106 protein-coding genes and 1 tRNA gene (2 of these 107 cut by a window edge) are annotated in these 112,468 nt (G+C 62.9%); 59 read left to right on the forward strand and 48 right to left on the reverse strand.

Going from position 1 to position 112,468, the window contains the following annotated elements; genetic code table 11:
- Together cuyA and cuyB are read left to right on the forward strand one after the other, a co-directional pair.
- On the forward strand, positions 1-268 hold the end of the coding sequence (gene cuyA / locus CXR43_RS14220) for a D-cysteate sulfo-lyase (RefSeq protein WP_103334889.1). It extends 734 nt beyond the left edge of the window; the window shows 268 of its 1,002 coding nt (coding positions 735-1,002); the start codon falls outside the window, past its left edge; the stop codon is at positions 266-268.
- Complete coding sequence (cuyB, locus tag CXR43_RS14225; RefSeq protein ID WP_103334891.1) at positions 265-927, forward strand: cysteate racemase; 663 nt, start codon at positions 265-267, stop codon at positions 925-927. The genes cuyA and cuyB overlap by 4 nt, the downstream gene beginning before the upstream one ends.
- Before the next feature lie 4 nt (positions 928-931).
- On the opposite strand, the gene CXR43_RS14230 is transcribed toward cuyB, so the two are convergent.
- Together CXR43_RS14230 and pip are read right to left on the reverse strand one after the other, a co-directional pair.
- Complete coding sequence (locus tag CXR43_RS14230) at positions 932-1,909, reverse strand: LysR family transcriptional regulator (RefSeq protein WP_103334893.1); 978 nt, start codon at positions 1,907-1,909, stop codon at positions 932-934.
- A complete protein-coding gene (gene pip / locus CXR43_RS14235) occupies positions 1,909-2,877 on the reverse strand; it encodes a prolyl aminopeptidase (protein WP_103335356.1) in 969 nt (322 codons plus the stop codon). The genes CXR43_RS14230 and pip overlap by 1 nt, the downstream gene beginning before the upstream one ends.
- Before the next feature lie 60 nt (positions 2,878-2,937).
- Between pip and ubiG the strand changes: the two genes are divergently transcribed.
- From ubiG to CXR43_RS14250, 3 genes are all read left to right on the forward strand, one after another.
- The gene (gene ubiG / locus CXR43_RS14240; protein WP_103334896.1) at positions 2,938-3,678 is read left to right on the forward strand and encodes a bifunctional 2-polyprenyl-6-hydroxyphenol methylase/3-demethylubiquinol 3-O-methyltransferase UbiG; all 741 of its coding nucleotides are present in this window, start codon (positions 2,938-2,940) and stop codon (positions 3,676-3,678) included.
- A gap of 98 nt (positions 3,679-3,776) precedes the next feature.
- Positions 3,777-5,528, forward strand: coding sequence for a type I secretion system permease/ATPase (locus CXR43_RS14245; RefSeq protein WP_103335358.1), 1,752 nt, complete (start codon positions 3,777-3,779; stop codon positions 5,526-5,528).
- Positions 5,525-6,832, forward strand: a complete 1,308-nt coding sequence (locus CXR43_RS14250) for an HlyD family type I secretion periplasmic adaptor subunit (protein WP_103334898.1) — start codon at positions 5,525-5,527, stop codon at positions 6,830-6,832. The genes CXR43_RS14245 and CXR43_RS14250 overlap by 4 nt, the downstream gene beginning before the upstream one ends.
- Before the next feature lie 3 nt (positions 6,833-6,835).
- On the opposite strand, the gene purU is transcribed toward CXR43_RS14250, so the two are convergent.
- The 5 genes from purU to CXR43_RS14275 form a co-directional block, all read right to left on the reverse strand.
- A complete protein-coding gene (gene purU / locus CXR43_RS14255) occupies positions 6,836-7,720 on the reverse strand; it encodes a formyltetrahydrofolate deformylase (RefSeq protein ID WP_103334900.1) in 885 nt (294 codons plus the stop codon).
- 125 nt (positions 7,721-7,845) lie between these two features.
- Positions 7,846-11,118 carry an efflux RND transporter permease subunit gene (locus CXR43_RS14260; RefSeq protein WP_103334902.1) on the reverse strand — a complete coding sequence of 1,091 codons (3,273 nt, stop codon included), beginning with the start codon at positions 11,116-11,118 and terminating at the stop codon, positions 7,846-7,848.
- A 12-nt stretch (positions 11,119-11,130) separates the two neighbouring features.
- Positions 11,131-12,309 (reverse strand): efflux RND transporter periplasmic adaptor subunit, encoded by a 1,179-nt coding sequence (locus CXR43_RS14265; protein ID WP_103334905.1) that lies wholly within the window; start codon positions 12,307-12,309, stop codon positions 11,131-11,133.
- Between the two features lie 4 nt (positions 12,310-12,313).
- A complete protein-coding gene (locus CXR43_RS14270) occupies positions 12,314-12,931 on the reverse strand; it encodes a TetR/AcrR family transcriptional regulator (RefSeq protein ID WP_103334907.1) in 618 nt (205 codons plus the stop codon).
- A 126-nt stretch (positions 12,932-13,057) separates the two neighbouring features.
- Positions 13,058-15,091, reverse strand: coding sequence for an NADH:flavin oxidoreductase (locus CXR43_RS14275; protein ID WP_103334909.1), 2,034 nt, complete (start codon positions 15,089-15,091; stop codon positions 13,058-13,060).
- Between the two features lie 134 nt (positions 15,092-15,225).
- Between CXR43_RS14275 and CXR43_RS14280 the strand changes: the two genes are divergently transcribed.
- The 13 genes from CXR43_RS14280 (at position 15,226) to CXR43_RS14340 (ending at position 31,348) form a co-directional block, all read left to right on the forward strand.
- Complete coding sequence (locus CXR43_RS14280) at positions 15,226-16,074, forward strand: FAD binding domain-containing protein (protein WP_246831402.1); 849 nt, start codon at positions 15,226-15,228, stop codon at positions 16,072-16,074.
- The gene (locus CXR43_RS14285) at positions 16,071-18,725 is read left to right on the forward strand and encodes a molybdopterin-dependent oxidoreductase (RefSeq protein WP_103334912.1); all 2,655 of its coding nucleotides are present in this window, start codon (positions 16,071-16,073) and stop codon (positions 18,723-18,725) included. The genes CXR43_RS14280 and CXR43_RS14285 overlap by 4 nt, the downstream gene beginning before the upstream one ends.
- An 88-nt stretch (positions 18,726-18,813) precedes the next feature.
- Positions 18,814-20,256: a 6-hydroxynicotinate reductase gene (locus CXR43_RS14290; protein ID WP_103334915.1), complete on the forward strand. Its 1,443-nt coding sequence runs from the start codon at positions 18,814-18,816 to the stop codon at positions 20,254-20,256.
- The gene (locus CXR43_RS14295) at positions 20,253-21,089 is read left to right on the forward strand and encodes a hypothetical protein (protein WP_103334917.1); all 837 of its coding nucleotides are present in this window, start codon (positions 20,253-20,255) and stop codon (positions 21,087-21,089) included. The genes CXR43_RS14290 and CXR43_RS14295 overlap by 4 nt, the downstream gene beginning before the upstream one ends.
- Positions 21,082-21,663: an amino acid synthesis family protein gene (locus CXR43_RS14300; RefSeq protein WP_103334920.1), complete on the forward strand. Its 582-nt coding sequence runs from the start codon at positions 21,082-21,084 to the stop codon at positions 21,661-21,663. Before CXR43_RS14295 ends, CXR43_RS14300 begins: the two co-directional genes overlap by 8 nt.
- Positions 21,660-23,006: a hypothetical protein gene (locus CXR43_RS14305; RefSeq protein ID WP_103334922.1), complete on the forward strand. Its 1,347-nt coding sequence runs from the start codon at positions 21,660-21,662 to the stop codon at positions 23,004-23,006. The genes CXR43_RS14300 and CXR43_RS14305 overlap by 4 nt, the downstream gene beginning before the upstream one ends.
- Positions 23,007-23,094: 88 nt before the next feature.
- Positions 23,095-24,375 (forward strand): ABC transporter substrate-binding protein, encoded by a 1,281-nt coding sequence (locus tag CXR43_RS14310; RefSeq protein WP_103335362.1) that lies wholly within the window; start codon positions 23,095-23,097, stop codon positions 24,373-24,375.
- 68 nt (positions 24,376-24,443) lie between these two features.
- A complete protein-coding gene (locus tag CXR43_RS14315; RefSeq protein WP_103334925.1) occupies positions 24,444-25,322 on the forward strand; it encodes a branched-chain amino acid ABC transporter permease in 879 nt (292 codons plus the stop codon).
- On the forward strand, positions 25,319-26,263 hold the full coding sequence (locus tag CXR43_RS14320) for a branched-chain amino acid ABC transporter permease (RefSeq protein WP_103334928.1): 945 nt from the start codon (positions 25,319-25,321) through the stop codon (positions 26,261-26,263). The genes CXR43_RS14315 and CXR43_RS14320 overlap by 4 nt, the downstream gene beginning before the upstream one ends.
- On the forward strand, positions 26,251-26,970 hold the full coding sequence (locus CXR43_RS14325) for an ABC transporter ATP-binding protein (RefSeq protein WP_103334930.1): 720 nt from the start codon (positions 26,251-26,253) through the stop codon (positions 26,968-26,970). The genes CXR43_RS14320 and CXR43_RS14325 overlap by 13 nt, the downstream gene beginning before the upstream one ends.
- The gene (locus CXR43_RS14330) at positions 26,957-27,652 is read left to right on the forward strand and encodes an ABC transporter ATP-binding protein (RefSeq protein ID WP_103334933.1); all 696 of its coding nucleotides are present in this window, start codon (positions 26,957-26,959) and stop codon (positions 27,650-27,652) included. Before CXR43_RS14325 ends, CXR43_RS14330 begins: the two co-directional genes overlap by 14 nt.
- Positions 27,652-29,673: a hydantoinase/oxoprolinase family protein gene (locus CXR43_RS14335; RefSeq protein WP_354001016.1), complete on the forward strand. Its 2,022-nt coding sequence runs from the start codon at positions 27,652-27,654 to the stop codon at positions 29,671-29,673. The genes CXR43_RS14330 and CXR43_RS14335 overlap by 1 nt, the downstream gene beginning before the upstream one ends.
- Positions 29,666-31,348: a hydantoinase B/oxoprolinase family protein gene (locus CXR43_RS14340; RefSeq protein WP_103334938.1), complete on the forward strand. Its 1,683-nt coding sequence runs from the start codon at positions 29,666-29,668 to the stop codon at positions 31,346-31,348. The genes CXR43_RS14335 and CXR43_RS14340 overlap by 8 nt, the downstream gene beginning before the upstream one ends.
- On the opposite strand, the gene nagA is transcribed toward CXR43_RS14340, so the two are convergent.
- A complete protein-coding gene (nagA, locus tag CXR43_RS14345; RefSeq protein WP_103334940.1) occupies positions 31,345-32,469 on the reverse strand; it encodes an N-acetylglucosamine-6-phosphate deacetylase in 1,125 nt (374 codons plus the stop codon). The genes CXR43_RS14340 and nagA overlap by 4 nt on opposite strands.
- Positions 32,469-33,494, reverse strand: a complete 1,026-nt coding sequence (locus tag CXR43_RS14350; protein ID WP_103334943.1) for an SIS domain-containing protein — start codon at positions 33,492-33,494, stop codon at positions 32,469-32,471. Before CXR43_RS14350 ends, nagA begins: the two co-directional genes overlap by 1 nt.
- 129 nt (positions 33,495-33,623) lie before the next feature.
- On the opposite strand from CXR43_RS14350, the gene CXR43_RS14355 reads away from it, so the two are divergent.
- Positions 33,624-33,699: transfer RNA gene (locus CXR43_RS14355), tRNA-Thr, on the forward strand.
- Between the two features lie 35 nt (positions 33,700-33,734).
- Here CXR43_RS14355 and CXR43_RS14360 read toward each other — a convergent pair.
- The 3 genes from CXR43_RS14360 to CXR43_RS14370 all read right to left on the reverse strand — a co-directional run bounded on the left by CXR43_RS14360 (position 33,735) and on the right by CXR43_RS14370 (position 37,294).
- Positions 33,735-35,204 carry a heme biosynthesis protein HemY gene (locus CXR43_RS14360; RefSeq protein WP_103334945.1) on the reverse strand — a complete coding sequence of 490 codons (1,470 nt, stop codon included), beginning with the start codon at positions 35,202-35,204 and terminating at the stop codon, positions 33,735-33,737.
- Between the two features lie 9 nt (positions 35,205-35,213).
- The gene (locus CXR43_RS14365) at positions 35,214-36,476 is read right to left on the reverse strand and encodes a COG4223 family protein (protein WP_103334948.1); all 1,263 of its coding nucleotides are present in this window, start codon (positions 36,474-36,476) and stop codon (positions 35,214-35,216) included.
- Between the two features lie 83 nt (positions 36,477-36,559).
- Positions 36,560-37,294, reverse strand: a complete 735-nt coding sequence (locus tag CXR43_RS14370; RefSeq protein ID WP_103334951.1) for a uroporphyrinogen-III synthase — start codon at positions 37,292-37,294, stop codon at positions 36,560-36,562.
- A gap of 45 nt (positions 37,295-37,339) precedes the next feature.
- Here CXR43_RS14370 and tsaD point away from each other — a divergent pair, with 45 nt between their 5' ends.
- From tsaD to CXR43_RS14390, 4 genes are read left to right on the forward strand one after another with little or no spacing between them, the layout of a single operon-like run.
- The gene (tsaD, locus tag CXR43_RS14375) at positions 37,340-38,431 is read left to right on the forward strand and encodes a tRNA (adenosine(37)-N6)-threonylcarbamoyltransferase complex transferase subunit TsaD (protein WP_103334954.1); all 1,092 of its coding nucleotides are present in this window, start codon (positions 37,340-37,342) and stop codon (positions 38,429-38,431) included.
- Positions 38,428-39,402 carry an NAD(P)H-dependent glycerol-3-phosphate dehydrogenase gene (locus tag CXR43_RS14380; RefSeq protein WP_103334956.1) on the forward strand — a complete coding sequence of 325 codons (975 nt, stop codon included), beginning with the start codon at positions 38,428-38,430 and terminating at the stop codon, positions 39,400-39,402. Before tsaD ends, CXR43_RS14380 begins: the two co-directional genes overlap by 4 nt.
- Before the next feature lie 3 nt (positions 39,403-39,405).
- Positions 39,406-39,678, forward strand: coding sequence for a YciI family protein (locus CXR43_RS14385; RefSeq protein WP_103334959.1), 273 nt, complete (start codon positions 39,406-39,408; stop codon positions 39,676-39,678).
- Entirely contained in the window at positions 39,675-40,112 is a 438-nt protein-coding gene (locus CXR43_RS14390; protein ID WP_103334962.1) for an EVE domain-containing protein, read from the forward strand. The genes CXR43_RS14385 and CXR43_RS14390 overlap by 4 nt, the downstream gene beginning before the upstream one ends.
- Positions 40,113-40,367: 255 nt before the next feature.
- Here the strand turns inward: CXR43_RS14390 and CXR43_RS14395 are convergent, their stop codons facing one another.
- The 3 genes from CXR43_RS14395 to CXR43_RS14405 all read right to left on the reverse strand — a co-directional run bounded on the left by CXR43_RS14395 (position 40,368) and on the right by CXR43_RS14405 (position 42,799).
- Entirely contained in the window at positions 40,368-40,709 is a 342-nt protein-coding gene (locus CXR43_RS14395; RefSeq protein ID WP_103334963.1) for a DUF2853 family protein, read from the reverse strand.
- 185 nt (positions 40,710-40,894) lie between these two features.
- Positions 40,895-42,280 carry an adenosylhomocysteinase gene (gene ahcY, locus CXR43_RS14400; RefSeq protein ID WP_103334965.1) on the reverse strand — a complete coding sequence of 462 codons (1,386 nt, stop codon included), beginning with the start codon at positions 42,278-42,280 and terminating at the stop codon, positions 40,895-40,897.
- Positions 42,281-42,385: 105 nt separating this feature from the next.
- Entirely contained in the window at positions 42,386-42,799 is a 414-nt protein-coding gene (locus tag CXR43_RS14405) for a hypothetical protein (RefSeq protein WP_103334967.1), read from the reverse strand.
- A gap of 146 nt (positions 42,800-42,945) precedes the next feature.
- Between CXR43_RS14405 and CXR43_RS14410 the strand changes: the two genes are divergently transcribed.
- Positions 42,946-43,542, forward strand: a complete 597-nt coding sequence (locus CXR43_RS14410) for an HD domain-containing protein (protein WP_103334970.1) — start codon at positions 42,946-42,948, stop codon at positions 43,540-43,542.
- Positions 43,543-43,585: 43 nt separating this feature from the next.
- Here the strand turns inward: CXR43_RS14410 and CXR43_RS14415 are convergent, their stop codons facing one another.
- The 3 genes from CXR43_RS14415 to CXR43_RS14425 form a co-directional block, all read right to left on the reverse strand.
- Positions 43,586-43,900 (reverse strand): H-NS histone family protein, encoded by a 315-nt coding sequence (locus CXR43_RS14415; protein ID WP_103334972.1) that lies wholly within the window; start codon positions 43,898-43,900, stop codon positions 43,586-43,588.
- 79 nt (positions 43,901-43,979) lie between these two features.
- Complete coding sequence (locus CXR43_RS14420) at positions 43,980-44,534, reverse strand: ActR/PrrA/RegA family redox response regulator transcription factor (protein WP_103334974.1); 555 nt, start codon at positions 44,532-44,534, stop codon at positions 43,980-43,982.
- Positions 44,535-44,598: 64 nt separating this feature from the next.
- Positions 44,599-45,237 carry an SCO family protein gene (locus CXR43_RS14425; protein ID WP_103335364.1) on the reverse strand — a complete coding sequence of 213 codons (639 nt, stop codon included), beginning with the start codon at positions 45,235-45,237 and terminating at the stop codon, positions 44,599-44,601.
- A 92-nt stretch (positions 45,238-45,329) separates the two neighbouring features.
- On the opposite strand from CXR43_RS14425, the gene regB reads away from it, so the two are divergent.
- From regB to hslV, 9 genes are all read left to right on the forward strand, one after another.
- Entirely contained in the window at positions 45,330-46,718 is a 1,389-nt protein-coding gene (regB, locus tag CXR43_RS14430; protein ID WP_103334976.1) for a sensor histidine kinase RegB, read from the forward strand.
- A gap of 111 nt (positions 46,719-46,829) precedes the next feature.
- Entirely contained in the window at positions 46,830-48,401 is a 1,572-nt protein-coding gene (locus CXR43_RS14435) for a PAS-domain containing protein (protein WP_103334978.1), read from the forward strand.
- A gap of 45 nt (positions 48,402-48,446) precedes the next feature.
- Positions 48,447-48,920 carry a tRNA (adenosine(37)-N6)-threonylcarbamoyltransferase complex ATPase subunit type 1 TsaE gene (gene tsaE / locus CXR43_RS14440; RefSeq protein WP_103334980.1) on the forward strand — a complete coding sequence of 158 codons (474 nt, stop codon included), beginning with the start codon at positions 48,447-48,449 and terminating at the stop codon, positions 48,918-48,920.
- Complete coding sequence (locus CXR43_RS14445) at positions 48,904-49,917, forward strand: aminoglycoside phosphotransferase family protein (RefSeq protein ID WP_103334983.1); 1,014 nt, start codon at positions 48,904-48,906, stop codon at positions 49,915-49,917. Before tsaE ends, CXR43_RS14445 begins: the two co-directional genes overlap by 17 nt.
- A complete protein-coding gene (locus CXR43_RS14450; RefSeq protein WP_103334985.1) occupies positions 49,896-50,603 on the forward strand; it encodes a nucleotidyltransferase family protein in 708 nt (235 codons plus the stop codon). Before CXR43_RS14445 ends, CXR43_RS14450 begins: the two co-directional genes overlap by 22 nt.
- The gene (gene addB / locus CXR43_RS14455; RefSeq protein ID WP_103334988.1) at positions 50,596-53,553 is read left to right on the forward strand and encodes a double-strand break repair protein AddB; all 2,958 of its coding nucleotides are present in this window, start codon (positions 50,596-50,598) and stop codon (positions 53,551-53,553) included. Before CXR43_RS14450 ends, addB begins: the two co-directional genes overlap by 8 nt.
- A complete protein-coding gene (gene addA, locus CXR43_RS14460; protein WP_435530813.1) occupies positions 53,537-56,905 on the forward strand; it encodes a double-strand break repair helicase AddA in 3,369 nt (1,122 codons plus the stop codon). The genes addB and addA overlap by 17 nt, the downstream gene beginning before the upstream one ends.
- 37 nt (positions 56,906-56,942) lie before the next feature.
- Positions 56,943-57,269, forward strand: a complete 327-nt coding sequence (trxA, locus tag CXR43_RS14465) for a thioredoxin (protein WP_103334991.1) — start codon at positions 56,943-56,945, stop codon at positions 57,267-57,269.
- Positions 57,270-57,364: 95 nt separating this feature from the next.
- On the forward strand, positions 57,365-57,925 hold the full coding sequence (hslV, locus tag CXR43_RS14470; protein WP_103334993.1) for an ATP-dependent protease subunit HslV: 561 nt from the start codon (positions 57,365-57,367) through the stop codon (positions 57,923-57,925).
- On the opposite strand, the gene CXR43_RS14475 is transcribed toward hslV, so the two are convergent.
- Both CXR43_RS14475 and CXR43_RS18240 read right to left on the reverse strand, forming a co-directional pair.
- Positions 57,912-58,199, reverse strand: a complete 288-nt coding sequence (locus tag CXR43_RS14475; protein WP_168219844.1) for a BrnA antitoxin family protein — start codon at positions 58,197-58,199, stop codon at positions 57,912-57,914. The two genes, hslV and CXR43_RS14475, sit on opposite strands and share 14 nt — an antisense overlap.
- Complete coding sequence (locus CXR43_RS18240; protein ID WP_103334999.1) at positions 58,141-58,428, reverse strand: BrnT family toxin; 288 nt, start codon at positions 58,426-58,428, stop codon at positions 58,141-58,143. Before CXR43_RS18240 ends, CXR43_RS14475 begins: the two co-directional genes overlap by 59 nt.
- A 208-nt stretch (positions 58,429-58,636) precedes the next feature.
- Between CXR43_RS18240 and CXR43_RS14485 the strand changes: the two genes are divergently transcribed.
- Both CXR43_RS14485 and hslU read left to right on the forward strand, forming a co-directional pair.
- Complete coding sequence (locus tag CXR43_RS14485) at positions 58,637-59,692, forward strand: hypothetical protein (RefSeq protein ID WP_103335001.1); 1,056 nt, start codon at positions 58,637-58,639, stop codon at positions 59,690-59,692.
- Entirely contained in the window at positions 59,689-60,984 is a 1,296-nt protein-coding gene (hslU, locus tag CXR43_RS14490; protein WP_103335003.1) for an ATP-dependent protease ATPase subunit HslU, read from the forward strand. The genes CXR43_RS14485 and hslU overlap by 4 nt, the downstream gene beginning before the upstream one ends.
- 2 nt (positions 60,985-60,986) lie before the next feature.
- Here the strand turns inward: hslU and CXR43_RS14495 are convergent, their stop codons facing one another.
- Genes CXR43_RS14495 through CXR43_RS14505 form a run of 3 tightly spaced genes read right to left on the reverse strand, consistent with a single transcriptional unit; the run spans position 60,987 to position 63,287 of the window.
- A complete protein-coding gene (locus CXR43_RS14495) occupies positions 60,987-61,586 on the reverse strand; it encodes a Smr/MutS family protein (protein WP_103335006.1) in 600 nt (199 codons plus the stop codon).
- Positions 61,587-61,589: 3 nt separating this feature from the next.
- Positions 61,590-62,600, reverse strand: coding sequence for a murein transglycosylase A (mltA, locus tag CXR43_RS14500; RefSeq protein ID WP_103335009.1), 1,011 nt, complete (start codon positions 62,598-62,600; stop codon positions 61,590-61,592).
- 27 nt (positions 62,601-62,627) lie between these two features.
- Positions 62,628-63,287 (reverse strand): Tim44/TimA family putative adaptor protein, encoded by a 660-nt coding sequence (locus tag CXR43_RS14505; RefSeq protein ID WP_103335012.1) that lies wholly within the window; start codon positions 63,285-63,287, stop codon positions 62,628-62,630.
- A gap of 135 nt (positions 63,288-63,422) precedes the next feature.
- Here CXR43_RS14505 and CXR43_RS14510 point away from each other — a divergent pair, with 135 nt between their 5' ends.
- Entirely contained in the window at positions 63,423-63,893 is a 471-nt protein-coding gene (locus CXR43_RS14510) for an FxsA family protein (RefSeq protein WP_103335368.1), read from the forward strand.
- Between the two features lie 60 nt (positions 63,894-63,953).
- Positions 63,954-64,463, forward strand: coding sequence for a protein-export chaperone SecB (gene secB / locus CXR43_RS14515; protein WP_103335015.1), 510 nt, complete (start codon positions 63,954-63,956; stop codon positions 64,461-64,463).
- Positions 64,464-64,515: 52 nt separating this feature from the next.
- On the opposite strand, the gene dnaQ is transcribed toward secB, so the two are convergent.
- From dnaQ to CXR43_RS14535, 4 genes are read right to left on the reverse strand one after another with little or no spacing between them, the layout of a single operon-like run.
- Complete coding sequence (dnaQ, locus tag CXR43_RS14520) at positions 64,516-65,217, reverse strand: DNA polymerase III subunit epsilon (protein WP_103335018.1); 702 nt, start codon at positions 65,215-65,217, stop codon at positions 64,516-64,518.
- Positions 65,210-65,800: a dephospho-CoA kinase gene (gene coaE, locus CXR43_RS14525; protein WP_103335020.1), complete on the reverse strand. Its 591-nt coding sequence runs from the start codon at positions 65,798-65,800 to the stop codon at positions 65,210-65,212. The genes dnaQ and coaE overlap by 8 nt, the downstream gene beginning before the upstream one ends.
- Positions 65,797-66,636, reverse strand: a complete 840-nt coding sequence (locus CXR43_RS14530; RefSeq protein ID WP_103335023.1) for a shikimate dehydrogenase — start codon at positions 66,634-66,636, stop codon at positions 65,797-65,799. The genes coaE and CXR43_RS14530 overlap by 4 nt, the downstream gene beginning before the upstream one ends.
- A complete protein-coding gene (locus CXR43_RS14535) occupies positions 66,633-67,226 on the reverse strand; it encodes a Maf family protein (protein ID WP_103335026.1) in 594 nt (197 codons plus the stop codon). Before CXR43_RS14535 ends, CXR43_RS14530 begins: the two co-directional genes overlap by 4 nt.
- A 416-nt stretch (positions 67,227-67,642) precedes the next feature.
- Here CXR43_RS14535 and hemJ point away from each other — a divergent pair, with 416 nt between their 5' ends.
- The 7 genes from hemJ (at position 67,643) to CXR43_RS14570 (ending at position 75,019) form a co-directional block, all read left to right on the forward strand.
- Complete coding sequence (gene hemJ / locus CXR43_RS14540; RefSeq protein WP_103335028.1) at positions 67,643-68,092, forward strand: protoporphyrinogen oxidase HemJ; 450 nt, start codon at positions 67,643-67,645, stop codon at positions 68,090-68,092.
- A 119-nt stretch (positions 68,093-68,211) separates the two neighbouring features.
- Entirely contained in the window at positions 68,212-69,483 is a 1,272-nt protein-coding gene (gene rho / locus CXR43_RS14545; protein ID WP_103335031.1) for a transcription termination factor Rho, read from the forward strand.
- 24 nt (positions 69,484-69,507) lie between these two features.
- Positions 69,508-70,785 carry a tRNA uridine-5-carboxymethylaminomethyl(34) synthesis GTPase MnmE gene (gene mnmE, locus CXR43_RS14550; protein WP_103335034.1) on the forward strand — a complete coding sequence of 426 codons (1,278 nt, stop codon included), beginning with the start codon at positions 69,508-69,510 and terminating at the stop codon, positions 70,783-70,785.
- A gap of 2 nt (positions 70,786-70,787) precedes the next feature.
- The gene (gene mnmG / locus CXR43_RS14555) at positions 70,788-72,662 is read left to right on the forward strand and encodes a tRNA uridine-5-carboxymethylaminomethyl(34) synthesis enzyme MnmG (protein WP_103335036.1); all 1,875 of its coding nucleotides are present in this window, start codon (positions 70,788-70,790) and stop codon (positions 72,660-72,662) included.
- Positions 72,662-73,285 (forward strand): 16S rRNA (guanine(527)-N(7))-methyltransferase RsmG, encoded by a 624-nt coding sequence (locus CXR43_RS14560; RefSeq protein ID WP_103335038.1) that lies wholly within the window; start codon positions 72,662-72,664, stop codon positions 73,283-73,285. The genes mnmG and CXR43_RS14560 overlap by 1 nt, the downstream gene beginning before the upstream one ends.
- On the forward strand, positions 73,278-74,090 hold the full coding sequence (locus CXR43_RS14565; protein ID WP_103335041.1) for a ParA family protein: 813 nt from the start codon (positions 73,278-73,280) through the stop codon (positions 74,088-74,090). The genes CXR43_RS14560 and CXR43_RS14565 overlap by 8 nt, the downstream gene beginning before the upstream one ends.
- A 14-nt stretch (positions 74,091-74,104) precedes the next feature.
- The gene (locus CXR43_RS14570; protein WP_103335043.1) at positions 74,105-75,019 is read left to right on the forward strand and encodes a ParB/RepB/Spo0J family partition protein; all 915 of its coding nucleotides are present in this window, start codon (positions 74,105-74,107) and stop codon (positions 75,017-75,019) included.
- Positions 75,020-75,030: 11 nt separating this feature from the next.
- Here CXR43_RS14570 and hemW read toward each other — a convergent pair whose 3' ends face one another.
- The 3 genes from hemW to rph are packed head-to-tail and all read right to left on the reverse strand — an operon-like array spanning position 75,031 to position 77,557.
- Positions 75,031-76,185 (reverse strand): radical SAM family heme chaperone HemW, encoded by a 1,155-nt coding sequence (hemW, locus tag CXR43_RS14575; RefSeq protein ID WP_103335046.1) that lies wholly within the window; start codon positions 76,183-76,185, stop codon positions 75,031-75,033.
- A gap of 44 nt (positions 76,186-76,229) precedes the next feature.
- Positions 76,230-76,838 (reverse strand): RdgB/HAM1 family non-canonical purine NTP pyrophosphatase, encoded by a 609-nt coding sequence (rdgB, locus tag CXR43_RS14580; RefSeq protein WP_103335049.1) that lies wholly within the window; start codon positions 76,836-76,838, stop codon positions 76,230-76,232.
- A gap of 2 nt (positions 76,839-76,840) precedes the next feature.
- Positions 76,841-77,557: a ribonuclease PH gene (gene rph, locus CXR43_RS14585; protein ID WP_103335052.1), complete on the reverse strand. Its 717-nt coding sequence runs from the start codon at positions 77,555-77,557 to the stop codon at positions 76,841-76,843.
- Between the two features lie 112 nt (positions 77,558-77,669).
- Here rph and hrcA point away from each other — a divergent pair, with 112 nt between their 5' ends.
- Positions 77,670-78,740, forward strand: coding sequence for a heat-inducible transcriptional repressor HrcA (gene hrcA, locus CXR43_RS14590; RefSeq protein WP_103335054.1), 1,071 nt, complete (start codon positions 77,670-77,672; stop codon positions 78,738-78,740).
- A 33-nt stretch (positions 78,741-78,773) separates the two neighbouring features.
- A complete protein-coding gene (locus tag CXR43_RS14595; RefSeq protein ID WP_103335057.1) occupies positions 78,774-79,298 on the forward strand; it encodes a nucleotide exchange factor GrpE in 525 nt (174 codons plus the stop codon).
- Positions 79,299-79,317: 19 nt separating this feature from the next.
- Here the strand turns inward: CXR43_RS14595 and CXR43_RS14600 are convergent, their stop codons facing one another.
- Positions 79,318-80,460, reverse strand: coding sequence for an alpha-D-ribose 1-methylphosphonate 5-triphosphate diphosphatase (locus CXR43_RS14600; RefSeq protein WP_103335059.1), 1,143 nt, complete (start codon positions 80,458-80,460; stop codon positions 79,318-79,320).
- A 131-nt stretch (positions 80,461-80,591) separates the two neighbouring features.
- On the opposite strand from CXR43_RS14600, the gene CXR43_RS14605 reads away from it, so the two are divergent.
- A complete protein-coding gene (locus tag CXR43_RS14605) occupies positions 80,592-81,272 on the forward strand; it encodes a DUF1045 domain-containing protein (protein ID WP_354001017.1) in 681 nt (226 codons plus the stop codon).
- Here CXR43_RS14605 and phnN read toward each other — a convergent pair.
- The 7 genes from phnN to phnG are packed head-to-tail and all read right to left on the reverse strand — an operon-like array spanning position 81,239 to position 86,237.
- Positions 81,239-81,778, reverse strand: coding sequence for a phosphonate metabolism protein/1,5-bisphosphokinase (PRPP-forming) PhnN (phnN, locus tag CXR43_RS14610; RefSeq protein WP_103335064.1), 540 nt, complete (start codon positions 81,776-81,778; stop codon positions 81,239-81,241). The genes CXR43_RS14605 and phnN overlap by 34 nt on opposite strands.
- Positions 81,775-82,458 carry a phosphonate C-P lyase system protein PhnL gene (gene phnL, locus CXR43_RS14615; protein WP_103335370.1) on the reverse strand — a complete coding sequence of 228 codons (684 nt, stop codon included), beginning with the start codon at positions 82,456-82,458 and terminating at the stop codon, positions 81,775-81,777. The genes phnN and phnL overlap by 4 nt, the downstream gene beginning before the upstream one ends.
- 9 nt (positions 82,459-82,467) lie before the next feature.
- Positions 82,468-83,259 (reverse strand): phosphonate C-P lyase system protein PhnK, encoded by a 792-nt coding sequence (phnK, locus tag CXR43_RS14620; RefSeq protein WP_246831404.1) that lies wholly within the window; start codon positions 83,257-83,259, stop codon positions 82,468-82,470.
- Entirely contained in the window at positions 83,259-84,125 is an 867-nt protein-coding gene (locus CXR43_RS14625) for an alpha-D-ribose 1-methylphosphonate 5-phosphate C-P-lyase PhnJ (RefSeq protein ID WP_103335067.1), read from the reverse strand. Before CXR43_RS14625 ends, phnK begins: the two co-directional genes overlap by 1 nt.
- Positions 84,122-85,219 carry a carbon-phosphorus lyase complex subunit gene (locus CXR43_RS14630; protein WP_103335070.1) on the reverse strand — a complete coding sequence of 366 codons (1,098 nt, stop codon included), beginning with the start codon at positions 85,217-85,219 and terminating at the stop codon, positions 84,122-84,124. Before CXR43_RS14630 ends, CXR43_RS14625 begins: the two co-directional genes overlap by 4 nt.
- Positions 85,210-85,788, reverse strand: coding sequence for a phosphonate C-P lyase system protein PhnH (gene phnH / locus CXR43_RS14635; protein WP_103335073.1), 579 nt, complete (start codon positions 85,786-85,788; stop codon positions 85,210-85,212). The genes CXR43_RS14630 and phnH overlap by 10 nt, the downstream gene beginning before the upstream one ends.
- On the reverse strand, positions 85,785-86,237 hold the full coding sequence (gene phnG, locus CXR43_RS14640) for a phosphonate C-P lyase system protein PhnG (RefSeq protein WP_103335076.1): 453 nt from the start codon (positions 86,235-86,237) through the stop codon (positions 85,785-85,787). Before phnG ends, phnH begins: the two co-directional genes overlap by 4 nt.
- Before the next feature lie 116 nt (positions 86,238-86,353).
- On the opposite strand from phnG, the gene phnF reads away from it, so the two are divergent.
- Positions 86,354-87,085 carry a phosphonate metabolism transcriptional regulator PhnF gene (gene phnF, locus CXR43_RS14645; protein WP_103335078.1) on the forward strand — a complete coding sequence of 244 codons (732 nt, stop codon included), beginning with the start codon at positions 86,354-86,356 and terminating at the stop codon, positions 87,083-87,085.
- On the opposite strand, the gene CXR43_RS14650 is transcribed toward phnF, so the two are convergent.
- From CXR43_RS14650 to mutS, 6 genes are all read right to left on the reverse strand, one after another.
- Positions 87,082-87,699 (reverse strand): LbetaH domain-containing protein, encoded by a 618-nt coding sequence (locus CXR43_RS14650; protein WP_103335081.1) that lies wholly within the window; start codon positions 87,697-87,699, stop codon positions 87,082-87,084. The two genes, phnF and CXR43_RS14650, sit on opposite strands and share 4 nt — an antisense overlap.
- On the reverse strand, positions 87,700-89,019 hold the full coding sequence (gene phnE / locus CXR43_RS14655) for a phosphonate ABC transporter, permease protein PhnE (RefSeq protein ID WP_103335083.1): 1,320 nt from the start codon (positions 89,017-89,019) through the stop codon (positions 87,700-87,702). It lies immediately after the preceding gene.
- 1 nt (position 89,020) lies between these two features.
- The gene (phnE, locus tag CXR43_RS14660; protein ID WP_103335086.1) at positions 89,021-89,899 is read right to left on the reverse strand and encodes a phosphonate ABC transporter, permease protein PhnE; all 879 of its coding nucleotides are present in this window, start codon (positions 89,897-89,899) and stop codon (positions 89,021-89,023) included.
- 61 nt (positions 89,900-89,960) lie between these two features.
- Positions 89,961-90,860 (reverse strand): phosphonate ABC transporter substrate-binding protein, encoded by a 900-nt coding sequence (gene phnD / locus CXR43_RS14665; protein WP_103335088.1) that lies wholly within the window; start codon positions 90,858-90,860, stop codon positions 89,961-89,963.
- Between the two features lie 23 nt (positions 90,861-90,883).
- Positions 90,884-91,702 carry a phosphonate ABC transporter ATP-binding protein gene (gene phnC / locus CXR43_RS14670; protein ID WP_103335091.1) on the reverse strand — a complete coding sequence of 273 codons (819 nt, stop codon included), beginning with the start codon at positions 91,700-91,702 and terminating at the stop codon, positions 90,884-90,886.
- Between the two features lie 88 nt (positions 91,703-91,790).
- A complete protein-coding gene (mutS, locus tag CXR43_RS14675; protein WP_103335376.1) occupies positions 91,791-94,394 on the reverse strand; it encodes a DNA mismatch repair protein MutS in 2,604 nt (867 codons plus the stop codon).
- A gap of 153 nt (positions 94,395-94,547) precedes the next feature.
- On the opposite strand from mutS, the gene CXR43_RS14680 reads away from it, so the two are divergent.
- Positions 94,548-96,266, forward strand: a complete 1,719-nt coding sequence (locus CXR43_RS14680) for a glycosyltransferase family 61 protein (protein WP_103335094.1) — start codon at positions 94,548-94,550, stop codon at positions 96,264-96,266.
- A 71-nt stretch (positions 96,267-96,337) separates the two neighbouring features.
- A complete protein-coding gene (locus tag CXR43_RS14685) occupies positions 96,338-98,599 on the forward strand; it encodes an NADP-dependent malic enzyme (RefSeq protein WP_103335097.1) in 2,262 nt (753 codons plus the stop codon).
- A 33-nt stretch (positions 98,600-98,632) separates the two neighbouring features.
- Here the strand turns inward: CXR43_RS14685 and msrA are convergent, their stop codons facing one another.
- Positions 98,633-99,265 (reverse strand): peptide-methionine (S)-S-oxide reductase MsrA, encoded by a 633-nt coding sequence (msrA, locus tag CXR43_RS14690; RefSeq protein ID WP_435530809.1) that lies wholly within the window; start codon positions 99,263-99,265, stop codon positions 98,633-98,635.
- Positions 99,266-99,409: 144 nt separating this feature from the next.
- Here msrA and CXR43_RS14695 point away from each other — a divergent pair, with 144 nt between their 5' ends.
- Positions 99,410-100,309, forward strand: coding sequence for a D-amino acid aminotransferase (locus CXR43_RS14695; protein WP_103335099.1), 900 nt, complete (start codon positions 99,410-99,412; stop codon positions 100,307-100,309).
- Positions 100,310-100,376: 67 nt separating this feature from the next.
- Positions 100,377-101,093: a sulfotransferase-like domain-containing protein gene (locus CXR43_RS14700; protein WP_103335102.1), complete on the forward strand. Its 717-nt coding sequence runs from the start codon at positions 100,377-100,379 to the stop codon at positions 101,091-101,093.
- Positions 101,094-101,145: 52 nt separating this feature from the next.
- Here CXR43_RS14700 and CXR43_RS14705 read toward each other — a convergent pair whose 3' ends face one another.
- Positions 101,146-102,375, reverse strand: coding sequence for an argininosuccinate synthase (locus CXR43_RS14705; RefSeq protein WP_103335104.1), 1,230 nt, complete (start codon positions 102,373-102,375; stop codon positions 101,146-101,148).
- Between the two features lie 125 nt (positions 102,376-102,500).
- Here CXR43_RS14705 and ilvA point away from each other — a divergent pair, with 125 nt between their 5' ends.
- Positions 102,501-103,748 carry a threonine ammonia-lyase IlvA gene (gene ilvA, locus CXR43_RS14710; protein WP_103335107.1) on the forward strand — a complete coding sequence of 416 codons (1,248 nt, stop codon included), beginning with the start codon at positions 102,501-102,503 and terminating at the stop codon, positions 103,746-103,748.
- Here the strand turns inward: ilvA and CXR43_RS14715 are convergent.
- Complete coding sequence (locus CXR43_RS14715) at positions 103,745-104,125, reverse strand: Hpt domain-containing protein (protein ID WP_246831405.1); 381 nt, start codon at positions 104,123-104,125, stop codon at positions 103,745-103,747. The genes ilvA and CXR43_RS14715 overlap by 4 nt on opposite strands.
- A gap of 122 nt (positions 104,126-104,247) precedes the next feature.
- Between CXR43_RS14715 and CXR43_RS14720 the strand changes: the two genes are divergently transcribed.
- Complete coding sequence (locus tag CXR43_RS14720; protein WP_103335384.1) at positions 104,248-105,519, forward strand: PP2C family protein-serine/threonine phosphatase; 1,272 nt, start codon at positions 104,248-104,250, stop codon at positions 105,517-105,519.
- On the opposite strand, the gene CXR43_RS14725 is transcribed toward CXR43_RS14720, so the two are convergent.
- Positions 105,516-105,953 (reverse strand): NUDIX hydrolase, encoded by a 438-nt coding sequence (locus CXR43_RS14725; protein WP_103335110.1) that lies wholly within the window; start codon positions 105,951-105,953, stop codon positions 105,516-105,518. The genes CXR43_RS14720 and CXR43_RS14725 overlap by 4 nt on opposite strands.
- Before the next feature lie 78 nt (positions 105,954-106,031).
- On the opposite strand from CXR43_RS14725, the gene hslO reads away from it, so the two are divergent.
- From hslO to CXR43_RS14750, 5 genes are all read left to right on the forward strand, one after another.
- Positions 106,032-107,018, forward strand: a complete 987-nt coding sequence (gene hslO, locus CXR43_RS14730) for an Hsp33 family molecular chaperone HslO (protein WP_103335112.1) — start codon at positions 106,032-106,034, stop codon at positions 107,016-107,018.
- A complete protein-coding gene (locus CXR43_RS14735; RefSeq protein WP_103335115.1) occupies positions 107,011-107,604 on the forward strand; it encodes a CoA pyrophosphatase in 594 nt (197 codons plus the stop codon). Before hslO ends, CXR43_RS14735 begins: the two co-directional genes overlap by 8 nt.
- The gene (locus CXR43_RS14740) at positions 107,601-108,743 is read left to right on the forward strand and encodes a CCA tRNA nucleotidyltransferase (RefSeq protein ID WP_103335118.1); all 1,143 of its coding nucleotides are present in this window, start codon (positions 107,601-107,603) and stop codon (positions 108,741-108,743) included. The genes CXR43_RS14735 and CXR43_RS14740 overlap by 4 nt, the downstream gene beginning before the upstream one ends.
- Positions 108,744-108,806: 63 nt before the next feature.
- The gene (locus tag CXR43_RS14745; protein ID WP_103335121.1) at positions 108,807-110,648 is read left to right on the forward strand and encodes an ABC transporter ATP-binding protein; all 1,842 of its coding nucleotides are present in this window, start codon (positions 108,807-108,809) and stop codon (positions 110,646-110,648) included.
- A protein-coding gene (locus CXR43_RS14750) for an ABC transporter ATP-binding protein (protein WP_103335124.1) crosses the window boundary here: on the forward strand, positions 110,645-112,468 show its 5' portion. 27 nt of this gene lie beyond the right edge of the window; the window shows 1,824 of its 1,851 coding nt (coding positions 1-1,824); its start codon is at positions 110,645-110,647; the stop codon falls past the right edge of the window. The genes CXR43_RS14745 and CXR43_RS14750 overlap by 4 nt, the downstream gene beginning before the upstream one ends.

Consider the following 112,468-nt stretch of genomic DNA (forward strand, 5'->3'; position numbering starts at 1 on the left):
CGTGGTCAGCCGCGCCGATGTGGTGGCCAATTGTGATTACATCGGGCAAGGCTATGGCATCCCCGCTGACAGCACGCTGGAGGCCATCGACCTCTTTGCCCGGCAAGAGGCGATCCTGCTGGACCCGGTCTATTCCGGCAAAGGCGCAGCCGGGCTGATCGACCTCATCCGCAAAGGTCATTTCAAAAAGGGGGAGCGGGTGGTGTTCCTGCACACCGGCGGAGCCATCGGCTTGACCGGCTATACCCACGTTCTGCCCCACGCATGAAAACCGTGGGCATCCTTGGCGGCATGGGGCCAGAGGCGACGATTCTGCTGATGCAGAGACTGTTGCGGGCCGTTCCTGCCCGCGATGACGCCGACCATATCCCATTGATCGTCCACCAGAACCCCGCGGTGCCCAGCCGGATTGTCCGGCTGATCCACGGGCGTGGCGATGACCCCGGCCCGGTGCTGGCCGCCATGGCGCGAGATTTGCTGGCGGCAGGCGCGCAGGCGCTGGCAATGCCCTGCAACACCGCCCATGCCTATGCGCCGCACATCCTTGCCGCGACACCGCTGCCATTTCTGGACATGCGGCAGGCAACAGTGGCAGCCCTGCCTCCTGGACGGGTCGGCATGCTCGCCTCGCCAGCGCTGCGACGGACCGGTGCCTTTGACGATGCCTTCAAAACCGCCGGGATAGAGCCTGTCTGGCCCGAAAGCGACGCCCCGCTTCTGGCCCTGATCCAACGGGTCAAGGCGGGGGAGAGCGGGCCGGGGGCACAGGCAGAGTTCGCCCAGCTTGCACAACAGATGGCGGAGGAAAGCGACCATCTGCTGGTGGCTTGCACAGAACTGTCCTTGCTGTCCGCAGGAATCGAAAGCGCGTTCACCGACAGTCTGGATTGTCTGGTGGCAGAAATTCTGCGGTTTTCGCAAGGTTAGAGCCTTAGTCGTCTTCTGCCACCTCGATCGCGCCGGCCAATGCCGGTGCAATCGCGTCAAACCGGGGCACCAGACGGCTGCGGATCAGCGCGCGACAATCGCGGGCCAGCGCATCGGGCAAATGCCCCAGTTCATCCACCCGCGCGATCAGATGCACCCGCCGCACATCGCCGGCAAAGGGCAGCGGCATCACCTCCAGGTCCGGCAGAAAGCGTTCGGCATCCATCAGGTTCAGGGGCGTGGTGATCGTCCAGCCGCCGGTCTGCACCACCATGGCCAGAACCGAGCGCGTTGCCTCCAGCGCGAAACGACGGTCGGGGTTCAGCCGCACGCGGGCCAGATGCCGTGCGATGCGCTGCCCGATCGGCAGGCTTTCGGAATATTGCACGAATGGCAGCCGATCCAGTGCCGCGCGCACATCGCCGCGCACCGATCCTTTGCCCGCCACCAGCACAAAGGGTTCGCGCAGGATTGGCAGCACGCGAAAGGCCGACGGGTCAGGCGGCATCATTGCCGATACCCCGATATCCGCCTCACGCGCCATCAATCTGTCGATAACATGGTCGGACCTGCCTGAAAACGCATGCACAAAGCAGCGCGACAGCCGTGATTGCAGCGCGGACACCAGGACCGGAGTGAGGGACGCGTCCAGATCGTCGATGATTGCAAGGTTCAGCTGCGGCAGGCTGGCAAGGCTGATCTCGGCCAGATCGGCCTGCGCCTCTGACAGGGCTGCAAGCAGCCTGTGCGCGTGGCGGCGCAGCACCTGCCCTGCCGGGGTCAGCGTCACAGGCTTGGCCTTGCGGTCAAACAGCCGTGCGCCCACGGCTGCCTCCAGCGCGGTGATGTGCTGGCTGACGCCTGAGGGCGATCCGCCAATCCGCGTGGCGGCCCCGATGACCGACCCCGTCTCCTCCAGCGCGACAAACACCCGCAAGCCCCGCAGGGTCAGCTCTGGTGTTGTCTTGCCCGTATCGTTCATCAGGGGCGCAAACTGTCCATCACGCGGACAAGTCCGGCAGAAATACCGGGTTCTGACAGCGCATGACCGGCCAGCGGGATCATGTTGAGATGGCAACCATCCCACCCTTCCGCCAGTTTCCAGGCAGAGGTGGGGGGACAGATCATGTCATAGCGGCCCTGGATGATATGGGCAGGCAGATGCCTGATCCGGTGTTTTTCGCGCAAGATCCAGCCGTCTTCCTCCAGAAAACCGCGCGCATGGAAATAGTGGTTTTCCAGCCGCGCAAAGGCCCGCGCATACTCGCCCGGGCTTTCACCCACCGGCCCGTCATGATGCACCGAAGCCAAGGCGTTTTCCCAATTGGCCCAGACCCGGGCGTAACGGGTTTCCTCCATCAGATTGCCGGAAAACAGGCGCCGGTGATAGGCGGCGATCAGATTCCGGCGTTCATCCGGTGGGATGGGCGCAACAAATCGTGCCCAGAGTTCGGGGAAAAATGCTCCCGCACCGCCACCATAGAACCAGTCAAGCTCGGCCTGGGTCATCAGAAACACGCCCCGCAACACCAGATGCAGGGCACGGTCCGGGTGGCTGATCGCATAGATCAGCGCCAGGGTTGCCCCCCAGCTTCCCCCAAACAGAACAAAAGCCTGTATGCCCAGCGCCTTGCGGAGGGTTTCGATATCCCGAACCAGATGCCAGGTGGTGTTGTCCGATACACTGGCATGCGGCCGCGACCGCCCGCAGCCGCGCTGGTCAAACAGCACGACGCGGTAAACGCTCGGGTCGAAATAGCGCCGCATCGCGGGGGAACAGCCGCCCCCCGGCCCGCCGTGCAGCACCAGGACCGGAATGCCATCGGGCCGCCCGCATTGTTCGACATAGATCTTGTGACCGTCGCCCATGTCGATCAGCCGCTGGTCGAACGGATCGACCGGCGGGTAAAGATATTCAACTGCGCGCTTTTGGCCTGATCTCTGATCCATCATCGCTCTATATAACGCCGAAGCGTCCTGCATCCAAAGGGCATTCGGAAGGGAAAAGTGATGGAAAGTCAAACAACCGTCGATCCGGCAGAAGTGGCGAAATTCGAGGCTATGGCCGCCGAATGGTGGGATCCGAATGGAAAATTCAAGCCACTGCACATGCTCAACCCCTGCCGGCTGGATTACATCACCAGCCAGATCGCGGCCGAGTTTGACCGGGATCTGACAAAGCCGCTGCCGTTCAAGGGGCTGCGCCTGCTGGATATTGGCTGCGGCGGCGGATTGCTGGCCGAGCCGATGGCGCGGCTGGGGGCCGATGTGGTTGGGGCCGATGCTGCCGCGCGCAACATTCCCGTGGCACAGGTTCATGCCGCACAATCGGGGCTGACCATAGACTACCGCCACACCACTGCCGAAGCGATGGCAGCGGCGGGCGAGCAGTTTGACGTGGTGCTGAACATGGAGGTGGTCGAGCATGTGTCGGACCCGCTGGCCTATCTGACCGCCTGCCAGCACTTGCTGGTGCCCGGCGGGCTGATGATCTGTTCCACTCTGAATCGGAACACGAAATCCTTCCTGATGGCCATCATCGGCGCCGAGCATGTGATGCGCTGGCTGCCCAAAGGCACACATGACTGGAAAAAGTTCATCACCCCCGATGAGTTGTGTGATCTGATCCGCAAAGCCGGGCTGGACCCGGTGGATCGCAAGGGAATGGTGTTCAATCCGGTCACATGGTCCTGGAGCCTGTCATCGCGCGATCTGAGCGTGAACTACGTGACGTCCAGCCTGAAACGCTAGCCTGTCTGCCGCGGGCGTTAGGGTGATCTTCATGCCTGCCGTGACAGCATCTTTGCAGCGGCAAGAGCCCGGACCGGTTCAGACAGGACGTGCAGAAAATGAAAGTTGCGCCCGTCAGCGTTGACCTGGCTGCCGGTCAGTTTGAAACGGCTCGCGCCGAATTGACCCGAGCCGCCCGGCAGACTCGGGGCCTGCTGATCGCAGCTGTCGTGTTCAGTGTCTTCGTCAACCTGCTGATGCTGACAGGTCCGCTGTATATGCTGCAGGTCTATGACCGGGTGTTGGGCAGCCGGTCAGAGGCGACTCTGGTGGCACTGTCCCTTCTGGTGCTGCTCCTGTTTCTGGCGATGGGGCTGCTGGACCATGCGCGCGGGCGGTTGCTGGCGCGAATCGGCGCATGGCTGCAAATGCGGCTGGACCACCGGGTGTTCACTGCCGCGCTGGCACGCGCCAGCCTGTCCCCGGAGGATCCTCTTGCCGCCTCGGCCCAGCGCGACCTTGAGGCGATGCAGCGGTTCTGGACCTCGCCCCTTGCCTCAGCGGTGATGGATCTGCCGTGGACGCCGCTGTTTCTGCTGGCGATTTTTCTGTTTCATCCAATGCTGGGCTGGCTCGCACTGGCCGGTGGCGCGGTTCTGGTGGCTTTGGCGCTGGGGAATCAGGTCACTGGCAAGGGGCAGGTGCTGCAGACTGCGGCGGCACTACGCGTGGCCGACCAGATGGCAGACCGGCTGAAGGCAGATGCAGAAGTGCTGGGCGCCTTGGGAATGGTGCGGCCAGCCTTTCAGCGCTGGTCTGCCGCGCGTGGCACCGCCCTGAGCAGCCTGGTGCAAAGTGGTGATTTGACGGGCAGGTTCGGTGCCGCGACCCGGGCGCTGCGCATGATGCTGCAATCGGCCATCCTTGGCCTTGGCGCCTGGCTGGTGCTGCAGGATCAGCTGAGCGCGGGCGCAATGATCGCGGCATCCATCATCATGGGCCGCGCTCTGGCCCCGATCGAGCAGGCGGTGGCGCATTGGGCGGTTCTGACCCGCGCACGCGACGGGCGGGCGCGGTTGCTGCGGCTGCTGGCTGCCCACCCGCCCGACACCGCCCGCACCGCCCTGCCCAAACCCCGCGCCATGCTGGAGGTGAAGGGGGTGTCGCTGATTCTGCCCGGCACCCCGGCACCGGTTCTGCGCGACATCGGTTTCCGATTGGACCCGGGGCAGGCGCTTGGCATCATCGGGCCTTCGGGCGCGGGCAAGTCGACGCTGGGACGGGCGATTGTCGGGGGAGTGCAACCGTTCGCGGGCAAGATTCGGCTGGGTGGCGCAGATCTGGCGCAATATGATCCGGATACCTTGGGGCGCTATATCGGCTATCTGCCGCAATCGGTTACGCTGTTCGATGCCAGCGTGGCTGAAAACATCGCACGCCTGGACCCGCAGCCTGATGCCGCAAAGGTGGTTGCCGCCGCCACCGCGGCGGCGGCGCATGACATGATCCTTCGGCTTCCGAAAGGCTATGATACGCCACTGTCCTCAATCGGGGCGCCGTTGTCAGGCGGGCAGATACAGCGCATCGGTCTGGCGCGCGCGCTGTATGATGACCCGGTTCTGTTGGTGCTGGATGAACCCAACTCGCACCTCGACAATGACGGATCTGTGGCTCTGAACGCAGCAATCCGCAGGGTAAAGGCCTCGGGCGGCGCGGTGATCGTCATCGCGCATCGCCCCGCCGCCATTCAGGAATGTGACATCCTGTTGGTGCTGGAAGAAGGCCAGTGCCGCGCCTTCGGCCCTCGAGATGATGTGCTGCGCGGCATGGTGCGCAACCATACCGAACTGGTGCGTGGGAGCATGGCATGACGGCACAGCACGTGCCACCCGGCCTTGGGGCCAGTGGCCCGCTCTGGCTTGGGAGCCTGACGCTTCTGGCGCTGATCGGCGGTGTTGGTCTGTGGTCGGTGACCACGACGATTGCCGGGGCCATCGTCGCGCCCGGTCAGGTCGAGGTCGAGCGCAACCGCCAGATTGTGCAGCACCCCGACGGCGGCGTTGTGGCCGAGATCATGGTGACCGAAGGGGAAACGGTTGTTGCAGGCGAGGTTCTGCTGCGGCTGGAAGGCGGACCCATCAAATCGGATCTGGCCATCATCGAAGGCCAGTTGTCGGAATTGCAGGCCCGGCGCGCGCGGCTGGAGGCAGAGCGAGAGGGTGCGGCGCAAATGTCTGTGCCGCAGGCGCTGTTACAGCGCGCAAAGGGAAACCCTGACACGGCAGACCAGATCCAAGGCCAGCAACGCCTGTTCGCGGCACGTCAGGAAACGCTTGCCGGCACCACCCTTCAATTGACGGAGCGTATCGCCCAGATATCGTCCTACATCGCGGGTATCGAGGCACAGGCGGAGGCGCTGTCTGACCAGCGCGACCTGATCAGGCAAGAGCTTGCAGATCAGCAGGCGCTTCTGGCCAAGGGTTTGGCCCAGGCCCCGCGCGTGCTTGCATTGCAGCGCGAGGCGGCAAGGCTGGCCGGTCAGGCCGGAGAATTGGCGGCATCACGCGCGCAGGCCCAAGGGCAGATCACGGAAATCAAAATGGAAATCCTTGGCCTGTCGTCGCAGCGCCGCGAAGACGCAAGCCTGCAGCTGCGCGATATCGGCACGACCGAACTGGAATTGATCCAGCGGCAACGCGCCCTGTCAGACCAGGTTGCGCAACTTAATATCCGCGCGCCAGTGGCGGGCATTGTGCTTGGCCTGCAGATCACGACCCCGCGCGCCGTGCTGCGCCCGGCAGAAGCGGTGGCCCATATCATCCCGCAGGACAGGCCGCTGGTGATTGCGGCCCGGATCGCACCGATCCATATTGATGAGGTGTATTCAGGCCAGCCGGTCAAACTGATGTTTCCGGCCTATTCGGCCCGGACCACGCCAGAGGTGACCGGCTTTGTCACCACCGTTTCAGCCGATGTGCTGACCGACCCGACAACCCAGTCTCTCTATTACCGCGCCGAAATTGCGATTCCACCGGCAGAGGCGACGCGGCTGGGTCAAACCCTGGTGCCGGGCATGCCGGTAGATGCCTTTCTGCAAACCGGGGCGCGGACGCCCCTTGCCTATCTGCTCAAACCCTTTTCCGACTACTTCGCGCAGGCGTTCCGCGAAAGCTGACGGTCAGCCCATCCGCTCCGACGCGTAAGACCCCGGGGACGCAGGGAAAACCACGGTCTTGCTGCCATTGATGAACACCCGGCCATGCACATGGGCATGGATCGCGCGCGACAACACCTGGCTTTCCACATCGCGGCCCAGCGAGACGTAATCCTCATTCGATTGCGCATGGGTGACACGAATGATGTCCTGCTCGATGATCGGGCCTTCGTCCAGATCAGCGGTCACATAATGCGACGTGGCCCCGATCAGTTTGACGCCCTTTTCAAAAGCCTGCTTGTAGGGGTTGGCGCCCTTGAAGCTGGGCAGGAAGGAATGGTGAATGTTGATGATCCGGCCCGACATCTTGCGGCACATCTCATCGGACAAGACCTGCATATAGCGCGCCAGCACGATCAGTTCGGCCCCGGTTTCCTCGACGATCCGCATCTGCTCGGCCTCGGCCTGCGCCTTGTTCTGCGGGGTGACCTTGATGCAGTAATAAGGGATGTCCTGATTGACCACGACCTTTTGGTAATCCATGTGGTTCGAGATCACGGCGGCAATTTCCACCGGCAGAGCGCCAATGCGGGAGCGGTAGAGCAGATCATTGAGGCAATGTCCAAACCGGCTCACCATGATGATCACCCGGCGTTTGACCGACTCGTCAAAGAATTCGGCCTGCATGCCGAACCGTTTGGCAATCGGCTCAAAACCGCTGCGCAGATCGTCCAAGCCATTGCCGCCCTCGGAGCGGAAGCTGACCCGCATGAAGAAATTGCCGGTGCCGGTGTCGTCAAACTGCGAGCTGTCGGTGATGTTGCAGGACTGGTCCGCCAGAAAGGTCGAAATGGCCGCGACGATCCCACGGGTCGAGGGGCATTGGACGCGAAGCGCAAAGCTGGTCATGGGGTGGTCTTTCACAGGAGGTGTCGCCGATAGGCATGCGGCGGATGATAATCAGCCGCCCTTACACCCGAATGACCGGCTGCGAACAAGCATGTTCCATTCGCGTCGTCGCCCGGCGCTGCAAATCACTCTGCCGCTGCCAAAGGTGGGGCCGGGCGGGGCGAGGCAAGTGCGTCCAGCCGATCCCGCAGCAGGCGTTGTTCGGCATCCAGCACCGCGATCCGTTCCGCCAGAACCTCGGCCGGCGGGGCCTCGGGGTCGGCTTCCTTGGGCCCGACAAAGCGGCCGAAGACTTTGGCCAGCAGACGGCTCAGGTCATCCATGATCAGGTAAAACGCCGGAACCACCACCAGTGACAGGACGGTTGACACGATGATGCCGCCGATCACCGCCGTGGCCATCGGCGCGCGGAAAGACCCGCCTTCGCCCACGCCCAATGCCGACGGCAGCATGCCGGCAGACATGGCGATGGACGTCATGACGATGGGTCGTGCCCGTTTGTGCCCAGCCTCCATCACGGCGGCAAACCGCTCCATGCCTTGCGCGCGCATTTCGATGGCGAAGTCGATCAGCAGGATGGCGTTCTTGGTGACAATGCCCATCAGCATCAGAATGCCAATCAAGACCGGCATCGACACGGCAGAGCTGGTCAGGATCAGCGCGCCGGCCACGCCGCCGATGGCAAGCGGTAGCGAGAACAGAATGGTGAAGGGCTGGATCACCGATTTGAACAGCAGGATGAGAACGGTCAGCACCAGCATCAGGCCCAGCAACATGGCATTGCCGAAACTGGCCACCATTTCATTCTGCACTTCGGCGTCACCCGCTTCTTGCACCCGAACACCGGGGGGCAGATCGACGGTTGCGACCAGTTCGTTGAAACGCGCGGTCGCTGATCCCAGCGCCACGCCGACAGGAAGATTGGCCCCGATGGTGGCACGACGTTCTCGGTTGAAGCGGTTCACCGTTGACGGACCTTCGGCGATCTCTACATCGGCCACGGCAGCAAGCGGCACCACGCCGCCTGTGCCGGTGGTCAGTTTCAGTGCCGAAATACGGGCCAGATCTTCGCGTGCCGAATTGTTCAACCGCACGCGGACCGGCACCAACCGGTTGTCAATCGACAGCTTGGCCAAGGCCGCATCCACATCGCCAATGGTCGCCACCCGCACGACTTCGGCAATCTGCGCGGTGGTGATGCCCAGACGGGCGGCTTCATCCATACGCGGTGTGATCTGGATTTCCGGCCGGGGCAATGCGCCTTCGGTGGCGACATTTGCCAGCAAAGGATCGCCGGACAAGGCGGCTTCCAGACGGCTGACGGCCAGGGTCAGGTCCGCCTCGTTCGAAGACAGGATCGAAAACGATATATCACGCTGGCCGCGGTCGTTCAGCTTGAAGGCACGCATATCGGGCACCGATGCCAGACGCCGGAACACCTCTTCCTCGATCACGTTCTGCGGGACGGTGCGACCGGTGTTTTCGACCTCGGGCACCAGACCGCCGATCACCGGAATAGACCTGCCGATCTGCGACAGTTTCAGCAGCAGGGAATGATCCAGCCGGGTCAGCAGAATGGTGACAGAGGCGCGCCGGACATCCAGATCACCCGTGGGTGACGATCCGCCAAGAATGAAAACATTGTCGATCCAACCTACATCCGCAATGGCCGTATGGATTGCCGCGGTCGTGACCTCGGTTTCTGCCAGTGTGGTGCCCGGTGGCAGTTCGACTGAAACGGCGATCCGGCTGACATCTTCGGGCGGCAGGAAAGAGCCGGGGATCTGGATCATGTAATAGACCGAGACCGCCAGAACCCCGATGGCCGACATCAATGTGACATAGCGAAACCGCAACGAGGTCCGGATCAGCCGCAGATAGCCAGTCATGATCCAGCCATCACTGTGGCTTTCCTCATGCCCGTCCTTGTCGCGCATCAGGTAAGCGGCCATCATCGGGGTGATCAGCCGCGCCACGATCAGCGAGAACAGCACGGCAATCGCCACCGTCATCCCGAACTGCCGGAAATACTGGCCGGGAATGCCGGGCATGAAAGACACCGGCACAAAAACCGCAACGATAGTGAAGGTGGTGGCGATCACCGCCAGACCGATTTCATCCGCCGCCTCGATTGCGGCGCGAAACGGGGTTTTGCCCATGCGGATGTGGCGCGCGATGTTCTCGATCTCGACAATGGCATCATCGACAAGGATGCCGGTGGCCAAAGTCAGCGCCAGAAATGACACTAGGTTGAGCGAAAAGCCCAGCAGGTCCATGATGAAAAAGGTCGGCACAGCAGAGAGCGGCAGGGCCACGGCGGCAATGAGGGTGGCGCGCCAGTTCTTCAGGAAAGCAAGCACCACCAGAACCGCCAGAATCGCCCCCTCGATCAGGGTATGCAGCGCGGCCTCATAGTTGCCATAGGTGTAGAACACGGTTTCATCGACCAGTTCGATACCAACATCCGGATGCGCGGCGCGGATCACGTCCAGCTGCGCATTCACGGTTTCCGCCACTGACACTTCAGACGCGCCGCTGGCGCGGTAAACGGCAAAGCTGACGACACGCTCGCCGTTCAGGCTGGAAAAGCTGCGCAGCTCTTCATAACTGTCGATCACCTCACCCAGGTCGCTCAACCGCACCTTGCGGCCCGATGGCAGGGCAATGGTGGTTTCCGCCAGACGCTCCACCGTTGCGGCATCGCCCAGCGTGCGGATCGCCTGCTCGCCAGACCCGAGTTCGGACCGGCCAGAGCCAAGGTTGGCATTGGTGGCCCGCAGTTGCTGATTCACCGCCGCCGCGCTGATGCCGAAACTGTCCAGCCGTACCGGATCAAGCTCTACCCTGATTTCACGGTCTGCCCCGCCAAAGCGTGACACCCGGCCAATGCCCGGGCGACCCTGAAGGCCGCGGGTAATGGTGTCATCGACAAACCAGGATACTTCTTCCAGCGTCATGTCGGGGGCCGTGACGGCAAAGGTCATGATTGCCTGACCTTCCACGTCGATCTTGCTGACAATCGGGGCCTCGATCGTTGCCGGCAAGTCACCACGGATCTGGTCGATCGCATCCTTGGTGTCCTGCACCGCCTCTTCGGTCGGCACCTCCATCCGGTATTCGACCACGGTGGTCGAAACCCCGTCATTGACGGTGGAGGTGACATTCTTCACCCCGTTGATGCCGGCAACCGCATCTTCGATTTCCTTGGTGACCTGGCTTTCCATCTCGGCCGGGGCGGCCCCGGGCTGCACCACGGTGATCCCCACCAACGGCACATCGATGTTGGGAAAGCGGGTGATCGGCAAGGTGTTGAAGCTGTTCCAGCCCAGCACCATCAACATGAAGAAGGCCAGGATCGGCGCAATGGGGTTCTTGATGGACCAGGAGGAAAAGTTCATGGCACGCCCCCGTCAGTTCGTAGCCGGAACTGGATTGATCCGGTCGCCATCGCGGACAAAGGCCCCGGCCTTGGTTACCACCACATCGCCATCACTCAGGCCGGACAGGATTTCGACCCAGCCGCCATCACGGATGCCGGTCTGCACCGCCACTTGCTGCACCGTTTCACCGGTAACCTTCATCACGGTCGCCCCATCGGGGCCTGATCCGACGGCTGTCACCGGAACCGCGATGCCATCATGCTCGGCCACCAGAATTTCGGCCTCGACATACATGCCGGCCCGCACACCGGTTTCGTCTTCCACTGCAATGCGCGCACGGCCAAGCCGGGATTGCGCGCCGATGGTCGGCTCTACAAGGCGCAACGTGCCTTTCAGCGGGGCGGTGGCCCCGACCAACCGCAGATTTGCGCTCTGACCGGGCGCAAGCCGCATCACATCGGCCTCGGCCACATCGGCGAGCACCTCCAGCGCGTTGTCGCGGATGATGGTGAACATCGGCTCGCCTGCCGCTGAGGCGATAGAGCCGACGCGGGCATTGCGCGCGGTGATTTCCCCGGAAACGGGGGCCTTTACCTCTGTCCGGCCAAGCTGCAGGTCGATATTGGCCATTTGCGCTTCGACCAGCGCAATCTGCGCCCGGGCCGCCTCCAGCGATTGCACGGCCACGGTCACCCGCGCGGTGGCAGAAATGGCGTTGGATTGGGCGGTATCGGCGGCAGCCTGTGACGCAGTGCCCTGCTGGCGCAGCGCCGCGGTACGCTCGTTCACCCGCTGCGCCTCATCCGCCGTGCTGCGGGCCTCCAGCATCTGGGCCTCGGCTTGCGCCACGGTGGCGCGGGCCGAGGCAAGCGAAGCATTGAGCTGGCTTTTCTGCAGCTCCAGCGTGGTTTTCGACAGCACGGCCAGCACCTGCCCGGCCTCTACCACATCACCCACATCAACCAAGAGCGCCTCGATCGGCTGGCCTTCGATCAAGGGTGCCACCTGCACATTTTCAATCGCCGAAACCAGCCCGGATGCGATCACCCGGTCGCGCAACACCCGGCTGGTGACGGGCGATACTGTGATGGCGGGGGCAACCTGTGCCGATGCGGCGGATTCCGTGGCGGTGGCGGCTGCTTCGGCCAGCGCAATCGAGCCGGGCAAAAGGGAAAAACAGAACACAAAACCATAAAACAACGGGCGCATCAGGTCAGCCTTTCGCGGCAGCTAAGGTGGCAATGTCATCAAGAGTGCGGTTGATGTTACGCAACACCAACCGCGTCAGATCAGCCGTGGTCGGGTTTTCGGGCGGCTGCATCGCGCAGGCCTTGACCATCATCACCAACAGATGGGCATGGGCAGTCCAGCGGGATTGCGCCTCGGCGACAGGCACCTTGGCGGTATGGGCGAAAATGCCGATCAGATGCGCGACGATGCCTGTCTCCATCCGATAGGCGATCTCGGCGATGTCCGGTTTGCGCAGGGACGCCGCGGTGATTTCGGCCCAGATCTGGCCGTCGCCCTGACACTCCGCCTCGGTTATCTTGCGTTCTATTGTGTCACGCAGCGCCTGCAACGGGTCGGCGTTGACCAGAATGGCGGCAAAATCCTGCGCCATCTCTTCCATGTCAGAGGCGATCAGCGCCTCGACAATCGCCGCCTTGGACGGAAAATAGCGGTAGAAATTTCCCACGCTCATCCCGGCCTTGCGCGCAATGTCCTGCATTGATGCGCCGTCAAAGCCCTTTTCCGCAAAGGCGCGGCGGGCGCTTTCAAGAATTTCGGCCGAACGCAGATCGGCAAGCGGGGTATCGGGGGAAAGGCTCATGTGATGCCAAAGAATGAACGTTCATTCATCAGTGGCGAGATTTCCAGAAACGTCAAGTGCCACGACCCCGGATCTGGAAAATCGGCCCGCTTTCAGGCCGTGTCTGAGGGCTGGCTGCGCGCTTTGTCAGACATCCTTCACCAGACGCAGCGCATCATAGATCGCGGCATGGGTGTTGCGCGACGCCACCGCATCCCCGATTCGGTACAGGACAAAGCCTGTAGGCCCATCCCCCATGGGCTGGGGGTCACCCGCAATCAATGCGTCGTAATCCACTGCGCCAAGGTTCTGCGACTGCGGCTTCAGATCAAAGTACAGATCGGCAAGCGGCTGGGTTCCGTGGTTGACCACGATCTGGTCAAACAGCCGCTCCTTGGTCACATCCATATAATCCGACCCGATCACGGCGCGCAGCTGGTTACCGTCCCGCTGTACCCCGCGCAGACGGTAGGTGACGGTAAAGGTTACGGGCTTGTCCTGCAGCGCCCGCATATAGGGCACAAGGTTCATGCCCATCACCTCGGGTGCAAAGCTGCGGTCAGGGGTCATCACCTCGACCGTGGCCCCGGCCTCGGCCAGGCGTTGCGCGGCCTGCAACGCCGTATGATCGCCCGCATCATCATACAGCAGCACGTTGGTGCCGGGCTTCACATCGCCGGACAGAATATCCCAGGCGCTGACGGTCAGCTCGTTGCCAAAGCCAAGCACCGCCGGTTCCGGCATGCCGCCCGTGGCGATGATCACGACATCGGGCGACAGCGCCAGCACATCTGCCGCTTCGGCATAGGTGTTGAACTGGAAGGACACCCCGCGCGCGGCGCATTGCGCCATGCGCCAGTCGATGATGCCGATCATCTCGGCCCGGCGTTTGGTTTGCGCTGTCAGGCGGATCTGACCGCCCGGCTGATCCGCCGCTTCCAGCACCGTCACGCGGTGACCGCGTTCTGATGCCACCCGCGCCGCCTCCAGCCCAGCAGGACCTGCGCCGACGATCACCACATGCTTTGCCAACGTCGCAGGCGCAATCTCATGCGGCATCGTCTCTTCGCGCCCGGTTGCCGGGTTGTGGATGCACAGCGCCATGCCGCCCTGATAGATCCGGTCAAGGCAATAGGTGGCACCCACGCAAGGCCGGATATCCTGTTCCCGCCCCTCGACAATCTTGCGCACGATATGCGGGTCGGCCATGTGGGCCCGCGTCATGCCGACCATATCCAACTGCCCGGATTGCACCGCATAGCGGGCAGTCGCCACATCGGGGATGCGCGCGGCGTGAAAGGTCGGCAGGCCCACCTCGGCCCGCACCCGGCCGGCGAAATCCAGATGCGGGGCAGATTTCATTCCTTGAATCGGGATCACATCTGTCATCGCGGGGTCGGTGTGAATGCGCCCCTTGATGATGTTCAGAAAGTCCACGAGGCCAGACTCGCGGAACATCTTTCCGATGGCGATGCCCTCCTCGGCGTCAATCCCGCCCTTCTCCGCCTCATCCGCCGTAAAGCGCACGCCCAGCAGAAAATTCTCCCCCACCCGCTTGCGACAGGCGGCCAGCACGTCCATCGCGAACCGCGCCCGGTTTTCAAGGCTTCCCCCATAGGGGGCGGCAAGCGCATTGGTGAAGGGCGACATGAACTGATCCATCAGGTGGCCGTAGCATTCGAATTCCACCCCATCGAGACCCGCCGCCTGCATCCGCTCTGCCGCATCGGCGTAATCGGTGATGATGCGCTCGATGTCCCAATCTTCCGCCACCTTGGGGAAGGCCCGATGCGCCGGTTCACGCGATGGCCCTGCCGCCACCACCGGCAGCCAGTCACCCTTGTCCCAGCGGGTGCGGCGGCCAAGATGCGTCAACTGGATCATCACCGCCGCCCCGGCCTCGTGGCAATCATCGGTCAGCCGCTTCAGCCACGGCACCACCTCGTCCTTGTAGGCGAGGATATTGTTGAACACCGGCGGGCTGTCCTTTGACACTGCGGCCGATCCGGCCGTCATGGTCAACGCCACGCCGGCACGCGCCCGTTCCAGATGATACAGCCGGTAGCGGTCTTTGGGCATGCCATCTTCGGGATAGGCGGGCTCATGGCTGGTGGTCATGATCCGGTTGCGCAGGGTCAGATGTTTCAGCTGATAGGGTTGCAGCAGCGGATCATTCGACATCGGGCACCTTCGTTGTTTTCCGGCAGCCTAGGTTTGCAGCGGCCTGCGCGCATAACCGAAAGCGACCGCTGAATGTCTGTTCCAGCCGCCTGAGCGGCGTTGACAGCGCGGGCCGGGCAATCGCACTCTGCCTCATGACCGACACGGGGGAAGACATGCGCAGCTATGCGCGGCCACAGACACTCGACGAAGCCATCGGCCTGCTGGCGCAGGGACAGCACCGCATTCTGGCGGGCGGCACCGATCTTTACCCAAGTGCCGGGATGCAGCTTGACGGCGACGTGCTGGACCTGACCGCCATTCCCGCACTTTCTGGCGTTACGCATGGGGCCGGGTTGCGCATCGGGGCCTGCACCACATGGACCGCGATTGCCGAGGCCGATCTGCCCCCCGCGCTGCGCTGTCTGCAACAGGCGGCCCGGCAGGTGGGTGGGCGGCAGGTGCAGAATGCGGGCACCATCGGCGGCAACCTGTGCAATGCCTCCCCCGCCGCAGATGGCGTGCCGCCGCTGCTGGCGCTGGATGCGGTGGTAGAGCTTTCGGGTCCGGGCGGGACACGACAGGTGCCCCTGACCCATTTCCTGACCGGTCCCCGACAGACCCTGCGCGCCACGGATGAGGTGCTGACTGCGGTAATCCTCCCCGATGCGGCGCTGTACGGGCAATCCAGCTTTGAGAAGCTGGGCGCGCGGGCCTATCTGGTGATCTCTATCGCCATGGTCGCGGCACGGATTCAGGTCACAAACGGTCAGATCACCAAGGCCGCGATTGCGGTGGGCGCCTGCTCTGGCGTGGCGCAACGCCTGCCCGCGGCAGAGGCGGCGCTGACAGGCGCACCCGTCGCCGAAGCCGCCGCCAGAGTGCGCGCCGCAGATGTGGCAACCGCTTTGTCACCCATCGATGATGTGCGGGCCAGCGCAAGCTATCGGATCGTCGCCGCAACCGAACTGGTGCGCCGTGCCGTCACCGGGGCCTTGGCATGATCGCCTTCACCTTGAACGGCAAGCCGGTCACGACCAAGGCCGCCCCCACCGCGCGCCTGACCGAGGTGTTGCGCGATCACCTGGGGGCCATGGGCACCAAGGTGGGCTGTGACGCCGGTGATTGCGGGGCCTGTACGGTCCTTCTGAACGGCGCACAGGTTTGTGCCTGTATGGTGCCTACGGCGCGGGTCGCGGGCGCCATCGTCGAAACGATAGAATCGGACGCCGAAGATCTGGAAAATCTGCGCAATGCCTTCCTGCGCCACGGGGCGGCGCAATGCGGCATCTGTACGCCGGGGATGCTGATGGCAGCGGTCGATCTGCGCCGCCGCGTGCCCGCACCGACCGAGGCACAGGTGCAGGATGCTTTGGGCGGCGTGCTCTGCCGCTGCACCGGCTATCGCAAGATCATTACGGCGATCTGCGATACCGCTGTGTCAGACCCTGTTTGTACCGAAGGCGTCGGCGCATCCGTCCCCCGGCTGGACGGGCAAGCCAAGGTGCGCGGCGACAGTTTCGGCGCGGATGACTGGCCGCAAGGCGCGCTGACCGTGGTCGCCTTGCGATCCCCGCACCCCCATGCCGCGTTTCGCTTCGGCGATCTGTCGGGCTTTGCCCGCAGCCCCGGCGTGGCAGCCATTTTCACTGCCGCCGACATTCCCGGACGCAACGCCTTTGGCGTGATCCCCGCCTTCGCCGACCAGCCTGCCATCGCCCCAAGCCCGGCACGGTTTCGCGGGGAATGTGTGGCGCTGATGGCCTTTGAGGCCGGAACAGAGCCTGATCTGACGGGCTTTCCGGTGGAGTGGGTGCCTCTGCCGGCGCTGACCACCCCTGCCGAAGCCGAGGCACAGGGCGCGCCGCAGGTCCACCCCGACCGCGCGGCAAACCGCCTGATCGAAGGCCGCGTTATCCGGGGCGATGCAAAGACGGCACTGGCGCAATCGGCGCATATCGTCACCGGCACCATGCAGACCGGCTATGTCGAGCACGCCTATATCGAACCCGAGGCCGGGGCCGCATGGATGGAGGGCGACACCCTGACCATCCGCGCCTGCACCCAGGCCCCGGTGATGGACCGCGACGAAACGGCCCTGGTCCTGGGCCTGCCGCCAGACCGGGTACGGATCATCCCTTCGGCCGTGGGCGGCGGGTTCGGGTCGAAATTGGATGTCAGCCTGCAACCGCTCCTCGGGCTGGTCACGCTGAAAACCGGGCGGCCCTGTCGCATGGTCTATTCCCGTCGCGACAGCATGACATCAACCACCAAGCGCCATCCGGCAGAGATGCAGGGCAGCATCGGCTGTGATGCCAGCGGTCGGCTGACTGGGATGGTCTTCGAAGGGCGATTCAACACCGGGGCCTATGCCAGTTGGGGGCCGACCGTGGCCAACCGGGTGCCGGTGCATGTGAGCGGTCCTTATCTGACGCCCAACGTCCACGCCCGGGCCCGCGCCATCCACACCCATGGCCCGGTCTCCGGTGCCTTCCGCGGCTTTGGCGTGCCGCAGGCGGCGCTGTGGCAGGAAACCCTGTTTGACCAACTGGCGGCAAAGGCCGGGCTGGACCGGCTGGAGTTCCGCATCCTGAACGCCCTGCGTGACGGAGATGCCACGGCGACCGGACAGGTGATGCAGGCCGCAGGAATAGGGCCTTGCCTGACAGCCCTTCGCCCACATTGGAAAAGAGCCATGTCAGAGACTGTTCCGGGCCGGGGGGTCGGTGTCGCCGCATGCTGGTACGGCTGCGGCAATACCGCGCTCCCCAACCCGTCTACCATCCGCATTGGCCTCTCCGCCCAGGGCCGCGTGATGCTGCATCAGGGGGCAACCGATATCGGCCAGGGATCAAATACCGTGATCGCCCAGATCGCGGCGCAGGCGCTCGGCCTGCCGCTCGCGCAGTTCACGCTGATCGGCCCCGATACCGCCCTGAGCCCCGACGCGGGCAAAACCTCAGCCAGCCGGCAGACCTTTGTCTCGGGCCGCGCCGCCAAAGCCGCTGCAGAGGCGCTGCGCCGTCAGATCCTGCGGCTGGGAAATGCATCAGACGGCGCGACGCTGGCGCTCACTGGCGCGACTTTGACCCTCACCGAAGGCCGCACCCGCCGCCAGATTGATCTCTCCACCCTCCCCCGCGACCACCACGGCTATGCCCTCACGGCAGAGGAAAGCTATGACCCACCAACCTCGGCGCTGGATGAAAACGGGCAAGGCGTGCCTTATGCGCTCTATGGCTACGGCGCGCAGATGGTGGAACTGGAGGTGGACCCTGCCCTCGGCACCCTGCGCCTGCTGAAGATCACCGCTGCCCATGACGTGGGCCGCGCCATCAACCCCCAGCTTGCCACCGGCCAGATCGAGGGCGGCATTGCGCAGGGAATCGGCCTCGCGCTGATGGAAGAATACCTGCCCGGCCGCACCGAAAACCTGCACGATTATCTGATCCCCACCATCGGCGACGTGCCCCCGATCGAAAGCCTGCTGACCGAGGTGCCAGATCCCGAAGGCCCCTATGGTGCCAAAGGGCTCGGTGAACATGTGCTGATCCCCACCGCCCCCGCCATCCTGAACGCCATCCGCCACGCCACCGGGGCCACCCTGACCCAAGTGCCGGTCCTGCCGCATCGCCTGCTGGCCGCCCTCAGATGACTCCTCCTCTTAGTCATTATCTGTTCATAAATATCCCGGGGGTCCGGGGGCTGGCCCCCGGTCCGACTTCAGCCACAAGGGCCACCGCATGACTGCTCCAGCCGAAAAGATCCGCTGCGATGCCTGTCCGGTGATGTGCTACATCGCCCCCGGCCAGAGCGGGGCCTGTGACCGCTATGCCAATGTTGACGGGCGTATCTTGCGCACCGATCCGGTGGTCCTTTTGTCCCGCACCGTTGCGGCAGGTGGGCATGTCGTGCCCTTTGCCACCCGTGACTGGGACGGTGATCCCTTCCCTGCCGATGCCTTTGTCACCGGCATCGGGTCGGGCACCACCTACCCCGACTATAAGCCCGCACCCTTTGTCATTGCGTCCACTGTTGACGGGGCCGATATGGTTACGGTGGTCACCGAGGCGATCTTTTCCTATTGCGGCGTCAAGGTGAAAATCGACACCGACCGGCATCTGGGCGCAGAAGGTGCGATTGTCCGGGCCGGGGGTGAACCGGTTGGTCATGTCACCACCACGGAATACGGCAGCCAGATGCTCGCCTTGGGCGGCGTGCATCACCTGACCGGCGGCAGCAAGCCCGAAGGCCGGGTCACCTGCGCCACCCTGCTCTCGCTGTGCAATGCGGCACCTGTCGATCTGACCATCGATGGCGGTTCTGCCATCACGGTGCAGGCGGGACAGCCACCGATCGTTGATGGCCGGGCCGAGCGGCGGATGCGGGTAGGCTGCGGGTCAGCCACCATCGGCATGTTTGCCAGCCAATGGGTCGGGCTGGTGGATGAGGTGGTGGTCGTCGATGACCACATCACCGGCGTGGTCAGCGAACATCAGGCCGGCAAGGTGCTGGGCTGGCAGCCCACCGGCATCCGGATCAAGGGCCACCGCTCGACGCCGGGCCGCTATTTCCGGGTGTCGGAACCGGGCTTAGGCTGGGGCGGCACGCAATTGACAGATCCGCTGACCATTCTGGGCCCCTGGGAGGCGCGCAAGGGCGCAAGGCCCGGGCTGACCCTTCTGATGGTGTCCACAACCGGCGAGGAATTTGCCTATTACGTGCTGGATGAGGCTCTGACACCGCAAAAACAGCCGCTCCCCGAGGCGCTGCAGGCCACCGTCAGGCTGATTGACGAGAATTGCGAGCCATCGCTGTGCACGGTGCTGTTCATGGGCGGCGCGGGCGGCTCTCTTCGTGCCGGGGTGACCCGGAACCCGGTGCGATTGACCCGGTCGGTGCAAGCCGGGCAGACGCGGCTGACCAGTGGCGGGGCTGACTGCTATGTCTGGCCGGGCGGCGGCATCACCTTCATGGTCGATGTGACTCGCCTGCCTGCGGGTGCCTTTGGCTATGTGCCCACGCCCGCGCTGGTGGCACCGCTGGAATTTACCCTGCCACGCGCGGAGTATCTGGCAATGGGCGGTCATGAAACGGCGATCCGTACCCTCGAGGCCACCCGGGCGGAGGGTGGCGAATATCAGACGCACGCCCGGCTGATGCAACCGCCAAGGCCGCTGCCATGACCGGCGCGGTGGTGGCGCGCCTTCCAGACGGGCGCATGCATCTGCAGCACGGGCCGATCGACATCATCGCACAGGCCTGGGGCGATGCAGCGGCTGTCGCCGAGGGCGAGAGGCTGGCGGCCACAAGATTCGGCTCTGTGCTGGCGGAACTGGCCGCCGAACTGCCGGTGTTGCGCCGCGAGGCGGGGCAGCCGACTGGCAGCATCGGGCAGAAGATGGCACAGGCCACCGCGGCCTTTGCCCCCCGCTTCATCACGCCGATGGCAGCGGTGGCGGGCGCTGTGGCAGATGCTGTGCTGTCCGCATTGGCCATTCCTGGCGTGACGCGGGCCTATGTCAACAACGGCGGAGACATAGCGCTGCATCTGATCCCGGGTGAGAGTCTGACCTGTGCCATTGCCACGCAGCCCGGCTGGCCTGACCGCCTTACCTTGCGCGCCGAAGATGCGGTGCGCGGCATTGCCACCTCGGGCTGGCGGGGACGAAGCTGGTCACTGGGGATTGCCGATTCCGTGACCGTGCTGGGACGGACGGCGGCCATGGCCGATGCGGCGGCCACCATGATCGCCAATGCGGTGGACCTGCCCGGCCACCCAGGCATCTGCCGTCGCCCGGCGGTGGACTTGCAAGCCGACAGCGATCTGGGCACGCGGCCTGTCACCGTGGCTGTGGCGCGGCTGTCGGCAGCCGAGGTTGCCGCGGCGCTTGCCGCTGGCAGTGCCGCGGCAGAGTCGTTCCGCAGGCGCGGCCTTATTGAAGCGGCCGCACTTTTCCTGCAGTCTGAAACGCGGGTCATTGGCCCGGTTGCGTTGAAGGAGCCTGCCCTTGTCTGACTTTGCCATCCGCAAGATCACCTTGCAGATTGAGGAAATCCTGCATGAATCGGGGCCGATTGCCGACCCGCCGCCGCTGCGTGGCGCGGTCTATGCCATTTGTGCCAACCCTTTCGCCGGGCGGTTTGAAGAAAACCTGATGCCTGCGATGGAGGCATTGAAACCGCTGGCACTGAACCTGACCGATCGTCTGGTCGCCGCCATGGGCGGGCGCGATGGCATCGACGCCTATGGCAAAGGGGCCATCGTGGGCGAGGCCGGGGAAAGCGAGCACGGCGCGATCTGGCATGTGGCGGGCGGTTACGGCATGCGCGAACGGCTGGGCGAGTGCCGGGCGATTGTGCCCTCGGCGATGAAGGTGGGCGGCCTGGGGGCCACGCTGGATATACCGCTGGGCCATCTGAACGCCGCCTATGTTCGGTCGCGCTTTGATGTGATCACCGTGGCCTGCGAGGATGGCCCGCGCGCAGGCGAGGTGCTGTTTGCGCTGGCCATGGGGCGCGGCGGTCGGGTGCACAGCCGGATGGGCGGGCTGGAAATCGATCAGGTCAAGGGCGAGGACGGGTTGAGATGAGGGGGCTTGCAGGGGCCCTCACGCTCCTGCCCGGCGCGGCCTTTGCCTGCGCCTTGCCACCTTCGGTGATCCTGACCCTGCCGACCGGGCATTACATCGCCGGAGCGGCGGTGACAGTGGCTCTGACCGCGTTGATGGGCGCGATGGCACAGCGCCTCCCACGCCTGCAGGCAGTGCCGGTGCTGGAACGGCGGGTATGGGTGCCGGTGTCGGTATCCTCCTACCTGTCGTTCCTGTGTTTTCTGGGACTGGTCCTGGTTGGCCTGTTCGGCGCGCGTGATCCGATGCACAACCTGATGACGCTGGTGTTCTGGACCGGGATCTGGATCGCGGTGCCGTTGGGGTCGATGCTGCTGGGCAATCTGTGGCGCGCCATCAACCCCTGGACCGCGCCTGTGCGCATTGCCCGCACATTGCTCGGGCGCAGCGGCAACATTGGCCTGTCGCGGCTCGGGCATTGGCCTGCAGTGATATTCTACATGGGCTTTGTCTGGTTTCAGCTCGTGTCGATGTCCCCCGATGATCCCTATGTGCTGGCCCTTACCGCGCTGATTTACTGGCTGGTGATCTTTGCCTTCGCGGTGGCCGAGGGAGAAGACTGGCTGCAACAGGGCGAGTTTCTGACCGTGCTGATGGGCTATCTGGCCAAGGTGGCGCCCTTCTGGCTGGAGCTTGATGGCACGCGTGTCCGGCTGATGCGCGGCTGGCCCGGAACGCAGGTGCTGCGGATGGCTCCGCTTTCAGTTTCTGCTATGGCCTTCATCACGCTGGCGCTGTCCGCATTGACCTTTGACGGGTTGATGGAAACCTTCTGGTGGCATGCGGTGATCGGGGAAAACCCGCTGGAGCCAAGCGGGCGATCTGCAGTGATGGGGGTCAATACGTTGGGTCTGCTGGCGGTCTGGGCGATCACCATTGCCGCGCTTTGGGCAGTGATCCGGCTGGGGCGGGTGATTGGCGGCGCGCGCTTTGCCACCGGGCCGGTGATGCTGTCGTTTCTCGCCATCGCGGCGGGCTATCATGCCGCGCATTATCTGGTGACCCTGCTGACCGCGGGCCAGTACACGCTGGCCGCGCTGAACGACCCGTGGTTTCGCGGTGACGCTTATCTGGGCCTGCCGCCGTTTTATGTGTCATTCGGCTTTCTGACCGATCAGACCATCATGCCGCTGATCTATGCCGCACAATTTGCCGCCATTCTGGGCGCGCATCTGCTGGCGGTGCTGCTGTCGCTGCGTCTGGTGGGCGAGATGCGGGCAATGGCGCATCTGCCGATGACCGTGCTGATGGTCGGCTATACCGTGCTGGGGCTGTGGCTGCTGTCCACCGCGCGGACGGGGTGAAAAAATCGTGGACAAATGCGGCGTCCCGGCAAAAGGTTGAACCCAGAGGCGCCCGCAGAGGTGCCCCGCAACAGTGGAGATGTTTGAGATGACGCAGAAACTTTTCGGAGTGACCCCGTCGCGGCGTGCCGTGTTGCAGGGCGCGGGGGCCGGGCTGCTGACCGCTGGCTTTGCCGCTCCGGTCTGGGCACAGGCCGCGCCTGTCAAGCTGGGGTTCCAGCTGCACCGCACCGGCATCGGTGCCGCCTATGGCCGCTGGTACGAACGCACGGCACAGGCCGCGCTGAAGGTGGTGAACGACGCGGGCGGCATCAATGGCCGCCCGGTCGAGATTGTGTTCGAGGATGACGGCACCGACCCCAAGCGCGGGGCCGAGGTGGTGGAAAAGCTTGTCAGCCAGCACAATTGCGACCTGATCTTTGGGCCGCTGTTTTCGCATGTGGTCATCGGCTCCGCCCCGCGCGCGGGCGAGCTGAAAGTGCCCTATCTGGTCTGCTCCGAAGGCTTTCATGTCGCGGGCGGCATGCTGAACCGCTGGACGATGCAGCCCGGCATCACCGATGTCCGCGCGCAGGTGTCATCCATGGCGCCATGGGTTCTGGCCAACCTTGGCAAGAAGGTCACCATGGTGTTCCCCGACTATGCCTTTGGCCACGATCACCGCGATTTCTTTACAGCCGCGGTGGAAGCCGGGGGCGGCGAGGTCGTGGCGCAGATCGCCGTGCCGCCGACCGAGACCAGCTTTACCCGGTATCTGCCGCAGATCCCGCAGGAGACCGAGGTTCTGTATCACGTGATGGTGGGCCCCGCGGTACTGACCTTTGTGAAAGAGCTGGGCGAGTTTTATGGCACCGGGGCCAAGCCGCAGATCTTTGGCTTCATCGACTCGCTGGAAGCGGTGGATATCGCCTCGCCGGGTCTGGAATTTCTGGAAGGCACCCATTTCTGGGAAGGCCATTGCCGGGGGCAGCAGGCCGATGCGTCAGAGCATGAAATCGCCTATCGCGCCGCCGTCGGGGTCGATGCAAACGGCGCGTCAGTGTCGGATGCCAAGGACGTGTCGACCTATGCCCATATGTTTTCGGTTTGGGAGACGCTGCATATCATCAAGGCCGGGATGGAAAGTGCCGGATACCAAGGCACCGCAGACCGGCAGAAATTTGTCGAGGCGGTGGAGGCGATGACCGAAATGCCGGAAAGCCTTGCCCATGTGCAGGGGGCGAAGGTGTTCAACGGCAAGACCCATCAGGTGTTCGGGCATCAGTTCATCAGCAAGGTCGAAGGCGGCAAGCTGGTCAAGGTGCATACCACCAGCATCGAAGACAGCATCTACCCCGATGCCGTTGACTACACGACCCAGAGCTTCTGAGTGCGGTCCTTGCATGCCCTGCCAAGGTTGAATGCGCGCGCGCCCTTCGCCAAAGAGGGCGCGCCAGAGTGAGCTTTGGTCCGTTCCTGCTTCTGGCCCTGCTCGAAGGCACGGTTATGGCGGCGGTGCTGGCGCTGACGGCGGTCGGCCTGTCGCTGGTGTTCGGCGTAATGCGTGTGGTCAACGTGGCGCATGGCGAGTTTTACATGCTGGGCGCGGTTCTGGCATGGTTTGTGACCTATTACCTGCCGTTTCCGCCCGCGATTGCCTGGCTGGCGGCCCTGATCATTGCGCCCTTGATCGTGGCAGTGATTGCGGCGCTGACGGATACGCTGATTCTGAAACGCCTGAACTATGATCCCGAGGCCACGATCGTGGCCACCATCGGCCTGCTCTACATGCTGCAACAGGCGGCGCTCACGTTTTACGGCCCTGACGCGCGGCCCGTGGTCGCCCCGTTTGAATGGCGCATCCAGCTGCCGTGGTTCGGCTATTCCGGCTACAAGCTGTTTGTCGTGCTGACGGCCGTGGTCATTCTGGCCGCGGTCTGGCTGTTCATGACCCGCAGCAAGGCCGGGCTGGTGATGCGCGCAACGCAGGTTGACCGTGAGACGGCGCAAGCCTTCGGCATCAACGTTGACAGGGTCTATGCAGGCACCTTTGCCCTTGGCGGCGCACTGGCGGCGGCGGCGGCGGTGCTGATCGTGCCAATCCAGCAGGCCCATTACCTGATGGGGCATGACCCCCTCTTGCTGTCCTTCATCGTTGTCATCATCGGCGGGCTGGGGTCGATCCGGGGGACGCTGGTGGCCGCGCTTGTCATTGGCCTGTCGGATGGGATCATCAGCATGTTCTTTTCTCCGACGCTGGCCAAGATCATCGCCACGCTGCTGGTGGCGCTGGTGCTGGTGTTCCGCCCGCAGGGCCTGTTCGGGGCAAAGGCATGACAGACGGAGCAAAGATCTGGACGCTTCACCTGCTGGTTCTGGCAGCTGTGTTTGTGGCGCAATTCCTGCTGCCCCCTTATCACGCCACCAATCTGGCGCGGATCATGGTGCTGGCGGTGTTTGCGATGGGCTACAACATCGCCTTTGGCTACACCGGGCTGTTGTCGCTCGGCCACGCGCTGTTTTTTGCGGCAGGCATGTATGGCATGGGCCTGCCTGTCTGGCATCTGGGCTGGCTGTCATTGCCTGCATTGATTGCAGGGCTGGTGGCCGGCGGGGCACTGGCGGGGGTGGTCGGCCTTCTGGCGCTGCGCACGGCAGGGGTCAGCTTCATGATCGTAACGCTGATGTTTGCGCAGGCCGGGTATCTGACGCTGCTGTATCTGAACACATGGACAGGCGGAGATGAGGGGTTTGTCGTCTTGTCAGAGGCGCGCGTGCTGTTCGGCTTTGATCTGGCCACGGATACGGCGCGTTTTATCACCGCATTCACCCTGTTTGCAGCGGGCCTGCTGGCCTGCCTTTTGCTGGTGCGGTCGCCCTTTGGCCGGGTGATGGTGGCGATGCGGGAAAATGAGGAGCGCAGCCGGATGCTGGGGTATGACCCGTTCCGGATCAAGCTGCTGGCGCTGGCGGTGTCGGGTCTCTATGCCGGGTTGGCCGGGGCGGCTTATGGGATGCTGTTCGGCTATGTGGGCGCATCCTTTGCCACCATCCAGTATTCCATCTTGCCGATGCTCTATGTGCTTCTGGGCGGAGCGGGCACGGTGCTGGGGCCATTTCTGGGTGCTCTGTTGATGTTCTACCTGATCGACATCACCAGCAATTACACCGACGCCTATCTGTTCGTGGTCGGGGCGGCCTTGGTCGGGCTGGTGCTGTTCGCGCCCAAGGGCATTTTGGGCACATTGCGCGAAAGGGTCTGGCGATGGTTGCCGTGATCGAGGCACGCGGCCTGACCCGGCACTTCGGCGGGCTGCGCGCGGTGGATGGGGTGGATTTCAGGCTCGAACAAGGCGAGATTCATGGTTTGATCGGGCCGAACGGCGCTGGCAAGACCACTTTTGTCAGCCTGCTGTCCGGGCGGATTCCGGTGCAGTCCGGCGTGATCACCCTGAACGGTGAAGACATCACCCACCTGCCCGCGCATCTGCGGGTGCGCAAGGGCGTGGCCTACACGTTTCAGATCACCTCGGTTTATCCGCGCCTGACGGTGTTCGACAATGTGGCTCTGGCCGCACAAGGCCGCGGCGCCGGGGATGTGGCAGCCGAAGTGGCACAGGCCTTGTCCCGCGTCGGGATGACCGGGTTGGATCAGTCCATGGCCGGAACGCTGTCTTATGGGCATCAGCGGTTGCTGGAGGTGGCGATGGGTCTGGCGCTGCGCCCGCTGGTGCTCATTCTGGATGAACCGACGCAGGGCCTGGCTTCGGGTGAGATTGATGGATTCAAGGCGCTGATCCGGTCTTTGGTGCCGCAGACCACCATCCTGCTGATCGAGCATAACATGGATGTGGTGATGGATCTGGCCGACCGGATCACCGTGCTGAACTTCGGGCAAGTGCTGGCCGTCGGCACCCCGGATCAGATCCGCGCCAACCGCGCGGTGCAGGATGCCTATCTCGGGGGCGATCATGCTGCGGGTTGAGGGCATCACCGCTGGGTATGGTCCCGTCACCATTCTGCGCGATCTGTCCTTTGCGGCGCAGGCCGGGCAGGTCACTTGCATCATGGGGCGCAATGGCGCGGGAAAATCGACCCTGTTGAAGGCAATCATGGGGCAGGTTCCGGTTCAGACGGGGCAGATCACACTGAATGGCGCGCCAGTGCACCGCTTGCCCGCTCATAAAGTGCCCGGCGAAGGGATTGCCTATGTGCCACAGGGCCGGCGGCTGTTCGGGCCGCTGACCGTGGCCGAAAATATCGAGGTCGGGTTGCTGACCCGGCGCAAGGGGCCGCAGACCCGGGAGTTCGTGCTCGACCTGTTCCCGCGCCTGCGCGAACGGCTGGATCAGGTCGCCAGCACCCTTTCGGGAGGGGAGCAGCAGATGCTGGCGATTGCGCGCGCGCTGTGCCTGGAGCCGTCGGTGTTGCTGCTGGATGAACCCAGCGAAGGTTTGCAGCCGTCGATGATTGCGCTGATCCGCGATACGGTGTTGCGGTTGCGCGATACCGGGCTGGCCACGGTGCTGGTGGAACAGCGGGTGGATACCGTGCTGCGCATGGCGGACCAGGTGGCCTTCATGGCGCATGGCAGGGTGGAGGCGCAGGTAGTACGGGCCGATTTGTCAGCCGACTCGACGCTGTTTCAGCAGTTTGTGGGGGTATGATGGCCGGTCTGGTCGCAGGCATCGACGTGGGTGGCACCTTCACCGATCTGGTGATCGTCGATCCTGGCACAGGTGCGGTCCGGCTGGCCAAGGTGCCCACCACCCTGCCCAATCAGGCCCCCGGCGTTTTGAACGCGCTGGTTGAGGCCGGGGCGGAGCTGGCCGATATAGATCTGATCGTGCATGGCACCACCACCACCACCAATGCCGTGCTGGAACGCACTCTGGCAAAGACCGGACTGATCACCACATTGGGCTTTCGCGATGTGCTGGAACTGGGGCGGCGCACCCGGCCCCATGCCTACGGGATGCATGGGCAATTTGTGCCGATCATACCGCGCGATCTGCGATTTGAGGTGCCGGAGCGGATGGATGCGCGTGGGTCAATCCTGACGCCACTTGATGAGGGCGCTGTACGAAAAGCGGCTCTGCGCTTGCGCGATATGGGTTGCGAAAGCGTGGTGATCCATTTTCTGCACGCCTATGCCAATCCCTCACATGAGAGGCGCGCGGCGCAGATCGTGGCAGGGATCTGGCCGAACACGTTCATCACCATGGGCCATGCCCTGCTGTCGGAAAGCCGCGAATACGAACGCGGGGTGACGGCGGCGGTGAATGCCAGCGTGCAGCCGCTGCTGGAACGCTATGTCAGTCGGCTGGCCGATCAGCTGGCCGCACAGGGCTATGCGCATGAGCTGCTGGTGATGAACGGCAATGGTGGCATGGTTTCGGCCCGGTCCGTGTCGAAAGAGGCCGTGAAAACGGTGATGTCCGGCCCCGCTTCGGGCGTCATGGCGGCGCTGGCCACCGGGCGCCGCGCCGGAATGACAAACCTGCTGACCTATGACATGGGCGGCACCTCAACCGACGTCGCCATGATCAAGGGCGGACGCGCCCCGGTTTCAAATGAGATCGAGGTGGAATATGCCATGCCGATCCATGTGCCGATGGTCGATGTGCGCACGGTGGGAGCGGGCGGCGGATCGATCGCGCGGCTGGATGCTGCCGGGATGCTGCGCGTCGGGCCGGAAAGTGCCGGGTCCAGCCCCGGGCCGGTGTGCTATGGCCGGGGCGGCACACGGGTGACGATTTCCGACGCCAACCTGCTGCTGGGCCGCCTGCCCGCCGCGCGGTTCGGGCAAGCGGCAGAGGCGGCACGGGCGGCGATGGCGGATCAGATCGCCACGCCTTTGGGTCTGTCGGTTGAGGAAGCTGCCGAGGCGGTGGTGCGGATTGCCAATATCCATATGGCAGGCGCAATCCGCATGGTGTCGATCTCGATGGGGGCCGATCCGCGCGACTTTGCGCTGTTTGCCTTTGGCGGGGCCGGGCCGCTGCATGCGGTGGCCCTGGCGCGCGAACTCGCGGTGCCAAAGGTGCTGATCCCGGCACGGCCCGGCATCACCAACGCGCTTGGCTGTGTTGTTGCCGATCTACGGCAGGATTTCGTGCGCACCCTGAACCGACCGCTCGACACGGTGGATATAGACATGGTGCAGGCGATCTTTGCCGGGCAAGAGGCCGAAGGGCGGCGACTGGTTGGGGTCGAGAAGATCCGCCTTGCCTCGGTGCGCACCGAGTTTTCGGTTGATATGCAATTTGTCGGGCAGACGCATCTGCTGCGCGTGGCCTTGCCGGATGGCGCGCCGACACGGGACGATCTGCAACGCCTGTTCGAAGCCGCCTATCATCAACGGTTTCGCGTCACCCTGCCCACGATAAGGGCCAATCTGGTGAACCTGAACGTATCGGTCATCGGCGCGCGGCCAGAGATGGACCTGTCGGCCCTGATCGACCGGGCCGGTCGCAAGGCCGAGGCGGTGCCGCAGGCCTCGCGCCCGGTGTGGTTCGGCGGCTGGGTCGACACCCCGGTGTATTGGCGCGATCACTTGCCATTGGATCTGGACCTTTCGGGTCCGGCGATCATCGAACAGATGGACACAACGATTGTGATCGACCCCGGCTGTACCGTCACGTCCGACCCTGATGGCAATCTGGTCGTGCAGGTGCCCCATGCTTGACCCCGTCACCTTGGCTGTCATTCAGGCCGGGCTCCAGCAGGTCTGCGACGAGATGGACCTGACCTTCAGCCGCGCCGCCTTTTCGCCGGTGATCGCAGAAGCTGACGACAGGTCGGACGGGATTTACAGTGCGACAGATGGCAGCCTGATCGCCCAAGGGTCAAAGGGGTTGCCGGTATTTGTCGGCGTGATGCAGTTTTCGACCCGCACAATTCTGGACCGCATCCGCACCGGCCTGACCGCGGCGCCCGAACCGGGTGACATCTATATGGTGAACGACCCCTATCTGGGCGGCACCCATCTGATGGATGTGCGCTTTGCCATGCCGGTCTGGCGTGACGGGCAGATCTATTGCTGGCTGTCCAACACCGGGCATTGGCCCGATACCGGCGGTATGGTCCCCGGCGGATTCAGCGCCAGTGCAATCAGCGCCGAGCAGGAGGGGCTGCGGATTCCCCCGGTGAAACTGTTTAAAAAGGGCGTGCTAGACACGGAAATCTGGCAGATCATCTGTTCCAACATCCGGGTTTCCGATCAGCGGATCGGCGATGTGCAGGCGCAGGCAAGTGCCCTGCTGATCGGGGCAGAGCGTCTGGCGGTGCTGCTGGACCGCTATGGCGATGCCACGGTGTCGGAGGCCATTGCCGAAATGCGCAGCCGTGCCGCCCAGCAGATGCGGGCGATGATCGGGCTGATTGCCGATGGCGCATACAGCGCAACGGCGATCGTCGATTCTGATGGGGTGGTCAATGAACCTCTGAGCATTGCCGTCACCGTGACAAAGACCGCAGATCAGCTGACCTTCGATTTCTCGCAAAGCGCGCCGCCCTGCCTGGGGCCGATGAATTCGGTACGCGCCACAACCTTGTCTTCGGTCTATCTGGCGATGCGGCATATCTTCCCCGATGTGCCGATCAGTGCCGGAGCGTTCGAGCCGCTGGTGGTGACGGGGATCGAAGGCACCTTCCTTGATGCCCAATACCCGCGCCCGGTGTCGGGCTGCGCGGCAGAGGTCAGCCAGCGGATTGCCGAGGCCGTCTTTGCCGCCTTGGTACAGGCCATACCCGACCGGGTGACGGCGGCTCCTGCCGGAACCAGCGGCAATTTCGGGCTGGGCGGGCATGACCCTGACTCTGGGCAAGACTATGTGATGTATCAGATTTCTGGCGGCGGATATGGTGGCAACTCCGATCACGACGGGCTGTCCAACGGCTGCTCGACCATTGGCATCTCGAAAGCCCCACCGGTGGAGATCATGGAGCAGAAGTTTCCCGTGCTCTACCGCCATTACGCCCTGCACGAAGGCAGCGGCGGGGCGGGCACCCATCGCGGCGGCTTTGGTCTGGATTACGAGATAGAACTGTTGCGCGGGCAGGCGCGCGCCAGTTTCGTGATGGACCACGGCCGCTCGGGGCCATTGGGCGCGCAGGGCGGGCAGGACGGTGGCGTCAATCGGGTAGAGGTGACGCGCGGGACCGAGGTGCTGGTGCCGCCACATCTGTCAAAAGCGCAGGATATCGTGCTGACGCCCGGCGATCGGGTGCGAGTCCGCACCCCCGGCGGTGGCGGCTTTGGCGACCCGTTGCGGCGTGACCCGGCCTTGGTGGCGGAAGATGTCAGGCTGGGGCGCTACACGGCGGCTCAGGCCCGTGCATTGTGGAATTGGCAAGGTTAGAGCCGCCTTTGGCCTCCCTGCCAGACCGCTTGGAGCTGAAACGCCTCTGACAGATGAACGATGTCGGCGCGGGTGCCCGGGGTCAGTTGACCAAGATCCTCCCGCCCGATCACCTGTGCAGGACAGCGCGTGGCCATGGACAGCGCCCGCTCGGGCGACAGGCCAACCCTGTTAACCATGTTTGCAATCGCCTGCGGCAGGGTCAGGTCCGCCCCGGCCAGTGTTCCATCCTGCAAGGTCAGCCGCCCATTCCGGCGCAAGATGCTGCGGCCGCCAAGCGTGGCCTGTTCCTGGTCGGTGCCGGCAACCGCCATGCAGTCTGACACCAGAAACAGCCCGGTCTGCCGGACAGTCGCAGCAATGCGCAAGGCCGCCGGGGCCACATGGATGGTATCGGCAATCACACCTGCCGCGATGTCATGGGTCAGCACCGCGCCAACAAGGCCGGGCTCACGGTGGCCAAGCCCGCTCATCGCATTGAACAGATGCGTTGCGCAGCACGCGCCTGCGGCAATGGCGGCCTCTGCCTGGTCAAAACTGCACTCTGTGTGCCCCAGACTGACAATCACCCCCGCAGCGGCCAGTTCGGCGATCTGATCGGGGCGTACCGCAGACGGGGCCAGCGTGACCATCAGCGCGGGCAATCGGCTGGCGGCGTCAGTCAGCACCGCAAGATCTTCATCCGTCATGGACCGGATCAGCGCCGCGTCATGTGCACCCTTGCGGCGTGGGTCCAGATGCGGCCCCTCCAGATGCAGGCCAAGAAAACCGGGGGTAGACAGGCTGGCAACCCCAGCCGCGATGACCCGCGCGGTCGCCTGCGGTGTGGCGGTGATCAGCGTGGGCAACAGCCCGGTGGTCCCCAGCCTTGCGTGGGTTTCGCAGATGACCCGCAGCGTCTCGACATCGGTCTGGTCATCAACCATCCGCCCACCGCCGCCATTCACTTGCAGATCGATCAGGCCGGGTGCCAGAATGCCGCCGGCCAGCGAAACCACCGTGGTGCCTTTGGGCACGCAACTGGACACTCCGGTCACCCATGGCCCGTCGGTCAGCAGCACCGCATCGCGGTGCAGCACCGTGCCATCGAACACCGCAGCCCCGACGAAAGCGGTCGGCATCAGACGGTTTCCGTCACCTTGCGCAGATGGGGCGGTGTGTCGGGGTCAAACCCCCGACGCCGTGCCAGGGCCTCGACAAAGCTGTAGAACGCTGCGCCAAGAACCAGGGGCGCGACCAGCGGATGCAGGTCGGGCACCCAGGGCAGTTCGGTGGCTCCCTGCGCTGCTGCGCCGGTCAGGAACACATCGGCGCCCTGACCGGCCAGACGTTCTGCCGTTGTCACGACATGGGGCAAAGCCGCATCGCCGACGCCAAGCGCGAGCACCGGAAACTGGGCCTGAACAATCGCGGCAGGACCATGCAGCACCTCGGCTGTCGAATAGGCTTCGGCATGCAGACCGCAGGTTTCCTTCAGTTTCAGGGCACATTCATTGGCGATGGCAAAGGCAGGGCCCCGCCCCAGCACATAGACCGATTGCGCCCGTGACAGGCGGGCTGCCAGGGGCGACCAGTCAAGGTGCAATGCCTGTTCCAAAGACACGGGAAGCCTGTCCAGCGCCGCCAGCAGGGCAGCATCCTGCTGCCACTCGGCCAGAAGCGCCAGGCCCGCCACAACCGAGGTTACAAAGGTCTTGGTGGCGGCCACGCTGTGTTCGACCCCGGCCTGCAGGGCAAGACAATGGCTGGCCGCCACGCCCATCGGGCTGGTCGCGTGATTGGTGATCGCAACCGACAAAGCGCCACCGGTCCGGGCAGCCTGCATCAGTTCGATGATGTCAGGGCTTTGGCCTGATTGCGAAATGCCGATGCAGACCGCGCCCTTCAGCCGCAGGGGGCGACCGTAGACCGAGGCAACCGAAGGCCCGACCGAGGCAACCGGAATGCCCGCCAACAACTCGACCGCATATTTCAGATAGGTCGCGGCATGATCGGAAGACCCCCGAGCCACCGTGATCAACAGGCCCGGGTCCAGCCGCCGCAACGCCGCGGCAGCCTCGCGGACGGCCGGCCCGGTCTGATCAAGAAACCGTGCAGCAGCCAAAGGAATTTCAGCCACTTCCTGTGCCATCTTGGTCTGGGTCATCCTGGGTCCTTTCCATCGCCGTCTGAGCCCCGCACCATGCGCCAAGCCACAGCGCGCAGCAACCCTGTCAGGCAAGCGCGTTTAGACCTTGCAGGAGCGTCGGCGACCGTTTAAACGACACGTCGCGTAGCCCCAATAGCTCAGCTGGTAGAGCATTTCATTCGTAATGAAGAGGTCGGCGGTTCGAGTCCGTCTTGGGGCACCACGCGCATTCCTTACTGCAACCTCAATCAGCGCCGATCAATCTGGTCGGGGTTGGGTTGCGACGATTTCAGCATCTTCTGCCGCAGGGCCTTCGGAGACCTGGCTTTCGGGCGCAGGGGCTGCAGGCGCGGGCTGGCCAACGATCAACGGCAGCAATTCGGTGCCCGTGGCGCTGGGGCCGGCGGTTTCCGGCGGCTCTCGCCAGCTCAGCGTATCAAATCCGCCACAATTGTCACAGATCGGGTGCCAGCTTGCATGGATGGCCTGACATTTGTCGCAGCACCACTGCGGGCCGCGCGGGGCCGTCAGGGCGCGGGTCAGCCAGCCGCGGACGACAGATTCGTCCTCCCCTTCTCCCCGGGCAATGGCCGCCATGATGGCAAGCGCGCGCTGTGTCGGGTGCGTGGTGACGATCTCCCCCAGAGCGCGGCGCGCTGCCGGGAAGTCTTCGGCCGATACGTGAAGCTCGGCCAGCAACAACCGGGTCTGTTCATGGTCGCGCTGCACATCGGTCAGAGCCCTGAATCGCTTGATGCGCTCAACCGGTGTTTCTGTCGGCTCTATCTCGGCAAAAGCGGCGGCCAGATCAGGATGCGGATGCACTGCCCAAGCCTTCTTGAGCACGCGGGTGGCCCCTTTGCGGTCGCCCTTTGCCACCAGACTGCGCGCGGCCATGGCGGCGGCGGGAATCAGATCAGGTGACAGACGGTTTGCCTCGATGGCGGCCTCGCGCGCTTCGATGCTGGCAGTGTCGTCGATGACGGTCTTGGCTTCTTGCAAGGCCAGCACGGCGTCACGGCGGCGATAGACATCGCGGGGCAATTCCCCCGCCTTCAGCTTTGCGCCCAGCGTTTGCCGCGCCCCTTTCCAATCAGCATGCTCCGCCTGCAACTTGAGCAAGATATCCTGGGTTTCGGCATGGCGCGGCTTCATCGCAAACGCCTTTTCGGCCAGCTTCAGCGCCGTATCGGTATCGCCTTCCGCCAGCTTTTGCTTCATCAGCCCGCGCACCCCGACAAAACGGGTCTTGTCGTCGGCAAGCAGACGTTTGTAGGCATCCGAGGCGCGCTTGGTGTCTCCGGAAGCTTCGGCTGATTGCGCCATCAACAAAGTGGTCAGTTCCGGCTTGGCCAGATAGCGCTCAGCCCGCTGGGCCCGCGCCATGGCCACGCGCCCCTCACCCGAGGCGAGGGCAAGGAAGCCCTCCGTCAGGGCCTGATAGCCCTTACGTTCGCGGTTGCGGTCAAAATAGCGCGAAATCGCAGTCTCATCACCGGTCAGAAAGCGCAGGATTGCCACCACAAGGCTGACAATCTTGAACACCACCCAAAGGAAAACAATCAGAATCAACGACAGGATCACCGATTGCAGCGGGCCAAGGGTCAACTCCCACCCGGCAACTGCGACTTGTATTCCGCCCCCCGTCTCCAGAAGAACGCCAGCGCCAAAGGTCAGCGCCGCAATGAAAAACAAGAACAGAACGACTTTCAGCAAGGTCCAAAGCATCTGTCTATCCTATTCTTCCACGGCAGCTGACAATGCGCTGACAGCCTCCAACGCATCCAGACGCTGCTGGGCCAGTGCAGACCACTCTGCCATTTGCGCAAGCCCTTCGGGCGGCAGGCCCTGAAGTTCGGCAAGCGCCTGCGCCAGATCGCCGGTGGCAACGGCCGCCTCGGCGCGCGACAGAACGGCATCCGGGTCGGTGCCTTCCCGCGGGGTCAGCGACCTCACGCCGGTTGTGGCCTGAAACAGGCTGCCAAGCCGTTCGGTCCACCCATCGCCCATATCTGCCCGACGCGCGGCGTCCAAAGCGGCGCGGGCGGCGGGGGGAAAGCCGTCTTCCAATACCTGGCGCGACGGCACACCGGTTTCGGCAAGCTGGGCAAGGGATGGCGGGATCTCTGTGCCCGCCAGATCTGCCAGCGCCCCGGAAAACGGCACGCCACTTTCGACAGCAGCCTGCACCCGGCTCAGGGCGGCCGCGGTCACGGCGCGTTGTGCCGTGGCCTCTGCCTCTGCGCGCAAGCTTGCCGCCTGCGCCTCGGCCTGTGCCAAGCGGTCTTCGGTCTGGGCAGCCAGCGCTTCAAGCTCTGCCGTAGATGATGCGCCGTTAGACTGGATTTCGGCAATCTCTGCCTGAAGCTGTTCCACCAGCGCCACCAGATCCGCCGGAGCCCCGGTGCCAGACAAGGCAGCGGGGCGCGATTCGATGGCAGCGATGCGGTTTTCCAGATCGGTCAGGCTGTCTGTCAGGGCTGACAGATCGGGTTGAGCCACCGCCTCCGGCTCTGGCCTTGCCTCCAGCGCAGCAAGACGTTCTTCTAGCGTTGTGTCAGGCGCAGGCGCGGCCTCAAGGGCCTCGACCCGTCCTGCCAGAGCCTGCAGATCGCTTTGTGTTGCCACCGGGGGCGCGTCCGAGACACCCATTCCCGGAAGCGGCACAAAGACTGCCAGGGCATAGCCGGCGGCGGCAGCCACCACCCCGCCCAAAGCGGTGCCCAAAAACCCGCCGCCGCCCGATTTTTCAGAGGGCGAAGCTGGTGTCTGGGGGGCCGGCTTGTCCACATCTGGCACGACAGGCCCTGTGGTATCAGACAGCGTAGAAGTCTCGTCCGCCGCCACCGTTTCCGTACGTGGCGGCTCGTCCATGACCACGGGGTCCCCGATCACCGCGTCTGACACCGGCTCAACACCCGACTCCGCAGGACCGAAAGGATCTGCCGGCTTCACAATATCCGCTTCTTCCGGTGGGTTTGAAGGAGGGCGTTTGGCCATAGTAGACATTCCTGACATGAACTTGAGAGAACGGAACCGATGCGCGCGTGCTGTACAATCCTAATCCTGCATCTCTTGGCGCATCAAGCTGTGAAGATAAAACGATCCAGCGCAAAGAACAGTTCCGCCAAACTGGGCGCGGCGGCGATTGCAAGATGTTCGGGTGGACAGTCGGTAAACGCTTCGGCCACTGCGGCGCTGAAGGCAACGATGCGCAGCCGAAGCAACACAGACTCGTTGGGCAGGTCACGCAACAGCGCGGCCCGAAACAAACTGGCACTGCGCGGTGAGAACAGCGGCACAAGGATGGTCTCGGCAGTGGACAGGGCGTCGATCGCAGCTTGCGCCAGTGCGACCGGTTCCTGAGCATAGACAATGGCCTCCTGAGCGGCCAGTCCAGCAGTACGCAACCGCGCCACCAGATCGCCCCGCGTGTCTTGCCCGCGCAAATGCAGAAACGGCGCATGCTCAGGCTGGCGCAGCAACAGCCGGAACAGATCATCGGCATCCCCCGCGGCGGAGCGGGACTGAAACCCAAGGTCGGCGGCGACATCGGCCGTCCTGTCCCCGACGCAAAACGCATGGCGTGGCAGGCCATCAAGCCGGGCTGCCGCGCGTGCCCCGGTTTCCGACGTCAGCACCAGCGACCGCACCTCCATGCCCCGCAGATCAGGGTCAAAGAAGGTCGGTGCCAGCAGCGGCGTCATCACAGGCACAACCCGGTCCGCATAGCGCTGGCGCAGCGCAGCGGCAAAACGGCTTGCCTGCGGCTCGGGCCGGGTGATCAACACTGGCAGGGCGCGGGATTGCGAGGGCATGCTTAGGGTGTTACCTGCTGATATCCCCTGGCGCAACGGCGGACCATGCACAAAAGTCTGACCTTCCTTGGAATTGAATCCAGCTGCGATGACACGGCTGCCGCAGTGGTGCGGTCCGGGACGGATACTGAAATCCTGTCTTCGGTGGTGGAAGGGCAGGTTCCTCTTCATGCGGCTTTTGGCGGCGTCGTTCCCGAAATTGCCGCGCGCGCCCATGCAGAACGCCTGGATCATTGCGTCGAACGCGCGATGGCAGAGGCGGGGGTAGGCTTTGCAGAGCTTGATGGAATCGCCGTCACCGCCGGCCCCGGCCTGATCGGCGGGGTGCTGTCCGGCGTGATGCTGGCAAAGGGGTTGTCTGCTGGAACCGGATTGCCGCTGGTTGGCGTGAACCATCTGGCGGGCCATGCCCTGACCCCACGGCTCACCGATGGCTTGGGCTTTCCCTATCTGATGCTGCTGGTCTCGGGGGGGCATTGCCAATTCCTGATCGTCGACGGGCCAGAGATGTTTCGTCGCATCGGCGGCACCATAGATGACGCGCCCGGAGAGGCGTTTGACAAGATCGCCAAGCTGCTGGGCCTGCCCCAGCCTGGTGGACCCGCCGTGGAAGCAGAGGCGGCAAAGGGCAATCCGGCCCGCTTCGTGATGCCACGGCCCTTGCTTGACAGGCCAGGGTGCGACATGTCTTTTTCGGGCCTAAAGACCGCCGTGCTGCGGGCACGCGACACAGTGATCGCGGCAAAGGGGGGGCTAACGGTTGCCGACCGGCAGGATCTTTGCGCCGGGTTCCAGACCGCCATGGCCTCGGTCCTGCAAGAAAAAACCCGTCGGGCGCTGGATGTATATCTGGACGCTCGCCCCCCCGTGCCGGCCTTTGCGATTGCAGGCGGGGTGGCCGCAAATCAAGCCATTCGCGCCGGGTTAGAGACGCTTTGCCATGCAAACTCCGTGCGTTTTCTGGCCCCGCCGCTGCGTCTTTGTACCGACAATGCAGCCATGATCGCCTTTGCCGGGATCGAGCGGTTCCGGCTTGGCCACTGTGATGATTTCACCTTGTCGGCCCGTCCGCGCTGGCCGCTTGACCAGACGGCACCGGCGATGATCGGATCGGGCAAAAAGGGGGCCAAGGCATGACGGCGGCCATCGGGATCGCAGGGGCGGGAGCCTTTGGCGCAGCCTTGGCCATCGCGCTGGCCAGGCAGGGACAGACCGTCCGGCTTTGGGGGCGCGACACCGCGGCTGCCGACAGGATGGCAAAGACCCGGCGCGTGCCGCGCCTGCCCGGCGCTGTGTTGCCCGAAACCGTGTCTGTTACGGCGCGAATGGAGGATCTGTCGGATTGCCCGGTGGTGCTGCTGGCCGTGCCGATGCAGGCACTGTCCGGCTTTTTGGCCATGCATGCCATGGCGCTTGATGGAAAACCATTGGTTGCCTGCTGCAAAGGCATAGATCTGACCACGCAAAAGGGGCCGACCGCCCTGATCGCGGATGCCTGCCCGAATGGCACCGCCATGATCCTGACCGGACCAAGTTTTGCGACCGATATTGCCAAGGGCCTCGCCACGGCGCTGACCCTTGCCAGCTTGGACGAGCCGGCCAGTCAGCGCATGCAGGCCGTTCTGTCCGGGCCCATTCTGCGGATCTACCGCAATACCGATGTGCCTGGTGCCGAACTGGGTGGCGCGCTGAAGAATGTGATCGCAATTGCTTCAGGCATCGTGATGGGGGCAGGTCTGGGCGAAAGCGCGCGGGCTGCCCTGATGACGCGGGGCTTTGCAGAAATGGTGCGCTTTTCGGTCAGGCTTGGCGCACGGCCGGAAACGCTTATGGGCCTGTCGGGCCTGGGGGATCTGGTGTTGACCTGCACCTCCGGTCAGTCACGCAATTACGCCCACGGAGTGGCGCTGGGCCGTGGCGATTGCCCCGATACGGCGGTCACCGTTGAAGGTGTGGCCACATCGCAAGCTGTTTTGCGCCAGACCATGGCGCTTGGCCTGTTGGACGAGCTGCCGGTTACCAGCATGATCGCCCAGGTGACAGCCGGAACCATCACCGTCCCCATGGCCATTCAGGCCCTTATGTCCCGCCCGTTGAAAGAGGAATGACCCATGCGCGCTGCCCTGATCTGCATCGACAAGCCCGATCATCTTCAAACCCGTCTCGACAATCGCGCGGCCCATCTGGACCACATCACGTCCAGCGGGATCGTTGAAATGGCAGGCCCGTTTCTGGACGCAGAGGGTGGCATGATCGGCAGTCTGGTGATCCTGACGGTCAATACCATGGATCAGGCCCGCAGTTGGGCCGAGGCAGACCCTTATGCCAAGGCCGGATTGTTCCAAAGTGTGACAATCCGCGAATGGAAAAAGGTGGTCGGATGAACTTCTGGCTGTTCAAGTCTGAGCCTGACACCTGGAGCTGGGATCAGCAGGTTGCCCGGGGCGACGCGGGCGAAGAATGGACCGGGGTGCGAAACTATCAGGCCCGCAACAACATGCGGGCCATGAAGGTTGGCGACCGCGGGTTTTTCTACCACTCCAATACAGGCAAAGACATTGTCGGCATCGTCGAGGTGATCCGGACCAGTGCGCCGGACAGCACCAGTGATGACCCGCGCTGGGATTGCGTGGTCATCAAGGCAATCGCAGCCGTGAAACAACCCGTCTCGCTGGAGATGTGCAAAATCACCCCCGGCCTGGAAAACATGGCGCTGGTCAAAAGCTCCCGCCTGTCAGTTCAACCGGTGACCGAACAGGAATGGGCAATCGTCTGCAAACTTGCGGAAACAAGCGCTGACAGGCCGGACAGCCACTGAAATAGCCTGTGGCCGCTGCCTCCAGGTCCGCGTCTGCCGATAATATGAATCCATGGAAATGGAGGGCCCAATGCGCAAACAAGGACCCTCCATTCACCCCACGTGATCCCCGAGCACCACACGTGTCTGAAATTAGGTCCGAGGCATTCTGCCTGATGAGTTGACGTTAGACCTATGCAGGTACCCGTGCAAGCGCCGGACAGTTAAAACTGTCTGCGCCCGCACTGGGCCTCGGCCTGACGGCGGCCGGAGCGGTTATTTGTAAACGGCCTCTTTGCCAAAGTGCTTGACCAACATGTAATAGACGACGGCCCGGTATTTGTTGCGGTTCGCCCTGCCATAAGTGTCGATCACGGCGTTGATCGCCTCCATCAGCTTGGGGCCATCTTCAAGCCCAAGCTTCTTGATCAGGAAGTTTTTCCTGATGGTCTCAAGCTCTGCAGGGTCGCTGCCCGCGACGGTTGAGGCATCATCGCTGTAAATGGCCGGGCCACAGCCGATCGTTACTTTGGTCAGCAGCGGCATATCGGCTGTCATGTTGCATTTTGAGGAAAGATCTTCGGCGTATTTTGCAATCAATTCGTCGCGCTTGCTCATGCTTTTGTCCCTGTCGGTCCTGGTTCCACCCTGCCACGGCTGGTTTTGCCTTGGCCCGTAAAACTTTAGGCAGAAAAGGGTCAACCGACCAAGAGAAAACTCAGAAAAGCCGGAACGGGGCACCTGGCACAAGACTGCTGATGCCGCCCCCAGCGGCTGGGGGCGGCTTCTGCCGTCAGATAATCTCAGTAGCGATAGTGGTCAGACTTGAACGGACCTTCGACCGAAACGCCGATGTAATCCGCCTGCTCACGACGCAGCTCTGTCAGTTTCACGCCGATCTTTTTCAGGTGCAGGCGCGCCACCTTTTCATCCAGCGCCTTGGGCAGGATATAGACTCCGGGCTTATACTCTGCCCCTTTGGTCCAGAGTTCGATCTGGGCCAGCACCTGATTGGTGAAGGACGCCGACATCACAAAGGACGGGTGGCCCGTGGCATTGCCAAGGTTCAGCAAGCGCCCTTCGGACAGCAGGATGATCCGATTGCCGTTCGGCATCTCGATCATGTCAACCTGGTCCTTGATGTTGGTCCATTTGTGATTTTTCAGGGCGGCAACCTGAATCTCATTGTCGAAATGGCCGATATTTCCGACGATCGCCATGTCCTTCATCTCGCGGATGTGCTCGATGCGGATCACGTCGCGGTTGCCGGTGGTGGTGATGAAGATATCGGCGGAATCCACCACATCCTCCAGCAGCACGACTTCAAACCCGTCCATCGCGGCCTGAAGGGCACAGATCGGGTCAACTTCCGTGACCTTGACGCGCGCACCGGCACCTTGCAGCGACGCGGCAGACCCTTTGCCCACATCGCCATAGCCGCAGACCACGGCAACCTTGCCGGCCATCATCGTGTCGGTCGCGCGGCGGATGCCGTCAACCAGCGATTCCTTGCAGCCGTATTTGTTGTCAAACTTCGACTTAGTTACCGAGTCATTGACGTTGATCGCCGGGAACGGCAGCTCGCCCTTCTTGTGCAAGTCGTAGAGGCGGTGAACACCTGTCGTGGTTTCTTCCGACACGCCCTTGATCGCGGCCTTTGTCTTGGTGAACCAGCCGGGGCTTTCCTTCATGCGCTTGTGGATCTGCGCCTTGATCACCTCTTCCTCTTCCGAGGTGGGAACGGCCAGAATCTCCTCACCGGCTTCGGCGCGGGCCCCCAGCAGCACGTACAAGGTGGCATCGCCGCCATCATCCAGGATCATGTTCGCGCCTTCGGGGAACATGAAGGACCGATCCAGGTAATCCCAATGCTCGGTCAGGGTCTGACCCTTGACCGCAAAGACTGGCGTCCCGCCAGCGGCAATCGCGGCGGCGGCATGATCTTGCGTGGAGAAAATGTTGCAAGACGCCCAACGCACATCGGCCCCCAGCGCTGTCAGTGTTTCGATCAACACGGCGGTTTGGATTGTCATGTGCAGCGAGCCGACAATACGGGCGCCTTTGAGCGGCTGGCTGGCTCCGAACTCTTCGCGGCAGGCCATCAGACCCGGCATTTCGGTTTCCGCGATGGTCAGTTCTTTGCGTCCGAATTCGGCCAGCGAGATGTCTTTTACGATATAGTCAGCCATGTTCAAAAACTCCTGTCATTTGAACGTGGCCTTATCATCGAAGCTGTTCTGAAACAACGCGACAAACCAGACAATGCGGCGGATGCCGTGTCCCGCGGAGATGACTTAGCTGAGCGGGCGGTCCTGCAGGACATCGGCTGCAGTCATGCCCTCTTCCCAGCCGAAACCGGATGATACGATGCAGGCAAGTCCCTCATGCTCGACATGAACCACGGTCCAGGTCCCCATCATGTCAGAGGCCCAGACTTCAAGGCTGACACCCGGCTCATGCTCCACTGATGCTTCGAATGTTTCCGCAAAAGCCTGCGACAGGTCGGCCGTGATTACATCACGCGCGCCGCAAAGCGGGTCTTGCAGGGTTTCGGGAAGCGCGGCAACGTAATCCTGAACTGACAAGTTGGGCGTTGCGGAAAATGCAGCAACAGGCGTCGGCTGCACACGGCTTTCGACACGATCAATGGCACCGGAATACCCCAGGGCAACGGCAGCGAGCGCGAGGAAGGGAAGCGGATTGAACATTTCTTTTATCCGTGTTCTTTCAATCAGACAATCACAAGGAAAACGGGTTTATCCCCGAAAAGTTCCATTCAGGCATTCCGGTTTGAATTTGATCCCCAATTGCCGCTGGGATACGAGCGCATTGGAATGATGCACGGAGGCTGACTGTGGCAAAACCAAAGCGGGCGTGGCAACGGATGCTGTCTGGCCGGCGGCTGGATCTGCTGGACCCGACACCCGTCGATATCGAGATCGCGGATATTGCCCATGGGCTGGCCTTTGTTGCCCGCTGGAACGGCCAGACCAGCGGTGACTGGCCCTATTCGGTCGCCGAGCATTCCTTGCTGGTTGAAACGATCTTCTGCCGCCAAACTCCAGACAGTTTGCCGAAGTGGAAGCTGGCCGCGCTGCTGCATGATGCGCCAGAATACGTGATCGGTGATATGATATCGCCCGTCAAAGCCGCGATCGGCCCGGAATATGGTGCCTTGGACGAACGGCTGACAGCCGCCATTCATCTGCGCTTCGGTCTGCCCGCGCTTCTGCCGGCCGCCATCAAGGCGCAGATCAAATCGGCAGATCGCATCTCGGCCTGGATGGAGGCGGTGCGGATCGCTGGTTTTTCGGAAGCGGAAGCCAGCAAATTATTCGGAAAGCCCGATGCCGCATTGGTCGCAGGTCTGGACATACAACCGCGCGCCCCAGCAGAGGTACGGTCCGATTTCATCAGACGCCATTCCGAACTGCTGGCCGAGCTTGGATGAGTATTAAGACGTGAATGCCACCCCGAAGGATGGCATTTTCAGATCAGATTGACATATCTTCAGGCCGTTTGCCGGCCTTCAGGGCCGCTTCAAACCATCGAGGCTTGCGCCCACGGCCTGACCAGGTGTCGGACGCATCGGCCGGATTGGCATATTTCGCGACAGCGGGCGATCTCTTGCGCATCGGGGCAATCCCGGTCAGCTCTGCCAGTGAAAAGCCCATAGCCCGGGCCTTGTCTTCCAACTCGGCCAAAGCTTCTTTCTTCTTGCGGTCTTCATAACCGTTAATCGCTTTTGCAACCTGAGCCTGAAGATCCTTCAGCTCTTTGAGCGACATTCCATTCAGATCGATGTCCATGTCTTATATCCTTGCAGGCAGTTTTCCATGCCTGATTAATCCCAAAGCCATCTCAATTCAAGCAAGCTTTGTAACAGATTTATTTTGGTCCGCGTTTGGCAAGAATCCGCTGAAGCGTGCGGCGATGCATCGATAACCGGCGGGCGGTTTCAGAAACGTTACGATCGCACATTTCATAGACGCGCTGAATGTGTTCCCACCGCACCCGGTCCGCAGACATCGGGTTTTCGGGCGGTGCCGGCATCGAGGCGCCTTTCGACAGCAGGGCATTGGTTACATCATTCGCATCGGCCGGCTTTGACAGGTAATCCGTCGCGCCAACTTTCACGGCAGCAACTGCCGTCGCAATAGCCCCATATCCTGTCAGCACGACAATGCGACAGTCAGGCCGGCGCTCGCGCAGCGCCTCCACCACGTCCAGCCCGTTGCCGTCCTCAAGCCGCAGGTCCACCACCGCATAGGCCGGTGGCCGGGACTGGGCGATGGCCTTTCCTGCCGCAACACTTTCAGCCGTTTCGGGAATGAACCCCCGCCGTTCCATGGCCCGGGCAAGGCGTTTTACAAACGGCTCATCGTCATCGACCAAAAGCAGCGTGCGATCCGGGCCCAGATCTGCCGTGACATCTTCAGCCATTTGTTTCTCCAGTCTGCTCTGTCTTTATGCTGGCAAAGGTAGCTTGCCTGCCCCCGGCGTCAATTTATCGGCTGGCCTGCGACATTGGCGCGTTTGAAACGAAACATGCCACCCGTTCAGCCATCTGAACTGCTGTATCTTCGCGGCGGAAAAAATCCACAAACCCGATGCCTGGCAAGGTAAGATAGGTGAAAGTTGAATGATCAACCAGATAATACTCCGGATCACCGCCATCCTGCTTGCGGTAGAAAGTTTTATAGGCCTGGGACGCCGCTCTGACCTGTTCGGGTGAACCGGTCAGACCAATCATGTTGGGGTGCAGATAATCGGTGTATTCCGCCAGAACTTCTGGCGTGTCACGCTCTGGATCAACCGAGATAAAAACAGGTGTCACGTCAAACCCCTGTTCTTCCAGAATATCCACGGCTTCGGCATTGCGGGCGGCGTCGATCGGGCAGACATCGGGGCAAAAGGTGTAGCCAAAATAAATCAGCGCCGGTTTGGCCAAGACCTCTGTCTCGCTGACCGTGGCACCGGTTTCATCGACCAGCGTGAAGGGGCCGCCGATATCCCCGCCCCCGATCTGACCGCCCCGGCATTGCGCAAAGGCATCGTCATCGGCTTGAAGAAAGATATACAGCGCCGTCCCACCCAGCAGCCCCACAACGGCAGCGGCTGCGACCGCAGCATACATTTTCGTCATTTCAAGCATCCTACCTGCGCAATCGCCGCATTGATCCCTGCCCCCGGCGGGCCTAACACTGGCGTTTCTAATATCTTTGAACAAGAGATGCCATGCTTTCCCCCGATACCGGCCTGCTTTCCCGTGAGACACGCAGTGACTGGGTCCGGCTGCGGACCCTTATTTTGCTGCGCTGGATGGCCATCATAGGACAACTTGCCGCAATCACTGTCGCGGACCGGTATTACGAGATGCAGCTGCCGCTTGGGCTTTGCTATCTTGCGGTTGGCGCCTCGATCACGGCCAATCTGGTGTCAGTGTTCGTCTTCCCCGAAAGCAAGCGCCTCTCAGAAACCGAGGCGATGCTGACGCTGTTGTTCGATCTGTCGCAGCTGACGTTCCTGCTGTATCTGACCGGCGGTCTGGCAAACCCCTTTGCCCTGCTGATCCTTGCCCCTGTCACCATATCGGCCTCGGCGCTGGAGCTGCGGACAACGCTGTTGCTGGGCAGCCTGTCGATCATCTTCATCACGCTGATCGCCTTTGTCCATGTGCCGCTGGTTTATGCCGACGGATCGACATTGTCGGTTCCAGTGCTGTTCGGTTTTGGGTTCTGGCTGTCGATCGTGATCGGTATCCTGTTTCTGGGTCTCTATTCGCGACGGGTGGCGACAGAGATCCGGTCAATGTCCGATGCCCTGCTTGCAACCCAGATGGCCCTCGCGCGGGAACAAAAGCTGACCGATCTGGGCGGCGTGGTGGCCGCGGCGGCGCATGAGCTGGGAACACCCCTCGCCACCATAAAGCTGGTGTCTGCCGAGATGATCGACGCCCTCGAGGATCAGCCAGAGTTGCAGGATGACGCCCGCCTGATCCGCGATCAGGCCAACCGCTGCCGCGACATCCTGCATTCGATGGGCCGCGCCGGCAAGGATGACCTGCACATGCGCACCGTTCCCCTGTCGATGCTGGTGAGCGAAGCCGCAGAGCCGCATCAGGGCCGCGGCAAGCGTATGGATCTGGCATTCCTGCCCCGGGATGGCGCGGGCGAGCGGCAGCCCAATGTCAGGCGCCGCCCCGAGGTCATTCACGGTTTGCGCAATCTTATACAGAATGCGGTGGATTTTGCGCAAACGACCGTCTGGATTCAGGGGGAATGGAGCCCCACAACTCTGACCATCCGCATTGTCGATGATGGCGACGGTTTTCCATCACAGGTCATCGGTCGGATAGGCGACCCCTTCGTGCGCAGCCGCAGAACGTCGCAGGATCTTGTGAAGCGGCCTGAATATGAAGGCATGGGTCTTGGTCTGTTCATTGCCAAGACCTTGCTGGAGCGTACAGGGGCGGAATTAACCTTTTCAAACGGAACAGACCCATTTCTGAAAGCCGAAGACCGGCCCCTGCGCAAAGGTGCCATTGTCGAGGTCAACTGGCCGCTAGACCGGCTTGTGCAGACCGGCCAGCATGGGCTCGGCCCGAATGAGCCGATTCAATCGTAAGTTTTTTTATTTGAACGCCGAACTTTAGATAGTGTTGTTGGACAATCTTGGCTAACTTTTCACTCATGGACTACCGTTTAAGTTGTGAAGAGTGCTGGCATTGGAAGCTTTATGGATACGCATTTGGTCTTGGGGCTCGGCATGGGCCTTGCCGCGGTTCTGTCAGCTTTGGGGAGCATCCTGCTGGTGGCCGGGTTTCAAGCAAACAGCCAGCCCGTTCGCAGCAGCATTTTCGACGACCGTCAGAAGGGCACCCTGTTCCTGTTCGATGGCGAGACCCTGATCGATTGTACACCGGGCGGGCGCGCCGTGATCGCGGCTTCGGCTGTGCCGGGGTCGGATTGGGCAAAGCTGCTTGTCCATCTGTCCTTGTCATTTCCGCAAATCGACCAGCATCTTGCCAAATTGCCCGAACAGGGCGCGGTCAGCCTTGCCGCCGAGGATGAGTCTGGTCAGACCCTGTTGTTGCTGGCGGAATATCGGGGCGGTCTGACACATATCACCCTGATCGACCCAGAGTCGCGTGGCGCATCATTTGGGTATGATCTGCTGGCCCAACGCTCCATGAGCGATGATCTGGCTTTCCTGCGGTCCATCGTGTCACACGCCCCATTTCTGGCCTGGCGCGAAAAGGACAATGGAGATGTGATCTGGGCCAATACCGCCTATCTGCTGCGGGCCGGCGATCTTCTGCCGCAGGGGCAAGAGCTTACATGGCCCTTGCCAAAGCTGTTTGACCGGACCGCCATCCTGCAAGGCGTCAGCGGCCAGCGGCAAATCCTGCGATTTCCCGATGGCCGTGAGCAGTGGTTTGAACTTGTCAGCATGCCGGATGGCGATGGCCGCAGGATCTATGCCCTGCCGGCAGATTCGGCCGTGCACGCAGAATCCACCCTGCGCGATTTCATGCAGACCCTGACCAAGACCTTTGCGCATCTTCCGATCGGACTGGCGATTTTCGACAACCGGCGGCAGTTGCAGCTTTTCAATCCCGCCCTTCTGGATCTGACCGGGTTGCAGCCGGATTTCCTGTCCCTGCGGCCGTCGCTTCTTTCGGTGCTAGACGCCTTGCGCGACCGCAGCATGGTTCCCGAACCCAAGGATTACCATGACTGGCGCAATCAGATCACAGACATCGAACGGGCGGCGGCCTCGGGTGTCTATGAAGAGACCTGGAACTTGCCGGGCGGTCAGACCTACAAGGTGGTGGGACGGCCCCACCCAAACGGGGCGCTTGCGCTGATGATCGAAGACATCTCGACCGAAATCACCCGGACCCGCCGCTACCGTGCCGATATGGAACTGGGCCAGTCCGTCATCGATTCCATGGACGAAGCGATGGCCGTGTTTTCCGAAACCGGGCTGCTGGTGATGACCAACGCAAGCTATGCAAAGCTCTGGGATCACGACCCGTCAGACAGTCTGGCCAGTGTCGGGATCACCTCCCTGTCACGCCACTGGCGCAGCAAATCTGCCCCCAGCGCCCTATGGGCCGAGGCAGAGGAGTTTGTCTGCACCATCGGCGACCGCCAGCCCTGGGTTGCAGATGTGCGCCTGCTTGACGGTCGCCTGGTCACCTGCCGCCTGTTGCCGCTCACCGGGGGTGCCACCCTTGTGGGCTTCAAGGTCCGTTGCGGTGCTGCCGACATGGTGCCTGAAAGCTCCGAAAGACGCAGCGCCTGAACACAGAGACTTGCGGCGGCGCGGCGGAGACGTAAAACAGGGCGCATGTGCCAATCAACGCGCCTCCAGGTCTTCCTGCCCTCCGAAGACGCTACCGACAGCCTTGGCAGGCTTTTGGCCGGGCATCTGGTGCCGGGTGATACGCTTTTGCTGACCGGTCCGATCGGGGCCGGAAAGTCGCATCTGTCGCGCGCCTTCATCCGGGCGCGGCTGAACCGGATGGAGGATGTCCCATCCCCCACCTTTACACTGGTGCAGACCTATGAAGACGCGGCGGGCGATATCTGGCACGCCGATCTGTACCGGCTTTCCCACCCGGATGAGGTGCTGGAGCTTGGGCTGGAAGATGCGATGTCCACCGCAATCTGTCTGATCGAATGGCCAGACCGGCTTGGCCGCCACCTTCCCCAGTCCGCCATCCATCTGACACTGACCCCGCAGGCACAGGGCCGGCTGGCCGAATTTGTCTTTCAGGGCCGCCCCGCATTGAAAAAGGCGCTGCATGACCCGGCGTTTTGAAGCCTCCACCGCCTTTCTGGCGGCAAACGGCTGGGGGCAGGCCGACCGGCGGTTTTTGGCGGGGGATGCCTCTGACCGCAGCTATGACCGGCTGACAAGGGGGGCCCAGACCGCCGTGCTGATGGACGCCCCCCCCGGAACGGCGGATGACTCTGCGGCTTTCGTCACCATCGCGGGTCATCTGCGCCGGATCGGACTGTCTGCCCCCGCCATACTGGCGCAGGATCTGGCGCAGGGCTTTCTGCTGATCGAAGACCTTGGTGATGCGTTGTTTGCCCGCGTGCTGGAAAGCTCTGCCGCGCAGGAAACCATGCTCTATCGCGCGGCGACGGATGTTCTGGTCCGGATACAGGACCAGGCCGCACCGGAGGGCCTGCCAGACCTGTCGGCGGCAGACTGGGCGCAGGCCGCGACATTTGCGCTGGACTGGTACGCCTTTGCTGCAACGGGTCAGCGTCCGTCTTTGGTCGCGTTTTCCCAGGCCCTGACCATAGCCCTGCAAACCCATGCCGATGGACCGAGGGTGTTGATCCTGCGCGATTATCATGCGGAAAATCTGCTGCATCTGCCCGACAGGCAAGGTGTGGCGGCGGTCGGTCTGCTTGATTTTCAGCTCGCCCAGATGGGCCAGCCTGGCTATGATCTGGTCTCCTTGCTGCAAGATGCGCGCCGCGATGTCTCACCCGGGGTGGCGGCACAGATGATGGCCTATTTTGCCGCGAAAACGGGGCGCGATCTGCAGGCCTTTCAGGCGTCATGCGCCGTTCTGGGGGCGCAGCGGGCCTTGCGCATACTTGGCATATTCGCCCGCCTGTGCCTAGTGGGCGGCAAGCCCGGGTACCTGACCCTGATGCCTCGGGTCTGGCGGCAGCTACAGTCCAACCTGGCCCATCCGGCGCTGGCTGAGCTTCGTCCTATATGCAACGACCTTCTGCCCGAACCGACCGACACCATCTTGCAAAAGATCGGGGACCAATGCGCCACCCCTTCCCCCTGATGCTCTTTGCCGCCGGCTTCGGCACCCGCATGGGCACGCTGACCGCGCATCAGCCCAAACCGCTGGTCAAGGTGGCCGGCCTGCCGCTCATCGATCACGCAAGGCGGGTCGCCGCGCAGGCCGGGGTAACGCATCTGGTGGCAAACCTGCACTACCGGGGCGACCAGCTGGCCGCGCATCTTGAGGGCAGCGGCATCGCTGTGTCATGGGAACGCGATGCCATTCTTGACACTGGCGGTGGGCTGAAAGCCGCGCTGCCGCTGCTGGGCACCGGTCCAGTGCTGACGCTGAACACCGATGCGGTCTGGACCGGGGCCAATCCCCTGACGCAGTTGATGCAGGCGTGGGACGCAGGCCGGATGGACCAGCTGTTCCTGCTGCTGCCCGCAGCACAGGCCCGCAGTGCCACCGGACGGTCAGATTTTGTGATGGACGGCGCGGGTCGGGTGGAATGGGCCAATGGCCGCACTGGCTTTCTCTATCTGGGGGCGCAGATCATTCATCCGCGCCTGCTGACGGACCCCGAGCCTGCGTTTTCCCTGCATGGGCCATGGACCCGGGCGATCGCCGCCGGTCGCGCCTTTGGCATCCTGCACAGCGGCGACTGGTGCGATGTCGGCCATCCCGAGGGTATTGCCGAGGCCGAGGCGATGTTGCGCGCCGCAAAGGAATGGCCCGATGTTTAGCCCCGAAGAGCCGCGCCTGTTCGGCGTCCCGCCCGGCGTGGATTTCCCGGCGGCCGTAGTGGCGGGCCTGCGGGCCAGATTGCGGGGCCAGCCGCCCGAGGCGATGGCGCGGGTGACGCTTTACCTGAACACAACCCGCATGCGGCGGCGGGTGGTGCAGCTGTTCGGCCAGCAAGGGGCCGGGTTCCTGCCGCGCATCCGGCTGGTCACCGATCTGGATATGGGCGCGGCGACCCCCGCCCTGCCCCCCGCCATTCCCGCCCTGCGCGGCAAGCTGCAACTGACCGTGCTGATCGGGCGGTTGCTTGACACTCTGCCCGATCTGGCACCCCGCTCTGCGCTTGCCGACCTCGCCGAAAGCCTGTCTGCGCTGATGTCGGAAATGCAGGGCGAGGGCGTCACGCCTGACAGGGTGGCCGCGCTGGATGTGTCGGACCATTCCGAACACTGGGCGCGCACACGTGACTTCCTGACCATCATCAGCCCGTTTTTCACCGATGATCACCAGATGGATGCCGAAGGTCGGCAAAGGCGCCTCGTGCAGATGCTGGCAGACCTTTGGGCCACCATGCCGCCGAAAGATCCGGTGATCATTGCAGGCTCGACCGGATCACGCGGAACCACTGCGCTCTTGATGCAGGCGGTGGCCCTGTTGCCCAAGGGTGCGATTATCCTTCCGGGCTATGATGTCGACATGCCGGAACGGGTCTGGCACGGCCTCGACGATGCGCTGACCAGCGAAGATCATCCGCAATACCGGTTCCGCAAAGTGATGGCGCTGACCGGCACTACCCCGGCTGACATCCGCCCCTGGCACGACACGCCCCCGCCCAGCGCTGCGCGCAACAAGGTGGTGTCGCTGGCCCTGCGCCCTGCCCCGGTGACCGATCAATGGCTGGTTGAAGGGCCTGACCTTCCCGACCTGTCCGAGGCGATGGACGGGGTCACGCTGATGGAGGCCGCCTCCCCCCGGCAAGAAGCCTTGTCGATCGCGCTCATCCTGCGCGACGCGGCAGAGCGACGGGTGCCTGCCGCGCTGATCTCGCCTGACCGGGTGCTGACGCGTCAGGTTGCGGCAGCGCTGGACCGTTGGGGCATTCGGCCCGATGACAGCGCCGGTGTGCCGCTGAACCAATCGGCACCCGGACGGTTCCTGCGCCATGTGGTACGGCTGTTTGGACAAAAGCTGACCTCGGACGCGCTGCTGACCCTGCTGAAGCACCCGCTGACCGCCTCTGCCATGGACCGGGGCCAGCACCTGCTGTTGTCGCGTGATCTGGAGCTGAAGCTGCGGCGCGAAGGTCCGGCCTTTCCGACCGGGCCCGATCTGATCAGCTGGGCGATGGCGCAGCGCAATGAACACGCCCTTGGCTGGGCCACCGCCTTGGCCGGAGCGCTGGACGGGCTGGCAGAGGCCGGCCCGGTGCCGCTGGCCGACCACCTTGCCCGCACCCGCACCCTGGCCGAACGCCTGTCCCGTGGGCCTGCTCCCGAGGGCACCGGGCGGCTGTGGGAAGAGGCGGCGGGCGAGGCCGCGCAGACGTTTCTGGTGCAGCTGGAGGCCGAAGCCGCCCATGGCGGCACCCTGAGCCCCGGCGAATTCCGGGATCTGTTCGAAGGGCTGATGTCCGGCGAAGAGGTGCGCGCGCCGATGATCGCCCATCCGGGCATCATGATCTGGGGCACGCTGGAGGCGCGGGTTCAAGGGGCCGATCTGGTCATTCTTGCGGGCCTGAACGACGGCACATGGCCCACCCTGCCGCCGCCTGACCCCTGGTTGAACCGCAAGATGCGGATGGAGGCGGGGCTCTTGTTGCCCGAACGGCGGATCGGCCTGTCGGCGCATGATTTTCAGCAAGCGATTGGTGCTCCACAGGTGGTGCTGTCGCGGGCGCTGCGCAATGCCGAAGCCGAAACCGTCCCATCGCGCTGGATCAACCGCCTGACCAACCTGATGGCCGGATTGCCCGACAATGGTGGCCCCTTGGCCCTGCGCCAGATGCGCGCGCGGGGCCAGATCTGGCTGGACCGTGCTGCCGCGATGGACAGGCCATTGGCCAACCCCGATGCAGGCTTGCGCCCTGCCCGCCGCCCGGCCCCCTGCCCGCCTTTGACCACGCGGCCCGACAGGCTGTCGCTGACCCGGATCGAGGTGCTGATCCGCGACCCTTATGCGATCTATGCCGACAAGGTGCTGAACCTGCGCCCGCTGGACCCGATCCGCCAGGCCCCCGATGCCCGCGACCGGGGCACAGTGGTGCATGAAATTCTGGAATGTTTCGCGCGCGAAAGACCCCCGAATGAGGCGCGCGACGCAGCCTATACCCGATTGATGCAGATTACCTCCCGGGTGCTGGACGCATCGGTGCCCTGGCCAGCCGCGCGTGCCTTGTGGGCCGCGCGGATGGAACGGGCGGCCAGCCATTTTCTGACAGTGGATGCCGCCGACGGTGGGCAGACGATCCTGGTCGAAGGCCGGGGCGAGCTGGTGTTGCAGGGGCTGAATTTCACCCTGTTCGGCACCCCCGACCGCATCGACCTGCTGCCCGGCGGCAAACTGCATCTGATCGATTACAAGACCGGCAGCCCGCCAAGCGAGGCGGCACAGAAATCCTTTGCCAAGCAGCTGCACCTTGCCGCCCTGCTTGCGCAAGAGGGTGGCTTCAAGGGTCTGGGCCCGCAGGAGGTGGCCAAGATCACCTATGTCGGCCTTGGCGCGTCAGGCAAGGTGACAGAGGATGAGATCACCGAAGAGAAGCTCGCCGCTGTGCGCGACGGGCTCTACCATCTGATCGGGTCTTACGCGCGGGCCGGGCAAGGTTACACCTCACGCCGTGCAGTGTTTACCGAACGCTTCCCCGGAGATTATGACCATCTGGCCCGCTTTGGCGAATGGGAAATGACCGATGCGCCAGACCCGCAACCGGTGGGGGATGCCAATGACGCATGATGCCAGCCTTGCACAACGGGCGGCAGCGCAACCGGCGCTGTCCACCTGGCTGTCGGCAAACGCGGGGTCTGGCAAGACCCGGGTGCTGACCGACCGGGTGGCGCGGCTTTTGCTCAACAAGGTGCAGCCCCAACACATCCTGTGCCTGACCTATACCAAAGCCGCCGCAACCGAGATGCAGAACCGCCTGTTCCGCCGTCTGGGCGAATGGGCGATGAAACCGGACGACGCCCTGCGCAGCGACCTGATCGAACTGGGCGAGGGGCAGACGCTGGATGCTGACCAACTGGCGCTGGCGCGCCAGCTGTTTGCCCGGGCGATTGAAACGCCGGGCGGCTTGCGCATTCAGACCATCCACAGCTTTTGTGCCACGCTCTTGCGCCGCTATCCGCTGGAGGCCGGAGTCACCCCCGGCTTCAAGGAAATGGATGACCGTACCGCCAGAACCCTGCGCGACGACATCGTGCAGGACATGGCAGACCGGCTTGCGCCCGGTCAGGTGGCGACCTTGGCGCGGCACTATACGGGCGAGGATTTCGCGGCGCTGATGACTGAAATCTGCATCCGCGCCGATGATTTCGCACAGCCCCTGTCGCGTGCCGATGCCCTGGCCCGGTTTGGCCAACCGGACACCTTGACGCTGGACCGGCTGCTGGCATCGGTGTTTCTGGGCGATGAGGGCGATATTCTGGCCGAGCTGACAGCGCGTCTGGCCGGCAGTGGCGTGAATGACCAGAAGGCCGGCAACAAGCTGGCCGCCCTAGATCCGTTCACGCCGGACCTGCGCGCCCTGCAGGTGCTGGAGGGCGTTTTCCTGTTCGGATCGGGTGCGCGCGCCCATCAAGCCAAGGTGAACGACTTCCCCGCCAAAGACCTGCGCAATGCGCTGGGCCCCCTCGGCGACCGCCTGCAAAAGCTCATGACCCGGGTTGAGCTCGCACGGGCGGCGCGCGTGGCCTTGGAGGCGGCGGAAAAGACCCTCGCCCTGCATGATTTTGCCCGTGTCTTCCTGCGGCTTTACACCAGCCGCAAGGCTGACCGCGGCTATCTGGACTTCGATGACCTGATCCGCAAGGCAGGCCGCCTGCTCAATGACCCTGGCCTCGCCGCCTGGGTGCTGTTCCGGCTGGATGGCGGCATCGACCATATTCTGGTGGATGAGGCGCAGGATACCTCGCCCGCGCAATGGCAGGTCATCGAAAAGCTGACCGCTGAATTCACCGCCGGGCGCGGGGCCAGCGACAAGACCCGCACGCTCTTCGTGGTGGGCGACAAGAAGCAGTCGATCTATTCGTTTCAGGGCGCGGATCTGACCGCATTCGAGGCCCGGCGGCAGGAGTTCGGCTCCAAGTTCGCAGCCATTGCGCAGCCGATGCAGGACCGTACGCTGGACTATTCCTTCCGGTCCTCGCGCGCGATCCTCGATGTGGTGGACGCCACCTTTGGCACCGCATTTCCAGCAGCCCTGGGCGACCCGCCCCGACATCTGGCCTTCTTTGACACCCTTCCCGGCCGGGTCGATCTGTGGCCGTTGATCGCCAAGGCTGAGACCACGGCGGATGAAGACGGCTGGAACCCGGTCGACCTGATTTCTGACAGCCATCACACGGTGGAGCTGGCCCGGCTGATCGCGGCGGAAATCCGCGCGATGATTGACGCAGGCGTCCATATCCCAACCGCGAAAGGCGAAAGCCGCCCGGTTCAGGCGGGCGATGTGCTGATCCTGGTTCAGACCCGGGGCACCCTCTTTTCGCAGATCATCCGGGCCTGCAAGCAGGCCGGATTGCCGATTGCCGGGGCCGACCGGCTGAAGCTGGGCGAAGAGCTGGCGGTCAAGGATCTGGTGGCACTGCTGTCCTTTGTGGCCACGCCGGAAGACAGCCTGTCGCTTGCCGCCGCCCTGCGCTCGCCGCTGTTTGGCTGGTCGGAAGACCGGCTGTTCCGGCTGGCGCATGGGCGGGAGGAGCGGCACCTCTGGGCCACCCTGCGCAATGCCGAGGCGCCCGACACGCTGCCCATCCTGAACGACCTGCGCAGTCAGGTCGATTTCCTGCGGCCCTATGAGCTGCTGGAACGCATCCTCACCCGCCACAACGGCCGTCAGCGCCTGCTGACCCGTCTGGGCCCCGAGGCGGAAGATGGCATAGACGAGCTGCTCAATCAGGCGCTGGCCTACGAGTCCAATGACGTGCCAAGCCTGACCGGGTTTCTGACATGGCTTGAAAGCGATGTGGTCGAGGTCAAGCGCCAGCTGGACAGCGAGGGCGCGAACATCCGGGTGATGACGGTGCATGGCTCAAAGGGGCTGGAGGCGCCGATCGTCATCCTGCCCGATTGCGCCGACCGCAGCCCGCGCGACCATGCCGAGGTGATCCGGCTGGCGGACGGGCTGCCCGTCTGGAAAACCGCCGAAAAGGACAGCCCGCCCGACAGTGCCGCCGCGCTGGAGCTTCGCAAGGCCAAAATCGCTGAGGAAAATCTCCGGCTGCTCTATGTCGCGCTGACCCGGGCGCGGTCCTGGCTGATCGTGGCCGGGGCGGGCGAGGCCAAGATCACCAGCGGCAAAGAGGCCAAGCCGCGTGAGAAATGGGCCTGGCACCGGCAAGTCGAAGCCGGGTTGCAGACATTGGGCGCGCGGCCCGATGCACAGGGGCGGCTGCGCCATGAGACCGGTCTGTGGCCAGCCAATGCGCCTGCGCCGGTTGCACCGAAAGCAGCGGTCATCCTGCCGGATTGGGTGTCCACTCCGGCAACCGATGCGCCGCGGGCTCTGCCACCTTTGTCCCCCTCCGACCTTGGCGGTGCCAAGGCCCTGCCGGGCGAAGGCGACCCGGTCGACCTGGCGAAGGCACGCGGTACCGCCTTGCACCGCCTGCTCGAAACCCTGCCCGCGCTTGATCGCGCCCTTTGGCCCGCAACCGCGCGCGCCCTGACCCCCGAAATCTTTGATCCACAAGCCTTCCTGTCCGAGGCAGCCGCGGTGCTGGCCCTGCCAGAGGCATCCAGCCTGTTTGCATCTGACACATTGGCCGAAGTCTCGGTCACCGCAACCCTGCACGGCCAGCAGCTGGCAGGCACGATTGACCGGATGGTGATCACACCTCACAGCGTGCTTGTGGTCGATTTCAAGACCAACCGGGTGGTGCCAGAGACCGCAGCCCAGGTGCCCGAAAGCATCCTGCGGCAAATGGGGGCCTATGCCCATGCCATGGCGCAGATCTACCCAGACCGGAGGATCGAGACGGCGATTTTGTGGACAGCTGCGCCAAAACTCATGTATCTTGATCCCGGAACCGTGGCTGCGGCGCTTGGCCGGGCCCCCTTGCTTGACCTTTCGACCGGCAGTGCCTAGCTTTGCCGGTGAAGATATTCCATTCAGGAGATACAAGATGGGCGCTGCGACCGTTGCTGTCACCGACGCCACCTTTGATGCCGAGGTCCGCCAGTCGGCCCTTCCCGTCGTGGTGGATTTCTGGGCCGAATGGTGCGGCCCGTGCCGCCAGATCGGCCCGGCTTTGGAAGAGCTGGCCACCGAATACGCCGGCAAGGTCAAGATCGTGAAGATCAATGTGGATGAAAACCCCGAAAGCCCGGCCCAACTGGGCGTGCGCGGCATTCCGGCGCTGTTCCTGTTTAAGGACGGTCAGGTTGTATCGAACAAGGTTGGTGCCGCCCCGAAAGCTGCGCTTGCCACCTGGATTCAGTCGGCAATCTGAGTACCGCTGACAGACCTCAAGGGCGGTCCTGCGGGGCCGCCCTTTTGTTTTGCGCCCCCGTCGCCATATAAGGGGGCAAGTGACGGAGGCTTGATATGGCAGACGAAAAATTCCCGGGCTGGCACGGCACCACCATCCTTGCGGTGCGGCGGGGCGGTGAGGTTGTGGTGGCGGGCGATGGGCAGGTCAGCCTTGGCCAGACGGTCATCAAGGGATCGGCGCGCAAGGTGCGCCGCCTGTCGCCCGGCGGGCATGACGTGGTCTGCGGCTTTGCCGGATCGACCGCCGATGCCTTCACCCTGCTGGAACGGTTGGAAAAAAAACTCGAGGCCGCCCCCGGCCAGCTCGCCCGCGCCTGTGTCGATCTGGCCAAGGACTGGCGCATGGACAAATACCTGCGCAACCTTGAGGCCATGCTGATCGTGACCGACGGGCGGGAGCTTTATGTGATCACGGGTGCCGGCGATGTGCTGGAACCCGAACACGATGTCGCCGCCATCGGATCGGGCGGCAACTTTGCTCTGGCCGCCGCGCGCGGGTTGATGGAAACCGACCTAACCGCCGAGGATGTGGCCCGGAAGGCGATGGCGATTGCCGCCAGCATCTGTGTCTATACAAATGGCAATCTGACGGTGGAAACCATCAAGGCCGTCTGACTTTTTGCGCCTGAACATAGGCCCGCAGGACAGCGTTCATGCGGGTCTGATAGCCTTTGCCGTTGGACTTAAAGAATTCCAGAATGTCGGCATCCAGTCGGAGCGACACCATCTGCTTGTTTGCAGGCTCGACCAGAACGGCTTTATCCCAATCGACGGGGAATTCTTCGGGGCCATCATAGTCCCCCGCCTTCCTGAGGTGATCCCAATCGGTTTCACCCTTCCTCGCCCGAAGTTCGGCGAGCGACATACGCTTCAAATTGCTCACGCTCATGCTTTCGTGCCCTTCTTGCCGTGATGATGCGAATTGAATCGCCTCGTCTGGTGTGGATCACAGCCAGAAAGACGCCATGGAACTGACCAACCGCGATCCTGCGATCCTCGATCTCGCTGCGGGCCATGAGAAGCAGATGCTCTTGCAGAAAGATTTCTGCGGCGTCGATGAAGTCTATGCTGTGCTTCTCAAGCGTAGCCAGACGTTTGGTTTCGTCCCATTCGAACATCTCAGAGGTTCATTATGATCATTAGTAATGGTTCATAAGTTCACCTCACGATCTGGATTGATCATCACATGAGAAGAAGCGCTCTGAACCCACTTCTTCACAAAATACGCCTTATCAATGTAATTACAAAATGTCAATACAAAATCCCCGCCCTTGGAACGCCTGACCAGAATGGCTATCTGTTCGGCATGAATGAACGGAAGCACCCATGATCGACCCACAAGACCTTCGCGCCGCCGTGCAGCGCGGGCTGATCACCGAGGCGCAGGCGGCGGGGCTTACGGCGATCGCCGAGGCGCGGCGGCAAGCGGTGGCGGGGGTGGCGTCCGGGGAAGAGCCGTTTGTGCTGTTCAAGGGCTTCAACGAGATCTTCATCGTCATTGGCCTGACCATCCTGTTTACCGGCTGGGTCGGCATTTCTGCAGCCCTTGGGGCCGAGGTGTTCAATCCCGGCGGGTTCGACACTATTCTGGTGGCACTGGTAACGCTGGCCGGGCTCGCCGTGGTGCAGCGATATTTCACTCTGACCCGCCGGATGATTGCGCCATCAATAACGCTTGCCGTGATGTCGGCGCTGACAGCCTGGGTTCTGGGTGCGGCTTTGGCGGATGGGGTCGGGCTGCGCGGGCTGATGGGATCAGCAGCAGCCTCTGCCGTGGTCGCCGGGTTAATGTTGCTGCATTATCAGCGCTTTCGGGTGCCGTTTGATGCGGCCATCATTGCCACGGCGGTGTTTTCGACCGTCTGGTCGTTGCTGGCCATTGGCGGGATCTTGCCAGAAGATGGCATGGGCCTGCTGCATCTGTCCGGCACAGGGCCCTTATCCATCCTGTCGCTGATCTTCGGGCTGCTGACATTCGCGCTGGCCATGCGGTTCGACATGGCCGACCCGCTGCGCGTATCGACCCGAAGCACCACCGGCTTCTGGCTGCATGTTGTGGCGGCCCCAGCGATCGTCAATACCGTGGCGGTATTCCTGCTGGCGGGCGGGCAGGGGGGCAAGCTGCTGCTGCTGACCTTCCTGATCGCAATCGCCTTGGTCGCACTGGCCATCGACCGTCGGTCTTTCCTCGTGTCAGGCGCGGGCTATGCGGTCTGGCTGATCTTCGAGCTGTTTGACGGGTCGGCCATGGTGATCCTGTTCCTTGGCTTCGCCCTCGTCTTCCTTGGCGCGCAATGGGACCGTCTGCGGTCGGCCCTGATGCGGGCTCTGCCGGCGTTTCCCGGCAAAACCAACCTTCCCCCTTATGGGAGCATCCTATGACTGACCTGACTCCCCGCGAAATCGTGTCCGAGCTGGACCGCTTCATCATCGGCCAGAATGACGCCAAACGCGCCGTGGCCGTGGCCCTGCGCAACCGCTGGCGCCGCAAGCTGCTGGCCGATGACCTGCGCAATGAGGTCTATCCGAAGAACATCCTGATGATCGGGCCAACGGGTGTGGGCAAGACCGAGATTTCGCGCCGATTGGCGAAACTGGCGCGCGCGCCCTTCCTCAAGGTCGAGGCGACCAAGTTCACCGAGGTGGGCTATGTCGGCCGCGATGTCGACAGCATCATCCGCGATCTGGTCGATGCCGCGATGATCGACACGCGCGAACGGATGCGCGAGGATGTGAAAGCCCGCGCTCAGGCGGCGGCGGAAGAGCGGGTGATCGAGGCCCTGGCCGGAAAAGACGCCCGCGAGCAGACCCGTGAGATGTTTCGCGGCAAGCTGCGCCGGGGCGAGCTGGACGCCACGGTGATCGAACTGGAGATCGCCGACACCTCGAGCCCGCTGCCCATGATGGGTGGGCCGGGGATGGAGCAGCAGATGCAGGGGTTGCAGGATCTGTTCAAGGCCTTCGGCACCCGCACCCTGCGCAAAAAGGTTACCGTGGCTGACAGCTATGATCTGCTGATCGGGCAAGAGGCTGACAAGCTGCTGGATGATGAAGCGGTGAAGACCGCCGCGCTGACAGCGGTACAGGAAAATGGCATCGTCTTTCTGGATGAGATCGACAAGATCTGCGCCCGCAGCGATGCGCGCGGCGGCGATGTGTCGCGCGAAGGCGTGCAGCGCGACCTGTTGCCGCTGATCGAAGGCACGACGGTGTCCACCAAATACGGGCCGGTGAAGACCGACCATATCCTGTTCATCGCCAGCGGTGCCTTCCATATCGCCAAACCATCGGACCTTTTGCCCGAATTGCAGGGCCGACTGCCGATCCGCGTTGAGTTGCGCCCGCTGACCGAAGCCGATTTCGTGCGCATCCTGACCGAGACGGAAAACGCGTTGACCTTGCAATATTCGGCGCTGATGGCAACCGAACAGGTCACCGTAACCTTCACAAGCGATGGCATTGCAGCCTTGGCCCGCATCGCCGCCGATGTGAACCAATCGGTTGAAAACATCGGGGCGCGGCGGCTGTACACCATTCTGGAACGGGTGTTCGAAGAGTTGAGTTTCTCTGCCCCCGACCGGTCGGGAGAGGCTGTCAGCATTGATGCCGATTTCGTCGAAGCCAATGTCGGGGCGTTGGCACGATCTGCCGACCTGTCGCGCTACGTGCTGTAGCGCTACTTCGCGCGCCGCAGATAGACGTAATAGGCTCCTGATCCACCGTGTTTTGCGTGGGATTCAGCGACTTGCAGCACCAAGCCCCCGATGGGCGGCAGGCGCAGCCACTGCGGCACCTGATGCCGCAGTGCCCCGATTCGTGACGGGATCGGGCCGTGATCGGGCTTTGCCTTGCCCTTGCCGGTGATGACCAGAACCAGCCGAAACCCCTGCGCATGTGTGTTCAGGATAAAGCGGATCAGTTCCGGATGCGCCTCGGCCAGCGTCAGCCCGTGCAGGTCGATGCGCGCTTCGGGGGCGAGCTTGCCGCGTGTCATCCGGCCATAGGCCTTGGCATCCATCTGCACCGCCGTGTCGGGCACGGCCTTGGCCGGGATCAGCCCTGGCTTGCGCGGCGTTACCCCGGCGACCCTTTCGCCCAAGCGGAACGGGGCAATTGGCGCGCGTGGCGTTTCCTCTGGCGCAAAGGGCTTTGCCAGCTCGGTCGTGTCTTCCGGATGCAGGATCTGTGCCCCGTTGGAATGCATGGCCCGGGCGGTGCGGGCGACCGCCTGCCACAGCTCTGATTCATCCGGTCGAAGGGTGCGACGCCGTGCCATCGATCATCCGCCCGACAAAAGCGCATAGGCGCGCTCTATGGGCAAAAGCTGGATCATTCGGCCGCCATCCTTGATCTTGCCTGCGGTTTCCCCGGCCGAAAATCCGGTGCCAAAGAAGATATCCGCCCGCTGCGCACCCTTTATGGCACCGCCGGTGTCCTGCGCGATCATCAGGCGGCGCATCGGCTCACGTCCGTCCGTCTCGATCCAGACCGGGGCGCCCAGAGGCACAAAGGCCGGATCAACCGCCACCGAGCGCAGATCGGCAATCGGTCGCCCCATGGCCCCGATCGGGCCGCTTTCCGGTGGCAGGTCTTCCAGCTTGCGGAAAAACACGAAAGACGGGTTAGAATTCAGCAAGGCGCGCCCCGGCGCGGGGTTGGCACGGACCCAGGCCTTGATATCCTGCGCCGATACATCCGCCATTGACGCGCCCTGGCGGATCAGCTCCTGCCCGATGGACCGGTAGGGATGCCCGTTCTTGGCCGCATAGCCCAACCGCAGCACGCGCCCGTCTGGCAGAACAATGCGGCCAGACCCCTGGACCTGCAGGAAATACACCTCGACCGGATCATCCAGCCAGACCAGTTCCAGCCCACGCCCGCGCAGGGCACCCGCGTCGATGGCCGCGCGCGGATGGAAGGGCTGGCCATCCATCAGCTCTGGTGGTTTGCGATAGAGCGGATAGGCAAAGCGCGGCGTCCGCGTCAGCGACCCTTTGAGTTCCGGCTCATAATAGCCGGTGAACAGGGCAGGCGGATCCCCCACGATGACCGGGCGGAACAACAGTTCAAAAAACTGCCGGGCGGCCTCGGGGGTGTCGGCGGCCTTTGCGGCCAGATTGCAGACCGGTGCCCACTCCGGATCGCGCATCAGGCCGCATGTACCGCGAAACACCTCCAGCGCGGCCTGATGGTCATCCTCGGCCCAGCCGTCCAGTGCGGCAAAGTCCAGAACCTGCGCGGGGGTTGCCGGGGCGGCCATCAGGCTGGCCCCGACCAGAACGGCGCGCATTGCATTCCGGACACCCACATCAGCGCCTTAGTCGCCGGTGGCGACAAGCTGCCAGTTCGGATCAGACGACCCCATCACCCGGGCGTAGGTCCAGATATCGCGCTGCCGCTTGATCGTCTTGGCATCGCCCTCGACAATTTCCCCAGCCTTGTTGCGGATGACGGTCGTCAATTCGCCGACATAGCGCACCGAGACTTCGGCACGCCGGGTCTCGCGGTCAAAGGTGGCATTGTGCAGGGCAAGCTCGCGCAGCCCAACGAAATTGGCCTCAACCGTCAGCCCCTCGGCCTCGCGTGCATTGATGGCCTGTGCGAAGGCGGCCTCGATCTCATCATCCAGAAAGGGGCGGATCTGGTCCAGCTCGCCACGCTCGAAGGCCATAAGGATCATCTCATAGGCACCGCGCGCACCTTGCAGAAAGGTGTTCACCGAAAACTCCGGCTCCGCCAGTTTCATGGCAGCCAGGGCCTTGGCCGCATCCGACCCATCGGCCACATGATCGCTGATGTCGCGGTCCGGCCCGCCCTCGATCACTTCAAAATCACGCTTGACACGCGGGCGCACCTCTTCCAGCGGAACCGGCGGCTTTTCAAACCCATCGCGGGTGCCCAGAACGGCTCGCAGCTTCAGGATCAGGAAAATTGCAATCCCGGCAAGCACCAGAAGCTGGATCAGGGAAGAGTTCATTCAAAACCTCGATCAGGCGCCGTGAAAGACCGGCAGCATTGGGGTTGGTAAGTTGGACAGTCGGTCCTTATGTAGGGCTGGTAACGGGCGGTGTCTACGCCACCCGGCCCGCAAATGCCGATGAAGGAGGCCAAGATGTGGCTTTTTGCCCTGTTCCTGCTGGTTCCGATGATCGAGATCGCTCTTTTCATCACCGTGGGCGGCTGGCTGACCCTGTGGCCGACGCTTGGCCTGGTGCTTCTGACCGGGGTGATCGGCACCGTTCTGATGCGCTGGCAGGGGCTCAAGGTTCTGGCAGAGCTGCGGGGCGATCTGGGCCAGTTGAAGAATCCGCTCTCTCCGCTGGCACATGGGGCGTTGATCGTTCTGGCGGGGCTCCTGCTGCTGACCCCGGGGTTTTTCACCGATAGCATCGGATTTTTGCTGATGGCCCCACGCGTCCGGGAGTTTGTGATCGCCTTTGTCGGCGCGCGGGTAAAGATACAGAGCTTTGGCACGTCAGCTTCTGCGCCACGCTCCGATGGTCCGATTGTCCTCGACGGAGAGTTCTTTGAGGTGAATGAAAACCAGCCGCCAAAGCCGCCCTCTGGCTGGACCCGGCATTGAGAACGGGCCAATGACCTGATAGGAGCATATCCGAACCGTTTCTCAGGGAGAAAACACACGATGGCCGAGGAAAATGGCGCAGCCGCGCAACCACAGGCACAACCGCAGATCAAGATGCAGGTGCTGGCGCAATTCATCCGTGACATGTCATTTGAAAATGCGGTGGCACAGAAGGGCCTGAACGGCGGCGAAGTGCAGCCAGACATTCAGGTTGCCGTCAGCCTTGATGCCCGCAAGCGCACCCAAGACCACCAGTTCGAGGTGATCCAGAAGTTCCGCGTGACCTCGAAGAACAAGACCAATGCCGAAACACTGTTCCTGCTGGAGGTGGATTACGGCGGTGTGTTCCATATCGAAGGCGTGCCGGACGAACAGATCCACCCGTTTCTGATGATCGAATGTCCGCGCCTTTTGTTCCCGTTCATCCGCCGCATCATCAGCGATGTGACCCGGGATGGCGGTTTCCCCCCGCTGAACATCGACACGGTCGATTATCTCTCGCTGTACCGGCAAGAGCTGGCACGCCGGGCGCAGGCCACCGCTGCCGCCCCACAGGGCCAGCCGAACTGATCCACCCCCGGCACCGCACCAGGGCCGGCCCTGAGTGGCCGGCTTTCTTCTGTCAGCCGCGTTTCAGCCAGAGCGCGGCCTCGCCCATCTTGGCCACAAAGGCGGCATGCGCCGCCGCTTCCGCCTCGCTCAGGCGGGGGGGCAGGGCAACGGGGCGGGGACGGGGGCGCCAATCGGCTTGCAGGCCCGACGCATCCGCTTGCCGGGTCTTGTCGACACCGGTGGCCAGTGCAAAATCCGGTTGCCGGCCACCGACCAGTTCCAGATAGACCTCTGCCAGAATCTCGGAATCGAGCAGGGCCCCATGCTTTTCCCGCGCCGAATTGTCGACGCCAAACCGGCGACACAGCGCATCAAGCGACGCGGGCGACCCCGGAAACCTGCGCCGCGCAATCAGCAGCGTATCGGTGGCGCGGCTGTTGGGAAGGGTCGGCAAGCCTGCGCGCTGCAGCTCGAAATTCAGGAATTTCATGTCGAAGGCGGCGTTGTGGATGACAAGCTGCGCCTCACCGACAAAATCCAGAAAGGCCTGCCCGATCGCCGCGAACAGGGGCTTATCCTTCAGAAAGTCATCGCCAAGGCCATGAACCTCGAACGCCTCTTTCGGCATGGGGCGTTCAGGGTTGATGTATTGGTGATAGGTTTTGCCGGTCGGCAGGTGGTTGAACAGCTCTACCGCGCCGATTTCCACGATGCGGTGACCCTCTGACGGTTCAAAGCCGGTGGTTTCGGTGTCGAGGACGATTTCACGCATGGCTGCCTCGCAAATGGCCGATCAGGGCCTGCACATAGGCCCGGGTCTGGTCGATGGTCAGGGTTTCAACGATATGGGTGGCCCGGGCCCGCTTTTCCGCATCCGGCATCTGCCGGGACAAAAGCAAGGCAAACTGCGCCTCGGTCATGCCCGGTCGCGCCAGAACACGCTGGCGCTGCAAGGATTTCGGCGCGGTGACCAGCAAGGTTGCGTCCATCTGCGCCTCAGTGACTTTTTCAAACAGCAGGGGAATGTCGAAAACGACGATGCCGGTGCTGCGCTGCGCCGCAAACGCCTCACGATCTGCGGCGACAAGCGGATGCACGATCGCTTCCAGCCGGGGCAAGGCAGCGGGGTCGGACGCGATCCAGGCCTTCAAGGCGGTGCGGTCAATCTGGCCATCCTGCAACGCGGCAGGGCACAGATCCGCCACAGGCCGGACCGCTGCCCCGCCTGCAGCATAAAGCCGGTGCACGGCGGCATCAGCGTCCCACACCGGAACACCTTCGGCGGCAAACAGGCCCGCTGTTGTGGATTTGCCCATGCCGATGGAGCCGGTCAACCCGAGCCGGAACACGCTCATGCCGACAAGACGGCCTGACGGGTCGCGTCATCCACCTCGGGTCGATGCCCGAACCAGCGCTCAAACCCCGGTGCCGCCTGGTGCAGCAACATGCCCAGCCCGTCCACGACGGTGCATCCTCTTGCCTGCGCATCGAGCAGGAACTGGGTCATCAACGGCGTATAGACCAGATCTGTCACCACGGCGTCCTGACGCAACCCATCCAGCGGCACCCGGAAATCGGATTTTCCGGTCATCCCGAGCGCGGTGGTGTTGATCACGGTGGTCGCGCCGTCCAGCATATTGGCGGCCTGAATCCAGTCACCGACCACAAGCTTTGCGCCGAAATCGGACCGCAGCGCCTCGGCCCGCACCCGGGTGCGGTTGGTGATGCGGATTTCCGGGACGCCAACCTCTATCAGGGCCGCCACCACGGCCCGGGCCGCCCCGCCCGCCCCAAAGACCACGGCAGGCCCGTCCGCTGGCCGCCAGTGCGGCGCGTTTTGCCGCAAATTGGCGATAAATCCCGAGCCATCGGTATTATCTGCCTGGATCCTGCCATCCTTTCGGAAAATCAGCGTATTCGCCGCCCCGATCAGGGCCGCACGGTCCGTGATCACATCGGCAATCTGCAGGATCGCCTCTTTGTGCGGGATGGTGATATTGACCCCGACAAAGCCCATCTTCGGCAAGGCCTGCAACATCTGAGCCAGATCAGTGGGGGCGATATCGAGCGGGATATAGTGGCCGCGGATCCCGTAGCGCTTCAACCAATAGCCATGCAATGCGGGCGAGCGGCTATGCGCGATAGGATATCCGATAACGCCGGCAAGCGGGATGCGGGGATGATCTGTCATGTCGGAATAAGACCTCTGTCACCGAGGTAGCCCAGAACGGGCAAAAGGGGAAGGCCCATCACGGTGAAGGAATCGCCTTCAATGGCGGAAAACAGGCGGCAGCCTTCTTCCTCCAGCTTGTAGGCGCCAACGCTGTGCCGGATGCTGTGCCAGTTCCGGTCAACATACTCTTCAAGATAGGCGTCAGACAGCGGCCGCATCAAAAGCCGCGCCTCGGCGGTGAACCGCCAGACCGGCCGGGCCTCATGGTAGATCACCGCCGCAGACCACAGCTTGTGCCACCCGCCACGCAGCCTGCGCAGCTGGTTGCAGGCGTCAGCCGGCGTTTCAGGCTTGGCAAAGACCTCGCCCTCGACCTCCAGAATCTGGTCACAGCCAAGCACCATGCAATCGGGCCGGCGTTCGGCAATCTTGCGGGCCTTCATCTCGGCCAGGGCATCCGCCATGTCCCTTGGGCGCGCCTGTTCTGCCTGCAGCGCGCGGCGGATCATGTCTTCATCGACCTGCGCCGACTGAACTGTGAAGGTGACGCCTGCCGCCTGCAACAATCGCTGCCGGATCTCGGACCGGGATGCCAGGATAAGGATCATTTCAGTCAGGCCAACCCTGTGGATATGCTTGCTTTGTTCACGCGGCGCTTTTTGTGCGCAGCAGGGGAGTTTGGGCGAAGGGTGCCAAGCAGGGCCGCTTTGTCAAGCGGAGCAGGAAAGATATCCCGCTGTGGACAGACATTTTCAAAGGGTGCGGACAGAGTGCCTTTCCAGAGCACCGCGCCAGATGCACGAGAGGTCAGGCAAAGATCATAGCATCTTCAACCCTATGACAAAATTTGATTTTTTCATTCTTATCCACAGAGGTACCCTGTTTTCCACGGAGTTATCCAACCACCCGCCGCGGTGCACAGAACTGGGGAAAAGCGCCTCAATTCTGTTGTCCACAGCCCCTACAACAACATTCCTTTCTTATATTTCTTTTAATAAAGAAGGAGGGAACAGGTGAGGATCGCATGACGGATATTTTGGCCGACTGGTACCTTTGGACAAAGGCCTTGCACATCATCTCTGTCATCGCCTGGATGGCAGGGCTGTTCTACCTGCCAAGGTTGTATGTCTATCATGAAGAAATCGTTAGGACCGGTTCGGACACTGATGATCTGTTTCAGACCATGGAACGCAGGCTGCTGCGTGCCATCATGAACCCTGCCATGATCGCGACTTGGGTCTTTGGTCTGATGCTGGTCATGACGCCGGGGATCGTGGACTGGTCAATGCTCTGGCCCTGGACGAAGGCGGCGGCGGTGCTTGGGATGACTTGGTTTCACATGTGGCTTGCAGCCCGGCGCAAGGCCTTTGCCAATGGGACCAATGCGCTGAGCGGGCGGCACTACCGGATGATGAATGAGGTTCCGACGGTCTTGCTGGTGCTGATCGTGTTTTCGGTGATCGTGAAGTTCTGATTTATTGACTTTTCGCAGATCCGGTCGTATCGGAGGGGTGAGATGGCCGTCCGGTCGTTGTTTTCCCCCTTGATGCTGTTGCGCTGCCTGTTCCCCACAGGTGGCGAGAGGACCATTCCATGACTGTAGAACGTTTGAACCTTGCCGATCTGAAAGCCAAGACACCGGCGGATTTGCTGGCAATGGCTGAAGAATGGGAGATCGAGAACGCGCCCAGCATGCGCAAGGGCGAGATGATGTTCCAGATCCTGAAGGAACATGCCGAGGAAGGGTTCGAGATCGGCGGCGATGGTGTGCTGGAGGTTCTGCAGGACGGGTTCGGATTTCTGCGCAGCCCCTCTGCCAATTACCTGTCTGGCCCGGATGATATCTACGTCAGCCCCGAGATGATCCGCCAGTTCAGCCTGCGGACCGGGGATTCGATTGAGGGGGTGATCCAGGCCCCACGGGAGAATGAGAAGTATTTCAGCCTGATCAAGGCCACCAAGATCAATTTTGATGATCCGGAGCGGGCCAAGCACAAGGTGCATTTCGACAACCTGACGCCGCTGTATCCGGATGAGCGCTTCAAGATGGAGGTTGAAGATCCGACGATCAAGGATCGTTCTGCCCGGATCATCGATCTGGTGGCCCCGATTGGCAAGGGCCAGCGCGCGCTGATCGTGGCACCGCCCCGCACGGGCAAGACCGTTCTGTTGCAGAACATCGCCCATTCGGTGGCGACCAATCATCCGGAATGCTATCTGATTGTGCTGCTGATTGACGAGCGGCCGGAAGAAGTGACAGACATGCAGCGGTCGGTGAAGGGCGAGGTTGTCGCCTCGACCTTTGACGAGCCCGCAACCCGCCATGTGGCGGTGGCCGAGATGGTGATCGAAAAGGCCAAGCGTTTGGTCGAGCACAAGCGCGATGTGGTGATCCTGCTTGATTCGATTACCCGGCTCGGTCGGGCTTTCAACACGGTGGTGCCGTCTTCGGGTAAGGTTCTGACCGGCGGTGTGGATGCCAATGCGCTGCAGCGGCCGAAACGGTTCTTTGGCGCGGCGCGAAATATCGAAGAGGGCGGATCCCTGACCATCATTGCAACCGCGCTGATCGACACCGGAAGCCGGATGGATGAGGTCATCTTCGAAGAGTTCAAGGGCACCGGCAACAGCGAAATCGTTCTGGATCGCAAGGTGGCTGACAAACGCGTCTTCCCGGCGATCGATATCCTGAAATCCGGCACCCGGAAGGAAGATCTTCTGGTGGAGAAGATTGATCTGCAGAAAACCTATGTGCTGCGCCGGATCCTGAACCCGATGGGAACCACCGATGCGGTGGAGTTCCTGATTTCGAAGTTGAAGCAGACCAAGTCGAACGCTGAATTCTTCGAATCGATGAACACCTGAGGTCTTTGGGACAGAGGTCAGACCATGTCGGACACGATATTTGCGCTGGCCACGGCCCGCGGCAAGGCGGGTATTGCTGTCGTCAGGGTATCTGGCCCTTCAGCCCTTGATGCCGCCGCGGCCTTGGGCGTTGGTCCGTTGCCGGTGCGGCGGGGTGTTCTGCGCAATCTGATGATCGGCGATGAGCTTCTGGACAGCGCACTTGTGTTGTTCTTCGCGGCGGGTGCCAGTTTTACGGGTGAGAATGTTGTTGAATTTCAAGTACATGGAAGCGAAGCCGTTGTTTCGGCGCTGCTGCGCTTCCTGACCAGCCTTCCTGGCCTTCGGATGGCAGAGCCGGGGGAATTCACACGCCGTGCCCTTGAAAACGGGATGCTGGATCTGACTCAGGTTGAGGCGCTTGCAGACCTGATTGATGCAGAGACCGAAGCGCAGAGGCGGCAGGCGCAGCGGGTGCTTGCAGGCGGACTCGGGCAGCGCGCGGCGCTTTGGCGCAAGGACCTGGTTCGGGCTGCCGCATTGATCGAGGCAACGATTGATTTTGCCGATGAAGATATTCCGGTCGACGTCCTTCCGGAGGTTCGTGATATCGTTGAGCGCCTTTCCGCCTCTTTCGCGGCTGAGATCGAAGGAAGCCGCGGGTCCGAACGGGTAAGGGCCGGGTTTGAGGTCGCCATCATTGGGGCACCGAACGTCGGAAAGTCCAGCCTTTTGAATGCTTTGGTTGGCCGGGAGGTGGCGATTACCTCTGCTGTTGCGGGGACGACGCGTGATGTGATTGAAGTCCGCATGGATCTTGGCGGGCTCCCCGTTACCTTGCTGGACACTGCGGGGCTGCGCGAGGCGACAGATGAGGTCGAACGGATCGGCGTCGCCCGGGCTCGTGAGAGGGCACGCCTCGCAGATCTGACCGTTCTTTTGCTTGAGCCGGGCGAGACTGCGTCTGATACTGAGGCAGATATCATTGCCTGGGGAAAGGCGGACCTTGTCCCTGGGCCGAACAGTGTTTCCGGTCTGACCGGGCAGGGCCTCGACTGGCTTGTCGAAGAAATTCGCACGGGTCTTCAGCAGCGAGTCTCGGGGTCTGGCCTGCTGATCCGGGAGCGTCACCGTTCTGCGTTAAGTTTGGCGAGCGAATCCATGGCGTCCGCGCGGCAATCTCTGTATGATGGGGATCCATCCCTGGAACTTGTTGCGGCTGATCTGCGGACGGCAAGTCATGCACTGGATAATCTGGTTGGAAAAATCGGTGTAGAAACTTTGCTCGATGAGATCTTCAGCAGTTTTTGTATTGGAAAGTAGGAGTGTTTCACGTGAAACATTTTGACGTTGTTGTCATCGGAGGAGGCCACGCCGGCACAGAGGCAGCCTCGGCTGCCGCACGGGCGGGTGCGCAGGTGGCCCTCGTGACCCAGAAGATTTCCACCATCGGGATGATGTCTTGCAATCCGGCGATCGGAGGGCTTGGTAAGGGGCATCTTGTCCGCGAAATTGACGCGTTGGACGGGCTGATGGGGCGTGCTGCCGATGCTGCCGGTATTCAGTTCAGGCTGCTGAACCGCCGCAAGGGGCCGGCTGTTCAAGGGCCGCGCGCACAAGCGGATCGCGCATTGTACCGTGCATTCGTTCAGCGGGAACTCGCAGATCAACAAAATCTCAGCCTGCTTGAGGGCGAAGTCGTTGATCTTATTGTCGACAATACGCGCGTGGGGGGGGTCGTTCTGGCTGACGGGCAGCATATCAGTGCGCATGCAGTCGTTTTGACCGCGGGAACTTTCCTGAATGGTCTGATCCATATCGGTGACCAGCGTCACGCTGGGGGGAGGATGGGCGATGCGCCGTCCACCCGCCTGGGTGACAGGCTGAATGATCTCGATTTGAAACGCGGACGTTTAAAGACCGGAACCCCGCCGAGGCTGGACGGGCGTACCATCAACTGGTCAATTCTTGAGGAGCAAAAGGGTGATGATGCGCCCACGATGTTCTCGTTTCTGAACAGTGCGCCAGTTGCACGCCAGGTGTCATGCGGCGTTACCCGCACGAATGAAAAGACACATGACATCATCCGGGCAAATCTGTCTCGCTCGGCGATGTATGGAGGCCACATTGACGGTGTTGGTCCAAGATATTGCCCATCCATCGAAGACAAGGTGGTCAGATTTTCAGACAAGGACAGCCATCAGGTCTTTCTGGAGCCCGAAGGCCTCACCGATCACACGGTCTATCCGAACGGAATTTCGTCCTCTTTGCCGATAGAGGTCCAGACTGCCTATGTTGGTTCCATCCTTGGTTTGGAACAGGCAAAGATCCTGCAGCCTGCCTATGCGATTGAATACGACTTCTTTGATCCGCGTGCCTTGTCGGCGGGGCTCGAAGTGCAAAACCTGCCTGGCCTGTTCTTTGCAGGTCAGATCAACGGTACAACGGGATATGAGGAAGCCGCGGCACAAGGGCTGGCCGCCGGGCTGAATGCAGCGCGGCTGGCAATGGACGCAGACCAAGTTCAGTTCCACCGATCGGGCAGTTACATTGGTGTATTGCTGGACGACTTGCGGTCCAGAGGTGTGACGGAGCCTTACAGGATGTTCACCTCACGCGCTGAATACCGCCTGTCGCTTCGTGCCGACAATGCCGACCAGAGGCTGACCGAACAGGGAATCGGCCTGGGAATCATATCTGAGCGCCGTAAGGCAAGTTTCTACTCCAAGATGAACAGCTTGAATGATCTGAAAGCCCGCCTTCAGCAACGGAATTTTACCCCGCGAGACTTGTTGGAGTCAGGCGTGCATGTGAGTGCAGATGGATCGCGCAGAAGTGGCCTGGACGTTCTGGGCGCTTTCGTCATGACAACGGAACAACAGAACGCGCTGCTGCCAGAATTGCTGACTGCCGAGCCCGAGATCCGGACGCAAGTCTTGCGAGATGCGATGTATGGCCGCTACTTGGATCGGCAGCAGATTCAGATTGATCAGTTGAAGCGTGAGGAAGGTACGGTTATCCCGGCTGATTTCTCCTATAGTGACCTTTCCGGCCTATCGGGCGAGTTGACATCGAAGTTGCAGCGCCAAAGGCCGGCATCTTTGGCCGTTGCGGCACAAATCGAAGGAATAACGCCTGCAGCTCTCGCCCTCATACTGGCAAATATCCGGAGGACAGCGGCTCTGCAGGAGGCGGTTTGATGGCCGGGACGACTGCAATTGAGCCGCTCGGCATTGTTTCACGTGAAACAGTCGAACGGCTGGAGATGTTCGCTTCTTTGGTCCGCAAGTGGAATCCCACCATAAATCTCGTCTCAAAAGGCAGCATCGCGCAGCTGTATGACCGTCATATCTTGGATTCGCTCCAGCTGTTTGATCTGACAGATCTGCAGGAGGGCGTTTGGGGAGACTTGGGGAGTGGGGGTGGTTTCCCAGCTCTGGTGGTTGCGTGTGTGGCAGCTGGTTCGGGCCGGAATTTTACCATCAGGATGGTTGAGGCAGACAGCCGTAAGGCCGCTTTCCTGCGAGAGGCCGCGCGTCAGCTCGATGTGAATGCGGTGGTGATCAACGCCAGGATCGAAGAGGCCGCTCCGCTGGCCGCGAACGTTCTTTCCGCGCGCGCTTTGGGGCCACTCCCCAAACTCTGTGGGTTCGCTGCGCGCCATTTGGGCAAAGGCGGCGTGGCCCTTTTTCCAAAGGGACTCAATCACGACTCCGAAGTGGCGGCTGCGCGAGCGGATTGGACCTTTGATTTGAAACTCCACCCAAGTAAGACGGAGCCAGCCGCCGCGATACTCGAGCTCAGGAATATTCAACATGTCTGAAGACGCTCAACGCCGGACCCCCCGGGTAATCGCCATCGCGAATCAGAAGGGTGGGGTGGGTAAAACCACAACCACCATCAATCTGGCGGCTGGTCTTGCAGAGTTTGGCTACAAGGTCCTCGTCATCGACATGGATCCGCAGGGCAATGCGTCAACAGGTTTGGGTGTTGCCCCAGAGGCAAGAAAGCAAACCACCTATGATCTGCTCTTGGATCAGGCGCTGCTGATCGACCTGATCCAGGAGACAACGGTCCCCGGAATCACCCTTTGCCCGGCAAATGCTGATCTTGCCTCGGCAGACATTGATCTGGTCGCAAGTGAAAAGCGTTCCTTTTTGCTCTCTGATGCCATTCAGGAAGCGCGCTTCCTGGCCCTCGGCCATGATTTTGTTCTCGTGGATTGCCCGCCCTCGCTGTCTCTGCTGACGGTCAATGCCCTGGTCGCGGCGGAATCGGTGCTCATCCCGCTTCAAAGCGAGTTTTTCGCACTCGAGGGGCTGTCGCAACTGATGCTGACCGTGAGGGAGATCCGAAAATCCGCAAACCCACGGTTGCGGATCGAAGGTGTTTTGGTGACGATGACAGACAGCAGGAATCGCCTGTCGCAGCAGGTCGAAGCAGATGCCAGGGCGACACTGGGCAATATGGTGTTCTCGACGACGATCCCCAGAAATGTGAGGGTCTCCGAAGCACCGTCCTATGCACTGCCCATTCTTCAATATGACCCGTCGTCGAAGGGGGCAGACGCCTATCGGCGCTTGTCTCTTGAGGTTATTTCGCGAAAATCAAATGGTCGCGCCGCCTGACCAAAGGGAATCTTATGGAAAAGAAACAAGATCGCAAAGGTCTGGGGCGGGGCTTGTCCGCTTTAATGGCAGATGTAAACCTTCTGAGGGACGATGTGGACAGCAATGACAGGCTTGCCCCATCCGGCGTCATGGTGCTTCCGGTCGAAAAGATCTTCCCGAACCCAAATCAGCCGCGTCGTGACTTTGATCCAGCGCTGCTAGAGGAATTGGCGGCCTCCGTCCGGGCCAAAGGCATCATTCAACCGCTCGTTGTCCGCGCCGGCAGCCAAACTGGCACCTATCAGATTGTTGCGGGTGAACGCCGGTGGCGGGCGGCGCAGATGGCCCAGTTGCATGACGTGCCGGTCGTTGTGCGCGACTTTTCTGACGATGAAGTGCTGGAAATCGCCATAATAGAGAATATCCAGCGCGCCGACCTAAATGCCGTCGAAGAAGCCCTGGGCTTCAGGCAGCTGATGGACACCTTCGGACACACCCAAGAAAAGCTGGCCGAAGCCCTGTCCAAAAGCAGGTCTCATATCGCCAATACGATGCGGCTCCTCAACCTTCCCGACGAGGTCCTCACAATGATCCGCAGCGGCAAGCTTTCCGCCGGACATGCGCGGACGCTGATCGGAACTCCGGATCCGCTCGCGCTTGCGGTGAAGGTGGTCGGCGCAGGCCTCTCAGTTCGCGCGACCGAAAAACTGGTTCGCAGCGCCGGCATGGACAAGGTGGCTAAGCCAAAGCAGTCTGGCCGTGGTGAGAAAGACGCCGATACCCGTGCAATCGAACTGGACCTGAGTGCCAACCTGGGGATGAGCGTGATCATTGATCACGATGCATCAGGGGAGGGGGGTGTGTTGCGTCTGCACTACCGAAATCTGGACCAACTGGACATGATCTGCCAGGCGCTGTCCGTGCTACCGCGGGATTTCACGGCCTGAGGCGCGGAGGGTTACGCGAGTAACTCTTTGAGAACCCAGTTCAAAACAAGTCTTCCCGAGGGTGTCGTATGAAGCCGCCCATTCGTAATCTCGACAAGACCCTGTGCCCTCAGCGGCTCTAGTCTTGTCGGGCTCAAGGGAGCCCCTGAAATGGTCTGATATTCCGTCAGATCAACACCGGAATTTACCCGCATACCCATCAGCAGCAACTCTGTTGCCTGGGCATCCTGAGACAGCATCTCTCGCCCGTCATGCGTCGCCCCTGCCTGGTTGGCTTTAAGCCAGTCGCCAGGCATGTGCCGCGCCACGGTCGCGTATCGTTGTCCGGCTGCATCCGTCAGCCTGCCATGCGCGCCCGGGCCAATCCCCAGGAAATCGCCACACCGCCAATAGATCATGTTGTGCCGCGATTCCTCGCCGGGGCGGGCATGATTCGAGATCTCATAGGCTGGCTTTCCATGCGCTTCGCAGATGCCCTGCGTCAGCTCGAACATATCAGCCGCAACATCTTCTACGGGTAGACCCTGCAGCAGCCCGCGCTCGAAACGGGCACCAAACACCGTGCCAGGCTCTATGGTCAGTTGGTACAAGGACAGATGTCCCGCTGCCAGTGACAGGGCATCGCGCAACTCGGCCTCCCACGCGCTGATGCTCTGGTCTTGGCGCGCGTAGATAAGGTCAAAGCTGCTGCGATCAAACACCGCTTGTGACACTTCTATCGCCTTTCGGGCCTCGCGGGCATCATGCATCCGGCCGAGTCGGCGCAGATCGGTATCGTTCAAAGCCTGAATGCCGATCGAAACCCGATTTATCCCGGCCAATCGGAACTCTGCAAACCGGCCGATTTCAACAGATGTCGGGTTGGCCTCCAGCGTGATTTCGATATCATTCGCCGGGGTCCAGAGCTTTACAGCCTCGTCCACGATGGCGGCAACCGTCTCCGGCCTCATCAGCGAGGGCGTCCCCCCGCCGAAAAAGATGCTGCTCAACACCCGACCCGGGGTTTCCAGCGCATAGCGTCGCAGGTCATTCAGGTAGGCTGCCGCCCATTCTGAGTGGTCTACTGCATCCGACACATGGCTGTTGAAATCGCAATAGGGGCATTTTGACTGGCAAAATGGCCAGTGGACATAGAGACCGAAACCCGCTTGCTGCCATCGTTGCATGTCGTTCTCCAAGGCCCCTCAGATGCCCGCGCGGCAGGGGTGTTTCACGTGAAACAGCGCGCGACAAGCTTGCGGAACGCATCCGCGCGATGGCTGATCTCACCTTTCACGGCGCGGTCCATTTCGGCAAAGGTCTGGGCATACCCGTCAGGCTGGAACATCGGGTCATACCCATGACCCTGAGCGCCACGCATCGGCCAGACCAATTGCCCAGCGACCTTCCCCTCAAACACAAGATCACGCCCATCGGGCCAGGCCAGAACCAGCGTGCACCGAAACTGCGCCAGGCGCGGCAGTGGCGCAGCAACCGACTCACACGCGTCCCAAGTGCGCGCCATGGCCAGACCAAAGTCCCTGCCCGCCGGCGTTTCCGCCCAATCGGCGGTGTAAACGCCCGGCGCTCCGTTCAACGCATCCACACAGATGCCGGAATCATCCGCCAATGCGGGTAATCCGGTGGCCCGCGCTGCAGCATGGGCCTTGATCCGGGCGTTGCCAACAAAGCTGTCCTCGGTTTCCTCTGGCTCGGGAAGCCCAAAGGCCGCCGCGGACACCACTTCAATTCCGTGGGGGCCAATCAGATCGGCAATCTCCTCCAGTTTCCCGGAATTATGCGTCGCTACCAAAAGTCTGGGTCCAAGGTCCACAACCATGTCTAGCCTTTCAATGCCGCAGCCTGCGCCGCAACCAGCAGTTTCGACCCGGCCTCCGCCAGATCGAGCAATTCCATCATCTCTTCGCGCGAAAAAGATGCGCCTTCCGCCGACATCTGCACTTCAATCAGCCGGCCGCGCCCGGTCATCACGAAATTGCCATCCGTCCCGGCGGCCGAATCCTCCGGATAGTCCAGATCCAGAACCGGCTGCCCCGCATAAATGCCGCAAGACACAGCAGAAACGTGGTCAATGATCGGATCACTGACAATCGCCCCCGCCGCCAAAAGCCGGTTCACCGCCAGCCGCAACGCAACCCACCCCCCGGTGATCGAGGCGCAGCGGGTTCCCCCATCGGCCTGCAGCACATCGCAGTCGACCACGATCTGCCGCTCTCCCAGTGCGCTCCGGTCAACCCCAGCCCGCAGGGATCGTCCGATAAGCCTTTGAATTTCTTGTGTTCTTCCGCTTTGCTTGCCCACTGCTGCCTCCCGGCGCGTGCGGCTGTTTGTGGCGCGCGGCAGCATGCCGTATTCTGCGGTCACCCAGCCAAGGCCGGTGTTTTTCAAAAAGGACGGGGCCTTGTCCTCGATGGTCGCCGAACACAGCACATGCGTGTCACCCATCTTGATCAGGCAAGACCCTTCGGCATGCCGCATCACGCCCGTTTCAATCGAGATCGACCGCATTTGGTCCAGTTTCCGGCCAGAGGGGCGCATCAGTCTTCCTTTCCATGGATTTTAGCCAGATAGGCGTGGCAAAGGGGGCGATGCAACCCCGATTGACCATCCCGTCGATCGGAATACTCTTGCAATCCAAAAGGAGTCGCAGATGACCGATGGCGCAAAACTGCTGACCGAAATGAATGACCGCTCGCGTGAAGTGTTCCGGCGGGTGGTCGAAGGCTATCTCACCTCCGGTGAACCCGTCGGCTCGCGCAGTCTCTCCCGCAGCATGACCGAAAAGGTCTCGGCTGCCACCATCCGCAATGTGATGCAGGATCTGGAATTTCTGGGCCTGCTTGACAGCCCGCATATCTCTGCCGGCCGCATCCCCACCCAGCGCGGGCTTCGAATGTTCGTCGATGGTCTTTTGGAAGTCGGCACCGTGGCGCAGGAAGACCGTGACAAGATCGATGCAACCTTCAGCGAGTCTGATCGTGATGTGGCCTCCTTGCTGGATCAGGTCGGCTCGGCGCTCTCCGGCATCACTCGTGGCGCAAGTCTGGTGCTGTCTCCCAAGCGTGAGGCGCCCATCAAGCATATCGAATTCGTCAGCCTGGCGGCAGACCGGGCGCTGGTCGTGCTGGTCTTCGCCGATGGCCATGTCGAAAACCGCCTGTTCACCCCGCCTGCCGGGCAAACGCCGTCCTCGATGCGCGAAGCCGCGAATTTCCTGAACGCGCTTGCCGAAGGCCGCACCCTGTCTGATCTGCGGCGCACGATGACCCAGGATATCGCCCAGCATCGGCAAGAGATTGACGTTCTGGCCCGCGATCTCGTCGAAAGCGGCATTGCCATCTGGGAAAACGGCGGCGAACAGGGCGAACGGCTCATCGTCCGGGGCCGCGCCAACCTGCTCGACGGGGCCACCGAAGGGCAAGAGATTGACCGCATCCGCAGCCTGTTCGACGATCTGGAGCGCAAGCGCGACATCGCCGATTTCCTTGAACTGACCGAGGCGGGCGACGGTGTACGCATTTTTATTGGCTCAGAGAACAAGCTTTTCTCACTTTCGGGTTCCTCTCTGGTGGTCTCTCCCTATATGAACGCTGATCGTAAGATCATCGGTGCCGTTGGCGTCATTGGTCCGACGCGGCTGAACTATGGCCGCATCGTTCCGATTGTCGATTACACGGCGCAGCTTGTCGGGCGGATGGTATCCGAACGCGGCAAGGCGTGATCGACCAAAGGTTTGTGTAAGGAAGACGAAAACATGGCGCAGGAAAACCCCAGCCCTGAAACGACAGAGATCGAAGATTTCATCGAAGCAGACGAACTTGACGCCCTGCGCGCCGAGCGGGATGACCTGCGTGACAGGTTCATGCGCGCTCTGGCAGATGCCGAAAATTCCCGCAAGCGTGCCGACCGTGACCGTCGTGAAGCCGAACAATATGGCGGCACCCGGCTTGCCCGCGATCTGCTGCCGGTGTTTGACAACCTCAAGCGCGCGCTTGAGGCATCAACCGACGAAACCCGCACCCAGGCTGCGGCCCTGATCGAAGGTGTGGAACTCACCCTGCGGGAACTGACCCAGGTCATGACCAAACACGGCATGATCCCGATTTCCCCCGCGCCCGGCGATGCCTTTGATCCACAGCTGCATCAGGCAATGTTCGAAGCCCCGGTTCCCGGCACCAAGGCCGGCAATATCATTCAGGTGATGACCGAAGGCTTCATGCTGCATGACCGCCTGCTTCGGCCGGCGCAGGTTGGCGTGTCATCCACGCCCGCCAACTGATCATCCCCCGGGTGGCCGCTCAGGCCACCCGCTTGCCCTGAACCCAGGTGCCACGCACCGCCGCCGCCGCCCCGATACGGGCCACGCGCAGCACATCGGCCCGCGCGCCCGGCATCAACTGGCCCCGATCGGTCAACCCCGTCGCAAGGGCCGGGGCCTGCGTCACACAGGCCACACCGCGCGCCACATCCCCCCACAGATCGCCCAGCAGCAAGGCCGCCGACAACAGGGATGACGGCACATAATCTGACGACACGATGTCAAGCAGATCCGCCTCGGCCAAGGCGCTGGCCGCCACATTCCCCGAATGCGACCCGCCCCTTATCAGGTTCGGCGCCCCCATCATCACCCTGATCCCATGCTGACGGCAGGCCATCGCCGCCTCAACCGTGGTCGGAAACTCGGCAAAGGTCACCCCATGCCCGGCCGACACTGCCACCTGTGGCGCGGTGGTGTCGTCATGGCTGGCCAGCGTCGCCCCATAGCGCCGGCTTTCCGCCACCGCCGTCGCCTCATGCAGCGCCCCCACGCGGTCGCGCAGCGCGCGCTGACCGCTGACATGCGCGTCAAACTCGTCGTCACTCATGCCATGCTTGCCGCAGACATAATCCTTCAGCTTCGAGACATCGCGAAACTGCCGCTCTCCCGGCGTATGGTCCATCAAGCTGACAATGCCGATCCGGTCCTTTGGGCCGAACTTCGCCATCTCCGCCACCAGCGTTTCCGAACAGACCTCGGCCCGCAGATGCAGAAAATGGCTGATCCGCAGCGCCCCCCGCGCCCGCAGGTCCAGAATCTCGTCCGCCAGCGCCCGCGCATATTCGCCGTAATTCGCCTTGGCATTCGATGTGACCGATCCCACCCGCAACGCATCAAACACCGTGGTGATCCCGACGCTGGCCAATTCCGCATCATGCGCGATGATCGCCGCCTGATGTGGCCAGTTCACCCGCGGGCGCGGCTCGATATGCCGCTCCAGATTGTCGGTGTGCAGCTCGATCAGCCCCGGCATCACCAGATCACCTTCGCAATCCACCGCGCCCGCCACCTGGGAGGGGCCCTCGCTGATATCCGCGATCCGGCCATCCTTCATCTGCAGGCTGCCCCGGATCACCTCGCCCGGAAGCACCAATACGGCGTTCTGCAAAATAACTTCACTCATGTCTTCCGTCCTGTCTTGCGATCCGTGGGGCAGGGGGTGCAATGACACCAACCCGTCACAGGCATGTGACAAAGGTCATAACCCGTCACACCCATGTGACAAATCCTGCCTATTGCGCCACCATGGACCTTATGAAACGCTTCGCCGTCTATTACGCCCCGCGCCCCGGCCCCTTTGCCAAGGCCACTGCCGCTTTGCTTGGGTGGGACAGTGCCAGCGCCCGCCCGGTGCCGCAACCCGATCTGCCCGGAGTGCCGCTGCCTTTGGCGGCCCTGACCACTGACCCGCACAAATACGGCTTTCACGGCACCCTGCGCGCGCCGTTCCGACCTGCGGATGGGCTGGGGGCAGAGGATGTAGCCGATGCCGTCCGCAGCCTGTCGCGCAAACTGTCCCCTGTCAGCTGCGACGGCCTGCGCGTCGAAAACCTGCACGGCTTTCTTGCGCTGACGCCCACGGGCGACCACTCCGCGCTCAATGCCTTTGCGGCCAGCGTCCTGCGCGAAACCAACCCCCTGCGCGCCCCGCTCACCGACGCCGAACGCGCCCGCCGCCGTCCGGAAAGCCTGACCCCCCACCAGTTGGCGCTGCTCGACACATGGGGCTACCCGCATGTGATGGAAGAGTTCCGCTTCCACCTGACTCTGACCAACCACCTGCCCGAGGATCAGGCGGCGCAGACCCTGCCGGTTCTGTCCGCCCATCTCGCACCGGTCCTGCCAAAGCCCTTCATCATCGAAGACCTCTGCCTGTTCGGCGAAGATGCGGGTGGTCGCTTTCATCTGCTCCACCGCTTTCCGCTCTCCGGATAAACCGCCGCCAGAAACCGGGCGATTCCCTCTTGCGCCGTGCCATCATTCACCACAACACGCGGCACCACCCCGTCCGGCAGGGTAAAAGCCGCCCGCTCCAGCCGTGCCCGCACATCCTCCACCGTCTCCCGCCCCCGCGCCGCCAACCGCGCCGCCAGCACCTCCACCGGGGCCGTCACCAGAATGACCACTAGCCCCGGTATCAGCGCCATCGCCGCTGGCAGCGCCGCACGCGAGCCGTTGAACAGCACCGGCCCGTCGCCCTGCAACTGTGCCGCCGGAATCCCATAGCGCAACCCATGCGCCTGCCAGTCCAGTGCAAATTCCCCGGCATCCCGCCGCGCCAGAAATGCAGCCTCCGTCACACCCTCGAAATCCTCGCCCCCCGCATCGCCGGGCCGGGTGATCACCCGCCGCACCAGCCGCAAGCGCGGGTCCAGCGCACAGGCCCCGGCAATCAGCGTATCTTTCCCCGCGCCCGAAGGCCCGACCACCGCAAAGATCATGCCGCAAGCCCCGGCGTGAAGCCCGTCACATCCACCAGCCGGTCACAGACCCGCGCCCGCGCGCCCTCATCGTGGAAAATCCCCAAAATCGCCGCCCCCCGCGCCTTTGCCTCCTCGATCAGGCTCAGCACCACCTCGCGGTTGACCGCATCAAGGCTGGCCGTCGGCTCGTCCAGCAACAGCACCGGAAACCCATGCGCAAAGCCGCGCGCGATATTCACCCGCTGCTGCTCGCCGCCCGAAAACGTGGTGGGCGACAGCGACCACAACCGCTGCGGAATGTTCAGCCGCGACAGCAACTCCTCCGCCCGCGCCCGCGCCTGCCCCAAGGGCCGCCCAAGCTGCAACAACGGCTCCGCCACCACATCCACCGTTGCCACGCGCGGCACCACCCGCAGGAACTGGCTCACATAGCCCAGCGTGCTGCGCCGCAAGGCGATGATCTCGCGGGGGCTGGCCCGCGCCACATCAACCCCCGCCACCACAAGGCTGCCCCCGGCGGTCAGGTAATTGCCGTAAACCATCCGCATCAGGGTCGATTTGCCCGCCCCCGATTGCCCGGTCAGCCCCACACATTCCCCGGCCGCAATCCGCAGGCTGGCCCCGGCCATCACCGGAATGACCACACCGCCCTGATTGTGCAGGGTAAAGGTCTTCGACAGATTGCTAATCTCGATCATCGCCATCCCTCACACCTGCAAAACAGAGGAGACCAGCAGCTGCGTATAGGCATCCTGCGGATCATCCAGCACCTGATCGGTCAGGCCCTGTTCCACCACACGGCCCCCTTTCATCACCATCAGCCGGTCGGCCAGCAGCCGCACCACCGCCAGATCATGCGTCACAATGATCACCGACAGCCCCATATCCCGCACCAGCCCACGGAGCAGGTCGAGCAGCCGCGCCTGCACGCTGACATCAAGGCCCCCGGTCGGCTCGTCCATGAACACCAACCGTGGCCCGGTCACCAGATTGCGCGCGATCTGCAACCGTTGCTGCATCCCGCCAGAAAACGCGCTCGGCCGGTCGTCAATCCGGTCCGCTGCGATTTCCACCCGGCCAAGCCAATCCGTCGCCGTTTCGCGAATGCTGCCATAATGCCGCGCGCCCACCGCCATCAGCCGCTCGCCCACATTGCCACCGGCGCTGACCCCCATCCGCAACCCGTCACGCGGGTTCTGGTGCACATAGGCCCATTCGGTGCGGGACAGCCGCCGCCGCTCCGTCTCCGCCATCGCCAGCACATCGCGCCCCGCATAAGTCACTTGCCCCTGATCCGGCACCAGATGCCCCGCCAGACAGGACAGCAGCGTTGATTTGCCCGACCCGCTTTCCCCCACAATCCCCATCACCTCGCCGGGGAACAGCTCAAACGACACATCGCCACAGCCGATCCGCGCGCCATAGCGCTTGGTCAGGCCGGTCACGCTCAGCAAGGGCTGGTCCAGCGCCGCCTGCATCTCCACATCCACCAGGCCCATCACATCCCCTCCGGTGAAAACCGCCCGCGATGCCCCGCCGCCTGCCGCCCCGAGCAGAAATCGGTGTCCGAACACACGAACATCCGGCCGCCGGCATCATCGATGATCACCTCATCCAGATAACTCTCACCCGCCCCGCACAGGTCGCAGTCATGCGGGGCTTTCGATGCCACAAACGGATGATCCTCAAAATCAAGGCTCTCCACCTTCGTATAGGGCGGCACCGCATAGATCCGCTGCTCGCGCCCCGCGCCAAACAGCTGAATCGCCGGGCAGTCTCCCAATTTCGGGTTGTCGAACTTCGGAATGGGCGAGGGGTCCATCACATAGCGCCCCTCTACCTTCACCGGATAGGCATAGCTGGTGGCAATCTCGCCATGCCGCGCGATATCCTCATACAGTTTCACATGCATCAGCCCATATTCCTCCAGCTCATGCATCTTGCGCGTTTCGGCCTCGCGCGGCTCCAGAAAGCGCAGCGGCTCCGGGATCGGCACCTGATAGACCAGAATCTGCCCCTCGCGCAGCGGCGCTTCGGGAATCCGGTGCCGGGTCTGGATAACGCTGGCCTCTGCCGTCCTTTCCGTCACCCGCACTCCCGCCGTGCGCTGAAAGAACTTGCGGATGCTCACCGCATTGGTGGTGTCATCCGCGCCCTGATCAATCACCTTCAGCACATCTTCCGGCGTCAGGCAGGCCGCCGTCACCTGTACCCCGCCGGTGCCCCAGCCATAGGGCATCGGCATTTCCCGGCTGGCAAAGGGCACCTGATACCCCGGCACCGCCAACCCCTTCAGGATCGCCCGGCGGATCATCCGCTTGGTCTGTTCATCCAGATAGGCAAAGTTATAGGCCTGATCGGTCATTCCGCCGCCTCCTGCCCAGCCATCTCTTGTCCGGCCATCGCCTCGGCGCGCAACCGCCGCACCAGTTCCAGTTCAGACTGGAAATCCACGTAATGCGGCAGCTTGATATGCTCCAGAAACCCGGTCGCCTGAATGTTGTCGCAATGCATCAGCACGAATTCCTCATCCTGCGCCGGGGCACCGGTGTCATCCTCGCCCAGCTCCTTCCAGCGCAGCGCCCGGTCTACCAAAGACATCGCAATCGCCTTGCGCTCGCTCTGGCCAAACACCAGACCATAGCCACGGGTGAACTGCGGCGGCTCGGTTTTTGATCCTTTGAACTGGTTGACCGTTTCACATTCGGTCACCTCGACCTCGCCAATCTCGATTGCGAACCCCAGTTCAGGAATATCCATCTCCACCGCGACCCGGCCGATCCGCAACTCCCCCACAAAGGCATGGGTGCGCCCGTAACCGCGCTGGGTGGAATAGGCCATCGACAGCACAAACCCCTCATCCCCCCGCGTGATCGCCTGCAAGCGCAGGGCGCGGTCGGCCGGCAGCTCCATCGGCTCGCGGGTCAGATCGGGCGGCGTGGCGTCGGACGCCGCCGCCGGCTCGATCAACCCGTCGCGGTTCAGGAACCCCGTCACATGTGGCACCGGGCCGGTTTGCGCCGGGGCCGTCTCGGCCGCTGGCACCTCGCCCTCTGCCATAAGTTTGAAATCCAGCAGCCTGTGCGTATAGTCAAACGTCGGCCCCAAGATCTGCCCGCCGGGCAAGTCCTTGAACGTCGCACTCACCCGCCGGTCCACCGCCATCGCGCCGGTATCCACCGGGTTTGATGCGCCAAGCCGGGGCAGGGTGGTGCGATAGGCGCGGATCAGGAACACCGCCTCGATCAGATCACCGCGCGCCTGCTTGATGGCCAAAGCTGCCAGATCGGGGTCGTAAAGCGACCCTTCCGCCATCACCCGGTTCACCGCAAGCGCCAGCTGCGCCCGGATCTGCGCCACACCCAGTTCCGCCACACTCGGGTCGCCCCGGCGCTCTTCGGCCAGCCAGGCATGGGCATTGTCGATGGCCCGCTCGCCCCCTTTGACCGCTACATACATGGTGCGTCCTCCACTTTGGTTGACCGCAGCATGGCGGCCACCCGGTCGCCTGCGGTGAAAATGAAGTCCAGCCCCAGCGGAAACTGCGCTGCATTGCGCTGAAACGCGGTGATGTCGGGCAGCGACAGATGCGCCGCCTGCGCGATCCCCGGCCCGGTCAACTTTGCGCCGGCATTGGCCAGATCCTCGGTCAAGATGATCAGCGTTGCTGCCCGGTCGGGATAGTCCGGATCACCGGGATGAAAGCGCTCCAGCGGCAGCAGATCCGGCCACCGCCCCAGCGCAAACATCGCCTGCCTTGCATCAACCAAAGGTGCCCCGATGTGAAACGTGATCCAGTCCCGCACCGGTTGGCAATCGGCACCCCCCGCCAGATGCACGGGTGTGGTGCCATCGGCCAGCGTCAGAAGCACGGTGCCCGCCGCAACCGAAAGCGGGGCAGGCGGCGCCGCCCCCTCAACCGCCCAGATCGTCCCCGGGCGGGAAACCGCTTCCAGCACGGCCCGAAAGGCCCGTGCCGATTGCTCCGGCGGGTTGGAAAACCCGCCCCCAAGCGCGTTGCCGGTCATGCGTCTTCTCCCCGCACCATGGTAAAGAAATCCACCTTGGTCGCCGCCGCCTTTGCGGCGCGCAGCGCCCATCTGGCATCGGCCTCTGCCGTCAGATGGTCCAGAACGGCAACCCGAAGCTGTGCCGCCTGATCGGTCTGCATCAGCGCATCGACGGCGGCGGCCCGCAGCGCATGCGTCTTGTCGCGCCCCTGCACATAGCCATGCCCCACCGTACCATCCGCCAGCCGGACCGAGCAGCGGGTCACGGTCATCTCGCCCAGATTGAACGGCGCCCCCGTCGCGCCCACCCTTCCCCTGACCATGACCGCACCCACCTCTGGCGGGCGCAAAGGCTCCAGCGTCGGCAGGTCCGGCATCAGGGCCGCCAATCGCGCCGGATCGGCCTTGGCCAGCACCGACATCCAGCGCTGCCGCGCGCTGGGGTCGTTATGTGACTCTGTGTTCATATTGGCCCCGACATCCTTCTCCCGACATCTTGCCAGGCTGTCTTGTACACTATACAACTAGACAAATCATATCGGGCAAGCGCTGCTGCCGCAATCGCCAAAGGCGTGAATTTTTCATGACACTCCCCCCAGCCCGCACCGCCCTGTGGTCCTCCATCGCCGAAACCCTGGTGGCCGAGATTGCGCGGGGCCATTACCGCCCCGGTGACAAGCTCCCCACCGAATCCCAGCTGGCCACCCGGTTCGGGGTCAACCGGCACACGGTCCGGCATGCGATCCAGTCCTTGGTGCAGGCCGGCACCTTGCATTCGCGGCGCGGGTCGGGGGTCTATGTGATGGCGCAACCGACAGACTACCCGCTGGGTTTGCGGGTGCGCTTTCATCAGAACATCACGGCCTCCGGCCGCACGGCCTCGCGCCACTTCAACCGGATGGAAACCCGGGCCTCCGATGCGCGGGAGGCCGAGGCTTTGGCCCTGACCGAAGGCGCGCCGGTGCATGTGATAGAGGGCGTATCCCTGGCCGACGGGCAGCCGATTGCGCTGTTCCGTTCGGTCTTTCCGGCAGGCCGCTTTCCCGACCTGCTGATCCACGCGGCGAAACATCCGTCGATCACCGCCGCATTGGCGGATTGCGGCCTGTCAGATTACACCCGGCGGACCACCCGTATCACCGCCCGCCTGGCCACAGCCGTGCAGGCGGCGTCGCTTCGGCTCTCCGAAGGGGACGCCATCCTGCGGTCAGAAGCGGTGAATGCGGATCTGTCTGGCCAGCCGGTGGAATATGGGCTGACATGGTTCGCCGGTGACCGGGTGACGCTGACCCACACCCCGGACAGCACGCCTTAACCTTCGTACCTGTCCAGGAATGCTTGGGCCGTCAGGCTCCGGAAATCCGGCAGTGCGGCGCGCAGCCGGTCATGGTCCCAGTCCCACCACGCGAGGGTCAGCAGCCGCGCGGCGATCTCTTTGGCAAAGCGCGGCCGCAGCGGTATCGCAGGCACACCGGCCACGATGGTATAGGGCGGCACGTCCCGGGTGACCACCGCGCCCGAGGCGATGATGGCCCCGGCCCCGATGGTGACATCCGGCTTGATGATCGCGCCATGGCCGATCCAGGTATCCGGCCCGATCACCGTGCGCCGGCTGTGACGGTGGTCGAAAAACGCCGCGTCATCGGTCGCGTCATCCCAATAGGAACTGGACCGATAGACAAAATGGTGCAGGCTGGCTTGTTCCATCGGATGATCGGTCGGCCCGATGCGGACCATGGCAGCAATATTGGCGAACTTGCCCACCGTCGTATTGGCAATATCGGCCAGACGGTCACAATAGGCATAATCCTCGAATGTGGAGTTCAGGATGCGGCTGTCCGCCCCCACCTCTACCCAGGCACCCAAATGGCTGTTCACAATCTGGCAGCCCGGATGGATCAACGGCTCCGTGGCCGAAAGCCTGGGCATCTATTCCCCCTTGATCAGCTTGCGGCGCAGCCAGCCTGACAGGCTGTCCATGGCCATCACCATCAGCACGATCAGGGTCATGTAATAGGCCACCTCTTCCCAATCCTTCTGGGTCTGGATTGCCTGTGTCAGCAAAAGCCCGATCCCGCCGCCGACAATGGCCCCGATCACGGTGGCGCTGCGGGTGTTGGATTCCAGAAAATACAGCACCTGGCTGATCAGCACCGGTGTGACCTGCGGGATCACGCCAAAGCGCGCCCGCAGCAGGCTGTTGGCCCCGGTAGAGCGCACGCCTTCCACCTGCTTGTCGTCGATATTCTCCAGCGCCTCGGAAAACATCTTCCCGAAAGATCCGGTGTCGGTGATCAGAATGGCCAGCGCGCCGGTCATCGGGCCGGGGCCAAAGGCCCGGCTCAGGATGATGGTCCAGATCAACCCATCCACCCCGCGGATGAAATCGAACACCCGCCGGAAGGCAAAGCGCAGCGGCCCCAGCGGGTTGAAGTTGCTGGCGGCCAGAAACCCCAGCGGCAAGGCAATGATCGCCGCCCCCATGGTGCCAAGGAAGGCCATCAGAATCGTCTCGAACAAGGCCCAGACCACATCGGAATGCCGCCACATCTTGTTGGTCCAGACCTCTGACACCATGTAGCCGAAGTTGCTGCGGTCCGGGTCAACCCTGTCACCCCAAAGCGCCAGACCGGCAAGCTCCAGCGGGCCCTTGCCTGCAAACGGGCTGTCGAGGGTGAAGAAGAACAGTTCCCATCCGGCCTGATAGCGGAAGGTTTCCACCTTTGACCTTGTATAATTGAACCGGCCTGCCGGGGTGGTTACCGAAACCCGCGTGTTGCTGGCATTGATCCAGTCGGGCAGAGGTTCGGGCGCGGTCAGCACCAGACGATTGCCCTCGGGGCGGATGTCGATGGTGCCATAATCGGGCACGACCATGCTGGCCCCGCTGGCATCATAGGTCACCACATGCCCGGTGCCGAGGTCGATGGTGGTGACAGTTCCGGCAACGCTCACCCAATCCGGATAGGTCCCGGCAGGATAGGCCCCCTTGGCCTCCCCCTCCACCGCCGCTGTCACCTCACCCGTGCGGTTGTCGCGGGTGACATGGGTCTTGTGCGACCAGAAATCCGACAACAGGATGGCGGCATTGTCCATCCGCGCGCGCGAGGCCAGACCGGCCAGATCGAAGGCCACGGCAGTATAGGCCAGATACAGCAGGATCATCGCCGGCACGGCAAAGGCGAACAGCCGTTTGCGGGCAAAGCCACCGACGATCTGCGTGGCAAGAGTGGTGTCAACAGCGGCCATGTCAGCGCCCCTTTACCAGACGGTTGCGGAAATGGTCCGAGGTGCGGTCAATCACCACGATCGCCGCGAACAGCAACAAAAAGATCGCCACCACATCATCATAGCGGCCCTGTCCCCATTGCATCGCCAGCTTCAGATCATAGCCGATGCCGCCCTCACCCACGAAGCCAAGGATGGCCGAGGCGCGCACATTGATTTCAAACCGCAGCAGCGCATAGGACAGCCAGTTCGGCGCCACCTGCGGGATCACCCCCAGCCACATCCGCTGGCTCCAGCTGGCCCCCACCGATTGCAGCCCCTCCACCGGCTTCAGATCGGCGTTTTCCGCCACCTCAGAGAACAATTTGCCCAAAGCGCCCCCGGTATGCAGCGCAATCGCAATCACCGCAGGCACCGGCCCGCCGCCCAGAATATAGATCAGCACCAGCGCAATCACGATTTCCGGAATCGCCCGCAGCGCATCCATGCTGCGGCGGAACACCGGTATCATGCGCGGCCAGCGTGCCAGCCCCCGCGTCGCCAACAGCGATAGCGCCATCGCGGCCAACCCGCCCAGCAGCGTGGCCACGGCGGCAATGTTCAGCGTCTCGATCAGCGAGGGGATATGCTCGACAAACAGCGCCGGGATCAGCGCGCGCTTTTCCCAGGCTTCCGCCACCACTTCCGAAGGGAATTCGAACACATTCAGGATGCCGTTCCAGAACCCGCCCGCATTGCGGCTGTCGGCCAGCACCCAGCCAGAGGCCATGGTGGCAATGAACAGCGCCAGCAGAATGCCGCCATACATCCGCTTGCGACGCACCATCTCCAGATAGCTGTCCTGAATGCTGGCGGTGTCGGGGCGCTTTCCCCGCTCTGGCCCGAAGGCGATATCAACCATGGTGGCCCCCAAAAAATTACCGGGCCACCCATGGGGCGGCCCGGCAGATCGGTCTTGAAAATTACATGCCTTCCTGCAGCTTGCGGGCGGCGATGATGCCAAGGTAGGCGTCATGCGAAACCGGAACCAAATCCTTTGCATCGCCGTGCGACAGGGCATAGGCGCATTCCGGATCATCCTGCCAGATGGTGTCGGCAATGGCGGTGACCTTGGCTTTCACGTCTTCCGGCAGGGCCTTGCGGATCACGAACGGGCCTTCCGGGATCAGCTTGGACTTCCAGATCTCGACAATATTGTTCATGTCGACAAGACCGGCATCGGCGGCCTTGCGGAACGCGCCGGAGTTGTAGCCGTCTTCCCAGTCACCAAGGCCGTCAGCCCAGCTTACGGCTGCATCAAAATCGCCATTGGCAACGCCGACGATGGACTGCTCATGGCCGCCCGACATTTTGACTTCCGAGAAGTAGTTTTCCAGCGGGCCATAGGCTTCCATCAGTTCGGCGCCGGGAACGAGATAGCCCGAGGTGGAGTTCGGGTCGGCAAAGGCAAAAGATCTGCCCTTGGCGTCTTCCATCGAGGTGATGCCGCTGTCCGTACGGGCAAAGCCGATAGCATAATAGCCAGTCGAGCCATCAAGGTTTTGCTTGGTCAGAACCGGCTCAACTGCTTCGGGGTCGTTCAGGTAGATCTTGGCATAGGCAGACGCCCCCAGACCGGCAAAGTCGATGGTGCCACCTAGCATGCCCTGAACCACGCCGTCATAATCAGCCGGGGTGAAGATTTTGACCGGAATGCCGAGGGCCTCTTCGATTTTGACGCGGAAGCATTCGTTGGAGGTCATGCGGTCCTGGGCGTTTTCGCCACCAAGGATGCCGATGTTAAAGCCGGTGATGGCGTCCTGTGCCATGGCGGCAGAGGAAAGCGCGGTAGAGGCGATGAGGGAGACAAGCAGCAGTTTCATCGGAAAGGTCCTTTGGTTGAGGATCAGGAAAGCATCATATCCGCGTAAGAGCGGTCCGCCGTGTCATCGGCCGGGATGGCGGTGGATGTGGCGGATTCGTTGAACGACGCATCGGCGCCGTAAATGTCGCGGGCGACCCCGGTCGAAAGCTGGTCCGGCGTGCCGTCAAACACGATGCGCCCGTCGCGCATGCCGATCACCCGGTCGCAATAGCGCCGCGCGGTATCCAGCGTGTGCAGGTTGGCAATCACCATCCGGCCATCCTCGACATTGATGCGCTTGAGCGTGTCCATCACGATCTGCGCGTTCATCGGGTCAAGGCTGGCAATGGGTTCATCGGCCAGAATGATCTTGGGGTCCTGCATCAGCGCCCGCGCGATGGCCACGCGTTGCTGCTGGCCGCCCGACAGCGCCTCGGCGCGTTTCGGGGCCTGTTCGGCAATGCCCAGACGGTCCAGAATCTCCAGCGCGCGCAGAATATCGGCACGGGGCCACAGGCTGAACATGGTCTGAAAGGTGGACCGGCGGTTCAGGATGCCGTGCAGCACATTTGACGCCACATCCATGCGCGGCACCAGGTTGAACTGCTGAAAGATCATCGCGCACTGGCTTTGCCAGGCCCGGGCCTCTGCGCCGCGCAGCGCCAGAATATCGGTGCCATCCACCAGAATCTGCCCCGAGGTTGCATCGGTCAGCCGGTTCATCATGCGCAAAAACGTGGATTTGCCCGCACCAGACCGCCCGATGATCCCGACAAAGGCCGGGCCCTTGACGGCAAAGCTCACCCGGTCAACAGCGACCTTGGTCCCGAACATCCGGGTCACGTCTTTCACGTCCAGCATATGGCAGCCCCCAATTCACTTGGGCGCTGCATAGGGGCAGAATGTGACGGTTCCCCTGCGGAGGAATGAAATTTTGGTAACGACGCCGCTAAAGCAGCTGCTTCAGATCATAGACCAGCCGCAGCGCCTCGATCGGGGTCAGCTCATCCGGGCTGATCCCCCGCAACCGCGCCTCGACCTCCGAGGCTTTTGCCGCAGGTTTGGGCGCGGGTTGCGGCGGGGCGGCGCGGAACAGCGGCAGATCGTCGATCAGCGCCATCTGCTTGCCGCCATCACGGTCGCCCTTCTCCAGCGCCTCCAGCACCGCCTTGGCCCGGTCCACCACCGATTGCGGCAGCCCGGCCAGCCGCGCCACCTGCACGCCATAGCTGCGGTCCGCCGCCCCCTTTCGCACCTCGTGCAGAAAGATCACGTCGCCGTCCCATTCCTTGACCGCAACGGTGGCGTTCTCCACCCCCGCCAGCTTGCCCGCCAGCGCCGTCATCTCATGGTAATGGGTGGCAAACAGCGCGCGGCAGCGGTTGGTCTCATGCAGGTGCTCCAGCGTGGCCCAGGCAATCGACAGCCCGTCATAGGTCGCCGTGCCACGCCCGATTTCATCCAATATCACCAGCGCCCGGTCATCGGCCTGATTGAGGATGGCCGCCGTCTCCACCATCTCCACCATGAAGGTGGACCGCCCGCGTGCCAGATCATCGGCGGCCCCCACCCGGCTGAACAACTGGCTCACCAACCCGATATGGGCGCTCCGCGCCGGCACGAAACTGCCCGCCTGCGCCAGCAGCGCAATCAGCGCATTCTGCCGCAGGAAGGTGGACTTCCCCGCCATGTTCGGCCCGGTCAGCAGCCAGATCGCCGGGGTGCCGCCTTCGGTCAGCCCGCAGTCATTGGCCACAAACGGCCCCGCTCCCTGCCGTTTCAGCGCGCGCTCCACCACCGGATGCCGCCCGCCGGTCACGGCAAAGGCATGGCTGTCATCCACCACAGGCTCGGCCCAGTCTTCCGCCATCGCCAGGTCGGCAAAGCCTGCCGCCAGATCAATCTCGGCGAGCGCCCGCGCTGCCGCGCCAATCGGGCCAGACTGCGCCAGGATCGCGGCCTTCAGGGCCTCATAGTGCCGCTTTTCAATCTCCAGCGCCTGATTGCCTGCGTTCAGAATGCGCGTCTCAATCGCGTTCAGATCCACGGTGGTGAACCGCACCTGCCCCGCGGTGGTCTGGCGGTGGATGAACACTTCGGGCTTGGCGCGCATCGCCTCTTCATGGGTGGTCGTCACCTCGATGAAATAGCCCAGCACATTGTTATGCTTGATCTTCAACCCCGGCACGCCCGCTGCCGTCGCATATTCCGCCTGCATCCGCCCGATGACCGACCGCCCCTCATCGCGCAGCATGCGGATCTCATCCAGCTCCGCATCATGGCCGCTGGCAATGAACCCGCCATCGCGCGCCAGCAGGGGCGGCTCGGCCACCAGTGCCGCATCCAGCAGGCCCACCAGATCCTCATGCCCCAGCAAAGCGCCCGCCGCCTGCGCCAAGACCTCCGGCGCGCCTGCCAACAGCGGCTGCATCGCCCCCGCCTGCGCCAGCCCGGCGCGGATGGCCGCCAGATCCCGCGGCCCGCCCCGGTCCAGCGCCAGCCGCGACAGCGCCCGGTCAATATCCGGCACCCGGCGCAGATGGGCGCGTAAATCCTCGCGCAACCGACCCTGTTCCAGCAAAAACCGCACGCTTTCATGCCGGGCATGGATGGTGGCCAGATCGCAGGACGGCGCCGAAATCCGCCGCTCCAGCAGCCGCGCGCCCGCAGGCGTCACCGTCCGGTCCACCGCCAGCAGCAATGATCCTTCGCGCCCGCCCGACAGCGCCTGCGTCAGTTCCAGATTGCGCCGGGTGGAGAAATCAATCTGCATCGCCCCGCCCGCAGTTTCGCGCACCGGCGGGCGCAGCAGCGGCAGCTTGCCGCGCTGGGTCAGATCCAGATAATCCACCAAGGCACCCATTGCCGAAACCTCGGCCCGGTCAAAGGCGCCAAAGGCCTCCAGCGATGCCACGCCAAACAGCGCACAGAGCCGCTTTTCCGCGGAAACAGAGTCGAAACTGCCGCGTGACAGTGGCGTAACTGCCGCCCCCATATCTGCCGCAATCGGCGCAAGCTCCCGCTCCTGCGCCTCGCTCACCAACACCTCACGCGGGGCAAGCCGTGCCAGTTCCGGTGACAGCCGCGCCACCGCGCAGGGCATCACCCGCAGCTCTCCGGTGGAAATATCGGCCCAGGCCAGCGCCGCCGCCTCGCGCACCTCAGACCAGGCGCACAGGTAATTGTGCCGCCGCGCATCCAGCAGCGCATCCTCGGTCAGCGTGCCCGGCGTCACCAGCCGCACCACATCGCGCTTGACCACCGATTTCGACCCGCGCTTTTTCGCCTCTGCCGGGTCTTCCAGCTGTTCGGCGATGGCCACGCGAAACCCCTTGCGGATCAGCGTCAGCAAATAGCCTTCGGCCGCATGCACCGGCACGCCGCACATCGGAATCGGCTCACCCTGATGAACGCCGCGCTTGGTCAGCGCAATATCCAGCGCCTGCGCCGCCGCCAGCGCGTCGTCAAAGAACATCTCATAGAAATCGCCCATGCGGTAGAACAGCAAGGCCCCCGGATTGGCCTGCCGGATCTCAAGATATTGCGCCATCATCGGCGTCACATTGGCGTCGTCCTGCGTCACACCCGGCTCCCTGCTGCGTGCCGACCCTACAAAACCGGCAGGGTGGGGGAAAGACCTATCCCTATAGACCTGTGGGGGCAGCATGCTAGGGTACGCACGGGTGCAGACGGGTCGGGGAAGAGGGTGCGCAATCAGGCTGACCAGGAGGCAGAGCCACAGGCGCTGTTTCTCAATCCTGCGCGCGACCCCGGCATCGGGTTTGTCGTGCCGCCGGCCTTTTGGTGGCGGCTGCGCGACCCGGGCGTGATCGACGCCTTTGCCGCGTCGCAGGATGACGGCATGAACACCCGGATCGAGGCGCATCTGCGGCAGGTCAAGCGCCACCGCAGCTTTGCGCGGGTGGCCGAGGTGAATGTGGTCCCGGTGCTGCTGGAGGGCGCCGATTTTCGCAAATCCCACGCCACGGTGGGCGGCAAGGCCCTGCTCAATGGGGCCGCGGGCGCGCGCTTGCTGAACCGCTTTGGCTGGGACCGGCCCGGGACAGATGCCGAAGCGGCGCTGGGCCTCTATTTCGCGGACTGTCAGGCCGCGAATGCGGGGGCGGTCCTGCCGCCGGCCACGATACCGCAAGACGTTGATTTTGCGATAGAATGCCGCAACACCTTCAACTACTTCCACTTTCTGACCGAAACGCTCTGCCAGCTTTGCGTGCTGGACGGGCTGGCCTTTACCGGTCGCATCTTCATCCACTTCCCAAACGCCCCCGAGAAGACCCGCAGCTTCGTGCAGGGCTTCATCGCCGCGCTGTTCCCAGACCTTGCGAACCGTGTGGTGCTGGAACGCGCGCCCAAGCACTACCGCCGGGTGCTCTCGGCCTACAGCTTTCAATGGGCCTATTTCCAGATGCCGCCACAGGTGGTGGGCGCGCTTGACGGGCTGGCCCCGTCGGATCTGTTCTGGCACGGCCACCGCGCCACGCGCAGCAGCCGCGCAATGCTGGCGATGAACACGGTGGAAACCACGCTGCTTGCCCTGCGCGCGCGGGCCTTGCGCGCGATTGCGGGGCGCGATTGCAGCCATCTGCCCAAACGCGTCTACATCCGCCGTGCGCCCGGCCAGGCCCGTGACCGCCAGATGCAGGGCGAAGCCGCGCTGGTCGCGTTGCTGGAGCCGTTCGGCTTTGTAGCCCTGGCGTTTGAGGATCTGACCCCGCTGGATCAGATCGCGCTGATGGCAGGGGCCGAGGTGATGATATCGGCCCATGGCGCGGGCTTTGCCAATATGCTGTTTGCCAATCCGCACACCACGGCAATCGAGATCGGCACCCTGCAGACCGCACAGATCCGCTGGGCCGATTTCTGGCCGGTCGCCCATGCCTCCCGCTGCCGCTATGTGTCTTTCATCGCCGATCACGCCTGCGGCACCCCGCTTGAGGTGCCCGATTTCGCCACCACCGGCATCGCGCCCGTGCATCTGTCTGACCGGGGGCTCGGCCGGGTGATGGCCTTTGTCGCGGCGCTCTGCGGCCACAGCCCGCGCCTTGCGCGCGCCCAGGATGTCGCCCGGCTGGCCGGTCAGCTTTTGCGCGCGGGCCAGCCGGACCGGGCAGAGGCCGTGCTGACCCGGCATGCCGATCTGTGCCCCGGCAATCTGGCCCTCTGTCTGGCGCAGGCCGATCTGCACAAGGCGCGCGAGGACTGGCATGCCGAACTTGTCGCCCTGCATGCCGCCTGGACGGCAGACCCGACCCGCTGGCAGACCTTGGCGCAGGTGCTCTGGTGCGCGCGCCGTCTGGGCAAGACACCGGTGCAGGTCTGGGCGATCCGCCTGCTGCAAAGCGACTTCCCCGACCGCATCGCCGAACTGGCCCGGGGGCGCGACTGGGTGCAGCAACTGCTCTAGCTGCTGCGCGGATTGTGCGATGCGCGCAGCCCCGCTATGACGGACCAGACCCATCAAGGAACATATGGCCCATGTCCTCGAAAAACCGCGTGACCCCCGAAGAAGCCCTCGCCTACCACCTCGAACCGCGCCCCGGCAAATACGAGATCGTGGCCTCGACCCCGATGGCCACGCAGCGTGATCTGTCGCTCGCCTACAGCCCCGGCGTCGCCGTCCCGGTGCAGGCCATCGCCGACAATCCGGCCTTGGCCTATGACTATACGGTCAAGGGCAATATGGTCGCCGTCATCTCCAACGGCACCGCCATCCTGGGCATGGGCAACCTTGGCGCCCTCGCGTCAAAGCCGGTGATGGAAGGCAAGGCGGTCCTGTTCAAGCGCTTTGCCGATGTGAACGCCATCGACATCGAGCTTGATACCGAAGACGCCGAGGAAATCATCAAGGCCGTTTCCTTGATGGGCCCCACCTTCGGCGGCATCAACCTTGAGGATATCAAGGCCCCCGAATGCTTCATCATCGAACAGCGGCTCAAGGAAATCATGGACATACCGGTGTTCCATGATGACCAGCACGGCACCGCGGTGATCTGCGCGGCGGGCCTCATCAACGCGCTGGAACTGTCAGGCAAGCGCATCGAAGACTGCCGCATCGTGCTCAACGGGGCCGGGGCGGCGGGCATCGCTTGTCTGGAACTCCTGAAATCCATGGGCGCGCGGCATGACAACTGCATCATGTGTGACACCAAGGGCGTGATCTATCAGGGCCGGACCGAGGGCATGAACCAGTGGAAATCGGCCCATGCCGCCAACACGCCCCTGCGCACGCTGGAAGAGGCGATGCGGGGCGCCGATGTGTTCCTCGGCGTCTCGGCCAAGGGCGCGGTGACACCGGAAATGGTCTCAAACATGGCCGAAAACCCGGTCATCTTCGCCATGGCCAACCCCGACCCCGAGATCACGCCGGAAGAGGCCCATGCCGTGCGCCCCGATGCCATCGTGGCCACCGGGCGGTCAGACTACCCCAATCAGGTCAACAATGTGCTGGGCTTCCCCTATCTGTTCCGGGGCGCGCTTGATATCCACGCCCGCGCCATCAATGACGAGATGAAAATCGCCTGCGCCCGTGCGCTGGCGGCATTGGCGCGGGAGGATGTGCCGGACGAGGTGGCAATGGCCTACGGCCGCAAACTCTCTTTCGGCCGCGATTACATCATCCCCACCCCGTTTGACCCAAGGCTGATCTATGTGATCCCGCCCGCTGTCGCCAAGGCTGGCATGGATACCGGCGTGGCGCGCCGCCCGATCATCGACATGCACGCCTATGAGCAAAGCCTGAAATCCCGAATGGACCCCACCGCCAGCATCCTGCAAGGCATCCATGCCCGCGCGAAACAGGCCCAGGCGCGGATGATCTTTGCCGAAGGCGATGACCCCCGCGTGCTGCGCGCCGCCGTCGCCTATCAGCGCGCCGGTCTGGGCAAGGCCCTCGTCGTGGGACGCGAGGCGGATGTGCGCGAAAAGCTCGAAGCCGCTGGTCTGGCCGATGCCGTGCGCGAGCTGGAGGTGGTCAACGCCGCCAACACCCGCCACCTCGATACCTACAAGGACTTTCTCTACAAACGCCTGCAACGCGAAGGCTTTGATGGCGAGGATATCCACCGCCTTGCCGCCCGCGACCGGCATGTGTTTTCCGCCCTGATGCTGCAACACGGCCATGGCGACGGGCTGGTCACCGGCGTCACCCGCAAATCGGCGCATATCCTGTCGCTGATCAACCATGTGTTTGATGCCACCGCCGCTGCTGGCGCCGTGGGCGTCACCGCTCTGCTGCACAAGGGGCGGATCATCCTGATCGCCGATACGCTGGTGCAGGAATGGCCCGAACCCGAAGATCTGGCCACCATCGCCATCCGGTCCGCAGGGGTGGCACGGTCACTGGGGCTGGAGCCGCGCGTGGCCTTCGTATCCTTCTCCACCTTCGGCTATCCGGTCTCCGAACGCGCCACCAAGATGCACGAGGCCCCGCGTGTGCTTGATCGCATGGGTGTCGATTTCGAATACGAAGGCGAAATGACCGTCGATGTCGCGCTCAACATGGACCAGATGAAGCATTATCCGTTCTGCCGCCTGACCGGGCCGGCCAATATCCTCGTGGTGCCCGCCCGGCACTCGGCCAGCATCTCGGTCAAGCTGATGCAGGAAATGGCCGGGGCCACGGTGATCGGGCCCATCCTCACCGGCGTCAAAAAGCCGATCCAGATCTGTTCCACCAATTCCACGGTGAATGACATTCTGAACATGGCCGTCATGGCCGCCTGCAAGATCGGCCAGTAAGGCAAAAGGCCCGCCACAACGGCGGGCCTTACATCACTTGGCGAAAGCTGCCTGATTGCCCCAAAGCTGTTTCACCCGCGCATCGCGGCCACAGGACTGGCGGTAGAACGTATAGGCATTCTTCTTCTGCTTCGGCCCGGCGCGGGTCAGGATGATGTCGGAACTCTTGTAATAATCCTGATGATAGGCCTCGGCCTTCCAGAAGGTGCTGGCGGGCAGCACCGGGGTCACAATCTTCTGCCCCAACGCCTGCTGCGCCTCTGCCAGCGCCGCCTGCGCTGCCGCCTGTTGCGTCGCGTTCAGCGGGAAAATCGCCGTGCGATAGGCCGGACCCCGGTCGCAGAACTGGCCCCCCGCATCGGTCACATCAACCGACCGCAGGAACATCGCAATCAGCTGGGCATAGGTGATGCGGCTGTTGTCAAAGGTGATCTCCACCGCCTCATAATGCCCCTCATGGTTCGGATAGGTCGGGTTCTGCATCGTGCCGCCGGTATAGCCCGACACCACCGAGCGCACGCCCGGCACTTTCTCGAAATCCGATTCCACGCACCAGAAGCAGCCCCCGGCCACGATGGCCTTCTCCTGCGCGGCCTGCGCGCCCCCGGTGGTGGCGATCAGCGCCATAAGGGCCAAACCGGCCATAATCGACAGTATCCGTTGCATCACATGCTCCCTTGTCCTTGGCCGAACATCGGCCTGCCCGCACCGCGCGTCCACTCACCCATCGGTGATGTCACGCACAGGTGAAGCTGCCTCTTTCCCTTCGCGGCCCGCCCGCATAGCGTTACACCAAAGCCGGAGGACCGCATGACCGACCACGTTTCCACCCATCAGGCCGAAGATGACGCCCGCAACGAAAGCATTCTGATCTGGGTAAACGGTGCCCTGAAACCGCGCGATCAGGCGCTGGTCTCGGTTTATGATTCCGGTTTCATGCTGGGCGATGGCGTGTGGGAAGGCGTGCGGCTCTATAACGGGCGCTGGACGTTTCTGGATGAACACATGGACAGGCTGTTCGAGGCGGCCAAGGCGATTGATCTGGAGATCGGGATGACCCGTGATCAGGTCATCGCGGCGATCATGGAGACGCAAAGGGCCAACGGCATGACCACCGACGCCCACGCCCGGCTGATGGTGACGCGCGGGGTCAAGACGCGGCCCTTCCAGCACCCGAAACTGTCACAGCGCGGGCCCACGATGGTGATCATCATGGAACATTCGCGCCCGAACCTGCCGCGCCCGATCCGGCTGGCCACGGTGCCGCATCTGCGCGGCCTGCCGATGACGCAAGACCCCAAGCTGAACTCGCATTCCAAGCTGAACTGCATCCTCGCCTGCATCGCCGCCGAAAAGGCGGGTGCCGATGAGGCGCTGATGCTCGACGTGCATGGCTTCGTGAACACCACCAACGCCTGCAACTTCTTCATCGTGCGCAAGGGCGCGGTCTGGACCAGCACCGGCGACTATTGCATGAACGGGATCACGCGGGGCAAGGTCATCGACCTGTGCCGCGCCAATGACATCCCGGTGTTCGAGCGGAACTTCAGTCTGGTTGACACCTATGGCGCGGACGAGGCGTTCCTGACCGGCACCTTCGGCGCGCAGACCCCCGTGGGCATGATCGACGGCCGCCGGATCGGGACAGGGGAAATGGGCCCGATGACCGAGCGGATTCGCGGGCTTTACAAGGCCCTCGTCGGCGGGTGACCCTTGCGCACACACGTCATGACGTCAGCCATACGCCTGCCATACCTGAACCATACGGAAAACAGCCATGAAAATCGCCATGTGGTCCGGGCCACGCAACCTGTCCACCGCCCTGATGTATGCCTTCGCCGCGCGGGGCGATTGCGCGGTCTGGGATGAACCGTTCTACGCCGCCTATCTGCGCGCCACCGGCATCGACCACCCGATGCGCGACAAGATTGTCGAGGTGCACGAGGATGACCCGGCCCTGATTGCCGCCGCCTGCATGGGGCCGGTGCCGCAAGATAAAACCCTGTTTTATCAAAAGCATATGACCGTCCACATGATCCCGGACTTTGACCGTCAGTTCATGCGCAGCCTCACCAACGTCTTTCTGATCCGCCATCCGGCCCGCGTCGTGGCCTCTTATGCCAAAAAGCGCGAAGGCCCGACACTCGCCGATATCGGCTTTGTCCAGCAGGCGGAACTCTTCGATCAGGTGGCCGGTTGGACCGGCGAAGCGCCGTTGGTCATAGACAGCGCCGACATCCGCGCCAACCCCGGTGGCGCGCTGGAAAGGCTGTGCTCGGCGCTGACAATTCCTTTTGACGACAACATGTTACACTGGCCCGCCGGACCAAAACCCTATGACGGAATCTGGGCGTCGCACTGGTACGGCGCGGTACATCGCTCCACCGGCTTTGAAGAACCAGAGGGGGACTTGCCTGACCTGCCGCCCGAGTATCAGGCGATTGTGGATGAGGCGCTGCCGTTTTACGAAAAACTTACCGCTCATAAGCTATGAAAAAAGGGCCGGAAAACCGGCCCCTTTTTTTTGGCATGCGTAAAGAATGCTGTCAGCCCTTTGCCACGCGCGCATTGCGGTTGGCGATCAGTTTCAGGCGCAGGGCGTTCAGGCGGATGAAGCCTGCGGCGTCTTTCTGGTCATAGGCACCGGCGTCGTCCTCGAATGTCACATGTGCCTCGGAATACAGCGAATGGTCCGACCAGCGGCCAACACAGGTGGCAGAACCTTTGTAGAGCTTGATCCGCACGGTGCCGGACACATGCTCTTGTGATTTGTCGATCAGCGCCTGCAACATCTCGCGTTCCGGGCTGAACCAGAAGCCATTGTAGATCAGCTCGGCATAGCGCGGCATGATCGAATCCTTGAGGTGCCCCGCGCCTGCATCCAGCGTGATCTGCTCAATCCCGCGATGCGCCTCCAGCAGAACGGTGCCGCCCGGGGTCTCATAAATGCCGCGCGACTTCATGCCGACAAAGCGGTTTTCCACGAAATCCAACCGCCCAATGCCATGCGCGCCGCCCAGCTCGTTCAGCCGGGTCAGGATGGTGGCAGGCGACATCGCTTCGCCATCGATCGCAACCGCATCGCCGCGTTCAAAGGAAATCTCGATATATTCCGGGGTGTTAGGCGCATCCTCGGGAGAAACCGTGCGCTGATACACATAGTCCGGCGCCTGTTCTGCCGGGTTTTCCAGTGCCTTGCCCTCAGAGGAGGTGTGCAGCAGGTTGGCGTCCACCGAGAACGGGGCCTCGCCGCGCTTGTCCTTGGCAATCGGGATCTGGTTGGCTTCGGCAAATTCGATCAGCTTGGTGCGGCTGGTCAGATCCCATTCCCGCCAAGGCGCGATCACCCGGATCGACGGGTCCAGCGCATAGGCCGACAGTTCGAACCGGACCTGATCATTGCCCTTGCCAGTCGCGCCATGCGCCACGGCATCGGCCCCATGTTTGTGCGCAAGATCAACAAGATGCTTGGAAATCAACGGCCGCGCGATCGAGGTGCCCAGCAGGTACAGCCCTTCATACAGCGCATTGGCACGGAACATCGGGAACACATATTCGCGCACGAATTCCTCGCGCACATCGACGATGTGGATGTTTTCCGGCTTGATTCCCAGCAGTTCGGCCTTGGCCCGTGCGGGTTCAAGCTCCTCCCCCTGGCCCAGATCGGCGGTGAAGGTGATCACCTCGCAGCCATATTCGGTCTGCAACCATTTGAGGATAATCGAGGTGTCCAGACCGCCGGAATAGGCAAGGACGACTTTTTTCGGGTTTGACATGCGCACGCTCCCTTTGGGATTTGCGCGGGTCTAAGGCGAATTGCAGCAAAGGGCAAGAAACACAGCTGTTTCGGATACAATATCGCCATGCTTGCCAAAGCTGTGGCGCTACGGCATCCAAGGGTATGTCAGATTTTGCCCATGATGCCCGCCTTGCCACCGATGCCCTGCGCGATCTGTTCGATCCGACGCCGTTGCAGCGCAATGATTATCTGTCGCAACGCTTTGATGCGGATATCTGGCTGAAGCGCGAAGACCTGTCGCCGGTGCGGTCCTACAAGCTGCGCGGGGCCTTTACCGCGATGCGCAAGGTGCGGGAGGCGCAGCCGGGGCAGCGGCATTTCGTCTGTGCATCGGCGGGCAACCACGCGCAGGGGGTGGCCTTTGCCTGCCGGCATTTCAGCGTGCAGGGCACGATCTTCATGCCGGTGACGACGCCGCAGCAAAAGATCGACAAGACGCGGGTGTTTGGCGCGGGTCAGGTGCAGATTGTGCTGACCGGTGACTATTTCGATCAGACACTGGCGGCGGCCCAAGCGTTCTGCGCCGAACAGGGCGCGTATTTCCTGTCGCCCTTTGATGATGACGATGTGATCCTGGGCCAATCCTCGGTTGCGGTCGAAATGCTGGATCTGCTGGGCCGCGATCCCGATCTGGTGATCCTTCCGGTGGGCGGTGGCGGCTTGTCTTCGGGCGTGACGCGGTATTTGCGCGACGTGGCACCGGATGTGGCCTATCGCTTTGTGGAACCTTTGGGGGGCGCGTCCCTGCTGGCGGCTTTGGCCGCGCGGCGACCCGAAACGCTTGCATCGGTGAACAGCTTCGTGGATGGCGCGGCCGTGGCGCGGCTGGGCGACAAGACCTTTGCCCTGCTGGATTGGGTTGATCCGGCCCATGTCCTGCTGGCCCCCGAAGACCGGATCTGCATCACCATGCTGGAAATGCTGAATGTCGAAGGCATCGTGCTGGAACCCGCGGGCGCGCTTTCAGTGGATGTGCTGCCAGAGCTGGCCGAGCAGATCCGGGGCAAGACGGTTGTCTGTGTGACGTCTGGCGGCAATTTCGACTTCGAGCGCCTGCCTGAGGTGAAAGAACGGGCGCAGCGCTTTGCCGGGTTGAAGAAGTACTTCATTCTGCGCATGCCGCAGCGACCTGGTGCCTTGCGCGAGTTTCTGGAAATGCTGGGGCCGGAAGATGACATCGCACGGTTTGAATATCTGAAGAAATCGGCGCGCAATTTTGGCTCGGTTCTGATTGGAATTGAGACAAAAGCACCGGAGAATTTTACCCAGCTGTTTGCGCGGCTGGATCTGGCGGCCTTTCCCTATCGCGATATCACCAATGACGGAATTTTGTCGGAGTTCCTGATCTAGGCTGCGCGGGCCTTGAGCCGGGAGACAAAGACATCACGCGATTGGTGATAGGTGCTGATCACACTGTCCAACGCGATATCGGCAGATCCGGACGCGGCGCGGCCTTCGCCGGTTTGGCAAACCTGAGCCAGACTGGCAAAACCAAGGTTGAGCGCGCTGCCCTTGAGGAAATGCAGGTCATGTTCCACGGATTGTGCGTCGGTCAGCGATGACAGGCGGGTGACCAGCTGATCCGTCTCTTCGAGGAAGAGGGCAACAATTTCGTCAAAGGAGTCGTGCCCGACCTCTGCCCGCAGCTCATCCACATGTGCCCAGTCGATCATCATGCCATCCGATCCTGTCTGGCCGGTTCCCAGACTGCTTCGTGGTCCGATCATGGCCCTTGCTTCTTAAGGCTTCGTTATCATGTCCCTGAACCAATCATGGAAACTTTTAGGCTTCACAGGTGCTTAAGTTGTTCGCGGCGACAGTGTCATCCGTTGCATGGACCGTGATCTTGATGACCCTGACGATTATCGACAGCCCTGGCCAGCCTGAGCCCGCCGTCCTCGCGGGAGGCCCTTTGCAGGTGCTTGTCGTGGATGACAGCAAGGCCCAGCGGATGTTGCTTGTCGCAGCCCTGTCGCGCTGGGGATATGCCGTGCGCGAGGCGGAATCGGGCGAGGCGGCCCTGATGCAATGTCGGACGCAGGTTTTCGACATCATCCTGTCAGACTGGATGATGGATGGCATGTCCGGGCTTGATCTGTGCGCCGCCTTTCGCGCCCTTGGGCAGGAGGGCTATGCCTATTTCATCCTGCTGACCTCCAAATCCGGCACGGCGGAAATTGCCACGGGCCTTGAATCGGGGGCAGATGATTTTCTGACCAAGCCGGTGTCGGCGCATGAATTGCATGCCAGGCTGCGCGCCGGTGAGCGGATTGTGAGCATGCACAAGGAGTTGGTGCAGAAAAACCGTCTGCTGGGCGCGACGCTGGCCGAGTTGCAGCGTGCCCAGCAGATTGTGGACCGTGATCTGATCGAAGCGCGCAAGTTGCAACAGGCGCTGGTGCGCGACCGCTGTCGCGACTGGGGGCGTGGCGCTGCGACGCTGTTTTTGCGCACTTCTGGTCCGGTGGGTGGCGATCTGGCTGGCTTTTTCGAATTGGATCCGGGCGTTGTGGCGCTGTATTCGCTGGATGTGTCCGGGCATGGTGTTGCGTCAGCCATGATCACCGCGCGGTTGGCGGGCTACCTGTCAGGGTCGGACCCGGACCAGAATATCGCCTTGCAGCGCCGGGCGGATGGCGGGTTTGACCGGTTGCTGCCGGAACAGGTGGCGGCAAGGTTCAACCGCACCATGCTGGAGGATCTGCAGGTCGATCAGTATTTCACCATGGCCTATGCGCAGGTTGATCTGAACAGCGGTGCGGTGGCGCTGGTGCAGGCAGGCCACCCTTACCCCCGTATCCTGCGGGCGGACGGACGGATTGACCGGCTGGGTAGCGGAGGCCTTCCGATCGGCCTTTTGCCCGATGCGGAGCATGACCCGGTAACGGCGCAGCTGTTTCCGGGGGACCGGTTGCTGCTGGTGTCTGACGGGTTGACAGAATGCCCTTCGCGCAGCGGCGAAGAACTGGGCGATGACGGGCTGGATCACCTGATCCGGGCCAATGCTGCGCTGGATTCGCGCCGGTTGCTGGACGCGCTGATCTGGGATCTGGCGGCACATCTTGGGTCTGAGGACTTTCCCGATGATGTGTCGGGGCTGGTGTTTGACTATCGCGGTTAAGCGCGCAGCGCCCGGGCCAAAAACGCGCGGTCGCCGGGGTTCGTGATCTGATCAAGCGCCTGAGGCACCGTCATCCAGACCGCGCTATGCCCAGCCTCGGACGGCGGGCCAAGGCGCAGGATCGGACGGGCGAGATAGATGGTACAGATCTTCTCGGCCCATTTGTCGTATTCGGGCATGTAGGTAAAGCGACGATAGGCCCCCAATTTGCAGGTCACGGCGATTTTCCATCCGGTTTCTTCGAACACCTCGCGGTGCAGGGCGGGGATCGGATGCTCACCCGGATCAATCCCGCCGCCGGGCAGCTGAAATTCGGGGACAGGCTCTGCCTGATGCGTGGTCAGAACCTCAGCTCCGCGCAGCAATACGGCATAGACGCCGGGTCTGGGGCGGTATTTCTGGCCCGGTCTGACGGGATCGCCGAAGCGTCGCATGTCTTTGCCCCCTTGGTCGTGGTGTTGCCCTGCCTATATAGGCGCGGTATGCCAAGATTGGCTCGCTAAGGAAACCCCATGACCATTGGTTCGCAGATCGCCTGGGATGATACCATCCTGCCCTTTCAACTGGATCAGTCCGACATCCGGGGCCGGGTGGTCCGGCTGGATGGGGTGCTGGAACAGGTGCTGTCCCAACACAGCTATCCGCCGCTGATCGAGGCGCTGGTGGCCGAAGCCGCGCTTCTGACCGCGCTGATCGGTCAGTCGGTGAAGCTGCGCTGGAAGCTCAGCCTGCAGATCCGCGGCAATGGCCCGGCCCGGCTGATCGCGACCGATTATTACGGGCCCACCGATGAAGGCGAACCGGCCCGCATCCGCGCCTATGCCAGCTATGACGCCGACCGGCTGGATCTGACCGCCGATCCGTTCAGCCAGATTGGCACCGGCTATTTCGCGGTGATGCTGGATCAGGGCGAAGGCATGGTGCCCTATCAGGGCTTCACCCCGATTGCGGGCGGCTCGCTGTCGTCCTGCGCCGAGACGTATTTTGCGCAATCCGAACAGTTGCCCACGCGGTTTTCGCTAACCTTTGGCCAAAGTGCCGAGCCGGGGCGCCCTGCCCATTGGCGGGGAGGTGGCGTGATGCTGCAACATATGCCGAAAGCCGGCATGAGCGTTGCGGCAGAGGGTGGCACCGGCGAGGGCGGGTTGTTGCAGCACAGCGATATTCTGGCCGGGGAAGAGGGCGAAAGCTGGACCCGCGCCAATGTGCTGCTGGACACGGTGGAAGAGATCGAGCTGATCGGGCCGCAAGTGACCCCGGCCGAATTGCTGGTGCGGCTGTTTCACGAAGAAGGCCCCCGCGTGTTCGAGGCACAGCCGATCCGCTTTGGCTGTTCGTGTTCCGAAGACAAGGTGCGCAACACGATGTCGATCTATTCGCAGAAAGACATTGAAAAGATGACGACACCTGAAGGCATCGTCACCGCCGACTGCCAGTTCTGCGGCGCGCATTATGAGATGGACCCCAAAACCTTGGGCTTTGAGGGCAAGAATGGATGAGATTGCCCGTCTGCGGCGCGCCTTGTTGCGCCCTGCGGGCGAGTCGTCTGATTTTGATCTGAACCCAGGACTTCAGCTGCCTGCTGGCCGTGTACTGCGGCCGGCGGGCGTTCTGATTCCGGTCTGGACCCGGCCACAAGGTGCGCAGGTGATCCTGACCAAGCGGGCGTCGCATCTGAAGCATCATCCGGGACAGATTTCTTTGCCGGGTGGCAAGCTAGAGCCGGTCGATGCCTCGGTTCAGGCGGCAGCATTGCGCGAGGCGATGGAAGAGATCGCGCTCCCGCCCGGTCTGGTTGATGTGGTCGGCCATCTTCCGGTGCATGAAACGGTGACCGGATTCAGCATGACCCCGGTTCTGGGCCATATCAGAGACGATTTCAGACCAATGGCTGAGAGGGGTGAGGTGGAGGAGGTGTTTACAGTGCCGCTGTCGCACGTGCTCGACCTGTCGCGCTATGGCGTGGAGCGGCGGCTCTGGAGGGGGCAGTGGCGGCATTATTACACGGTACCTTACGGCCCCTATTACATCTGGGGGGCGACTGCGCGTATTTTGCGTGGGCTGGCCGAGCGGGCTGCGTTGTGAAGATTGCCGGGGACTGGCTGACGCATTCGGGCACGCAAGCGCTGTGCCGGCTGTTGGAAGATGCGGGCCATCAGGCGCTTTTTGTCGGCGGCTGTGTGCGCAATGCGCTGATGGGCGTGACGGTGGCGGATATTGACCTCGCCACAGATGCCGTGCCGAAAATCGTCACTGACTTGGCGGAAAAGGCGGATTTTCGCGTCGTGCCGACCGGAATAGACCATGGCACGGTGACGGTGATTGCCGCTGGCGTGGCGCATGAGGTGACCACCTTTCGCCGGGATGTCCAGACGGATGGCCGGCATGCGTTGGTCGCCTTCTCGAAGCATCTGGAGGAAGATGCGGCAAGGCGCGATTTCACGATGAACGCGCTTTATGCTGACCGGACCGGCGCGGTGATTGACCCGCTGGGCGGACTGGCAGACCTGCTGGCGCGGCGGGTGCGGTTCGTGGGGGCGCCGGCGGCCCGCATTGCCGAGGATTATCTGCGCATCCTGCGGTTCTTCCGCTTCCATGCGCATTTTGGCGATCCTGCAGGCGGGATGGATGCTGATGGCTTGGCCGCCTGTGCCGAAAATTCTGCTGGCTTAGAGACACTTTCGCGCGAACGCATCGGTGTGGAAATGCGCAAGCTGCTGGCAGCGACCGATCCGGTGCCAGCGGTGGCGTCAATGGCCGCCGCTGGGGTGCTGCGCGTCGTTCTGCCAGGGGCGGAGCCCCGGGCGCTGGGGCCGCTGGTGCACCTGGAAGGCGGGCGGGCTCCGCGCTGGCTGCGACGGCTGGCGGTTCTGGGCGGGCAGGATGTAGGTGACAGGCTGCGTCTGTCGCGCCGGGAAATGACCGATTTGGGCCGTGTCAGAGACGAAATTGGCACACTCAACACCCCGGCCGCGCTTGGCTTTTTGTTGGGCGATGCGCTGGGGGCGGATGCTGTATTGGCCCGAGCGGCGGTGATGGAGCAGCCTTTGCCCATGGATTGGGAGGCAGAACTGGCGCGAGGTGCCATTGCAGAGTTCCCACTGCGCGCCGCCGATCTGATGAGCCGGTTGCAGGGCCCCGCGCTGGGCGCGGCGCTGGAGGCGGCACGTCAGCGCTGGCTGGCCAGCAACCTGACGCTGACCCGCGCGCAGCTTTTGGGTTAAACGGTTTTCCTCTGGCAGCAATCGGAGTATAGCCTTGGGGTAACCCGCAAAAGGCTGTTCCCCGTGTTTTCTTATTTCGAGCGGCTGGTGGACCCTTATGGTCCTTACGATCAGACCGATACGCCGCCGCGCAAGATGTGGCCGTTCCTCAAGCAATACATCCGGCCGTTCCGGGGGGTATTTGCGGTGACGGCAACGCTGTCGGTGGTATCGGCCTTCGCCGATGTCGCGATGATCTGGTACGTCGGGCGGCTGGTGGACCTTTTGTCGACCACCGGGCCACAGCAGGTCTGGGCGGATTACGGGACCGAAATCCTGCTGGTGGCGGCGGCGATCCTGATTTTGCGGCCCATTCTGCTGGTCGCCAATGTGGCACTGCTGCACAACACCATCCTGCCGAATTTCGGCACCATGATCCGCTGGCGCGCGCATTCCCATGTGATCCGCCAACCGGTGGGTTGGTTCGAAAGCGATTTCGCCGGGCGGATCGCCAACCGGATCATGCAGACCCCGCCGGCGGCGGGGGATGCGGTGTTCCAGACCTTTGACGCGGTGGCCTTCGCCAGCGTCACGGTCGTGGGTGCCGGGATCATGCTGGCCGGGGCCGATGTGCGGCTGTTGTTGCCCTTGGTGATCTGGTTTGCACTTTATGCCTGGCTGGTGCGCTGGACGGTTGTGCGGGCCGGACCGGCGGCGAAGGCAAGTTCGGATGCGCGGTCGCAGGTGACGGGGCGGGTGGTCGATGCCTATACCAACATCCATTCGGTCAAGCTGTTCGCGCATCATGATATGGAAATGACCTATGCCCGCGATGCGATCGAACATGCCCGCAGCACCTTTGCGAAGGAAATGCGGATCGTCACCAAGATGGATCTGGCGCTGACCGTCCTTAACGGCGGGCTGATCGTGGGGGTGACCGGTTGGGCGCTGATCCTGTGGTATCAGGGGCAGGCGACGGTGGGCACGGTGGCGGCGGCGACGGCGCTGGTGTTGCGGTTGAACAACATGACCTATTGGATCATGTGGGCCTTTACGTCGCTGGTCCAAGCGCTTGGCGTTGTGTCCGAGGGGATGGAAACCATAAGTCAGCCGATCCAACTGGTGGACCGGCCGGGGGCAAAGCCGCTGGCGCTGACCGCCGGCAAGATCGAGCTTGACCGGGTGAGCCACCATTACGGTCGCGGATCAGGCGGTTTGCAGGACCTGTCCCTGACCATAGAACCGGGGGAGAAGATCGGCGTGGTCGGGCGGTCTGGTGCCGGGAAGTCGACCCTCGTCAAGCTGATGCTGCGGTTTTACGACGCCGAGGCCGGGGTGATCCGCATCGACGGGCAGGATATTGCGCAGGTCGGGCAGGATTCGGTCCGTCGGGTGATCGGCATGGTGCAACAAGACAGCAGCCTGATGCACCGCTCGGTGCGCGACAACATCCTTTACGGCCGCCCAGATGCGAGCGAGGCCGAGATGATTGCCGCCGCCCGCCGTGCCGATGCGCATGAATTCATCCTGACGCTGGAAGACCCGGAAGGCCGCCGTGGCTATGACGCGCATGTGGGCGAGCGGGGGGTGAAACTGTCGGGCGGGCAGCGGCAGCGGGTGGCTTTGGCACGGGTCATTCTGAAGGATGCGCCGATCCTGATCCTCGATGAGGCCACCAGTGCGCTGGACAGCGAGGCCGAGGCGGCGATTCAGGAGGCGCTGTTCGGTGTCATGCAGGGCAAGACCGTGATTGCGATAGCGCACCGCCTGTCCACCATCGCCGCAATGGACCGGATCGTGGTTCTGGAAGACGGCCACATTGCCGAGCAAGGGACCCATGCCGAGCTTTTGGCGTTGAACGGGCTATATGCCCGATTCTGGGCCCGGCAGTCTGGCGGGTTCATCGGGCTTGAGGAGACAGCATGAGCGTTCTGAAACCGCTGGGCGGATATATCGATGCCTTCCGCCCCGCAGATGGCGCGCCGCCGCAGCAGCTTTGGCCGTTCATGCGTTGGAGTCTCAAGGGTTCGTGGCCGATGCTGGGTCTGGCGGGGGTGTTTTCTTCGCTCGCGGGGGCGACGGAAGTCGTGTCGGCAGTCATTCTGGGCTGGGTGATTGATGCGGCGTTGAATTCGGGACCGGAGCGGTTCTTTGGCGACCATGCGGTTCTGATCGGCATGTTCGTGCTGTTCTATCTGGTGTTCCGGCCGCTGGCGTTTGGTATCGCGGCAGCGTCGAACAGCATTGTCGTAGGGCCGAACGTGATGCCCCTTGTGTTGTCGCGGTTGCACCGCTGGACGCTGGGGCAGGCGGTCACCTTCTTTGACAATGATTTCGCAGGCCGGATTGCTCAAAAGCAAATGCAGGCGGCGCGGGCGGTCACCGATGTGGCGACCGAAGTCATCAACACCGTCTGTTTCGCGCTCGCCTCGGTGATCGGGTCGGTGGTGTTCCTGCTGGTGATCGACGCGCGGATCGCGGTGGCTCTGGCGGCCTGGCTGGTGGTCTATGTGCTGCTGATCCGGTTCTTCATGCCGCGCGTGCGCGTCAATTCGGCGGCGCGCGCCTCGGCCCGGGCCATGGTGTCCGGCCAGGTGGTGGATACGATCACCAATATCAAGACGGTCAAGCTGTTTGCCCATGCCGCGTTCGAGGACCGGGTGGCGCTGAAGGCGATGGAGGTTTTCCGCGAGCGCAGTCTCGAATTCGGGGTGATTTCGACGTGGTTCCGGCTGTCGCTGATGACTGTGGCGGGTGTGCTGCCGGTGCTGCTGATTGGTGGGACGGTGGTGCTCTGGCAGCAGGGGCAGGCGACGGCGGGCGCAATTGCGGCGGCGGGGGCCATTTCGATGCGGATTGCCCAGATGTCGGGTTGGGTCAGTTTTACGCTGATGTCGATCTACACCTCCGTGGGTGAGGTTGAGGATGGCATGAAAACGCTCTCGGCACCGCATCAACTGGCCGATGCCCCGGATGCGGTCGATCTGGTGAAGGTGCGCGGCGAGATTACCTTTGACGGCGCGAGTTTTGCCTATGGGCGCAGGCGCGGTGGGGTGGAAAACCTGAATCTGACCATTCGCGCCGGTGAGAAATTGGGGATTGTCGGGGCCAGCGGGGCGGGCAAATCGACCTTGGTGGCGATGCTGCTCAGGCTCTATGATTGCGAAAAAGGGGCTGTTCTGGTCGATGGGAAGGATGTGCGGCATGTAACGCAGGAATCCTTGCGCCGTCAGATCGGGATGGTCACGCAGGAAACCGCGATGTTCAACCGGTCTGCGCGGGACAACATTGCCTATGGCCGTCCGGATGCGACGGAGGACGAGATCATCGCCGCGGCCCGCGCGGCGGAAGCCGACGGGTTCATCAGTCAGATGATCGATCACACCGGGCGCAAGGGCTATGGGGCGTTTCTGGGGGAGCGTGGGGTCAAGCTGTCGGGCGGGCAGCGGCAGCGGATCGCCCTGGCGCGGGCCTTTGTGAAGGACGCCCCCATCTTGGTGCTGGATGAGGCGACGTCGGCGCTGGATTCCGAGGTAGAGGCCAATATCCAGTCAGCGTTGGACCGGGTGATGGAAGGCAAGACGGTACTGGCCATCGCGCACCGCCTGTCCACCATCGCGGCGATGGACCGGATTGTGGTGCTTGACGACGGCCGCATTGTCGAAGAAGGCACACATGACGCGCTGTTGGCGCAAAATGGCCTGTATGCCCGCTACTGGAACCGCCAGTCGGGCGGGTTCATCGGG

This window comes from Pseudotabrizicola formosa, from assembly GCF_002900965.1.
Taxonomy (GTDB): Bacteria; Pseudomonadota; Alphaproteobacteria; order Rhodobacterales; family Rhodobacteraceae; genus Pseudotabrizicola; species Pseudotabrizicola formosa.

Coding starts and splice junctions, on each gene's coding strand:
- CXR43_RS14445 (WP_103334983.1), top strand. CDS start 48,904: ATGACCCGGCGTTTTGAAGCCTCCACCGCCTTTCTGGCGGCAAACGGC.
- msrA (WP_435530809.1), bottom strand. CDS start 99,265: ATGCAACGGATACTGTCGATTATGGCCGGTTTGGCCCTTATGGCGCTG.
- ahcY (WP_103334965.1), bottom strand. CDS start 42,280: ATGGCTGACTATATCGTAAAAGACATCTCGCTGGCCGAATTCGGACGC.
- addB (WP_103334988.1), top strand. CDS start 50,596: ATGTTTAGCCCCGAAGAGCCGCGCCTGTTCGGCGTCCCGCCCGGCGTG.
- CXR43_RS14510 (WP_103335368.1), top strand. CDS start 63,423: ATGTGGCTTTTTGCCCTGTTCCTGCTGGTTCCGATGATCGAGATCGCT.
- CXR43_RS14230 (WP_103334893.1), bottom strand. CDS start 1,909: ATGAACGATACGGGCAAGACAACACCAGAGCTGACCCTGCGGGGCTTG.
- CXR43_RS14605 (WP_354001017.1), top strand. CDS start 80,592: ATGAAACGCTTCGCCGTCTATTACGCCCCGCGCCCCGGCCCCTTTGCC.
- CXR43_RS14685 (WP_103335097.1), top strand. CDS start 96,338: ATGTCCTCGAAAAACCGCGTGACCCCCGAAGAAGCCCTCGCCTACCAC.
- CXR43_RS14250 (WP_103334898.1), top strand. CDS start 5,525: ATGACGGCACAGCACGTGCCACCCGGCCTTGGGGCCAGTGGCCCGCTC.
- CXR43_RS14360 (WP_103334945.1), bottom strand. CDS start 35,204: ATGCTTTGGACCTTGCTGAAAGTCGTTCTGTTCTTGTTTTTCATTGCG.
- hslV (WP_103334993.1), top strand. CDS start 57,365: ATGGCAGACGAAAAATTCCCGGGCTGGCACGGCACCACCATCCTTGCG.
- regB (WP_103334976.1), top strand. CDS start 45,330: ATGCTTTCCCCCGATACCGGCCTGCTTTCCCGTGAGACACGCAGTGAC.
- hemW (WP_103335046.1), bottom strand. CDS start 76,185: ATGCAACGATGGCAGCAAGCGGGTTTCGGTCTCTATGTCCACTGGCCA.
- phnE (WP_103335083.1), bottom strand. CDS start 89,019: ATGGCCGCTGTTGACACCACTCTTGCCACGCAGATCGTCGGTGGCTTT.
- CXR43_RS14560 (WP_103335038.1), top strand. CDS start 72,662: ATGGCCGGGACGACTGCAATTGAGCCGCTCGGCATTGTTTCACGTGAA.
- hemJ (WP_103335028.1), top strand. CDS start 67,643: ATGACGGATATTTTGGCCGACTGGTACCTTTGGACAAAGGCCTTGCAC.
- CXR43_RS14335 (WP_354001016.1), top strand. CDS start 27,652: ATGGCCGGTCTGGTCGCAGGCATCGACGTGGGTGGCACCTTCACCGAT.
- ubiG (WP_103334896.1), top strand. CDS start 2,938: ATGGAAAGTCAAACAACCGTCGATCCGGCAGAAGTGGCGAAATTCGAG.
- phnC (WP_103335091.1), bottom strand. CDS start 91,702: ATGCTGGACGTGAAAGACGTGACCCGGATGTTCGGGACCAAGGTCGCT.
- tsaE (WP_103334980.1), top strand. CDS start 48,447: ATGTGCCAATCAACGCGCCTCCAGGTCTTCCTGCCCTCCGAAGACGCT.
- pip (WP_103335356.1), bottom strand. CDS start 2,877: ATGGATCAGAGATCAGGCCAAAAGCGCGCAGTTGAATATCTTTACCCG.
- CXR43_RS14380 (WP_103334956.1), top strand. CDS start 38,428: ATGACGGCGGCCATCGGGATCGCAGGGGCGGGAGCCTTTGGCGCAGCC.
- rdgB (WP_103335049.1), bottom strand. CDS start 76,838: ATGGTTGTGGACCTTGGACCCAGACTTTTGGTAGCGACGCATAATTCC.
- ilvA (WP_103335107.1), top strand. CDS start 102,501: ATGTCAGATTTTGCCCATGATGCCCGCCTTGCCACCGATGCCCTGCGC.
- CXR43_RS14265 (WP_103334905.1), bottom strand. CDS start 12,309: ATGCGCCCGTTGTTTTATGGTTTTGTGTTCTGTTTTTCCCTTTTGCCC.
- mnmE (WP_103335034.1), top strand. CDS start 69,508: ATGTCGGACACGATATTTGCGCTGGCCACGGCCCGCGGCAAGGCGGGT.
- hslU (WP_103335003.1), top strand. CDS start 59,689: ATGACTGACCTGACTCCCCGCGAAATCGTGTCCGAGCTGGACCGCTTC.
- addA (WP_435530813.1), top strand. CDS start 53,537: ATGCCAATGACGCATGATGCCAGCCTTGCACAACGGGCGGCAGCGCAA.
- hslO (WP_103335112.1), top strand. CDS start 106,032: ATGACCATTGGTTCGCAGATCGCCTGGGATGATACCATCCTGCCCTTT.
- phnD (WP_103335088.1), bottom strand. CDS start 90,860: ATGAAACTGCTGCTTGTCTCCCTCATCGCCTCTACCGCGCTTTCCTCT.
- CXR43_RS14350 (WP_103334943.1), bottom strand. CDS start 33,494: ATGACCCAGACCAAGATGGCACAGGAAGTGGCTGAAATTCCTTTGGCT.
- CXR43_RS14420 (WP_103334974.1), bottom strand. CDS start 44,534: ATGGCTGAAGATGTCACGGCAGATCTGGGCCCGGATCGCACGCTGCTT.
- CXR43_RS14320 (WP_103334928.1), top strand. CDS start 25,319: ATGACAGACGGAGCAAAGATCTGGACGCTTCACCTGCTGGTTCTGGCA.
- CXR43_RS14425 (WP_103335364.1), bottom strand. CDS start 45,237: ATGACGAAAATGTATGCTGCGGTCGCAGCCGCTGCCGTTGTGGGGCTG.
- CXR43_RS14325 (WP_103334930.1), top strand. CDS start 26,251: ATGGTTGCCGTGATCGAGGCACGCGGCCTGACCCGGCACTTCGGCGGG.
- mltA (WP_103335009.1), bottom strand. CDS start 62,600: ATGCGCGCCGTTCTGGTCGGGGCCAGCCTGATGGCCGCCCCGGCAACC.
- phnN (WP_103335064.1), bottom strand. CDS start 81,778: ATGATCTTTGCGGTGGTCGGGCCTTCGGGCGCGGGGAAAGATACGCTG.
- rph (WP_103335052.1), bottom strand. CDS start 77,557: ATGCGCCCCTCTGGCCGGAAACTGGACCAAATGCGGTCGATCTCGATT.
- nagA (WP_103334940.1), bottom strand. CDS start 32,469: ATGCCGACCGCTTTCGTCGGGGCTGCGGTGTTCGATGGCACGGTGCTG.
- CXR43_RS14705 (WP_103335104.1), bottom strand. CDS start 102,375: ATGTCAAACCCGAAAAAAGTCGTCCTTGCCTATTCCGGCGGTCTGGAC.
- CXR43_RS14570 (WP_103335043.1), top strand. CDS start 74,105: ATGGAAAAGAAACAAGATCGCAAAGGTCTGGGGCGGGGCTTGTCCGCT.
- cuyB (WP_103334891.1), top strand. CDS start 265: ATGAAAACCGTGGGCATCCTTGGCGGCATGGGGCCAGAGGCGACGATT.
- phnH (WP_103335073.1), bottom strand. CDS start 85,788: ATGACCGGCAACGCGCTTGGGGGCGGGTTTTCCAACCCGCCGGAGCAA.
- CXR43_RS14495 (WP_103335006.1), bottom strand. CDS start 61,586: ATGGCACGGCGTCGCACCCTTCGACCGGATGAATCAGAGCTGTGGCAG.
- CXR43_RS14630 (WP_103335070.1), bottom strand. CDS start 85,219: ATGTATGTAGCGGTCAAAGGGGGCGAGCGGGCCATCGACAATGCCCAT.
- CXR43_RS14530 (WP_103335023.1), bottom strand. CDS start 66,636: ATGACAGATCATCCCCGCATCCCGCTTGCCGGCGTTATCGGATATCCT.
- CXR43_RS14720 (WP_103335384.1), top strand. CDS start 104,248: ATGACCCTGACGATTATCGACAGCCCTGGCCAGCCTGAGCCCGCCGTC.
- CXR43_RS14395 (WP_103334963.1), bottom strand. CDS start 40,709: ATGAGCAAGCGCGACGAATTGATTGCAAAATACGCCGAAGATCTTTCC.
- CXR43_RS14485 (WP_103335001.1), top strand. CDS start 58,637: ATGATCGACCCACAAGACCTTCGCGCCGCCGTGCAGCGCGGGCTGATC.
- dnaQ (WP_103335018.1), bottom strand. CDS start 65,217: ATGCGTGAAATCGTCCTCGACACCGAAACCACCGGCTTTGAACCGTCA.
- CXR43_RS14340 (WP_103334938.1), top strand. CDS start 29,666: ATGCTTGACCCCGTCACCTTGGCTGTCATTCAGGCCGGGCTCCAGCAG.
- CXR43_RS14405 (WP_103334967.1), bottom strand. CDS start 42,799: ATGTTCAATCCGCTTCCCTTCCTCGCGCTCGCTGCCGTTGCCCTGGGG.
- CXR43_RS14385 (WP_103334959.1), top strand. CDS start 39,406: ATGCGCGCTGCCCTGATCTGCATCGACAAGCCCGATCATCTTCAAACC.
- CXR43_RS14450 (WP_103334985.1), top strand. CDS start 49,896: ATGCGCCACCCCTTCCCCCTGATGCTCTTTGCCGCCGGCTTCGGCACC.
- phnF (WP_103335078.1), top strand. CDS start 86,354: ATGACACTCCCCCCAGCCCGCACCGCCCTGTGGTCCTCCATCGCCGAA.
- CXR43_RS14305 (WP_103334922.1), top strand. CDS start 21,660: ATGAGGGGGCTTGCAGGGGCCCTCACGCTCCTGCCCGGCGCGGCCTTT.
- CXR43_RS14260 (WP_103334902.1), bottom strand. CDS start 11,118: ATGAACTTTTCCTCCTGGTCCATCAAGAACCCCATTGCGCCGATCCTG.
- CXR43_RS14370 (WP_103334951.1), bottom strand. CDS start 37,294: ATGCCCTCGCAATCCCGCGCCCTGCCAGTGTTGATCACCCGGCCCGAG.
- purU (WP_103334900.1), bottom strand. CDS start 7,720: ATGACCAGCTTTGCGCTTCGCGTCCAATGCCCCTCGACCCGTGGGATC.
- CXR43_RS14600 (WP_103335059.1), bottom strand. CDS start 80,460: ATGAGTGAAGTTATTTTGCAGAACGCCGTATTGGTGCTTCCGGGCGAG.
- CXR43_RS14295 (WP_103334917.1), top strand. CDS start 20,253: ATGACCGGCGCGGTGGTGGCGCGCCTTCCAGACGGGCGCATGCATCTG.
- CXR43_RS14735 (WP_103335115.1), top strand. CDS start 107,011: ATGGATGAGATTGCCCGTCTGCGGCGCGCCTTGTTGCGCCCTGCGGGC.
- CXR43_RS14270 (WP_103334907.1), bottom strand. CDS start 12,931: ATGAGCCTTTCCCCCGATACCCCGCTTGCCGATCTGCGTTCGGCCGAA.
- CXR43_RS14285 (WP_103334912.1), top strand. CDS start 16,071: ATGATCGCCTTCACCTTGAACGGCAAGCCGGTCACGACCAAGGCCGCC.
- CXR43_RS14725 (WP_103335110.1), bottom strand. CDS start 105,953: ATGCGACGCTTCGGCGATCCCGTCAGACCGGGCCAGAAATACCGCCCC.
- trxA (WP_103334991.1), top strand. CDS start 56,943: ATGGGCGCTGCGACCGTTGCTGTCACCGACGCCACCTTTGATGCCGAG.
- CXR43_RS14435 (WP_103334978.1), top strand. CDS start 46,830: ATGGATACGCATTTGGTCTTGGGGCTCGGCATGGGCCTTGCCGCGGTT.
- phnL (WP_103335370.1), bottom strand. CDS start 82,458: ATGATCGAGATTAGCAATCTGTCGAAGACCTTTACCCTGCACAATCAG.
- CXR43_RS14625 (WP_103335067.1), bottom strand. CDS start 84,125: ATGACCGATCAGGCCTATAACTTTGCCTATCTGGATGAACAGACCAAG.
- coaE (WP_103335020.1), bottom strand. CDS start 65,800: ATGAGCGTGTTCCGGCTCGGGTTGACCGGCTCCATCGGCATGGGCAAA.
- CXR43_RS14505 (WP_103335012.1), bottom strand. CDS start 63,287: ATGAACTCTTCCCTGATCCAGCTTCTGGTGCTTGCCGGGATTGCAATT.
- CXR43_RS14415 (WP_103334972.1), bottom strand. CDS start 43,900: ATGGACATCGATCTGAATGGAATGTCGCTCAAAGAGCTGAAGGATCTT.
- CXR43_RS14310 (WP_103335362.1), top strand. CDS start 23,095: ATGACGCAGAAACTTTTCGGAGTGACCCCGTCGCGGCGTGCCGTGTTG.
- CXR43_RS14290 (WP_103334915.1), top strand. CDS start 18,814: ATGACTGCTCCAGCCGAAAAGATCCGCTGCGATGCCTGTCCGGTGATG.
- hrcA (WP_103335054.1), top strand. CDS start 77,670: ATGACCGATGGCGCAAAACTGCTGACCGAAATGAATGACCGCTCGCGT.
- CXR43_RS14330 (WP_103334933.1), top strand. CDS start 26,957: ATGCTGCGGGTTGAGGGCATCACCGCTGGGTATGGTCCCGTCACCATT.
- CXR43_RS14565 (WP_103335041.1), top strand. CDS start 73,278: ATGTCTGAAGACGCTCAACGCCGGACCCCCCGGGTAATCGCCATCGCG.
- CXR43_RS14695 (WP_103335099.1), top strand. CDS start 99,410: ATGACCGACCACGTTTCCACCCATCAGGCCGAAGATGACGCCCGCAAC.
- CXR43_RS14245 (WP_103335358.1), top strand. CDS start 3,777: ATGAAAGTTGCGCCCGTCAGCGTTGACCTGGCTGCCGGTCAGTTTGAA.
- phnG (WP_103335076.1), bottom strand. CDS start 86,237: ATGAACACAGAGTCACATAACGACCCCAGCGCGCGGCAGCGCTGGATG.
- CXR43_RS18240 (WP_103334999.1), bottom strand. CDS start 58,428: ATGTTCGAATGGGACGAAACCAAACGTCTGGCTACGCTTGAGAAGCAC.
- CXR43_RS14275 (WP_103334909.1), bottom strand. CDS start 15,091: ATGTCGAATGATCCGCTGCTGCAACCCTATCAGCTGAAACATCTGACC.
- tsaD (WP_103334954.1), top strand. CDS start 37,340: ATGCACAAAAGTCTGACCTTCCTTGGAATTGAATCCAGCTGCGATGAC.
- CXR43_RS14535 (WP_103335026.1), bottom strand. CDS start 67,226: ATGATCCTTATCCTGGCATCCCGGTCCGAGATCCGGCAGCGATTGTTG.
- phnK (WP_246831404.1), bottom strand. CDS start 83,259: ATGGGCCTGGTGGATGTGGAGATGCAGGCGGCGCTGGACCAGCCCTTG.
- mutS (WP_103335376.1), bottom strand. CDS start 94,394: ATGATGGCGCAATATCTTGAGATCCGGCAGGCCAATCCGGGGGCCTTG.
- CXR43_RS14280 (WP_246831402.1), top strand. CDS start 15,226: ATGACCGACACGGGGGAAGACATGCGCAGCTATGCGCGGCCACAGACA.
- CXR43_RS14475 (WP_168219844.1), bottom strand. CDS start 58,199: ATGAGCGTGAGCAATTTGAAGCGTATGTCGCTCGCCGAACTTCGGGCG.
- CXR43_RS14365 (WP_103334948.1), bottom strand. CDS start 36,476: ATGGCCAAACGCCCTCCTTCAAACCCACCGGAAGAAGCGGATATTGTG.
- CXR43_RS14595 (WP_103335057.1), top strand. CDS start 78,774: ATGGCGCAGGAAAACCCCAGCCCTGAAACGACAGAGATCGAAGATTTC.
- secB (WP_103335015.1), top strand. CDS start 63,954: ATGGCCGAGGAAAATGGCGCAGCCGCGCAACCACAGGCACAACCGCAG.
- phnE (WP_103335086.1), bottom strand. CDS start 89,899: ATGGTTGATATCGCCTTCGGGCCAGAGCGGGGAAAGCGCCCCGACACC.
- CXR43_RS14700 (WP_103335102.1), top strand. CDS start 100,377: ATGAAAATCGCCATGTGGTCCGGGCCACGCAACCTGTCCACCGCCCTG.
- CXR43_RS14390 (WP_103334962.1), top strand. CDS start 39,675: ATGAACTTCTGGCTGTTCAAGTCTGAGCCTGACACCTGGAGCTGGGAT.
- rho (WP_103335031.1), top strand. CDS start 68,212: ATGACTGTAGAACGTTTGAACCTTGCCGATCTGAAAGCCAAGACACCG.
- CXR43_RS14650 (WP_103335081.1), bottom strand. CDS start 87,699: ATGCCCAGGCTTTCGGCCACGGAGCCGTTGATCCATCCGGGCTGCCAG.
- CXR43_RS14715 (WP_246831405.1), bottom strand. CDS start 104,125: ATGATCGGACCACGAAGCAGTCTGGGAACCGGCCAGACAGGATCGGAT.